Origin of the sequence: Mannheimia cairinae (assembly GCF_028649535.1) — a bacterium.
GTDB lineage: Bacteria > Pseudomonadota > Gammaproteobacteria > Enterobacterales > Pasteurellaceae > Mannheimia > Mannheimia cairinae.
The window spans coordinates 172,522-287,864 of sequence record NZ_JAQSJE010000002.1 but is presented as its reverse complement, the minus strand read 5'-3'; the positions used below and the strand labels follow the sequence as shown (position 1 = coordinate 287,864).

At 38.3% G+C, this 115,343-nt stretch carries 119 protein-coding genes, 1 pseudogene and 2 riboswitches (2 of these 122 only partly in view); of the genes and pseudogenes, 48 read left to right on the top strand and 72 right to left on the bottom strand.

Going from position 1 to position 115,343, the window contains the following annotated elements:
• From hisS to PTQ27_RS03530, 13 genes are all read right to left on the bottom strand, one after another.
• Positions 1-813, bottom strand: the 5' portion of a protein-coding gene (gene hisS, locus PTQ27_RS03590) for a histidine--tRNA ligase (RefSeq protein ID WP_273749335.1). It extends 459 nt beyond the left edge of the window; 813 of the gene's 1,272 nt are visible here — the first part of the coding sequence; it begins with the start codon at positions 811-813; the stop codon falls past the left edge of the window.
• A 5-nt stretch (positions 814-818) separates the two neighbouring features.
• The gene (ispG, locus tag PTQ27_RS03585) at positions 819-1,931 is read right to left on the bottom strand and encodes a flavodoxin-dependent (E)-4-hydroxy-3-methylbut-2-enyl-diphosphate synthase (RefSeq protein WP_273749334.1); all 1,113 of its coding nucleotides are present in this window, start codon (positions 1,929-1,931) and stop codon (positions 819-821) included.
• 99 nt (positions 1,932-2,030) lie between these two features.
• The gene (locus tag PTQ27_RS03580) at positions 2,031-3,035 is read right to left on the bottom strand and encodes a RodZ domain-containing protein (RefSeq protein WP_273749333.1); all 1,005 of its coding nucleotides are present in this window, start codon (positions 3,033-3,035) and stop codon (positions 2,031-2,033) included.
• Positions 3,036-3,202: 167 nt separating this feature from the next.
• The gene (argH, locus tag PTQ27_RS03575) at positions 3,203-4,582 is read right to left on the bottom strand and encodes an argininosuccinate lyase (RefSeq protein ID WP_273749332.1); all 1,380 of its coding nucleotides are present in this window, start codon (positions 4,580-4,582) and stop codon (positions 3,203-3,205) included.
• 96 nt (positions 4,583-4,678) lie between these two features.
• A complete protein-coding gene (gene mnmA / locus PTQ27_RS03570; protein ID WP_273749331.1) occupies positions 4,679-5,845 on the bottom strand; it encodes a tRNA 2-thiouridine(34) synthase MnmA in 1,167 nt (388 codons plus the stop codon).
• Positions 5,846-5,986: 141 nt separating this feature from the next.
• Positions 5,987-6,232, bottom strand: a complete 246-nt coding sequence (gene nqrM / locus PTQ27_RS03565) for a (Na+)-NQR maturation NqrM (RefSeq protein ID WP_273749330.1) — start codon at positions 6,230-6,232, stop codon at positions 5,987-5,989.
• 31 nt (positions 6,233-6,263) lie between these two features.
• Complete coding sequence (locus tag PTQ27_RS03560) at positions 6,264-7,298, bottom strand: FAD:protein FMN transferase (RefSeq protein ID WP_273749329.1); 1,035 nt, start codon at positions 7,296-7,298, stop codon at positions 6,264-6,266.
• Positions 7,299-7,654: 356 nt separating this feature from the next.
• Positions 7,655-8,890: an NADH:ubiquinone reductase (Na(+)-transporting) subunit F gene (gene nqrF / locus PTQ27_RS03555; protein WP_273749328.1), complete on the bottom strand. Its 1,236-nt coding sequence runs from the start codon at positions 8,888-8,890 to the stop codon at positions 7,655-7,657.
• A 12-nt stretch (positions 8,891-8,902) separates the two neighbouring features.
• A complete protein-coding gene (gene nqrE / locus PTQ27_RS03550; RefSeq protein WP_273749327.1) occupies positions 8,903-9,499 on the bottom strand; it encodes an NADH:ubiquinone reductase (Na(+)-transporting) subunit E in 597 nt (198 codons plus the stop codon).
• 3 nt (positions 9,500-9,502) lie between these two features.
• Complete coding sequence (locus PTQ27_RS03545; protein WP_273749326.1) at positions 9,503-10,132, bottom strand: NADH:ubiquinone reductase (Na(+)-transporting) subunit D; 630 nt, start codon at positions 10,130-10,132, stop codon at positions 9,503-9,505.
• Entirely contained in the window at positions 10,132-10,923 is a 792-nt protein-coding gene (locus PTQ27_RS03540; protein ID WP_273749325.1) for a Na(+)-translocating NADH-quinone reductase subunit C, read from the bottom strand. Before PTQ27_RS03540 ends, PTQ27_RS03545 begins: the two co-directional genes overlap by 1 nt.
• Complete coding sequence (locus PTQ27_RS03535; protein WP_273749324.1) at positions 10,916-12,142, bottom strand: NADH:ubiquinone reductase (Na(+)-transporting) subunit B; 1,227 nt, start codon at positions 12,140-12,142, stop codon at positions 10,916-10,918. Before PTQ27_RS03535 ends, PTQ27_RS03540 begins: the two co-directional genes overlap by 8 nt.
• Positions 12,143-12,145: 3 nt before the next feature.
• Positions 12,146-13,504 (bottom strand): Na(+)-translocating NADH-quinone reductase subunit A, encoded by a 1,359-nt coding sequence (locus PTQ27_RS03530; RefSeq protein ID WP_273749323.1) that lies wholly within the window; start codon positions 13,502-13,504, stop codon positions 12,146-12,148.
• Positions 13,505-13,959: 455 nt separating this feature from the next.
• Between PTQ27_RS03530 and nfuA the strand changes: the two genes are divergently transcribed.
• Positions 13,960-14,556, top strand: coding sequence for a Fe-S biogenesis protein NfuA (gene nfuA, locus PTQ27_RS03525; RefSeq protein WP_273749322.1), 597 nt, complete (start codon positions 13,960-13,962; stop codon positions 14,554-14,556).
• 94 nt (positions 14,557-14,650) lie between these two features.
• Here the strand turns inward: nfuA and deoD are convergent, their stop codons facing one another.
• The 3 genes from deoD to PTQ27_RS03510 all read right to left on the bottom strand — a co-directional run bounded on the left by deoD (position 14,651) and on the right by PTQ27_RS03510 (position 17,574).
• Positions 14,651-15,370 (bottom strand): purine-nucleoside phosphorylase, encoded by a 720-nt coding sequence (gene deoD / locus PTQ27_RS03520; RefSeq protein WP_273749320.1) that lies wholly within the window; start codon positions 15,368-15,370, stop codon positions 14,651-14,653.
• A gap of 26 nt (positions 15,371-15,396) precedes the next feature.
• The gene (gene deoC, locus PTQ27_RS03515; protein ID WP_273749318.1) at positions 15,397-16,173 is read right to left on the bottom strand and encodes a deoxyribose-phosphate aldolase; all 777 of its coding nucleotides are present in this window, start codon (positions 16,171-16,173) and stop codon (positions 15,397-15,399) included.
• 138 nt (positions 16,174-16,311) lie between these two features.
• Positions 16,312-17,574 (bottom strand): NupC/NupG family nucleoside CNT transporter, encoded by a 1,263-nt coding sequence (locus PTQ27_RS03510; protein ID WP_273749316.1) that lies wholly within the window; start codon positions 17,572-17,574, stop codon positions 16,312-16,314.
• A gap of 217 nt (positions 17,575-17,791) precedes the next feature.
• Here PTQ27_RS03510 and msrA point away from each other — a divergent pair, with 217 nt between their 5' ends.
• Positions 17,792-18,298 (top strand): peptide-methionine (S)-S-oxide reductase MsrA, encoded by a 507-nt coding sequence (msrA, locus tag PTQ27_RS03505; protein WP_273749315.1) that lies wholly within the window; start codon positions 17,792-17,794, stop codon positions 18,296-18,298.
• 40 nt (positions 18,299-18,338) lie between these two features.
• On the opposite strand, the gene PTQ27_RS03500 is transcribed toward msrA, so the two are convergent.
• From PTQ27_RS03500 to PTQ27_RS03475, 6 genes are read right to left on the bottom strand one after another with little or no spacing between them, the layout of a single operon-like run.
• On the bottom strand, positions 18,339-19,139 hold the full coding sequence (locus tag PTQ27_RS03500; protein ID WP_273749314.1) for a glycosyltransferase family 2 protein: 801 nt from the start codon (positions 19,137-19,139) through the stop codon (positions 18,339-18,341).
• Positions 19,139-20,023 (bottom strand): glycosyltransferase family 2 protein, encoded by an 885-nt coding sequence (locus PTQ27_RS03495; RefSeq protein WP_273749313.1) that lies wholly within the window; start codon positions 20,021-20,023, stop codon positions 19,139-19,141. The genes PTQ27_RS03500 and PTQ27_RS03495 overlap by 1 nt, the downstream gene beginning before the upstream one ends.
• Positions 20,016-21,263 carry a hypothetical protein gene (locus tag PTQ27_RS03490; protein ID WP_273749312.1) on the bottom strand — a complete coding sequence of 416 codons (1,248 nt, stop codon included), beginning with the start codon at positions 21,261-21,263 and terminating at the stop codon, positions 20,016-20,018. Before PTQ27_RS03490 ends, PTQ27_RS03495 begins: the two co-directional genes overlap by 8 nt.
• Positions 21,264-21,274: 11 nt before the next feature.
• A complete protein-coding gene (locus tag PTQ27_RS03485) occupies positions 21,275-22,036 on the bottom strand; it encodes a glycosyltransferase family 25 protein (RefSeq protein ID WP_273749311.1) in 762 nt (253 codons plus the stop codon).
• A gap of 2 nt (positions 22,037-22,038) precedes the next feature.
• On the bottom strand, positions 22,039-23,232 hold the full coding sequence (locus PTQ27_RS03480) for a lipopolysaccharide biosynthesis protein (protein WP_434802821.1): 1,194 nt from the start codon (positions 23,230-23,232) through the stop codon (positions 22,039-22,041).
• Complete coding sequence (locus PTQ27_RS03475; protein ID WP_273749310.1) at positions 23,233-24,207, bottom strand: polysaccharide pyruvyl transferase family protein; 975 nt, start codon at positions 24,205-24,207, stop codon at positions 23,233-23,235. It lies immediately after the preceding gene.
• Positions 24,208-24,353: 146 nt separating this feature from the next.
• On the opposite strand from PTQ27_RS03475, the gene PTQ27_RS03470 reads away from it, so the two are divergent.
• The gene (locus PTQ27_RS03470) at positions 24,354-25,097 is read left to right on the top strand and encodes a YdcF family protein (RefSeq protein WP_273749309.1); all 744 of its coding nucleotides are present in this window, start codon (positions 24,354-24,356) and stop codon (positions 25,095-25,097) included.
• A gap of 69 nt (positions 25,098-25,166) precedes the next feature.
• Here the strand turns inward: PTQ27_RS03470 and priA are convergent, their stop codons facing one another.
• From priA to PTQ27_RS03450, 4 genes are all read right to left on the bottom strand, one after another.
• Positions 25,167-27,380 (bottom strand): primosomal protein N', encoded by a 2,214-nt coding sequence (gene priA, locus PTQ27_RS03465; RefSeq protein WP_273749308.1) that lies wholly within the window; start codon positions 27,378-27,380, stop codon positions 25,167-25,169.
• Positions 27,377-27,997: a LysE family translocator gene (locus PTQ27_RS03460; RefSeq protein WP_273749306.1), complete on the bottom strand. Its 621-nt coding sequence runs from the start codon at positions 27,995-27,997 to the stop codon at positions 27,377-27,379. Before PTQ27_RS03460 ends, priA begins: the two co-directional genes overlap by 4 nt.
• Before the next feature lie 12 nt (positions 27,998-28,009).
• Positions 28,010-28,918 (bottom strand): EamA family transporter RarD, encoded by a 909-nt coding sequence (rarD, locus tag PTQ27_RS03455; RefSeq protein WP_273749304.1) that lies wholly within the window; start codon positions 28,916-28,918, stop codon positions 28,010-28,012.
• A gap of 62 nt (positions 28,919-28,980) precedes the next feature.
• Complete coding sequence (locus PTQ27_RS03450; RefSeq protein WP_273749303.1) at positions 28,981-30,198, bottom strand: pyridoxal phosphate-dependent aminotransferase; 1,218 nt, start codon at positions 30,196-30,198, stop codon at positions 28,981-28,983.
• A gap of 180 nt (positions 30,199-30,378) precedes the next feature.
• Between PTQ27_RS03450 and PTQ27_RS03445 the strand changes: the two genes are divergently transcribed.
• Complete coding sequence (locus tag PTQ27_RS03445; protein ID WP_273749302.1) at positions 30,379-31,680, top strand: isochorismate synthase; 1,302 nt, start codon at positions 30,379-30,381, stop codon at positions 31,678-31,680.
• Positions 31,681-31,711: 31 nt separating this feature from the next.
• Here PTQ27_RS03445 and PTQ27_RS03440 read toward each other — a convergent pair.
• The 3 genes and pseudogenes from PTQ27_RS03440 to queC form a co-directional block, all read right to left on the bottom strand.
• A pseudogene (locus PTQ27_RS03440) lies at positions 31,712-32,338 on the bottom strand (7-carboxy-7-deazaguanine synthase QueE).
• Positions 32,338-32,760 carry a 6-carboxytetrahydropterin synthase QueD gene (gene queD / locus PTQ27_RS03435; RefSeq protein ID WP_273749301.1) on the bottom strand — a complete coding sequence of 141 codons (423 nt, stop codon included), beginning with the start codon at positions 32,758-32,760 and terminating at the stop codon, positions 32,338-32,340. Before queD ends, PTQ27_RS03440 begins: the two are co-directional and overlap by 1 nt.
• Positions 32,753-33,439 (bottom strand): 7-cyano-7-deazaguanine synthase QueC, encoded by a 687-nt coding sequence (gene queC / locus PTQ27_RS03430; RefSeq protein ID WP_273749300.1) that lies wholly within the window; start codon positions 33,437-33,439, stop codon positions 32,753-32,755. The genes queD and queC overlap by 8 nt, the downstream gene beginning before the upstream one ends.
• 3 nt (positions 33,440-33,442) lie before the next feature.
• Positions 33,443-33,487, bottom strand: a riboswitch (PreQ1 riboswitch).
• A 174-nt stretch (positions 33,488-33,661) separates the two neighbouring features.
• Between queC and ubiK the strand changes: the two genes are divergently transcribed.
• The 10 genes from ubiK (at position 33,662) to napF (ending at position 44,294) form a co-directional block, all read left to right on the top strand.
• Positions 33,662-33,910 (top strand): ubiquinone biosynthesis accessory factor UbiK, encoded by a 249-nt coding sequence (gene ubiK, locus PTQ27_RS03425; RefSeq protein ID WP_273749299.1) that lies wholly within the window; start codon positions 33,662-33,664, stop codon positions 33,908-33,910.
• Positions 33,911-33,941: 31 nt separating this feature from the next.
• A complete protein-coding gene (gene pgi, locus PTQ27_RS03420) occupies positions 33,942-35,582 on the top strand; it encodes a glucose-6-phosphate isomerase (protein WP_273749298.1) in 1,641 nt (546 codons plus the stop codon).
• 170 nt (positions 35,583-35,752) lie between these two features.
• Positions 35,753-36,694 (top strand): N-acetyl-gamma-glutamyl-phosphate reductase, encoded by a 942-nt coding sequence (gene argC, locus PTQ27_RS03415; RefSeq protein ID WP_273749297.1) that lies wholly within the window; start codon positions 35,753-35,755, stop codon positions 36,692-36,694.
• A gap of 263 nt (positions 36,695-36,957) precedes the next feature.
• Positions 36,958-37,815 (top strand): acetylglutamate kinase, encoded by an 858-nt coding sequence (gene argB, locus PTQ27_RS03410; protein ID WP_273749296.1) that lies wholly within the window; start codon positions 36,958-36,960, stop codon positions 37,813-37,815.
• A gap of 8 nt (positions 37,816-37,823) precedes the next feature.
• Entirely contained in the window at positions 37,824-39,008 is a 1,185-nt protein-coding gene (locus PTQ27_RS03405; protein ID WP_273749295.1) for an aspartate aminotransferase family protein, read from the top strand.
• A gap of 214 nt (positions 39,009-39,222) precedes the next feature.
• Positions 39,223-41,649 (top strand): DMSO/selenate family reductase complex A subunit, encoded by a 2,427-nt coding sequence (locus tag PTQ27_RS03400; RefSeq protein WP_273749294.1) that lies wholly within the window; start codon positions 39,223-39,225, stop codon positions 41,647-41,649.
• A gap of 9 nt (positions 41,650-41,658) precedes the next feature.
• Positions 41,659-42,276, top strand: coding sequence for a DMSO/selenate family reductase complex B subunit (locus tag PTQ27_RS03395; protein ID WP_273749293.1), 618 nt, complete (start codon positions 41,659-41,661; stop codon positions 42,274-42,276).
• A 1-nt stretch (position 42,277) separates the two neighbouring features.
• Positions 42,278-43,117, top strand: coding sequence for a DmsC/YnfH family molybdoenzyme membrane anchor subunit (locus PTQ27_RS03390; RefSeq protein ID WP_273749291.1), 840 nt, complete (start codon positions 42,278-42,280; stop codon positions 43,115-43,117).
• A gap of 56 nt (positions 43,118-43,173) precedes the next feature.
• Positions 43,174-43,773: a Tat proofreading chaperone DmsD gene (gene dmsD, locus PTQ27_RS03385; RefSeq protein WP_273749290.1), complete on the top strand. Its 600-nt coding sequence runs from the start codon at positions 43,174-43,176 to the stop codon at positions 43,771-43,773.
• Between the two features lie 5 nt (positions 43,774-43,778).
• A complete protein-coding gene (gene napF / locus PTQ27_RS03380) occupies positions 43,779-44,294 on the top strand; it encodes a ferredoxin-type protein NapF (protein WP_273749289.1) in 516 nt (171 codons plus the stop codon).
• 56 nt (positions 44,295-44,350) lie between these two features.
• Here the strand turns inward: napF and rho are convergent, their stop codons facing one another.
• The 8 genes from rho to PTQ27_RS03340 form a co-directional block, all read right to left on the bottom strand.
• Positions 44,351-45,613 carry a transcription termination factor Rho gene (gene rho / locus PTQ27_RS03375; protein ID WP_273749288.1) on the bottom strand — a complete coding sequence of 421 codons (1,263 nt, stop codon included), beginning with the start codon at positions 45,611-45,613 and terminating at the stop codon, positions 44,351-44,353.
• 171 nt (positions 45,614-45,784) lie between these two features.
• Positions 45,785-46,732 (bottom strand): cysteine synthase A, encoded by a 948-nt coding sequence (gene cysK, locus PTQ27_RS03370; RefSeq protein ID WP_273749287.1) that lies wholly within the window; start codon positions 46,730-46,732, stop codon positions 45,785-45,787.
• A gap of 141 nt (positions 46,733-46,873) precedes the next feature.
• Entirely contained in the window at positions 46,874-47,218 is a 345-nt protein-coding gene (locus PTQ27_RS03365) for a RidA family protein (RefSeq protein ID WP_273749286.1), read from the bottom strand.
• Positions 47,219-47,227: 9 nt separating this feature from the next.
• On the bottom strand, positions 47,228-47,728 hold the full coding sequence (locus PTQ27_RS03360; protein ID WP_273749285.1) for a hypothetical protein: 501 nt from the start codon (positions 47,726-47,728) through the stop codon (positions 47,228-47,230).
• 75 nt (positions 47,729-47,803) lie between these two features.
• Positions 47,804-48,841 carry a branched-chain amino acid aminotransferase gene (locus tag PTQ27_RS03355; protein WP_273749284.1) on the bottom strand — a complete coding sequence of 346 codons (1,038 nt, stop codon included), beginning with the start codon at positions 48,839-48,841 and terminating at the stop codon, positions 47,804-47,806.
• A gap of 146 nt (positions 48,842-48,987) precedes the next feature.
• On the bottom strand, positions 48,988-49,314 hold the full coding sequence (gene grxD, locus PTQ27_RS03350; RefSeq protein ID WP_273749283.1) for a Grx4 family monothiol glutaredoxin: 327 nt from the start codon (positions 49,312-49,314) through the stop codon (positions 48,988-48,990).
• A gap of 84 nt (positions 49,315-49,398) precedes the next feature.
• Positions 49,399-50,004 (bottom strand): recombination mediator RecR, encoded by a 606-nt coding sequence (recR, locus tag PTQ27_RS03345; protein WP_273749282.1) that lies wholly within the window; start codon positions 50,002-50,004, stop codon positions 49,399-49,401.
• A 6-nt stretch (positions 50,005-50,010) separates the two neighbouring features.
• On the bottom strand, positions 50,011-50,340 hold the full coding sequence (locus PTQ27_RS03340) for a YbaB/EbfC family nucleoid-associated protein (RefSeq protein WP_273749281.1): 330 nt from the start codon (positions 50,338-50,340) through the stop codon (positions 50,011-50,013).
• Between the two features lie 137 nt (positions 50,341-50,477).
• On the opposite strand from PTQ27_RS03340, the gene recF reads away from it, so the two are divergent.
• Positions 50,478-51,566, top strand: a complete 1,089-nt coding sequence (recF, locus tag PTQ27_RS03335; RefSeq protein WP_273749280.1) for a DNA replication/repair protein RecF — start codon at positions 50,478-50,480, stop codon at positions 51,564-51,566.
• A 70-nt stretch (positions 51,567-51,636) separates the two neighbouring features.
• Here recF and PTQ27_RS03330 read toward each other — a convergent pair whose 3' ends face one another.
• The 4 genes from PTQ27_RS03330 to thiB form a co-directional block, all read right to left on the bottom strand.
• Positions 51,637-52,794: a chorismate mutase gene (locus PTQ27_RS03330; RefSeq protein ID WP_273749279.1), complete on the bottom strand. Its 1,158-nt coding sequence runs from the start codon at positions 52,792-52,794 to the stop codon at positions 51,637-51,639.
• A 95-nt stretch (positions 52,795-52,889) separates the two neighbouring features.
• Positions 52,890-54,962: an oligopeptidase A gene (gene prlC, locus PTQ27_RS03325; RefSeq protein WP_273749278.1), complete on the bottom strand. Its 2,073-nt coding sequence runs from the start codon at positions 54,960-54,962 to the stop codon at positions 52,890-52,892.
• A 127-nt stretch (positions 54,963-55,089) separates the two neighbouring features.
• A complete protein-coding gene (pflA, locus tag PTQ27_RS03320; RefSeq protein WP_273749277.1) occupies positions 55,090-55,830 on the bottom strand; it encodes a pyruvate formate lyase 1-activating protein in 741 nt (246 codons plus the stop codon).
• 195 nt (positions 55,831-56,025) lie between these two features.
• Positions 56,026-56,979 (bottom strand): thiamine ABC transporter substrate binding subunit, encoded by a 954-nt coding sequence (gene thiB / locus PTQ27_RS03315; RefSeq protein ID WP_273749276.1) that lies wholly within the window; start codon positions 56,977-56,979, stop codon positions 56,026-56,028.
• Positions 56,980-57,023: 44 nt separating this feature from the next.
• Positions 57,024-57,167, bottom strand: a riboswitch (TPP riboswitch).
• Between the two features lie 300 nt (positions 57,168-57,467).
• Between thiB and PTQ27_RS03310 the strand changes: the two genes are divergently transcribed.
• Positions 57,468-58,454, top strand: coding sequence for an amidohydrolase family protein (locus PTQ27_RS03310; protein ID WP_273749275.1), 987 nt, complete (start codon positions 57,468-57,470; stop codon positions 58,452-58,454).
• A gap of 88 nt (positions 58,455-58,542) precedes the next feature.
• Here the strand turns inward: PTQ27_RS03310 and PTQ27_RS03305 are convergent, their stop codons facing one another.
• Genes PTQ27_RS03305 through PTQ27_RS03295 form a run of 3 tightly spaced genes read right to left on the bottom strand, consistent with a single transcriptional unit; the run spans position 58,543 to position 59,931 of the window.
• Positions 58,543-58,818 (bottom strand): deoxyribose-phosphate aldolase, encoded by a 276-nt coding sequence (locus tag PTQ27_RS03305; protein ID WP_273749273.1) that lies wholly within the window; start codon positions 58,816-58,818, stop codon positions 58,543-58,545.
• A gap of 30 nt (positions 58,819-58,848) precedes the next feature.
• Positions 58,849-59,313, bottom strand: coding sequence for an outer membrane lipoprotein (locus PTQ27_RS03300; protein ID WP_273749271.1), 465 nt, complete (start codon positions 59,311-59,313; stop codon positions 58,849-58,851).
• Positions 59,314-59,340: 27 nt separating this feature from the next.
• The gene (locus PTQ27_RS03295; RefSeq protein ID WP_273749358.1) at positions 59,341-59,931 is read right to left on the bottom strand and encodes a VOC family protein; all 591 of its coding nucleotides are present in this window, start codon (positions 59,929-59,931) and stop codon (positions 59,341-59,343) included.
• Between the two features lie 43 nt (positions 59,932-59,974).
• On the opposite strand from PTQ27_RS03295, the gene argS reads away from it, so the two are divergent.
• The gene (gene argS, locus PTQ27_RS03290; protein WP_273749270.1) at positions 59,975-61,702 is read left to right on the top strand and encodes an arginine--tRNA ligase; all 1,728 of its coding nucleotides are present in this window, start codon (positions 59,975-59,977) and stop codon (positions 61,700-61,702) included.
• A gap of 99 nt (positions 61,703-61,801) precedes the next feature.
• A complete protein-coding gene (gene cgtA / locus PTQ27_RS03285) occupies positions 61,802-62,980 on the top strand; it encodes an Obg family GTPase CgtA (RefSeq protein ID WP_273749269.1) in 1,179 nt (392 codons plus the stop codon).
• Between the two features lie 71 nt (positions 62,981-63,051).
• Here the strand turns inward: cgtA and PTQ27_RS03280 are convergent, their stop codons facing one another.
• Together PTQ27_RS03280 and PTQ27_RS03275 are read right to left on the bottom strand one after the other, a co-directional pair.
• Positions 63,052-63,501, bottom strand: coding sequence for a DUF2846 domain-containing protein (locus PTQ27_RS03280; protein ID WP_273749268.1), 450 nt, complete (start codon positions 63,499-63,501; stop codon positions 63,052-63,054).
• A gap of 16 nt (positions 63,502-63,517) precedes the next feature.
• Positions 63,518-64,069 (bottom strand): opacity family porin, encoded by a 552-nt coding sequence (locus PTQ27_RS03275; protein WP_273749267.1) that lies wholly within the window; start codon positions 64,067-64,069, stop codon positions 63,518-63,520.
• A gap of 155 nt (positions 64,070-64,224) precedes the next feature.
• On the opposite strand from PTQ27_RS03275, the gene PTQ27_RS03270 reads away from it, so the two are divergent.
• Entirely contained in the window at positions 64,225-64,611 is a 387-nt protein-coding gene (locus PTQ27_RS03270; RefSeq protein WP_273749266.1) for a helix-turn-helix domain-containing protein, read from the top strand.
• Positions 64,612-64,824: 213 nt separating this feature from the next.
• Positions 64,825-65,448 carry an HI_0552 family protein gene (locus PTQ27_RS03265; RefSeq protein ID WP_273749265.1) on the top strand — a complete coding sequence of 208 codons (624 nt, stop codon included), beginning with the start codon at positions 64,825-64,827 and terminating at the stop codon, positions 65,446-65,448.
• A 142-nt stretch (positions 65,449-65,590) separates the two neighbouring features.
• Here the strand turns inward: PTQ27_RS03265 and PTQ27_RS03260 are convergent, their stop codons facing one another.
• A complete protein-coding gene (locus tag PTQ27_RS03260) occupies positions 65,591-65,893 on the bottom strand; it encodes an ArsR/SmtB family transcription factor (protein ID WP_273749264.1) in 303 nt (100 codons plus the stop codon).
• Positions 65,894-66,047: 154 nt separating this feature from the next.
• On the opposite strand from PTQ27_RS03260, the gene PTQ27_RS03255 reads away from it, so the two are divergent.
• The 5 genes from PTQ27_RS03255 to PTQ27_RS03235 are packed head-to-tail and all read left to right on the top strand — an operon-like array spanning position 66,048 to position 69,356.
• Positions 66,048-66,266, top strand: coding sequence for a YgaP family membrane protein (locus PTQ27_RS03255; RefSeq protein ID WP_273749263.1), 219 nt, complete (start codon positions 66,048-66,050; stop codon positions 66,264-66,266).
• A 12-nt stretch (positions 66,267-66,278) separates the two neighbouring features.
• On the top strand, positions 66,279-67,622 hold the full coding sequence (locus PTQ27_RS03250; RefSeq protein ID WP_273749262.1) for an NAD(P)/FAD-dependent oxidoreductase: 1,344 nt from the start codon (positions 66,279-66,281) through the stop codon (positions 67,620-67,622).
• 10 nt (positions 67,623-67,632) lie between these two features.
• Positions 67,633-67,980 (top strand): DUF5368 family protein, encoded by a 348-nt coding sequence (locus PTQ27_RS03245; protein ID WP_273749261.1) that lies wholly within the window; start codon positions 67,633-67,635, stop codon positions 67,978-67,980.
• Between the two features lie 14 nt (positions 67,981-67,994).
• The gene (locus PTQ27_RS03240) at positions 67,995-68,999 is read left to right on the top strand and encodes an SLAC1 anion channel family protein (RefSeq protein ID WP_273749260.1); all 1,005 of its coding nucleotides are present in this window, start codon (positions 67,995-67,997) and stop codon (positions 68,997-68,999) included.
• 21 nt (positions 69,000-69,020) lie between these two features.
• A complete protein-coding gene (locus PTQ27_RS03235; RefSeq protein WP_273749259.1) occupies positions 69,021-69,356 on the top strand; it encodes a carboxymuconolactone decarboxylase family protein in 336 nt (111 codons plus the stop codon).
• A gap of 72 nt (positions 69,357-69,428) precedes the next feature.
• Here PTQ27_RS03235 and cysE read toward each other — a convergent pair whose 3' ends face one another.
• The 13 genes from cysE to PTQ27_RS03170 all read right to left on the bottom strand — a co-directional run bounded on the left by cysE (position 69,429) and on the right by PTQ27_RS03170 (position 82,451).
• Positions 69,429-70,244 (bottom strand): serine O-acetyltransferase, encoded by an 816-nt coding sequence (cysE, locus tag PTQ27_RS03230; protein WP_273749258.1) that lies wholly within the window; start codon positions 70,242-70,244, stop codon positions 69,429-69,431.
• 9 nt (positions 70,245-70,253) lie between these two features.
• The gene (gpsA, locus tag PTQ27_RS03225) at positions 70,254-71,264 is read right to left on the bottom strand and encodes an NAD(P)H-dependent glycerol-3-phosphate dehydrogenase (RefSeq protein WP_273749257.1); all 1,011 of its coding nucleotides are present in this window, start codon (positions 71,262-71,264) and stop codon (positions 70,254-70,256) included.
• A 93-nt stretch (positions 71,265-71,357) separates the two neighbouring features.
• Positions 71,358-71,861, bottom strand: coding sequence for a protein-export chaperone SecB (gene secB, locus PTQ27_RS03220; RefSeq protein WP_273749256.1), 504 nt, complete (start codon positions 71,859-71,861; stop codon positions 71,358-71,360).
• Positions 71,862-71,881: 20 nt separating this feature from the next.
• Complete coding sequence (locus PTQ27_RS03215) at positions 71,882-72,334, bottom strand: rhodanese-like domain-containing protein (RefSeq protein ID WP_273749255.1); 453 nt, start codon at positions 72,332-72,334, stop codon at positions 71,882-71,884.
• Between the two features lie 154 nt (positions 72,335-72,488).
• Positions 72,489-73,787 carry a trigger factor gene (gene tig / locus PTQ27_RS03210; protein WP_273749254.1) on the bottom strand — a complete coding sequence of 433 codons (1,299 nt, stop codon included), beginning with the start codon at positions 73,785-73,787 and terminating at the stop codon, positions 72,489-72,491.
• 272 nt (positions 73,788-74,059) lie between these two features.
• A complete protein-coding gene (gene tuf / locus PTQ27_RS03205; RefSeq protein WP_273771105.1) occupies positions 74,060-75,244 on the bottom strand; it encodes an elongation factor Tu in 1,185 nt (394 codons plus the stop codon).
• A 59-nt stretch (positions 75,245-75,303) separates the two neighbouring features.
• Complete coding sequence (fusA, locus tag PTQ27_RS03200; protein ID WP_273749477.1) at positions 75,304-77,406, bottom strand: elongation factor G; 2,103 nt, start codon at positions 77,404-77,406, stop codon at positions 75,304-75,306.
• Positions 77,407-77,503: 97 nt separating this feature from the next.
• Positions 77,504-77,974 (bottom strand): 30S ribosomal protein S7, encoded by a 471-nt coding sequence (gene rpsG, locus PTQ27_RS03195; protein WP_273749478.1) that lies wholly within the window; start codon positions 77,972-77,974, stop codon positions 77,504-77,506.
• A gap of 129 nt (positions 77,975-78,103) precedes the next feature.
• Entirely contained in the window at positions 78,104-78,478 is a 375-nt protein-coding gene (gene rpsL, locus PTQ27_RS03190; protein ID WP_005543325.1) for a 30S ribosomal protein S12, read from the bottom strand.
• 121 nt (positions 78,479-78,599) lie between these two features.
• Positions 78,600-79,559, bottom strand: a complete 960-nt coding sequence (gene rfaC / locus PTQ27_RS03185; protein ID WP_273749485.1) for a lipopolysaccharide heptosyltransferase RfaC — start codon at positions 79,557-79,559, stop codon at positions 78,600-78,602.
• Between the two features lie 63 nt (positions 79,560-79,622).
• The gene (waaF, locus tag PTQ27_RS03180) at positions 79,623-80,660 is read right to left on the bottom strand and encodes a lipopolysaccharide heptosyltransferase II (protein ID WP_273749486.1); all 1,038 of its coding nucleotides are present in this window, start codon (positions 80,658-80,660) and stop codon (positions 79,623-79,625) included.
• Between the two features lie 31 nt (positions 80,661-80,691).
• Positions 80,692-81,114, bottom strand: a complete 423-nt coding sequence (locus PTQ27_RS03175; RefSeq protein WP_273749487.1) for an MliC family protein — start codon at positions 81,112-81,114, stop codon at positions 80,692-80,694.
• 65 nt (positions 81,115-81,179) lie between these two features.
• Positions 81,180-82,451 carry a LysM-like peptidoglycan-binding domain-containing protein gene (locus PTQ27_RS03170; protein ID WP_273749488.1) on the bottom strand — a complete coding sequence of 424 codons (1,272 nt, stop codon included), beginning with the start codon at positions 82,449-82,451 and terminating at the stop codon, positions 81,180-81,182.
• Between the two features lie 289 nt (positions 82,452-82,740).
• Between PTQ27_RS03170 and PTQ27_RS03165 the strand changes: the two genes are divergently transcribed.
• The 7 genes from PTQ27_RS03165 (at position 82,741) to PTQ27_RS03135 (ending at position 90,144) form a co-directional block, all read left to right on the top strand.
• Positions 82,741-83,073: a ComEA family DNA-binding protein gene (locus tag PTQ27_RS03165; protein ID WP_273749489.1), complete on the top strand. Its 333-nt coding sequence runs from the start codon at positions 82,741-82,743 to the stop codon at positions 83,071-83,073.
• 167 nt (positions 83,074-83,240) lie between these two features.
• Entirely contained in the window at positions 83,241-84,131 is an 891-nt protein-coding gene (gene asd, locus PTQ27_RS03160; RefSeq protein WP_273749490.1) for an archaetidylserine decarboxylase, read from the top strand.
• Positions 84,132-84,280: 149 nt separating this feature from the next.
• Positions 84,281-86,557: a bifunctional glutamate--cysteine ligase GshA/glutathione synthetase GshB gene (gene gshAB, locus PTQ27_RS03155; RefSeq protein ID WP_273749491.1), complete on the top strand. Its 2,277-nt coding sequence runs from the start codon at positions 84,281-84,283 to the stop codon at positions 86,555-86,557.
• 330 nt (positions 86,558-86,887) lie between these two features.
• Positions 86,888-87,865: a PTS mannose transporter subunit IIAB gene (manX, locus tag PTQ27_RS03150; RefSeq protein ID WP_273749492.1), complete on the top strand. Its 978-nt coding sequence runs from the start codon at positions 86,888-86,890 to the stop codon at positions 87,863-87,865.
• A gap of 11 nt (positions 87,866-87,876) precedes the next feature.
• Positions 87,877-88,677, top strand: a complete 801-nt coding sequence (locus tag PTQ27_RS03145; RefSeq protein ID WP_273749493.1) for a PTS mannose/fructose/sorbose transporter subunit IIC — start codon at positions 87,877-87,879, stop codon at positions 88,675-88,677.
• A gap of 14 nt (positions 88,678-88,691) precedes the next feature.
• Positions 88,692-89,528 (top strand): PTS mannose transporter subunit IID, encoded by an 837-nt coding sequence (locus tag PTQ27_RS03140; RefSeq protein ID WP_273749494.1) that lies wholly within the window; start codon positions 88,692-88,694, stop codon positions 89,526-89,528.
• 88 nt (positions 89,529-89,616) lie between these two features.
• A complete protein-coding gene (locus PTQ27_RS03135; protein WP_273749495.1) occupies positions 89,617-90,144 on the top strand; it encodes a DUF986 family protein in 528 nt (175 codons plus the stop codon).
• A gap of 78 nt (positions 90,145-90,222) precedes the next feature.
• Here PTQ27_RS03135 and tpiA read toward each other — a convergent pair whose 3' ends face one another.
• Entirely contained in the window at positions 90,223-91,014 is a 792-nt protein-coding gene (gene tpiA, locus PTQ27_RS03130) for a triose-phosphate isomerase (protein ID WP_273749496.1), read from the bottom strand.
• A 156-nt stretch (positions 91,015-91,170) separates the two neighbouring features.
• On the opposite strand from tpiA, the gene truD reads away from it, so the two are divergent.
• From truD to PTQ27_RS03090, 8 genes are all read left to right on the top strand, one after another.
• A complete protein-coding gene (gene truD, locus PTQ27_RS03125; protein ID WP_273749497.1) occupies positions 91,171-92,187 on the top strand; it encodes a tRNA pseudouridine(13) synthase TruD in 1,017 nt (338 codons plus the stop codon).
• Between the two features lie 155 nt (positions 92,188-92,342).
• On the top strand, positions 92,343-93,119 hold the full coding sequence (surE, locus tag PTQ27_RS03120) for a 5'/3'-nucleotidase SurE (RefSeq protein ID WP_273749498.1): 777 nt from the start codon (positions 92,343-92,345) through the stop codon (positions 93,117-93,119).
• A complete protein-coding gene (locus PTQ27_RS03115; protein WP_273749499.1) occupies positions 93,106-93,690 on the top strand; it encodes a YqaA family protein in 585 nt (194 codons plus the stop codon). Before surE ends, PTQ27_RS03115 begins: the two co-directional genes overlap by 14 nt.
• 17 nt (positions 93,691-93,707) lie before the next feature.
• Entirely contained in the window at positions 93,708-94,193 is a 486-nt protein-coding gene (locus PTQ27_RS03110; RefSeq protein ID WP_273749500.1) for a LysM peptidoglycan-binding domain-containing protein, read from the top strand.
• Positions 94,194-94,212: 19 nt separating this feature from the next.
• Positions 94,213-94,407, top strand: coding sequence for a hypothetical protein (locus tag PTQ27_RS03105; RefSeq protein ID WP_273749501.1), 195 nt, complete (start codon positions 94,213-94,215; stop codon positions 94,405-94,407).
• Positions 94,408-94,425: 18 nt separating this feature from the next.
• The gene (gene nlpD / locus PTQ27_RS03100; RefSeq protein ID WP_273749502.1) at positions 94,426-95,706 is read left to right on the top strand and encodes a murein hydrolase activator NlpD; all 1,281 of its coding nucleotides are present in this window, start codon (positions 94,426-94,428) and stop codon (positions 95,704-95,706) included.
• 80 nt (positions 95,707-95,786) lie between these two features.
• Positions 95,787-96,152 carry a hypothetical protein gene (locus tag PTQ27_RS03095; protein WP_273749503.1) on the top strand — a complete coding sequence of 122 codons (366 nt, stop codon included), beginning with the start codon at positions 95,787-95,789 and terminating at the stop codon, positions 96,150-96,152.
• Complete coding sequence (locus tag PTQ27_RS03090) at positions 96,152-96,730, top strand: DNA-3-methyladenine glycosylase I (RefSeq protein WP_273749504.1); 579 nt, start codon at positions 96,152-96,154, stop codon at positions 96,728-96,730. Before PTQ27_RS03095 ends, PTQ27_RS03090 begins: the two co-directional genes overlap by 1 nt.
• A 40-nt stretch (positions 96,731-96,770) precedes the next feature.
• On the opposite strand, the gene acpP is transcribed toward PTQ27_RS03090, so the two are convergent.
• Both acpP and rpe read right to left on the bottom strand, forming a co-directional pair.
• The gene (gene acpP / locus PTQ27_RS03085) at positions 96,771-97,001 is read right to left on the bottom strand and encodes an acyl carrier protein (RefSeq protein WP_006249478.1); all 231 of its coding nucleotides are present in this window, start codon (positions 96,999-97,001) and stop codon (positions 96,771-96,773) included.
• A gap of 188 nt (positions 97,002-97,189) precedes the next feature.
• Complete coding sequence (gene rpe / locus PTQ27_RS03080) at positions 97,190-97,867, bottom strand: ribulose-phosphate 3-epimerase (RefSeq protein WP_273749507.1); 678 nt, start codon at positions 97,865-97,867, stop codon at positions 97,190-97,192.
• A 181-nt stretch (positions 97,868-98,048) separates the two neighbouring features.
• Between rpe and PTQ27_RS03075 the strand changes: the two genes are divergently transcribed.
• Both PTQ27_RS03075 and ykgO read left to right on the top strand, forming a co-directional pair.
• Positions 98,049-98,321 (top strand): type B 50S ribosomal protein L31, encoded by a 273-nt coding sequence (locus PTQ27_RS03075; RefSeq protein WP_273749508.1) that lies wholly within the window; start codon positions 98,049-98,051, stop codon positions 98,319-98,321.
• Positions 98,322-98,332: 11 nt separating this feature from the next.
• The gene (gene ykgO, locus PTQ27_RS03070) at positions 98,333-98,458 is read left to right on the top strand and encodes a type B 50S ribosomal protein L36 (RefSeq protein WP_027073749.1); all 126 of its coding nucleotides are present in this window, start codon (positions 98,333-98,335) and stop codon (positions 98,456-98,458) included.
• 63 nt (positions 98,459-98,521) lie between these two features.
• On the opposite strand, the gene PTQ27_RS03065 is transcribed toward ykgO, so the two are convergent.
• The 5 genes from PTQ27_RS03065 to PTQ27_RS03045 form a co-directional block, all read right to left on the bottom strand.
• Entirely contained in the window at positions 98,522-99,055 is a 534-nt protein-coding gene (locus PTQ27_RS03065; protein WP_273749509.1) for a YggT family protein, read from the bottom strand.
• 112 nt (positions 99,056-99,167) lie between these two features.
• Positions 99,168-99,509: a YggL family protein gene (locus tag PTQ27_RS03060; protein WP_273749510.1), complete on the bottom strand. Its 342-nt coding sequence runs from the start codon at positions 99,507-99,509 to the stop codon at positions 99,168-99,170.
• 26 nt (positions 99,510-99,535) lie between these two features.
• The gene (gene trmB / locus PTQ27_RS03055) at positions 99,536-100,285 is read right to left on the bottom strand and encodes a tRNA (guanosine(46)-N7)-methyltransferase TrmB (protein WP_273749511.1); all 750 of its coding nucleotides are present in this window, start codon (positions 100,283-100,285) and stop codon (positions 99,536-99,538) included.
• Between the two features lie 9 nt (positions 100,286-100,294).
• Positions 100,295-101,245, bottom strand: coding sequence for a beta-ketoacyl-ACP synthase III (locus PTQ27_RS03050; protein WP_273749513.1), 951 nt, complete (start codon positions 101,243-101,245; stop codon positions 100,295-100,297).
• 135 nt (positions 101,246-101,380) lie between these two features.
• Complete coding sequence (locus tag PTQ27_RS03045; protein ID WP_273749514.1) at positions 101,381-102,169, bottom strand: D-hexose-6-phosphate mutarotase; 789 nt, start codon at positions 102,167-102,169, stop codon at positions 101,381-101,383.
• A 149-nt stretch (positions 102,170-102,318) separates the two neighbouring features.
• Here PTQ27_RS03045 and fbp point away from each other — a divergent pair, with 149 nt between their 5' ends.
• The 5 genes from fbp (at position 102,319) to PTQ27_RS03020 (ending at position 108,297) form a co-directional block, all read left to right on the top strand.
• Positions 102,319-103,323 (top strand): class 1 fructose-bisphosphatase, encoded by a 1,005-nt coding sequence (fbp, locus tag PTQ27_RS03040; RefSeq protein ID WP_273749515.1) that lies wholly within the window; start codon positions 102,319-102,321, stop codon positions 103,321-103,323.
• 166 nt (positions 103,324-103,489) lie between these two features.
• The gene (locus PTQ27_RS03035) at positions 103,490-105,061 is read left to right on the top strand and encodes an ABC transporter substrate-binding protein (protein WP_273749516.1); all 1,572 of its coding nucleotides are present in this window, start codon (positions 103,490-103,492) and stop codon (positions 105,059-105,061) included.
• 97 nt (positions 105,062-105,158) lie between these two features.
• Positions 105,159-106,091 carry an ABC transporter permease gene (locus PTQ27_RS03030; protein WP_273749517.1) on the top strand — a complete coding sequence of 311 codons (933 nt, stop codon included), beginning with the start codon at positions 105,159-105,161 and terminating at the stop codon, positions 106,089-106,091.
• Between the two features lie 11 nt (positions 106,092-106,102).
• Complete coding sequence (locus PTQ27_RS03025; protein WP_273749518.1) at positions 106,103-106,885, top strand: ABC transporter permease; 783 nt, start codon at positions 106,103-106,105, stop codon at positions 106,883-106,885.
• A complete protein-coding gene (locus tag PTQ27_RS03020) occupies positions 106,882-108,297 on the top strand; it encodes an ABC transporter ATP-binding protein (protein WP_273749681.1) in 1,416 nt (471 codons plus the stop codon). Before PTQ27_RS03025 ends, PTQ27_RS03020 begins: the two co-directional genes overlap by 4 nt.
• A gap of 83 nt (positions 108,298-108,380) precedes the next feature.
• Here the strand turns inward: PTQ27_RS03020 and rlmB are convergent, their stop codons facing one another.
• The 4 genes from rlmB to ribF form a co-directional block, all read right to left on the bottom strand.
• Positions 108,381-109,124, bottom strand: coding sequence for a 23S rRNA (guanosine(2251)-2'-O)-methyltransferase RlmB (rlmB, locus tag PTQ27_RS03015; RefSeq protein ID WP_273749519.1), 744 nt, complete (start codon positions 109,122-109,124; stop codon positions 108,381-108,383).
• 50 nt (positions 109,125-109,174) lie between these two features.
• On the bottom strand, positions 109,175-110,542 hold the full coding sequence (gene pssA, locus PTQ27_RS03010) for a CDP-diacylglycerol--serine O-phosphatidyltransferase (protein WP_273749520.1): 1,368 nt from the start codon (positions 110,540-110,542) through the stop codon (positions 109,175-109,177).
• 141 nt (positions 110,543-110,683) lie between these two features.
• Complete coding sequence (ileS, locus tag PTQ27_RS03005) at positions 110,684-113,500, bottom strand: isoleucine--tRNA ligase (protein ID WP_273749521.1); 2,817 nt, start codon at positions 113,498-113,500, stop codon at positions 110,684-110,686.
• A 38-nt stretch (positions 113,501-113,538) separates the two neighbouring features.
• On the bottom strand, positions 113,539-114,504 hold the full coding sequence (ribF, locus tag PTQ27_RS03000; protein ID WP_273749522.1) for a bifunctional riboflavin kinase/FAD synthetase: 966 nt from the start codon (positions 114,502-114,504) through the stop codon (positions 113,539-113,541).
• A 257-nt stretch (positions 114,505-114,761) separates the two neighbouring features.
• Here ribF and nadR point away from each other — a divergent pair, with 257 nt between their 5' ends.
• On the top strand, positions 114,762-115,343 hold the 5' end (the start) of the coding sequence (gene nadR / locus PTQ27_RS02995; protein WP_273749523.1) for a multifunctional transcriptional regulator/nicotinamide-nucleotide adenylyltransferase/ribosylnicotinamide kinase NadR. Its footprint extends 687 nt past the window's final position; only the first 582 of its 1,269 coding nucleotides appear in the window; its start codon is at positions 114,762-114,764; the stop codon falls past the right edge of the window.

The window sequence follows — 115,343 nt, the reverse complement described above, 5'->3', positions numbered from 1 at the left end:
TACCCATTCAAACACGGTTTTGTTGTAATAATCTAAGCCACGTACTAATTTCGGATTAACTTCATAAGCAATGCCCATTGCATCTAATAATGCACAAAGCTGTGTAAAATGCTCACGGCTGTCGTCATCTAAGTAATCAAGTAGTTTTGGAGCATCATTCAACACTTGTTGAAGAGCTTCGTTTTTCGTATCTAAAATACGAAGAGGGTTTTTAACCAAACGCTCTTTTTCTTCTTCGCTCATTAAAGCGGTGTGATTTTCTAAAAATTTTACCAATGCCGAACGATAATTGGCACGAGCTTCTAACGAACCGATAGAGTTAAGTTGTAAAGAAACGTGCTGATCGATACCTAATTCTTTCCATAGGCGAGCGGTTAAAATAATTAATTCCGCATCAATTTCTGCATTTGCAATACCAAACACCTCAACACCTGCTTGATGGAATTGACGGTAACGCCCTTTTTGCGGGCGTTCGTGGCGGAACATCGGCCCCATATACCATAAACGTTGTTCATTGTTATAGATCCAACCACGTTCAATCGCTGCACGCACACAGCCTGCAGTACCTTCTGGGCGTAAGGTCAATTGTTCATCATTATCCCAGAATGTGTACATTTCTTTTGAAACAACATCAGTTACTTCGCCAATAGCACGGGCAAATAAAGGGGTGCTTTCTACAATCGGCATACGCACTTCCGAATAGCCGTAATTTGCTAACACATTGCGTACTTTACCTTCCACCCATTGCCATAAAGGGGATTCTGTCGGGGAACAATCGTTCATTCCACGAATTGCTTGAATTGTTTTTGCCACGTTATTTATCCTATTTGTTCTACATCAATACGACTATGTTGTTGTGCAACTCTGGCACGAATTTTTGCTTCTAATTGGTCGATTAATTTTGCATTATCAAAACGTTCTTTTTGGCGAACACCATCTAAATAAAAGCCACTCATTTTATTACTGCCTGTAACACCTAAATCAGACACTAATGCCTCGCCCGGGCCATTTACCACACAACCGATAATCGATACGTCCATTGGGGTAATAATATCTTCTAAGCGTTGCTCTAGCTCATTTACTGTTGCAATTACATCAATTTCTTGACGAGAACAGGTTGGGCAAGCAATAAAGTTGATCCCACGAGAACGAATACGTAATGATTTGAGAATATCGAAACCCACTTTGATCTCTTCCACAGGATCTGCTGCGAGCGAAACTCGTAATGTATCGCCAATGCCTTCCGCCAATAATAAACCTAAACCCACAGCAGATTTTACTGAACCGGCTCTTGCTCCACCTGCTTCAGTAATGCCTAAATGCAGAGGTTGCTCAATCTGTTTGGCTAATAAACGGTAAGATTCCACCGCTAGAAAAACATCGGAGGCTTTCACACTTACTTTAAATTGATCAAAATTAAGTCTGTCTAAATGATCCACGTGGCGTAATGCGGACTCTAGCAACGCTTCAGGTGTTGGCTCGCCATATTTTTCTTGCAGATCTCGCTCAAGTGATCCGGCATTCACACCGATTCGGATCGGAATATTTTTATCTCTAGCACAATCTACCACAGCACGAATACGTTCTTCATTACCGATATTACCTGGGTTGATACGCAAACAATCGACCCCATATTCAGCCACTTTAAGTGCAATACGGTAATCAAAGTGAATGTCGGCAACAAGCGGCACATTTACCTGTTGTTTAATTACTTTGAAAGCTTCTGCTGCGTCCATTGTCGGTACAGAAACACGGACAATATCTGCCCCAACACGCTCTAATGCTTTAATTTGTGCGACTGTCGCCTCAACATCTGTTGTGCGAGTATTCGTCATCGATTGAACCGTAATCGGTGCATCGCCCCCTACAGGCACATTGCCGACATAGATTTTTTTCGATACTCGACGTTTAATTGGTGATTGATGTATCATATTCTTTAATTCAGTTAAAAATTTATAAAGCAGAAAACGCTCGTAAAGATAGCAATGATAAATCACTAACTTTACGTGCGTTTTACAAGCTGGTTAATATTATTGTAATGGTAAGCGAATACGAGCGACTCGCCCATCAATTTTTAATGGCACTTCTTGCCCTTTATAATACAGTTTCACATTAGCCGGTGCACCAATAGTCAAACGATATTGCTCATTACCATTAAAGGTCAATACCTCGCCATTATTATATAATTTCTCAGCTAAACGTTTATTATTTGGGCCTCGAACAGTAATCCAACTTTGAGAGCCTGTAATCTCAATTCGTAATTCATCGTTTTCAACTGCAACGACTTCTTCTGTTTGAGTTTGTGGTTCTGCTACTATTTCTTCTGTTTGTTGAGGTTGCTGTAAAATATTTGCCACCTCATTTTGTGCTGGCTCAAGTTCTGGCTTAGACTCTTCAGCAATAGCATGTAAACCTTGCGGTTGTGCTGGCTCTACTTGTTCAGTTGATGTTGCTTCAGCTTGAGCTGCTTCAGCTGGAGTCGTATTAACTACAACTTGACTTTCTACTTGTGCTTGAAGAGGTTGCTGTGTAGCAATTTCTTCAGATTTAACTGGTAATGTAACCTCATTTGTTACAGAACTGACAAGTTGCTCCCGATTCTCTTGATCTTTCTGATAGCCTTGCCACCACCATAATAACGTCATTCCAAGTGCCGCCAATAACACTAAAACAGTAAGATATTTCAGCGATTTTCCTTGAGAATTTGAAGATGAATTAACTGGAGAAACCTTAGTAACCTCTTTTGGAATTGTTACTTCCCCATAATTTACGCTTGAAATCAGTGATTCAGGTAAACGCAAGAATTTCACATAATTACGTACATAGCCACGTACAAAGGTAGGGGCAACGTTCTTTAAGATAAAGATATCATTTTCAAGAGATTCAATATGCGATTTTTTTAAGTTTGTTTTTGCAGCAACATCTGCAATAGAAAGATTTAATGCCTCACGTGCCGATCTTAATTTTTGACCTAACGTTAAAGCATTTTCATCTGAATGAAACTGCTCTTGCTTAGAATGAACTGATTCCGTCATATAAAACTCTTTATATTAAATAGTAGAAATAAAAAATTCAAAAAATTACTCGGAAGTTTAAAGAGGTAATGGCAATTTTGCAATCTTAACAGGCAAAATTATTGAAATTTTAATCTGCAAGCGGCCATTTTTGCAAAAAAATTGGCAAATCTGACCGCTTGTAAACACTATTGGGCGAATAGATAGGCTCTAGCTGTTGCAATCGCTTCTGCAACACGTTGAGGGTTTACCCCGCCTTTAGCACAACGTTTTTCTAGGCAGGATTCTAATGAAAGAATCGGGTAAACGTCATCGCTGATAGAAGAATGGAATTGCTGGAATTCTGCAATCTCTAAGGCTTCTAATGGCTGTTTTTTGCTAATTGCATAAACCACCGCTTCGCCAACAATATGGTGAGCTTCACGGAATGGTACGCCTTTCGCCACTAAATAATCAGCTAATTCTGTTGCATTTGCATAACCTTGTTGAGCAGCCTCACGGGTGCGTTCGGTATTCACTTGGATATCCACTAGCACTAATTCGGCAATTTCTAAGCAAGCTTGCCAGGTTTCAATCGCATCAAAAATACCTTCTTTATCTTCTTGCATATCTTTATTATAAGCAAGCGGTAAGCCTTTAAGGGTGGTTAATAAGCCCGTTAATGCCCCAAATACACGACCTGATTTACCACGAATTAACTCACAAGCATCTGGGTTTTTCTTTTGTGGCATCAGTGAAGAACCAGAGGTTACACGATCTGACATTTCAAGGAAACCTGACTCACCGCTATTAAAGATAATTAAGTCTTCCGCAAAACGAGATAGGTGCATCATACTAATAGATGCCGTTGAGAGTAACTCTAAAATATGATCACGGTCAGAAACACTATCTAAACTATTACGGGTTGCTTCTTCAAAACCTAAATTACGAGCCAATAAATCACGATCAATGCCATATGCCGTTCCTGCCAATGCACCAGAACCAAGTGGGCAAGTGCTCATTCGGTTATTAGCATCGGTTAAGCGGCTAAAATCACGCTCTAACATTTCATAATATGCCATACACCAATGAGCAAAAGTAACGGGTTGAGCACGTTGTAAGTGGGTGTAACCCGGCATTACCGAATTTTGATTTTCTTCCGCTACAGAAACTAAGCGTTCTTGTAAAGCACGAATACGCTCTTGGAGTAACACCGCTTGCACTTTGCACCACATTTTAATGTCAAGTGCTACTTGGTCATTACGGCTACGCCCTGTGTGTAATTTTTTACCTAAATCACCCACTTTTTCGATAAGTTTAGATTCTACCCAACTATGAATATCTTCCGCATCGTCTTTTAAAATAATTGAAAGGTTCGATTCAACCTCTGCACGCACTTCATTTAGAGCTGCAATCAGTTGTGTTAATTCTTGTTCGGTTAAAATACCAACTGTGGTAATGGCTTTAGCCCAACCGATTGAGCCTTCAATATCTTGAATTGCTAAACGATAGTCAAAACGTAATGAATCATTAAAATATTTGAATTTGGCATCTGCCTGCTGTGTGAAACGTCCACCCCAAAGAGCCATAATGTATTCCTTGTCTGCTGTTAAAATGAAAAAGGCGTTTTACCGCCTTGAATTAACGCTATTTTGCATAAATATGCAAAAAATTTCAATATTTATTTATAATTTTAATTGCGTCTCGATGATACCGCCACCTAAACACACTTCACCTAAATAAAACACGGCTGATTGCCCTGGTGTAACTGCAATTTGTGGTTCATCAAAAATAACCTGAATTGCTTCATCATCAATTACCTGAATTTCACAAGGAATATCTGCCTGACGATAACGTGTTTTTACCGTGCAACGTAGATTTTCACGCAGAGGCTGCATATCCCCCCAAGTAAGTTGTTTTGCAATCAAGCCTTTTGAAAGCAGGGCTGAATTATCGTGTCCTTGAGCAACGATCAATACATTGTTAATTAGATCTTTTTCTACCACATAGAAAGGATCTTCACTCAACCCTTTCACACCGCCAATACCTAAGCCTTTTCGTTGCCCTAGAGTGTGATACATTAAACCGTCGTGACGCCCAACTAATTTACCTTCCACTGTGCGAATTTCTCCCGGTTGAGCCGGCAAGAAACGTGCGAGGAAATCTTTAAATTTACGTTCGCCAATAAAACAGATCCCTGTTGAATCTTTTTTCTTTGCCGTAGCCAAACCTAAATCTTCTGCAATCGCACGCACAATCGGTTTTTCAATTTCACCGACAGGGAATAAACTCTGTCCCACTTGTTTTTTATTTAAGGCATACAAGAAATAGCTCTGATCTTTATTCTCATCTAAGCCACGTAATAATTTAGCATTTGCATCGTCATCACTACGGCGAACATAATGCCCCGTTGCAATATAATCCGCCCCAAGATCTTCTGCAGCATATTCTAAAAAAGCTTTAAATTTGATCTCTTTATTACATAAAATATCAGGGTTCGGTGTTCTACCAGCTTTGTATTCTGCTAAGAAATATTCAAAAACATTATCCCAATATTCTGCGGCAAAATTGATCTTATGTAGCTTCATTCCAAGCTTATCGGCAACCGCTTGAGCATCAGCGAGATCTGCAGCTGCAGTGCAGTAATCGGTATCATCGTCTTCTTCCCAGTTTTTCATAAACAAACCTTCAACTTGGTAGCCTTGTTGTTGCAGAATAAAAGCGGAAACAGAAGAATCCACCCCACCCGACATACCGATAATGACTTTTTTCTTGCCGTTTTCAGCAAGTTGTTCAGGGGTTAATTTGGGGAAATGGGTGTCGTAAGTTTTTGAGGTTAATTGCGTTGTCATAAGTCTCCCGTAACTTCGGTTAAGGCGAAGCACATTGGTTAGTGTGGGAAAATTCCCACTATAAAAGTAACAAGCGGTTAAATTTGCAAAATTTTTTGCAAATTCGACCGCTTACTAAAAGAACCTTCTATTCTATGAATCTTATTTTACTTCGTAAAATTGTGGCTCTTTATTAAAACGTGCAACTTCTTCAGGATCTGCTGTGCCATCTGCAATTTTTGATTTTAAGTTATCGCAAGGCTCTTCACAGTCGCACATTTTTTTCATACCTAATGCACTAATACCACCACAGCTGCCTTTTAATTCTTTACCTTTAATAATAAATCCGACAGACATTGCAATAATTACTGCTAAGAAAAATCCGAAAGTTAATAATATTGTTTCCATTTTAAACTCCAACTAGATATTAAATGAATAATTAATTTTGATTAATCAATTTTTTAAACTCGCTCGACATTTGTGTTTCAAATGTATCGCCATTTTTGGTGATTAAGAAAATAGCTAAATTTTCTCGTTCTGCAATTTCCAATGCTTTTTCTGCACCTAATACAAATAGGCCTGTTGATAACCCATCTGCTGTCATTGTTGTTGGTGCTAATACCGTGATAGAAGCCAAATTGTGGCTAACCGGGCGTAACAATGTTGGATTAATAATGTGTGAAAGTCGATTACCTTGTTCATCCTCAAAATAATTTCGATAACTTCCAGAGGTTGCCATTGCTAAGTTATGTAACGGCACTGTGATTTGTGCAGATTGTGCTTGTTCAACAATAGGCTGTTCAATCGCAATTCGCCAATCCACTCCCTGTAAGTTTTTACCTTTACCACGTAATTCTCCACCAATTTCAACTAAGTAATTGCTCACACCGATATTTTCAAGATGTTCAGCTAGTTTATCTACCCCAAAGCCTTTTGCAATAGAAGAGAGATCTAAATAGAGGTTAGGCTCTGACTTTGTAAGCGTTGGTTTACTTTCTAGAGATAATGAGATTTTATCAATTCCAATGTAAGCTGAACGTTCTGTAATTTGTTCGGCAGATGGCACTTTATTTAAACGTTTATCTGGCCCAAATCCCCAGAGATTAACTAAAGGCCCAACAGTAACATCCAAGGCACCTTCTGTTACTGTATTTAATCGAATTGCTTCTTGTACTACTTTTGCAAAATCTTGCGAAATTTCGACCGCTTGGTTAGCCTGTTTAAGCTGATTGAAACGGCTGATTTCTGAATCTTGTTGGTAGGTGGACATTTGATTATTCACTCCAACCAATAATTCATCTAACGCATTTTGCATTTTTTCAGGCGAAACTAAGTTATTGACTTCACCATTATCAATATATTTAACCGTATAAGTTGTTCCCATTGTTTTACCTGAAAATGCAATTTGTTCAGGGGCTTTTTCGCAAGCACTTAAAACAAGTAGAGAAATAAAAAGAAGAAAATTTTTTTTCATTTTCAAAAATAAGAGTTAAAAATTTGGTCAATTATATCATATTTCGCTAGCTAAATAAGCACTTCATATTTCTGCAAAATCCAACTGTTTTTTAAAATATCAACAACAATTTTACGTTGTGATTCGGTTAAACCAATCATTTAAATTACGTTCTTGAAGCTGCTTCACTAAAAAAGCCGTACTTTCGAGAAAACCAGAAATTCCATTATAGACTTATCAAGAGAGATAAAGACATTAGTTAGTGCCGAAATACTAAGTTTTTTCATCTAAATATCCAATTTCTAATACGAACAAGCGGTTAATTTTGCAAACTTTTTTACAAAATTGACCGCTTGTTTATTTAGAAAGATTTGGGATTAACCACCGAAATCATCTAATAAGATGTTTTCATCTTCTACACCTAGGCTCTTCAGCATATTGATTACTGATGAGTTCATAATTGGTGGTCCGCACATATAGTACTCACAATCTTCCGGTGCTTCGTGATTTTTCAGGTAATTTTCATAAAGCACATTGTGAATGAAACCACGGAAATAGTCTTCTCTATCGCCTGGTAGCGGATCAGAAAGAGCCACATACCATTTAAAGTTTTCATTTTCCGCTTGTAGCATATCAAAATCTTCAGTATAGAACATTTCACGCTCAGAACGTGCACCATACCAGAAGGTCATTTTACGCTTAGATTTCAAACGTTTTAATTGGTCGAAGATATGTGAACGCATTGGTGCCATACCTGCACCACCACCAATAAATACCATTTCTGCATCTGTATCTTTAGCGAAGAATTCACCAAATGGACCAGAAATAGTTACTTTATCGCCTTCTTTTAATGACCAAATGTATGAAGACATTTGACCCGGAGGTGCATCAGGCTTATTCGGTGGAGGTGTTGCAATACGTACGTTAAGCATAATAATGCCTTTTTCTTCTGGGTATGAAGCCATTGAATAAGCACGAATAATCGGCTCATCAACTTTAGATACATAACGCCATACGTCATATTTATCCCAGTCTTCGTGATACTCTTCTGGTACATCAAAATCTTTATAATGAACCGTGTGAGGATCTGCTTCAATCTGGATATAACCACCTGCACGGAAAGGTACTTCCTCACCTTCTGGAATAGCAAGTTTAAGTTCTTTGATAAAGGTCGCTTTGTTGTCATTTGAAATAACAGTACATTGCCATTTCTTAACACCAAAGATCTCTTCTGGTAACTCAACTTCCATATTGCCTTTAACATTTACTTGGCAAGATAAACGGTAACCTTCTTTAGCTTCACGTTTTGAAATATGTGAAAGTTCCGTTGGTAAAATTTCACCACCACCAGATTTCACTTTAACAATACATTGACCACAAGAGCCACCACCACCACAAGCACTTGATACGAAAATACCTTTGCTTGCTAGTGCACCAAGTAATTTGCCACCTGCTGGTAACGTAATTGCTTTTTCTGGATCATCATTAATACCAATAGTAATATCGCCAGAATCCACTAATTTTGATTTAGCAAATAAAATAATTGCAACTAAAACTAATACGATTGCAGTGAACGCAACAATACCGAGTGCAAGAACTGCTGAACCACTCATTTTCTACACTCCTTATAGTTGAATACCAGAGAACGACATAAAGCCTAATGCCATCAAGCCTACTGTGATAAAGGTAATACCTAAACCTTTTAAGCCTGCTGGAATATCAGCATATTTCATTTTCTCAGTTAAACCTGCTAATGCAACAATCGCTAACATCCAGCCTAGGCCTGAACCAAAGCCATAAACTACTGATTCTGGGAAGTTATATTCACGCTGCACCATAAATGATACACCACCAAAGATTGCACAGTTAACCGCAATTAGAGGTAAGAAAATACCTAATGCGTTATAAAGAGCAGGCATAAATTTATCTAATACCATCTCAAGAATTTGTACTAGACCCGCAATTACACCGATAAATGTAATAAAGTTAAGGAAAGAAAGATCCACACCTTCAACTAATGCACTATCTTTTAAGATATTTGCATAGATTAATTGGTTTACTGGAACTGCAATACCTAATACAAATGTTACTGCAATACCTAAACCAAAGGCCGTTGAAACTTTCTTAGAAACTGCAAGGAATGTACACATACCTAAGAAGAAAGAAAGAGCCAAGTTTTCAATGAAGATCGCCTTCACGAAGATACTAATATAATGTTCCATTGACTATTTCTCCTGTTGCTCTGGTTTCCACGTTCTTAAACCCCAGATTAAGAATCCGATGATAAAGAATGCGCTTGGTGCAAGTAAGAATAGACCGTTTGCTTGGTACCAACCACCATTTTGAACAGTTTCAAATACTGTAATACCGAAAAGTTTACCCGCACCGATTAATTCACGGAAGAATGCAACTATTAATAAGATTGCACCGTAACCTAAACCATTACCGATACCATCGATTAAACTTTCTAATGGACGTGATTTCATTGCAAATGCTTCTGCACGACCCATAATGATACAGTTAGTAATAATTAAACCAACGAATACTGAAAGCTGCTTAGATAATTCATAAGCAAAGGCTTTTAATACTTGGTCCACCACAATTACAAGTGATGCGATAATGGCTAATTGCACGATAATACGGATACTATTTGGAATATAGTTACGAATTAACGAAACAAATAAGTTTGATAATGCTGCAACACAGACTACCGCAATAGACATTACTACAGATGTTTTTAAACCTGTTGTTACCGCAAGTGCAGAACAAATACCTAAGATTTGTAATGCAATCGGATTATTTTTCGCAATAGGCGATAATAACAGATCTTTAAAATTACTTTTTGCTTCAGACATTAGTTTGCCCCCGCTTTAAGCTTTTCAAGATATTTACCTAAACCGTTCTTGCTGAACCAGTAATCGAAAGTACCTTGTACACCATTAGCTGTTAATGTTGCACCAGATAAGCCATCAACACCGTGAACAGGATCTGTTGATTGTGCTTTAAATACTTTAAATGCGTATTTACCTTCATCATTGAACAGTTTTTTACCTACGAAGTTTTTCTGCCAGTTAGGATTTGTGATCTCACCACCAAGACCTGCAGTTTCGCCCTGCTCATAATAAGTAATACCATTTATTGTATTAGCATCAGGTGCAACAGATACAAACCCGTACATTACAGACCATAGACCTGTACCATAAATAGGTAAAATATATTGGGTTGTGTTACCTTCAGCATCTTTAACTAAATAAACACGAGCTTGATTCGCACGCTTTCTGATACGAGCTTTATCATCTTCTGCGGCAATATTTTGACTTTGAGAAGAGTCTTTAACTGCTGATGATACATCAAATTTCTCGATATCTTCACGAGAAACATTTTCTACATATTCACCCGTTGCTAAATCAACTAAACGAGGTTCAATTAACTCACCATAGGTTTTCTTGATATATGACGAACTCGTATCTTCATTTAATAGACCTGCAACGCTTAAGATATTACGTTGAACGTCTAATACTTTTTGCTCTTCTTGAGTCGATTTTAGTGCGACTGCAGAACCTGCAACAATAATTGAGCAAACTAAGCTTAAAAGTACAACGACAAGAATTGTGCCGCCTACGCTATCTTTATTGAATTTAGACATTGCGAATTCTCCGACGTTTGATATTAGCTTGAACCACTAGGTAGTCAAAGATTGGAGCAAACAAGTTAGCAAATAAAATCGCTAGCATCATACCTTCTGGATATGCTGGGTTTACTACACGAATAATAACTGCCATAGCACCAATTAATGCACCGTACCACCATTTACCTTTATTGGTAAACGCAGCTGATACTGGGTCAGTTGCCATAAAGAACATACCTAATGCGAAACCACCTAATACTAAGTGCCAGTGCCAAGGCATTGAGAATAATGGGTTAGTATCTGAACCAATAACATTAAATAATGTTGCAGTGGCTGCCATACCAATCATCACACCCGCAATAATTCTCCAAGATGCAATACGAGCAAATACGATAATTGCTGCACCAATAATAAGCATTAGCGTAGATGTTTCACCAATAGATCCTGGAATATTACCTAAGAATGCATCCATCCAAGTAATTGTCTCACCTGTAACAGCGTGTTTTAATCCAGCTTGACCGCCTGCTGCCCATTGCGATAATGCCGTTGCACCTGAGAAACCATCTGCCGCAACCCAAACAGTATCGCCTGAGATTTGTGCAGGGTAAGCAAAGAATAAGAATGCACGACCAGCAAGAGCCGGGTTCATAAAGTTTTTACCTACACCACCAAAGATTTCTTTAGCAACAACAACACCGAAAGTTGTTGCAAGTGCTGCTTGCCATAGTGGTAATGTTGGCGGAACAATTAATGCAAGCAAGATAGAAGTTACAAAGAAACCTTCATTAATCTCGTGTTTGCGAACCATTGCAAATACAACTTCCCAGAAACCACCCACTGCAAATACAGTTAAATAGATTGGTAGGAAATACGTCGCACCTAGCAACATTTTGGTTCCCCAGCCTGCATCAGTTACTGCACCTAAGCTATCTGCTAAGCTATAGTGCCAGTCGCTAGCAACTAAGTCTGTTAATGTTCCCATTTGTAGTGCAGCAAGAATACCTTGATGACCTACATTGTACATTCCATAGAACATTGCAGGGAATAAAGCAAGCCATACGAATAACATCATACGCTTTGAGTCAATCGCATCACGCACGTGAGCATCTTTGCGAGTTACTGTACCCGGTGTATAAAAAATGGTGTACGCTGCTTCAAATAGTGTATAGTATTTTTCATACTTCCCACCTTTATGGAAAGCGGGTTCCATTTTTTCAAAAAGATTTTTCAAACCCATTTTTTAACCATCCTTCTCGATCTTATCTAATGCTGCACGCAACATTGGACCCCAGTTATTTTTACCAGAACATACAAAGGTACATAATGCTAAATCTTCTTCATCTAACTCTAAGCAACCTAATGCTTGGGCAGAATCAGTATCACCTGCGGCTAAGTCACGTAATAATAGCGTTGGGATAATATCTAATGGCATTACTCGCTCATAAGCACCTGTTGGCACCATTGCTCGCTCACTACCGTGAACTGCAGTAGTAAAATTAAATAATTTTTTAGCGAAATGCCCTAATGTTGTACGTGTAATAGAATATTTATCTGAATAAGGAGCAATCATTCCAAAGAATGCTTTTTCACGACCTTCTAATAACGCTGATACTTGCAAAGCGTAACGACCTAAGTAATCGTGAGCACCTACTGCCGTGGTACCATTTAACACAGAACCAGAAATAACACGGTTTTCACCAGCATTAAGTTCATTTGCCGTTAATTGTGAAAGGTTTGCACCTAAACGGGTACGCACTAAACGAGGATTTTTCACCTGAGGACCAGCTAAGGCTACAACACGATCTGTGAATAATTCACCTGTTGTGAATAATTTCCCGATTGCAATAACATCTTGATAGTTTAAATACCATACCGATTTTGTTGCACTTACAGGATCAATAAAGTGAATATGTGTACCAGACAAACCAGCAGGATGCGGGCCTTTGAAACGATTAGTTTCTACATTTTCAATTTGGCGACTTTGTGCTGCATTTAAGATATTAGAATCAGCCCCACCACAAAGGTGAATGGTTTTTTGACCTTCAAATAAACGGCTTAACACTGTTAAACCATCAAAGAAAGCTTGTTGCTGTTCTGCAATAATGACTTCTGGATTTGCCGCAAGCGGATTGGTATCCATTGCATTCACAAAAATCGATGATGGAGTTGCATCTAGTGCTGGTACTTTACTAAATGGACGAGTACGGAACGCTGTCCACAAACCTGACGATACTAGATTTTGTTTTACTTGCTCTGAAGTTAATGAAACTAATTGGTTAGCATCATAACGATCAAAGGTAATTTGCTCATCACCCTCAACTTTAATTACTACCGATTGAAGAACACGTTTTTCGCCACGATTAATCGCAGTTACTGTACCGCTTGCAGGGGCTGTGAAAATAACACCTGGATTCTTTTTATCTTCAAAAAGAACCTCGCCTTTTTTCACTACATCACCTTCACGAACCTTCATTGAAGGACGCATACCTACATATTCTTCACCAAGCATAGCAACTTCAGTAACGGCATTGCCGTTATGGATTACTTGCTCAGGTTTTCCAGAAATTGGAAGATCTAAGCCATTTTTGATTGTAATCATATTGTTTGCACTACTTATATTTTGGGTTAAAAATATGATTGCGAATAACGCAATCGCTTCTATTGAGCCGCAGCTTTATATTAAAAATAAACGATGATTCCCCCACTTATTTTTAATAAGCCACATTAAGTTCTCAAATCTGTTTTTGACCTTTTATCTATTTTTTGTAACAAAAGGTTAATAAAAAATAATCATAATATTTTACCTAAAAACCTCCCCTTATGGCTATAAAAACCCCCTTTTTTTTGCATTTTCCCTTTACAAAATTTGAAATAAATCAATAATTATTAGTTATCAGCTGTTAAACTAACCATAAATAGTTACCAACTTTTCTACACAAACGGTTGAATTTTGTTAAAAGTTTGCAAAAAATTTTTAACTAGGCAATTTTCAAATTCAAGCGTAAAATAGTTGATAATTTTTGTAGAGTATTTTGAATAAATAGGATTATCAGAATGGAACAACAAACAATTCATATTTCAATTTCAGATGCTGCCCAAGCACATTTTTTCCGCTTATTAGAACAGCAAGAAGAAGGAACTAACATTCGTATTTTTGTTGTAAACCCTGGCACTCCTAGTGCAGAATGTGGTGTTTCTTATTGTCCGCCAAATGCAGTAGAGGAAACCGATACAGAGTTTACTTTTAATCAATTTTCTGCGTTTATTGATGATGTGAGTCTGCCTTTTTTAGATGAAGCGGAAATTGATTATGTAACAGATCCAATGGGTTCACAACTTACCTTAAAGGCTCCCAATGCCAAAATGCGTAAAGTTGCTGATGATGCCCCGTTTATTGAGCGTTTAGATTATGTTATCCAAACACAGATCAACCCTCAATTAGCAAGTCACGGAGGAAGGGTTACACTTATTGAAGTTACCGATGACAAATATGCTATTTTACAATTTGGTGGCGGTTGTAATGGTTGCTCAATGGTTGATGTTACGTTAAAAGAAGGTATCGAAAAGCAGCTATTAGCTCAATTCCCAGATGAGCTAGTTGGTGTAAAAGATGTTACTGAACACCAACACGGCGAACATTCATACTACTAAGTAGATAGTATTTTTGAAAAAAAATCAAGCGGTTAAATTTTGAAATTTATTTACAAAATTTAACCGCTTGTAATATTTTACGAACTCAAAACAATTATTGCTTATCACCGATTAATACTGACTCTAATGCAATTTCAATCATACCGTTGAAGGTTAATTGACGCTCTTCTGAGGTTGTTTGTTCGCCAGTGCGGATATGGTCAGATACAGTACAAATCGCTAATGCTTTAGCACCGAACTCTGCCGCCACTGCATAAATACCTGCAGCTTCCATTTCTACACCTAAGATGCCGTATTTTTCCATTACATCAAACATTTCAACATCTGGAGAATAGAATAAATCTGCAGAGAATAAATTACCAAAGCGTGCTTCGATACCTTTCTCTTTCGCTGCTTGGTGAGCGGCTAATGTCATATCAAAGTCTGCAATCGCTGCGAAATCGTTATCACGGAAACGGATACGGTTTACTTTAGAGTCTGTACAAGCACCAGTACCAATTACAATATCACGAACTTTCACATCAGTACGCACTGCACCACAAGAACCCACACGAATAATTTTTTTCACACCATATTCTGTGATTAGCTCTTTTGCATAGATAGAACAAGATGGAATCCCCATACCGTGTCCCATAACTGAAATACGGCGACCTTTATAAGTTCCTGTGTAGCCTAACATATTACGTACATTAGTAACTTCTTCTGCGTTTTCTAAAAAAGTCTCAGCAATGTATTTTGCGCGAAGTGGATCACCCGGCATAATTACAACGTCTGCGAAAGCACCTTCTGGTGCGTTAATGTGTGGAGTTGCCATTTTATTTTCCTCTTAGTAAATATTAATTAATAACCTTGAACAGACTGTTGCTGTTCACCATTCAATGTTGCTAATAAATTAGCTAATAAACTTGATGCTCCAAAACGGAAATGTGAAGCACTCACCCATTCTTTACCTAAAAGAGAACTTGCTAATTCTAAATATTGAGCAGCTTCTTCAGATGTTTTTACCCCACCAGCAGCCTTAAAGCCAACGGTTTTAGCAACATCTAAATCACGAATGGTTTCAAGCATAATACGAGCCGATTCTAAGGTTGCATTAACCGCCACTTTACCAGTTGAGGTTTTAATAAAATCAGCCCCTGCTTGAATTGAAATTTCACTTGCTTTGCGAATAAGCGGCTCTGTTTTCAGCTCGCCTGTTTCAATAATCACTTTAAGTAACACATTATTTGCTGCACAAGCTGTTTTGCATTGTTTCACTAATTCAAAACCAACATTTTCGTCGCCTGCAATTAATGCTTTGTAAGGGAAAACCACATCTACTTCATCTGCACCGTAAGCAATAGCTGCTCTCGTTTCGGTAACAGCAATTTCAATATCATCATTACCGTGTGGGAAGTTAGTCACTGTGGCAATTTTTACTTGCTCAATACCGGCAGCTTTCAATGCTTTACGAGCAATAGGTACAAAACGAGGATACACACAAACCGCCGCAGGCGTACCAAATTCTGTCTTTGCTTGTTGGCACAATGAAATCACTTTTTCATCAGTATCATTTTCATTTAATGTGGTTAAATCCATTAAAGAAAGTGCTAATTGAGCCGAATTTTTTAATGTCATAAGCCTTCTCCTTTTTATTATTTGTAAATTTTTATAAAAATCTAACCGCTTGTAAATAGCTAATTTTCAAGCAACCGTTTACCTGAGATAAAAAACAATAAAACCACTATTTCTAGTGGTTTTACTGAGAAGATTTGATTAAATAACCGCACCGCCTAATCCGATAAATAATCCTGCGATGGTTGCACTCATCAAGTTAGATAATGAACCAGCAATTACCGCTTTAATACCAAGACGTGCGATATCACCTCGACGGCCAGGAGCCATTGCACCAATACCACCGATTAAAATCGCAATAGAGCTAAAGTTTGCAAAGCCACATAATGCAAAAGTAATAATAGCAATGGTTTTTTCACTTAACTGCACGGTAGATTCAGGTGCTAAATATTTTGCAAATTCTAAATAGCCAACAAACTCATTTACCGCTAATTTCAAGCCAATCATTTGGCCTGCAATTTCAGCCTCAGCCCAAGGTACACCAATTACCCAAGCTAATGGTTTAAATACCCAACCAAAAATTTGACCGAGATTTAAAGTATCGTAGCCAAACCAGCCACCAACACCGCCTAAAATACCATTAATTAATGCAATTAATGCCACAAATGCGATTAACATTGCCCCAACATTTAACGCTAATTGCATACCAGATGAAGCACCTGATGCAGCTGCATCTAAAATGTTTGCAGGTTTTTCTAAATCAACCGCTTCTAATTCGTCACGGAACTGTTCTGTTTGTGGCACCATAATTTTTGCAAATAATAAACCTGCCGGTGCTGCCATAAACGAAGCTGCGATAAGGTAAGTTAAAGGTACCCCCATTCCTGCATAACCTGCCATTACAGAGCCTGCAATAGAAGCCAAGCCACCAGACATAATGGCAAATAACTCAGACTCTGTCATTTTGCTGATATAAGGTTTAACGACAAGTGGTGCTTCTGTTTGACCAACAAAGATATTTGCCGCTGCTGACATAGATTCCGCTTTCGATGTACCTAATGCTTTTTGTAATAAGCCACCTAAAATACGGATAATCCATTGCATTACACCAACATAGTAAAGTAATGAAATTAATGCAGAGAAGAAAACAATGGTAGGAAGCACACGGAAAGCAAAGACGAAACCACCGCCACCAAAGACTTCAAACATTTTATCGCTCACTAAGCCACCAAATAAAAAGGAAATCCCTTCGTTGCCGTAAGAAATCACTTTTGCCACACCATTTGCCATTGCATTTAATGCATCACGACCAGCTGGCACATATAACACTAATGCACCAATCGCAACTTGTAACGCTAATGCCCCTAATACTGCACGTGGACTGATTGAACGCTTATTGCTAGAAAACAGAAAAGCAATAAACAGCAACACAACAATACCTAAAAGACTATTAAGTGTACCCATATAAAACCTCTGAAATGAAAAAATGAATTTATAGAATGAAAACCATTTCCATAAACTAGTGAATAAAGTGTCGATACTATACCTATTTTTGTGTAAAAAAGCTCGTAAAATTTAATATATACAAACATAAATTGACAAAGCGTAACTTATGGTATTTTATTACTAATTTACAGGCCATTTTATTCTATAAAAGTGAACAATATTTTAGGAGAGCAATATGCAAAACATTCGTGAAATTTATTTAGCTGGTGGCTGCTTTTGGGGAGTAGAATCTTTTATGCAACGCATTAATGGGGTTATTAAAGCACAATCAGGTTACGCTAATGGCAATACCTTAAACCCTAGCTACCAAGATGTATGTGCAGGGAGTGGACACGCAGAAGTGGTGAAAGTAACCTATGATGCCAATCAAATTAGCTTAGCGAAATTATTAGATTATTTCTTTAAAGTGATTGACCCAGTAAGTATTAATCAACAAGGTCACGATGTTGGTATTCAGTATCGTACGGGTATCTACTATGTTGATCCGCAAGATATTCCTGTCATTAATCAAGCACTTGCTGAACTACAAACACACTTTGATAAACCTTTAGCAGTTGAAAATGAAATGTTAGAACAATATTTCCCTGCAGAAGAGTATCATCAGGAATATTTAGTAAAAAACCCAACTGGCTATTGCCATATTGACATTCAGTTAATGAATGAGATTTTAAAAAACCAATAAAACCTAAGCCACAGTAGCAAAACTGTGGCTTTCTTTTTGATTATTTTCTGACAAATCCATAAACCGCTTTTAATAGGGAAAGGGGAAGTAGCCGAGGCACTGCACGCATTAAAAAGATAACAAACCCCGAAATAGGATCGTGAATGTTGCAACTATTTTTTAATTTATACAAACGCCATTCTGCTTGAGCTTGTCCCATTCCACGTCGTCTGCCTACCATTCCATTACCCACTCGAGCATAAACTAATAAATCGGGAAGATTGGCAACTTGTTTAAATTGAGCAATCAATTTTATCCATAAATAGTAATCTTCTTGCAAATCTTGATAGCCGCCAACTTCCAATACTTTCGATTTTTGGTAGGCGACTGTCATATGATTAAAAGGGCAACGTTTACGGGTAAACTTCACAATTTCATCCGCTGTTGTCGGCACATTACGGTAAGCAACAAGATCATTAATATCTTGCCCGAACTCTGCAATTTGCCCGCCAAAAATCACAATTTCAGGATTTTGCTCAATAAACGTAATCTGTTTTTCAAAACGTTCTGGCAAACAAATGTCATCGGTATCCATACGGAAAACCCACTCATTTGAACAATGTGTTAAACCATCATTTAAGGTTTTTCCTAGCCCTCGACTTTGTGGAAACTTCACCGCTTTTATTGGCAAAACAGCACTATATTCTTCCACAATCGCTTCAAGCTCTTGCGTTACCGCTCCGTCAAAACAAACAACTATTTCATCGGCAGGATAAGTTTGGGCTTTAAGGCTATCAAAACATTCTCTTAAATACTGAGGTTGCTCTTTAATGTATAAAGACATTAATACCGAAAATTTCATTATAAAAACCTTTTTAGATTAATCGCCAATTTAGGCGAAAGACAAATTACCACTGCAATAATGAACTGCTTAATATTTTTAGTTTGCTTAAACATTGCAAAATAATATTTAGCCGCCGTGCGGGATAAATTCATAATATGCGGATAACTTAAAATATAGAGTGAATTTAACTTAAAATTCTCTGCCTGCTCTGCCGTTTTTATATAAGTTTGCTCAATATAGGCTATCGCTTTTTCGGTATTGCCGGTATCCGTTGAAACACTGGCACGTTTGGTATGAAAGGTGCAATAAGTTAAAGGTTCATCAACATAAAGTGGCGAAAAACCAGGTTCTTCCAACAATTTAAGTAAGAAATCGTAATCTTCTAACGAACGCAAGCGGTCAGATAATCCGCCAATTTTGCAAAACAGCTCTTTTTTCACGCCAATCATCGGCATCCCGCCGATTTTGTTGGCTTTTAAAATATTCTCTTTGGTTAGCTCTTTTGTATCTTTAAACGGACGAGTTACATAAGTAAAACCTTCATTGACCATTTCACATTTTGCGGGGTGATAAACGAAGTTTACTATTGCATTTTGTGTAATTTCAGCCGCTAATCGCTCACATTTTTCCGGCATAAAGCGGTCATCATCATCTAAAAACAGTAGCCATTCGTGATTAGCGTGGCTAGCCCCGACATTTCGGCTTTGAGCTGCTCCAACATTAGGATTATTACGGATGACATTAACGTTAAACGGATATTCTTCATTGACCTCAACAGGCATTTTTGAACAATCATCCACTACAATCACTTCAAAATTATAAACTGTCTGCCGTTTTAAGCTTTCCAACAATTCAGCTATTTCAACGTTACGATTATAAGAAGGCACAATAATACTAAACATTTTTAGCATCCTTCTGTTTGCAAAATAATATTAGATTGCGACCGCTTGTATTCTCATTCTTCTCAACAAACAATGATAAAAAAATAATCAACACAAACATAATGCCAGGGAAGGCATAAGTATCTGCTTTTATATTACAAATACTTAATATGGCAAGAGTGGAAAGAGTAAACTTCCAACTCCCATTAAACCAATTTTGGGCAACTTTCCACACAAAATATGCAGTAAAAGCAAAGCAAGCTAACATATAACCTATTCCGCCATATAGTACCTGACGAATAAAACCCGAGTCGGTAAAACCATAATAACGCCCATCTTCAGTAAAATAAAAACCATCACCAAACAAAATCTGCTTTAATTGAGGCATATATAGATGCTCTTCTAGCAAAGTATCTGTTGATGAACTTAGTTGTGTTGCCTCGGTTACTTCATTCACACTGTGGATCAGTGATTTATCCACCATTGTAAGTAGATTGATTAAAGGCTCTAAAGCGTGTGCAACATAACGATTATCTGGTAAATACATTGCTAGCAGTAAAATCATTCCAGCAAAAATAAATAACACTGGAAGATAACGCCATTTAAAATATAAAAGAATACTCACAACAGAAAGCAATAGGAATGTTCTGCCAGAAATAAGCCCAATACAGAGTATAAAAAAGAGGAAAACACTCGAAATATTGTTATGTTTCTCGTTATAGGCCAATAAAAAATGTAATAGAAACAGAAAAAAAATACTTAACTGAAAAAAAGCCGCAGACGTAATATTGTATAAACGATATTCCTGCTCAGAACCAAAAAAGCGTGGCATATTCACATTAGAAGAAAGGGCAAAATCTACCATAAATGGTAAGCCAAGCAAGGCTGCAACACCCACAATCCATTGAATAACAATACCTATTTTTAAATCAGCTATTAGCTTTTGCTGGCTATTTTGTTGGCGATAAAATAAGTTATATCCAATCACACCAAACCCAAATAAAATCAGCAATTTGCTATACATTGTAACAACTGAAAAATCATTTGAACGATAAATCAGCATTGGTATAACGCTAATTACCAATAATCCTAAAATGGCATATAAGCTATCTAATGGAATAGAAATACCTGCTTTAAATTCATTTCTATAAAGTTTAATTAGCATCATTACGGCTGCAATTAAGCCGACAAAAAATGCCATTCTAAAAAAATGGAAAAACCAAGGGTCATAAATATAAAAAAAACTAAATAATGTGCTCAACTCTATTCTCTCTACATATTTCGTTTAATTGCGAACAATTTTTTTAATGGATATTTTGCTATTTTCATCCAAAAATTATTATATTTCTCTGCTCTAAATTGCGATAAATTACTAATCGTTTGAGGGTTTTCAATTGCTAATAATGGGCGAACAGCAGTAGCTACTAAACCAAGTTGTTCTTGGAATAAAACGTAATCATCTGCTAACCAAAACGGTAATTTTGCAAAATTTAATAATTTTTTGACCGCTTGTTTACGCACTAAATAGGCAACAGTACCGGCAAAATAAGGTTTATACGGCAACCCATAAGTTAAATTTGTATTCTCAATTTTCTTGCAAAGGAAACTTGGTGCAATCGGATAATTAATCTCTAATTCACTATCATTAAAATTGGTAATTTTAGACTGCCCTACCCAAATAAAATCCGCCTCACAATAAGGTAATAAAGCATCTAGTTTGGCTTGGAAATTATCTGTAAAAAGTGCGTCATCTTCACATACCAATACATAATCTTCATCTTTAATATTCTCATCTACCAAAATTTGTTGATAAATAGCAAGATGACTTAACGTACAACCGATTTCACCTTTCGTTGCTTTACGTCCATAGCGTTGCTCAAATAAATTAAAGTCAAAACGTGCCTGTAATGATTCATCCGTTTCTTGCATCGTATTAATTGCACTAAACAGATTAAAATCCGATGTGTTTGGCTGAGCAAAAAATAGCTCTCGACGAGCCTGATCTCTCTCAAGAGAAATAAGATATTTTTTCATTGTTATTTTCCGTTTTCATTCACTGGAAATTTAAAATAATAGAGTATTGAAATCATTAATCTGACTAAACTTGCCCCGATTAATGCGTAAGCCACGCCTTGTAATCCAAGATCTTTGAAATAATAGAACAAAATAACGAGGACAATAATCGAAATAAGCTGACGAGTGAAAAGCAATACCTGCTTACCTAAAATCAGCATATTTTGTGAAAGTAACCAAGATAAGCCTGCAATAATAGAATTAATAATAAACCACAGTAATAATGGTGCGACTTCAACATATTTTACTGAGAAGAAAAATACGATAATAGGTTCAGCTAAAAAAGGCACAACAATTATCGAGCCTAAACTAATTACCCCAATCAATACTAATGCTGACTTAATTCGATTAATGTTATTTAGCAAGCCCGAATAGTAATAATCTGCCAACATATTAATAAATTTAGTCACTAATGCATCAAATGCGATGCAAACAGTATAAAGCCCCAGTGTATAATTTCCCATTAAAGAAACTATGAGAAACTTATCTAGATTCACCGTTGTGGCACCAAATGTTTGTAATAAATTTTGTTTTAGCCAATTTGTGCGGAAGAACTGAAAATTTATCGGTTGAGCATTATGCGTTGCGATAAATTTCTTCTCAATTTTATACAGGTAAAACAAGCAAAAAATAGCTTGTAATGCCGTTAAAATCGTCAATAAATATAAGGTTGTCGGTAAAGGTTGCTCACCCCATACCCAATAGCAAACACCATATAAGATTACCGCTAAAATAGGTTGTTGGAGTGAGATGAAACGGTAAATCTTTAAATTTGCATCAATTTTACTTTTTTCTAATGTAATAACAGAAATTGCCGTTAAAACAACATTGATAATAAATAGTGCATAAAATGTAGTTACATTAAAAAAGAATAAGCTGATAGATGCAACAAGTGCAGAAAAAGCCAAAAAGCTACAAAAATAATAACGCCATCCAGCATATTGCTGTTTACGCATACTGAGCGTAAAAGCAAAACCTACACCGCCTACACCGATAGTGACTAAATAAGTAACAGAGGTTACAAATAGCTGAAACAAGCCTCGCTCTTCTACTGCTAATAAGCGAGCAAGCAAAAAAGAGCTAACCATCGTTAGCCCTGTGCTTAAAATAGTCACCAAGATTAAACTTAGTAGATTACGGTGATTAGTATTCATCATCTATTGTTGATAAGGCTTGCTAAATTCAATCGGGTTTGTCCATTGATTGTAATAACCTAAATTTTTACCGTAAGCGTTATCACATACTTCATTTGGTAATTCAAGCAAGCAAGAAAAAATATGTCCGTGTAAACGGCTGGTAACCACAAGATCGTAACTGATAAAAATCTTTCTTACTCGTTCAATAATTTCAAGACTGCGTTTATACCACATTTGATTGATGATATTTTTTACAAAATTTAGCCCAAATTTATTGGCAATATTTGCAAAACGGCTCATCCACAATTCAAACTGATGATCCTTATCCGTTAAAATATCATCCCAATCTTTAATGGCTGAGTGAGTTGATAATGTTGCTCGAATTTGCTGCTCTAAATGGCTTTTTTCAATATCTTTACGCAAGAAATACAATACATTTTCAGATTGTTTAGCTGAGCTTTCGGCTTTGGTTGCTAACTTACCATATAATTGGTGAGCCATATCTGGCGATAATACCGTATTTTTCGAAAAATGCTCTTTCATTAATTGATAAGTTGTTACATCTCTCGCAAACAGGTGGCAATCTTTATGAGCCTTAAAAATAGCAGAAGATTGTTTCATTGCAATTTCATTAGAAAAATATGCCGTTTGAGGCATAACAATAATACGGTTATTCGGGAAAGTTTTAACAATATCTTCACGTAATCTTTGGATGCTAGGATACAAATCGCCAAAATTCCCACCACCGTGGCAAATTAAGGTTGTATTTGGTGTAATGTATTTTTTGGCTTCTGCTAAGCTAAAATCTTGCAAACAACGTCTTAAACGCACATTGATTTGGTAATCTTTAAAAAATTGCTCTGTTCCTGCATAAATCAACAAATCTCCCACATTTAAGTGCAGAGGATAATCAAAATATAGCACATCATTTTTATCTAAAATTAAATCGGCAATTTGTTTTAATTGTTGCTTTAATGCAAGCATCGTATTATTCATATAAGCTCTATTTTTGAGAAATTTAAGAGAAGTATTTTAAAGTATAACTTTCACGTCATTCAATAAAATTTATTATTCTTTGTATATTGTTCTTTGTAAAAGAGTGAGTTATTCTTTTTGCCCAAATTTATTTCAGGGCATAAATTATGTACGAATTAACTAAACTCATTACTGCAATTATTCTGCCACCCTTTAATATTTTAATACTTTGGTTAGCAGCAATTATTTTAGGCGAATTTAAATGGGAAAAGTTCAGTCTGCTATGTTCATTTTTAGGCATTATATTACTGTATGTTTTCTCTATTCCCTACACTGCACAAAAATTACAAGATAGCCTTATCGTAGAAGATAATCTTAGTATTGATGATTACAAACACGCACAAGCTATTGTGATTCTAGGTGGCGGGTTACGAGACAGCAAAGAGTTATTTGCCACTCTTGCCACCCCTGCTATTGCGTTAGAACGATTACGCTATGCCGCCTATTTATATAAACATACCAAACTGCCGATTTTAATTAGCGGAGCCAGCCCAAACGGTAATTCTGAAGCGGAAGTTATGGAGAATGAATTAAAAGAATTTTTTAATGTACCAACTCAATGGAAGGAAGAAAAAGCATTAAATACCGTTCAAAATGCCCAATTTACAAAAGCTATTTTAGAGAAAGAAAATATTAATACTATTATTCTTGTAACTAGCCAATGGCATATGCAAAGAGCCAAAAAACTTTATGAAAAGCAAGGCTTTAAAATTCTTCCTGCCAGCGTCGGCAATGGAAAAACACCAGAAAGTTATGAATTAAAACTAATGCATTTTATCCCTCAGGCTAATGCATTAAACAGTAATATGATGACCCTCAAAGAATGGCTTGGCTATTGGAAAGAAAAGTAACACTCAATCAAACAAGCGGTCTTTTTTCTTGCTTAATTTGCAAATTATCAAAGAAACAAGACCGCTTGTTTAGTTGATCTCTTGTGGATCAATATCTAATGCTAATTTTATATTCGCTGGAATAGCTAAATTTTCCCTGTCCAAATCAAAGCAATCCAATAACTGTTGTAAAGCACTACGGCTCATATGCTGAATCAATAATAACCAGCGATAATGCCCTGCTTTTTTTGCCATTGGTGCGGAAAATGGTGGCAATAACTGAAAACCTTGCCAATTTTGTTGATGAATTTTTTGGGCGAAATAACCGTGAAGTTGTTCTAAGGTTTGCTGCGTTTGAGCGTTATCTTTCCCCGTCGCTTTAAATAAAACTTGGGCTGAAAACGGTGGCAAATTCATTATTTGTCGCATTTTTAAGGCTTCTTTAGCAAAGGCGAAATAACCTTGCTCCAATAATGTTTTGAGTAAAGGGTGATCAGGGTAATGGGTTTGTAGCACCACTTCCCCTTTTTTCTCTGCACGCCCAGCTCTCCCTGCCACTTGTAAATAAAGCTGAGCAAGTCTCTCTTCCGCCCTAAAATCATTCGAAAACAGTGCAGAATCAACATTTACGATTGCCACCAAAGTTACATTTGGGAAATGATGCCCCTTCGCTAACATTTGTGTCCCAATGAGAATTTGGCTTTTACCCTCTCTAATAGCGGTTAAATGATTTTCTAACGAGCCTTTTCGGGTGGTGGAATCTCGGTCAATTCGGGTAATTTGATAAGTCGGGAATTGTTCGCTTAGTACCTGTTCAAGCTGCTCTGTGCCAATGCCGGTGGTAATTAAATTAGTCGAACCACAATGCCCACATTGGCGAGGAATAACCTTTTGAGTGGCACAATGGTGGCAACGCAATACTCGTTGTTTTTGATGATAGGTAAAAGGTTTATTACAAGCCTCACATTCACATATCCAGCCACATTCGTGGCAAAGCAATACTGGGGCAAAACCTCGGCGGTTTAAAAATAGCATTACCTGATTGCCTTGGGTTAAATGGCTTTTCATCATAGAAATAAGACGCTCAGAAAGCCCAGCGGTAATGCGTTGGGTTTTTAAATCGATAATTTGTTGGCTGGCAAGTTGTGCATTACCGGCTCGGGCGGTTAATTCAAGCTCAATAAATTTGCCGTTTTGTACGTTTTGCAAGCTTTCAAAACTTGGGGTAGCAGAACCTAGCACAATAGGAATATTGCTATTTTTTGCTCGCACAACCGCAAGATCTCGAGCGTGATAACGCCAACCTTCTTGTTGTTTAAACGAGCCGTCGTGTTCCTCATCAAGAATAATCGCCCCCAGGTGTTTAAATTGAGTAAAGAGTGCCGAGCGAGTGCCAATCACTATCGCACTTTCGCCATTTTTCGCTCTAAGCCACGCTTTTAAACGCTCGGTTTCATTCATATTAGAATGTAGCACGTCAATTTCAACATTAAAACGAGCCTTAAAACGTTGCACCGTTTGTGGGGTTAAACCGATTTCCGGCACCAGCACCAGCACTTGCTGTTCTCGTTTTAATACTTCCTCAATAAGCTGTAAATAGACTTCCGTTTTGCCTGAACCCGTTACGCCATTAAGCAAAAATGCGGCAAACTCTTTTTGTGCATTTAAACGGCTAACCACCAGCGTTTGCTGTTTATTTAAAGTTAAGCAATTTTGCTTATTCACCAGAGGCAAATCGCCTAATGTTTGTTGCCAAGGTTGCGAGCTGATAGGAATCGCTATTTTCTCGACATAACCTTTTTCCAGCAAGCCTTTCCACGCAGATGGACTACAAGCGGTCGGTTTTTCAAAATATTTTGCAAATTGTGCTAGCTCCGTTAAAAGCTCAACTTGTTTTTTGGCTTTTTTATTTTCGCCGATAACAAGTGAATTTCGCCCTTGTTCGGTAACAGTAAAATAATCAGGTTGGGGAAGAACGGTTGAATCGCCATTACGCAATTTTATAGGTAACGAACTATTTAGCACCTCGCCCACAGGGGCGTGATAATAACGAGCCGCCCAGATAAGCAACTGCCATATTTTTTCATCAAAAACGGATTCAGCATCAAGAATGGTTTGAATAGGTTTGAGTTTATCAATCGGCACATCGCTTGTTTGTGGAAAATCCACCACAATACCGATTTTGGTTTGCTTCCCAAAAGGCACAGCCACTCGAGTACCTTTAACAGGCATACTATTCTCAAGCGGTAAGTAATCAAAATAACGATGTAACGGCACTGGTAGTGCTACACGAATTAATTTCACTGTTCTAACCCAATTTTGACTGCAAGCCCAATAAAAATCGAACCGCAAATTTTATTCATCAATGAACCTACTGTCGCATTATTACGTAAAAAATTTCCTAATGGTGCTGCCATTAAAACTAGAATAGTAACCCAAATTATGCTTGTCGATAAAAAAGTCAGACCTAATAACATAAAAGGCAGAAAAGTATTATCCAAATTGCTAGACACAAATTGTGGCAGCAGTGCTAAGAAAAATAAAACCACCTTCGGATTTAATAAATTAGTGAGTAGCCCTTGTCGGAAAATCTTCCAAAGAGGTAATTTGTCTAAATCTAGCTGATTTAATACTAGTGGCTCCCGCCACATTTTTATGCCTAAATATAGCAGATAAAATGCACCTGCATATTTTAATAAGTTAAATAGCGTTGGCGAATGAGCTACTATGCCTGCAAGCCCTAAAGAAACTGCTATAATATGGAATAATATCCCTGCTAAAATACCAAATGAAGACATTAGCCCAGATTTTTTCCCTTCGGCAATAGTGCGAGTTAGAATATAGATGGTGTCAGACCCTGGTGTTAAATTTAGCAAGATACAAGCGGTCAAAAATCCCCAATAATTTACAATTCCGTCCATTTCCTATCTCTTTCATTTAACTTCTTTATTATGTTGAGTCTGCCATTTTTTCTGCTGTTGGCGTAAAGCAATTAAACCATCAAATATTAAAAATATAATCGCAATAAATAGGCAAATCATCAAAATATAAGATTCTTTTGCTAAGGTTTCGCCAATAATAAAAGAGATAATCAGCAATAAGAAAGGCTCAAGATAACCTAATAAACCGAGTAAATTAAAAGGTAAAATAGTACTGGCGATAGTATAGCTAATTAAGGCTAAGCCACTAATAAGCCCTAATAATGCAATCAAATAGTAAATATTAGGATTTTGGTTTTGAATATATGCCATATCTGTCTGCCCAATAAAATAGAGGGAGAGTGGCATTAAAAACAGAATTTCAATCACAAAACTATATAAATGGCTTAATCCAAATTTTCTGCGTAAATAAAAATAGATAGGGTAACCAGTACAAACAAAAATGCTTTCTAAGGAGAGCTTGCCTGATAACCAAATAGTGCTAAGCACCCCAGCAAAAGCAAAGCTAATTGCTAACCATTTATTTAGAGAAAGAGATTCTTTATAAATTGCTTTACCAAAAGCAACCATCACGATTGGCAAAAGTAAATAGCCCGTTGATACCTCTAATGCTTTACCATTATTCGGTGCCCATAAAAAGAGCCACATTTGCCCGCCAACAATCAATGATGTTAATAAAATAATAACTAGCAAATAAGGTTCTTGAATTAAGCGTCGAATAAACTCAACAAATTCCACCTGCTTTTTGAGTAGAAATAATGCTAACAACAAGAAAGGAAAAGTAACTAGCATACGAATGCCAAACATACTTTCGCCTGACAATGGCTGTAAAAAAACAGCAAGGTAATACAAGCAGCCAAATAAACTAGAGGCTGAAAGCGATAAAAGAACGCCTTTTAACATAATAGGATACCTTATAAGAGAAAACACTCATCAAATGATGAGTGTTATTTATTTAGCAGAAATTACTCTTGGCGGTAATTTTTTAAGAAATTCGCCAACCGTTTAATTGCTTCTTCAATTTGATGTGCGTAAGGTAATGTTACGACACGGAAGTGGTCAGGCTTATGCCAGTTAAAGCCAGAACCTTGCACTAATAGCACTTTTTCTTGTTGCAATAAATCGTAAATAAATTTTTGGTCGTCTTTAATGCCGTACATTTCGGTATCAATTTTCGGGAACATATAAAGTGCACCTTTGGCTTTCACACAACTAATACCTGGAATTTGAACCAATAATTCATACATTTTATCACGCTGTTCCAATAAACGACCGCCAGGCAGTACAAATTCATTAATACTTTGATACCCACCTAACGCTGTTTGAATAGCGTGTTGCATCGGTGTATTGGCACATAAACGCATTGAAGCTAGCATATCCAAGCCTTCAATAAAGCCTTTTGCTTGCTGTTTCGGGCCACTTAATACCATCCAACCTTGACGGAAACCTGCCACACGGTAAGCCTTAGATAAACCATTGTAGGTTACAGTCAAAACATCTGGAGCCAGCACTGCAATATGGTGATGCACTGCACCATCATAAAGAATTTTTTCGTAGATCTCATCGGCAAAAATAATCAAATTATGTTGGCGAGCAAGCTCTGCAATTTCAAGTAAGATTTGGCGACTATACACCGCACCCGTCGGGTTATTCGGGTTAATAATTAAAATCCCTTTCGTGCGAGGAGTGATTTTCGCTTTTATATCTTCAATATCTGGAAACCATTCTTTTTCTTCATCACAAAGATAATGTACGGCTTTACCACCTGCAAGAGTTGTCGCTGCAGTCCATAATGGGTAATCAGGCATAGGAATTAGCATTTCATCACCATCGTTTAACAATGCTTGCATAGACATTGCAATTAACTCAGATACACCATTGCCGATATAAACATCGTTTACATCCATACCACGCATACCTTTCGATTGATAATATTGTACAATCGCTTTACGGGCAGAATATAAACCTTTGGAATCGCAATAACCTTGAGCGGTTGGAAGGTTGCGGATAACATCCACTAAAATTTCATCTGGTGCTTCAAAGCCAAATGGGGCAGGGTTACCAATATTTAATTTTAAAATTTTATTGCCTTCTTCTTCTAAACGAATAGCCTCTTTGTGAATGGGCCCACGAATATCATAACGAACCTGAGCCAATTTATCTGATTTTGGAAAACGTTCCATTTTGCACTTCCTATTCTTTTGGTGTTTATTATCTGCCTTTGCTAAAATTCATTAATTTAGCAATGAATTTATAAACATTACTCTAATTTGGGAAGAAAAAAAAGAGGAAATGCGTTAAAATGATGTCCTTTTTTTTAAACAGCCCGAAACAAGCGGTCTGGTTTTCTTATTTTTTTGCAAATGCTTATTTTTAATCAATTAAAACAAGAACTTACAGAAAGTTATAACAGAATCGGTTATCAGCAAGGTTTGATTACAATTCAAGCCTCTGTTGTGTTATCTGAAGATACCTTTCCGTTACTTGCTTGGCTAAAAGCACAAAAAAACAGTTATCCACATTTTTATCTAAATTATCGAGATACAGATCAGACCATTGCAACAGTAGGCATACTCCGCCAGTTTAATACCCTTGAAACCGCCCAAAATTTTATTGAGCAACAAAATCTACCATTAGTTGGCGGGCTACAGTTTGAAGGAAATGCTCAATTTATTCTGCCACAATATTCATTGGTAAAAAATCAGCAAAATTTAACCGCTTGTTTCTATTTTGATAGTGATAATTTCGAACAACAAGCGGTTGTTTTTCAACAATTTCTTGCAAATTTAGGCAAAACAGCCGAACTTCGCTTAGAAAAGAATTCGTTATGCTCCACAACTTCTGCAAGTAATTATGAAAATTGGCAGCAAAACATAGAAAAAGCTATTTCCGCAATTAAACAAAATCAGTTCCAAAAAGTGGTTTTAGCCAATGCAACGGCTTTAACTTTTGAACAGCCAATATCTGCTTATGATTTATTAGCTAAAAGTGAAAAAACGAATTTGGGTTGTTATCACTTTTTATGGGCAGAAAGTGAAGAAGTGGCTTTTATCGGATCAACTCCTGAACGCCTATATCAACGCCGAGAGCAACAATTTCTAACAGAGGCTTTAGCGGGAACAGCTGCCGTAACGGCAAGTGAAATTCAAACTGAATTAAATGCCCAGTGGCTATTAAGCGATCCGAAAAATATTTACGAAAACCAACTTGTGGTTGATGATATTGAAAACAATCTAAAACACTGTGTAACAGATTTTGATGTAAGCGAAGCGAAAATTAAACGATTACATAACGTGCAGCATTTACGTCGTACTATTCAAGCAACACTACAAGACAATATTTCCGACAGCCATTGCTTAAGTAAAATTCACCCGACGGCTGCAGTGGCAGGGCTTCCCCGACCTAATGCTACTCAGTTTATTAGCGAAAATGAGCCGTTTAAGCGTTATTGGTATGCCGGTACGTTAGGAGTAATGAGCCAAGTATCGTCCGAGTTTTGCGTAACCTTGCGTTCTGCGTTAATTGCCCGTAATAGCATTACTTTATATGCCGGTGCAGGTATTGTGGAAGGCTCGGATCCACAATCGGAATGGCAAGAAATTAAACGTAAATCTCAAGGTATGGCTAAACTGCTTAATATTGATTTAGTCTCACAAGATATTTAAATGTAAAAAGAGGCTCTATGCCTCTTTTATTTTACTCAATGCCGACTATTTTATGGGTTTGAATACTCAGTTGCCATTTCGGTTTATTTACTCGCTGATTCAATAAACCAAGTTGAGTAATGGTTTCTAGCAAATTCATTTTGCCATCTACTTCGCAAGGAGAGAGATAATAATGCTCTGCCTGAATACGTTCTTCTAATTGCTCGCAAAAATTTTGCACTTCACCATCAACAACAATTCTTACTTAATTAGCAAAATTAATGCAACGGCGTTGATACTTTTCTTGATACATTCGCTTTGGGCTGGTTGCAATATAATCAATCTGAGCGGGAATTTCTTTTAAACCGTTGGTTTCAATCGCCAAAAAATAGCCTTGTTTTTTCAGCTCATCTAATAGTAAAGATAAATTAGGCTGAATCGTTGGCTCTCCGCCCGTGATAATCACATTTTTAGCCGAATAGCTTTGCACTTTGGCTAGAATACCGTTTAACGTCCATTGCTCAAATGTATTGTAATTGGTATCGCACCAAGGGCAAGTAAGATTACATTTGCCAAAACGCACAAAAATTGCTGGCATTCCCGTATTAAATCCTTCGCCTTGTAAACTTTCAAAAATTTCAACAATTGAAAAACGAGGGTTAGAAATTAGTGCAGCCATTATCTACTGTACTCACAATACGAAGTTGGTGTTTCCCATAAACGAATTAGGCTAACCGACAATCCTGTTTTTTCTAGCTTTTCAAACATATATTTTGCCATTTCTTCAGCTGTGGTACGACTTGGAATGCCATAGACTTTTGATTTTAACTCAATCAATAATTGTGCCACTTGGCTTTCACGCTTGCTATGAAGATCATAAATAAAAGCGTGATCCATCGGCTCTAAAATATGTCTTTTTACGATCGCTTTCAGATCGGAATAATCCATAACCATACCACGCTTTGTACCATTTAGTTCTAAATCGCCACTTACTTCTACCTGCAATTTGTAAGTATGCCCGTGCAAATTTTGACATTTACCGTCGTGTCCATCTAGCATATGAGCCATATCGAAGCTAAATTCTTTTGCAATTTTAAACATAGCTTTCTCCTCGCTCTGCTAAATATTCATTTAATCCTTTTTCACGTAGCAGACAGCTTGGGCATTCGTGGCAGCCGCCTTCAATACCTAAATAACAGGTGTGAGTATGTTCTCGAATATAATCAAAAGCCCCTAACTTATCCGCCAATGCCCAAGTTTCCTTTTTGGTTAAATACATTAATGGCGTGCGGATATTAAAATTGTAGTCCATTGCTAAATTTAGGGTAACATTCATCGATTTCACAAACACATCACGGCAATCTGGGTAGCCACTAAAATCCGTTTCACATACTCCAGTGAAAATAGTTTGAATCCCCTGCCCTTTGGCATAAATTGCGGTATAAAGCAGAAATAAAGCATTACGTCCATCTACAAAGGTATTAGGTGTATCGCCTTCTTGTTTGATTTCAGCTTGAGTATCCATTAATGCATTAGAAGTGATTGCTTTAATTACAGAAGTATCAATAAGTGTTTGCTTTACACCAAGATCATTGGCAATCCACTGTGCTTTTTCAAGCTCAATAGAATGACGCTGCCCATATTGAAAAGTTACTACTTCCACATTTTCTTTGCCAAATTCAGCAATGGCTTGGAATAAACAAGTGGTAGAATCTTGTCCGCCAGAAAAAATCACGACGGCTTTTGCCTTCAAAACAGAAGGAGAGAGTTGAGAAGTCATTTTGTGTCCTTAGTTTTTTTGCGTGGGAGGTTTTCGAACCACGAAATGAAATACAAGCGGTTATATTTCGCCTGTATTTTACGAAAGGCGACATTCTACAAAGAATTTCTTTAAAAGGCTATTTAAATCAAATTAGCTATTGAATAAATCACAGAATTTACTTTCTCTTATACCTAAAATTAAATAGAATTAGCCTAGTCACTATATTGTAAGGAATTAAAAATGCTCACACCTAAAAACTTAGAAGCAATCGCTCAACAATTACATAATGCTCTTCCTCAAGGTTTAAAGAATGTGGGGAATGACTTAGATGAAAAATTTAAACAAATTCTGCAAGCACAATTAGCTCGTCTTGATGTTGTTACACGAGAAGAATTTGATGTGCAATCACAGGTTTTACTTCGCACCCGTGAAAAATTAAATGAATTAGAAAAACGTCTTGATGAGCTAACTAAAGAAAATCAAGACTAACGGTTTATATATTTACTAAAAGGAAACTTATATGCAAAAGATCAATCCGGTTCAAACCTTTGCTTGGAATGCATTAGAGCAACATAAAGCTGATAATCTTAACATTCCTCAACTTTTCTCTGAAGATCCAAGCCGTTTCGATAAATATTCCCTACGTTTTGAAAATGAATTATTGGTCGATTTTTCAAAAAACGCTATCAATGAAAAAACCTTAACTTTACTTCGCCAACTTGCTAATGAATGTGGTTTAGAATCCGCAAAAAATGCGATGTTCTCCGGCAAAAAAATTAACCGTACAGAAAACCGTGCCGTTTTACATACTGCTCTTCGCAACCGCTCAAACACCCCTATTGCGGTTGATGGCAAAGATGTAATGCCAGAAGTAAACGCAGTGCTAGCTAAAATGAAAGCATTTAGTGAGCGTGTGATTTCTGGTGAATGGAAAGGTTACACCGGCAAAGCGATTACTGATGTGATTAACATTGGTATCGGCGGTTCTGATTTAGGGCCTTATATGGTCACAGAGGCATTACGTCCATATAAAAACCACCTTAATATGCACTTTGTATCTAATGTGGACGGTACACATATTGCTGAGGTATTACGCAAAGTAAATCCTGAAACAACCTTAGTATTAGTGGCTTCAAAAACCTTTACCACGCAAGAAACAATGACCAATGCCCTTTCAGCTCGCCAATGGTTATTAGAAAGTGCAAAAGATGAATCTGCGGTCGCAAAACATTTCGTTGCTCTTTCAACCAATGCCAAAGAAGTCGAAAAATTCGGCATCGATACTGCCAATATGTTTGAATTCTGGGATTGGGTAGGCGGACGTTACTCATTATGGTCTGCGATTGGTTTGTCTATCGCCCTTTCTATCGGTTTTGAGAATTTTGAGCAACTACTTGCAGGTGCTCACGCAATGGATAACCATTTCTTAGTTACCCCGATTGAGAAAAACATTCCAACCACATTAGCTTTAGTTGGCATTTGGAATAATAATTTCTTAGGGGCGGAATCTGAAGCGATTTTACCTTACGATCAATATATGCACCGTTTTGCCGCCTACTTCCAACAAGGGAATATGGAATCAAACGGTAAATTTGTCGGCCGTGATGGCAAACCTGTTACTCACCAAACTGGCCCAATTATTTGGGGCGAGCCGGGTACTAACGGGCAACACGCATTCTACCAACTGATTCACCAAGGCACAAAACTGATTCCTTGTGATTTTATCGCTCCGGCTCAAACGCATAATCCATTAAGCGATCATCACAACAAATTGCTTTCTAACTTCTTTGCACAAACTGAAGCCTTAGCATTCGGTAAATCAAAAGAAGTGGTCGAGCAAGAGTTTTTAGATGCAGGCAAAACATTAGCAGAAGTGGCTGAAATCGTACCTTTTAAAGTGTTTACAGGTAATAAACCAACCAACTCGATTTTGGTGCAAAAAATTACCCCATACAGCTTAGGTGCGTTGATTGCGATGTATGAGCATAAGATTTTCGTGCAAGGTGTAATTTTCAATATCTACAGCTTCGACCAATGGGGTGTGGAATTAGGTAAACAACTAGCTAACCGCATTTTACCTGAGTTAGAAAATAGTGAAGAAATTACTAGCCACGATAGTTCAACCAACGGTTTAATCAACCAATTTAAAGCTTGGCGTTAGTTTCTAGCCTCTTGTTCTGAATTGAAATCCCTAACAAACTCATTGTTAGGGATTTTTTATGAATAAAAAATCAATTAATATGAATAATTATGCACCACAGACTTGTTTTTATTATTGAATAAGCATAGACTAGCAAGCAATGATAAAAAATAAACTTATGGGAAATTGAAATGAGCAAATACAAGATTTTTGTAGATGGAGCTGTTGGCACAACGGGGCTACGCATTCACGAACGTTTAAATAAAGCTGATGATATTGAGCTTTTGACGTTACCGGAGGAGTTACGCAAAGATTTGAATGCCCGAATAGCAAAGGTAGCGGAAGCGGATTTAACCTTTCTTTGCTTGCCTGATGAGGCTTCTAAAGAATTAGTCGCCAATGCCCCTCAAAACGCCCGTATTTGCGATACGTCCACCGCTCATCGAGTAAATCCTGATTGGATTTATGGCTTTGCCGAATTAAGCGAACAAAGAGAGAAAATTAAAAATGCTAACCGAGTTGCCGTACCCGGTTGCCACGCAACAGGCTATATTGCCTTGGTTCGTCCGTTAGTGGAAAAAGGCATTTTACCTACGGATTATCCTTTGAGTTGCCATTCCTTAACCGGCTATTCTGGTGGTGGTAAGGCAATGATCGCCGAATATGAGAATGCTGAACGACCTGAAGCATTAAATGCCCCTCGTGTGTATGGGCTGGCTTTAAAACATAAACATTTGCCAGAAATGCAAGCCTTAACCCTAATGCAAAAACCGCCTATTTTTACCCCCGTAGTTGCAGACTATTACAGCGGTATGCTTGTTACCGTGCCTGTGCCAATCAGTGCGTTACAAGCGGTTAAATCTGGTGAAGAAATTGCAAATCTATTGAATGAATATTATCAAGGAAGTCCGCTGATTAGCGTTCATCCATTCCAAACATTACCCGAAGATGGAATGTTAAGTGCTAACGCTTATGCAGGCAAAGACAGCCTTGAAATTTTTGTTTACGGCAATGAAAACCAAATTCTACTAGCAGCACGTTTTGATAACCTTGGCAAAGGAGCATCAGGGGCTGCGGTACAATGTATGAATATTATGCTAGGAAGGGAAGAAACTTCGGGGTTAGAAATTTAATTTACTAAATAAAGGTTCCTCTGTTTATAAAACATTTAAAAAAATCATAGCTTGTTATAGTCGATCGAGTTCCCTTCAGAGTTGCCCGAACGACTTGAAATTTTTAGAAAAATAATCCCGAGCGAGAGCGAAGCGAACATCAGGGTTATTTTTCGTTAGGAAAATTTCAATAAAGTGAGGAACAGCAACGAAGCAGGGTGTGCTTTCTTTTGGTTACTTTTCTTTGCACAAGCAAAGAAAAGTAACAGAAAACAGGAAATATTATGAACATTCAAGAAATCAACCAATTTGCAAATTTATTAGAAAAATCAACCGCTTGTTTAGCTAAATGGCAGGGTAAAACCGTTGTGGTTAAATATGGCGGTAACGCAATGATTAACGAAGATCTTAAAAAATCGGTAATGGCGGATATTTTATTGCTCAACCGTTTAGGCGTAAAAGTTGTACTTGTACACGGTGGTGGGCCGGAAATTTCACAAGGCGTGAAATTATTGGGCAAAGAGCCGCAATTTATTAACGGTTTGCGAGTAACGGATAGCGATACCATTAACGTTGTGTTACAAATGCTGGCAGGTAAAGTAAACAAAAGCTTAGTTGCTTTATTAAAAGGCAAGGGTGTTGGCTTATGCGGTATTGACGGAGCAATGTTACAATGTGAAAAATTGCAAGGCGAGGTGGATTACGGCTTTGTCGGCGAGATTGTAAAAGTAAATCCGCAAGTGATTGAAATGAGCTTAAATGCTGGCTTAATTCCTGTGCTTTCAACGGTTGGTGTTGATGAAAACGGGCAGGCCTATAATATCAATGCAGACACCGCCGCAAGCGAAATTGCGATTGCATTAAAGGCGGCAAAATTAGTTTCAATGACCGATATTGCCGGGTTATTGCGTGATCGTTTTGATGAAAGTACTTTAATTCCAGAAGTGGAAGTCAGTGAAGTGCAAGGCTTAATTGAGCAAGGCATTATCGCCGGCGGTATGATCCCGAAAATTGCCTGTTGTACCGATTTTATCAACGCTGGTGGAATTGAGGCGAATATTATTGACGGGCGAATCGATCACGCTATTCTGGTTGAAATGTTTGGCGGTGAAAATGGCACTCGGTTTTATAAAAATAAGTAGGAAATGAAATGACAACAAGCAACAACATCAAGCAGTTAGATAAAGAGTATATTGCACAAACCTATGGCAGATTTGATCTTGCCCTTTCACACGGGAAAGGTTGCGATGTATGGGATTTTGAAGGTAACCAATATTTAGATTTTACCAGCGGTATTGGGGTAAACAGTTTAGGCTGGGCAGATGATGATTGGCTAAAAGCGGTTACTGAACAAGCAGGTAAATTACAGCATACTTCAAATCTATTTTTTACCGAGCCATCAAGCCTTTTAGCTCAAAAATTAGCGAATGCAAGCGGTCTAAAACGAGCATTTTTTTGCAATTCTGGGGCAGAGGCGAATGAAGGGGCAGTGAAAACGGCTCGTAAATATAGCCACGATAAATATGGAGCTGGGCGTTCAACCGTTCTGACTTTGGTAAACTCTTTCCACGGTCGTACCATTTCAACTTTGGCAGCAACAGGTCAAGATGTTTTCCACCAACATTTTTTCCCATTTACAGACGGTTTTGAGTATGTACCAGCAAATGATATTCAAGCATTAAAAACACGTTTGGAAGTGAACAACGTTTGCGGTGTGCTGCTTGAGGTGGTACAGGGCGAAGGCGGTGTATGTTCGTTAGATACTGAGTATATGAATGCAGTGCAGAACCTATGCCAAGAAAAAGATATAGTGTTTATTATTGATGAAGTACAAACAGGCATTGGGCGAACAGGTACGATGTTCTCTTATCAACAATTCGGCTTACAGCCAGATATTGTTAGCTTAGCAAAAGGCTTAGGCGGCGGTTTACCGATAGGGTCTTTTTTACTTGGTCAAAAAGTTGAAAACACATTGGGTAAAAGTGATCACGGTTCAACCTTCGGTGGCAACCCTGTTGCTTGTGCCGGTGCTAATGTAGTAATGGATAAAATCTCCCCAGAATTCCTAGCCGAAGTAACACGCAAAGGGCAAAAAACACGTGAATCCTTAGCAAAACTGCCAAAAGTAAAATCAGTATCAGGCTTAGGTTTAATGCTAGGTGTTGAATTTGAAGAAAATGTGGTTGCAAGCGATGTGGTTGTGAAATGTATTGAAAAAGGCGTACTCTTTTTAACGGCTAAAGCAAAACTAAGATTACTTCCACCACTGACTATTACTGATGCTCAAATTGAACACGGGTTAAAAGTGCTGAAAGAAGTATTGGAAAATTATTAACTTTCAAATCTATAAAATAAAAAGCTATATTCAACATTATATGGATATAGCTTTTATTCTTTTCTTACAACTCTTCTTTATAATAAAAATAATTATCATTAATAAGCTATTGATTTTATTAAGTTTTTTGGGATTTGTTTTGATGTAAGTCAATTCATTATTACTCCTTTTGGGTTAAAGTCTAATTAAATTTAATTCTTGTGGGAGAAATGATATGAGTGATTTAAATCTTAACTTGAATCGTCGTCGTTTTCTAAAAACAGCATCTGCAACTGGTATTACTGCAGCTGCTGCTTCCGGTTTATCTCTTCCTTTTTCAGCAAAGGCTGAAACTATCTCTGTAAAAAATACGAGCGATGAAAAAATTGTTTGGAGTGCTTGTACCGTAAACTGTGGTAGTCGCTGTGCATTACGTATGCACGTGAAGGATGAAAAAATTACCTATGTTGAAACGGATAATACGGGTACTGAAACCTATAATGAAGATCATCAAGTAAGAGCTTGTTTACGAGGTCGTTCTATGCGTCGCCGTGTTTATAATCCTGACCGCTTAAAATATCCAATGAAACGGGTGGGGAAACGTGGCGAAGGTAAATTTGAACGTATTACTTGGGACGAGGCTTTAAATGTCATTGCTGCTTCATTAAAGAAAAATATTGCAGAATATGGCAATGAAAGTATCTACCTTAATTATGGTACTGGTACGCTTGGTGGCACAATGACACAATCTTGGCCGCCAGGTTCTACTATGGTAGCCCGTTTAATGAATTGCATTGGTGGCTATTTAAATCATTATGGCGACTATAGTACAGCACAAATAGCCGTTGGTTTAGATTATACCTATGGTGGTGGTTGGGCATTAGGCAATGGTATGGCTGATATGGAAAATTCCAAATTGATCGTACTATTTGGTAATAACCCGGCAGAAACCCGTATGAGTGGCGGTGGCTTAACTTATTGCATCCAGCAAGCTAAAGAAAAATCGAATGCGAAGTTAATCATTATTGACCCTCGCTATACAGATACTGGCGTAGGTAGAGAAGATGAATGGATTCCTATCCGCCCAGGAACTGATGCCGCCTTAGTTTCTGCTATCGCTTATGTATTGATAACAGAGGATTTAGTTGATCAACCTTTCCTTGATAAATATTGCGTTGGCTATGATGAAAAAACCTTACCTGCAAGTGCCCCTAAAAATAGTCATTATAAAGCACATATTTTAGGACAAGGCGAAGACGGTATCGCGAAAACTCCAGAATGGGCAGCAAAAATTACCGGTATTCCTGCTCATCGTATTGTGAAATTAGCACGTGAAATCGGTTCAACCAAACCGGTTTGTATCTCTCAAGGTTGGGGGCCTCAACGTCGTAGTAACGGCGAGATTCTTTCTCGTGCCATTGCAATGCTTCCAATTTTAACAGGTAATGTCGGAATTAGTGGTGGTAATACGGGGGCTCGTGAGAGTTCTTACGGTGTACCTTTTGTACGTATGCCAACATTAACTAACCCAGTTAAGGCAAGTATTCCAATGTTCCTTTGGACTGATGCGATTATTCGTGCAACAGAAATGACCGATAAAACAGATGGTATTCGTGGCGTGGAACGTTTAACTGCTCCGATTAAAGTTATTTGGAATTATGCAAGTAACTGCCTAATCAACCAACACGCTCAAATCAATCGCACACACGAAATTTTGCAAGATGATACGAAATGCGAATTGATTATTACCATTGATAATCATATGACCTCAACAGCAAAATATAGCGATATTTTACTGCCAGATTGCACTACATCAGAACAAATGGATTTCTGCTTAGATGCTTTCACTTCTAATATGAACTACATTATCTTTGCAGATCAAGTTGTCAAACCGCCGTTTGAGTGCCGCAATATCTACGATATGTTAAGCGACTTATCTGAAAAATTAGGGGTAAAAGAGCAATTTACTGAAGGTCGCACCCAAGAAGGGTGGCTACGCTATATTTATGAGCAATCTAGAGCACAACTTCCGGAATTACCTACTTTTGAGGAGTTCAGAAAACAGGGTATTTTCAAAAAGGTGGATCCGAATGGTTTCTATATTGCTTATAAAGACTTCCGTGAAAATCCTGAAGCTAATCCATTGGCAACGCCATCAGGTAAAATTGAAATATATTCCGAACGTTTAGCGGAAATTGCTCAAACTTGGGAATTAGATAAAGATGAGGTAATTCATCCTCTACCAATTCACGTAGATAGTTTTGAGCATTATGGCGATCCGCTGATGGAAAAATATCCTCTCCAAGTTTGTGGTTTCCACTATAAAGCTCGAACACACTCTACCTACGGTAATGTGGACGTTTTAAAAGCAGCAAATCCACAAGAAGTTTGGATCAACCCTATCGATGCAGAACCAAGAGGCATTAAAAATGGCGATATGCTGAGAATTTTTAATGATCGTGGAGAAGTACATATCAATGCAAAAGTAACGCCTCGTATTATTCCAGGGGTCGTGGCATTAAGTGAAGGCGGGTGGTATGCACCAGATAGTAAAGGAATTGACCACGGTGGTTGTGTCAATGTATTAACAACGCAACGCCCATCTCCTTTAGCCAAAGGCAATCCACAACATTCTAACTTAGTACAAGTTGCAAAATTATAGAGGTGAGTTATGGAACAATATGGTTTTTATTTCGATTCTGAACGTTGTACCGGCTGTAAAACTTGCGAGTTAGCTTGTAAGGATTACAAAGACTTAGGTACTGATGTAAACTTCCGCCGTATTTATGAATATGCCGGTGGTAACTGGGTGGAAGATAACAATGGTTGTTGGAACCAAGATGTTTTTACCTACTATATGTCAATTTCTTGCAACCACTGTGATGACCCCGCTTGTAGCAAAGTTTGCCCGACTGGTGCAATGCATAAAAATGCTGATGGCTTTGTGATTGTGGACGAAGAAAAATGTATTGGCTGTCGTTATTGTAGTATGGCTTGCCCTTACGATGCCCCACAATTTGATGTGAAAAAAGGGCTAATGACAAAATGTGATGGTTGCTATTCTCGAGTGAAAGATGGCGAGAAACCAATTTGTGTGGATGCTTGCCCATTACGAGCCTTAGATTTTGCCCCAATTTCGGAATTACGTGAAAAATATGGCACCCAAGCCTCTATTGCACCATTACCGCCAGCAGATTTCACGAAACCGAATTTGGTGGTAAAACCAAATAAACACGCTCGCCCAAGCGGAGATAAATCAGGTTTCTTAGCTAACCCAAGAGAGGTGTAAGATGAACGGATTACACGAATTACCTTTAATTATTTTTACCGTGCTTGCTCAATCTGTTGTCGGGTGCTGGTTATTCTTTAGTTTTGTACTATGTCGTTATTCACATTCTGAGCAAAGTCGTTCTTATTTACATAAAGCGATGTTTATTCCACTTGCGTTATTAGCGATTGGGTTTGTTGCTTCTGTAATGCATTTAGGTTCTCCACTACGAGCATTTAATAGCTTAAACCGAGTAGGCGAGTCAATGCTCAGTAATGAAATTGCTAGCGGTGCAGCGTTCTTTGCCTTAGCAGGTTTATACTGGCTATTAGCCATATTAGGTAAAATGCCGGCAGGATTTGCAAAAATTTGGCTAATTTTAACCGCTTGTATCGGCTTAGTGTTTATGTATATGATGAATAACTTATATCATATCAGCACAGTGCCGACTTGGAATACGGTGTTTACCTCTTGGCAGTTCTACTTAACCGTTGTTATTGGCGGAAGTGCATTAGCTTATGTTTTATTAGCACTTAATCCACACAAAGAATACCCACTTTGCTACTTCCCTTGGGTTTATATGGTAGCGGTATTTTTAGCAGCGATTGTTGTGGTTTACCAAGGCTTTGGATTAAGCCAAATCCATAGCTCTGCAATGCAAGCGGCTAATTTAGTGCCGGATTATGCCATTATGCACGTTGTGCGTTTATGTTTATTGGCTTTAGGCGGAATATTACTTTTCAAAGTAAAAAACAATATTAGCTTAGGCTTGGCGGTTATTCTTGTATTATTTGCAGAGATGATCGGCAGAACGGTATTCTATGGCTTACATATGACGGTTGGAATGGCTGTGGCAGGCTAGTTATAAAAGGCGGAACGCACACCGCCTTTTAACTTTCTTTATTTTAGAGATTTAATATGAATAAAGCATTATTAGAATGGATTTCAGTAAGTGGGCGACTATTAGGTTCTCTATTTTATTATGCCCCAAATGATGAGCGAGTTAAGGCAGTATTTTCTATTTTTTCAGAGCCAAATTGGGAACAACAATGGCCGATTCAACATTCTGAAATTAAAAGTCTTATTGAACAAGGGCAAACACAAAATTTATCTCAAGACTATCAATATTTATTTATTGGTCCGAATGATTTACCTACACCGCCTTGGAGCTCAGTTTATTTAGATAAAGAGTCGGTTATTTTTGGTGAGTCGTTATTAAATTTAAGAACATTCTTACAAAAATACCAGATTGAATTTTCACAAAATACCAATGAACCAGAAGATCATTTTGGTTTAATGCTAATGCTAGCGGCTTATTTAGCTGAACAAAAACCTGATGTATTAGCAGAATATTTAACGGAACATTTATTCACTTGGGCATATCGTTACTTAGCATTACTTAGCGAACAAACTGATTACCCGTTCTACCAAGGTATAGCCTTACTTGCACAAGACACTTTACAATATTGGCAAGAACAGGCTAATTTACCAGTAAAAACACCACAGCTATATCGGTAAAGATTATGCAAGGCAGAAATGAGCAATATTATGAAGCATACCTAAGCCATAACCAAATATCACGGCGTGGGTTATTTCGTAGTCTTTTTCATTCGGTAGATAAAGGGCAAGCCTCTCTTGCTCGATTAGCCCATAGACCACCTTTTGCCGCTGAAGAGCATTTATTTCTTGCCGCTTGTAATGGCTGTGGCGATTGCGTTCAAGCTTGCCCACACCATTTAATTCAAATTCAGCAACAAAAAGCGGTATTAGAAATTGATTATATGAGTTGTAATTTATGCGGGTTATGTGCAGAAAGTTGCTCTCGCAATGCACTAAATTTGGTTTTTAAAAAAGATACGGAATTAAGACCGCAATTCTCCAGCGATTGTTTGGTCAAACAAAAACAACACTGCACAACTTGCTTAGAAAAATGCCCTCAGCAAGCAATTTCTAATAATTTGATTGTGAATAATGAGCTATGTAACGGGTGTGGCGAGTGTAAGATAAGTTGCTTTTTATCGGCAATCCAGCTTGTTTAGCAAATAAAAAAACAGCACCTTATGTTATTTAAGGTGCTGATATTCTCTTTATGAATTTATGAACGTTTCATTACTTCAAAAAATTCTTCATTAGTTTTTGCCATCATTAATTTATCAATTAACCACTCGATAGCGTCCACTTCATCCATTGGATTAAGCACTTTACGGAGCATCCAAGTTTTTTGCAGTTCATCTGCGGTCATTAATAAATCATCTTTACGTGTACCAGAACGGCTAAAGTCAATGGCAGGGAAAATACGACGTTCTGCGATTTTGCGAGAAAGGTGTAATTCCATATTACCTGTTCCTTTGAACTCTTCAAAGATAACCTCATCCATTTTTGAACCAGTATCTACAAGTGCTGTTGCAATAATAGTTAAGCTACCACCTTCTTCCACATTACGTGCAGCACCAAAGAAACGTTTTGGACGATGTAAAGCGTTAGCATCTACACCACCAGAAAGGATTTTACCTGAAACAGGGGTAACGGTATTATAAGCACGGGCAAGACGTGTGATAGAGTCTAACAAAATAACCACATCTTTTTTATGCTCTACCGAACGTTTTGCTTTTTCGATTACCATTTCGGCAACTTGTACGTGGCGAGAAGCCGGTTCATCAAAGGTTGATGCAATCACTTCGCCTCTTACCGTGCGTTGCATTTCGGTTACTTCTTCAGGACGTTCATCAATTAAAAGAACAATCAATTCACATTCTGGATGGTTGTGGGTAATACTTTGAGCAATATTTTGTAGAAGAACTGTTTTACCTGCTTTAGGCGGAGCAACAATTAATGCACGCTGCCCTTTACCAATAGGAGCTGCTAAATCTAAAATACGAGCGGTTAGGTCTTCTTTTGAGCCGTTGCCACGTTCCATTTTTAAGCGAGAATTAGCGTGTAGAGGGGTAAGGTTTTCAAATAAAATTTTACTGCGGGAAGCTTCAGGTTTGTCATCATTAACAGAATCGACTTTTAATAAAGCAAAATAGCGTTCGCCCTCTTTTGGTGGACGAATTTTACCTTCGATTTTATCACCAGTTTGTAAGTTAAAACGACGGATTTGGCTTGGAGATACGTAGATATCGTCAGGACCGGCTAAGTATGAACTGTCTGCTGAACGCAAAAAACCGAAACCATCGGGTAAGATTTCTAACACGCCTTGCCCGAAAATATCTTCGCCACTTTTTGCGTGTTGTTTAAGAATAGCAAAAACAATGTCTTGTTTACGTAAACGAGCTAGATTTTCTAAGCCCATCTGATTTTCACCTATTTCAACCAATTCTGAAACAGGGGTATTTTTTAATTGAGTAAGATGCATAATCTGAATATATGGTTAATTAAGGTTGGAATTTAGATATTCATTAAGATACGGAAGTGCCGTAAAAGATGGCGAGAAGAATACATTACTATTATAAAAATTGCAAATTTTTTATAAAAAATAACCGCTTTTAAAAAGAAAAAATGCCGAAAGATTCGGCATTTTTTTGAATTAAGCTTCAATTCCTTCAAATAAAAGCGTGCTTAAATAACGCTCAGAGGCAGATGGCAATACTGCAACAATCAACTTATCAGCAAACTCTGGTAATTTAGCTAAACGTTCCGCTGCTGCAACTGCTGCACCTGATGAGATTCCGCCCAAAATACCTTCTTCTGCCATTAAGCGACGAGCTGTTGCAATCGCTTCTTCACTTGATACTTGCTCAACACGATCAATTAAAGATAAATCTAAGTTTTTCGGAATAAAGCCTGCACCAATACCTTGAATTTTATGTGGGCCTGGTTTTACTTCTTCGCCATTTAGCGTTTGAGTAATAACCGGCGATTCTTTTGGCTCCACCGCCACAGAAATAATTTGCTTGCCTTTATCTTGTTTAATAGCACGAGAAACACCGGTAATAGTACCGCCAGTACCTACACCTGCAACTAATACATCAACTTTGCCTTCTGTTGCTTCCCAAATTTCTGGGCCTGTTGTTTGTTGGTGAATTGCAGGGTTTGCTGGGTTCTCAAATTGTTTAAGAGTCACATAACGGCTTGGATCAGAGCTTGCAATTTCTTCTGCCTTTGCAATAGCACCCTTCATACCTTTTGCACCTTCTGTCAGCACAAGATTTACACCTAAGCCACGCAATAAACGTTTACGTTCCGTACTCATTGTTTCAGGCATTGTTAAAGTTAATTTATAACCACGAGCAGCTGCAACATAAGCAAGTGCAATCCCCGTATTACCACTTGTTGCATCTACAATCTCTTTACCTTTAGTTAAAATACCGTCTTTCTCTGCTTGCCAGATCATATTCGCACCAATACGGCACTTAACGCTAAAACTAGGATTGCGTCCTTCTACCTTTACAACAATGTTGCCATTGCCGAAGTTTTTTAAACGAACAAGAGGTGTGTTGCCAATAGTATATGAATTGTCTGCATAAATCGTCATAGAAATACCCTTTTAATTAGAATTAGAACTAAAAATTTAAAATCATCATACTCAAATCTGAGGTATTTACCAGTAGCTAGAATTTATTTCATATAACTATATGGAATATTAAGAACTAGCTTATTTGAAACAAACTCTGCTTTAAACCGCTGCAGTAACTACAATCTCAACTTTCCAATTTGGATTGGCTAACTTAGCTTCAACCGCAGCACGAGGGGGAGCATTATTTTCTGCCACCCACTCATCCCACGCTTGGTTCATTTCAGCATAATCCGCCATATCAGCTAAATAAACCGTTGCCATTAAAATTCTACTTTTATCTGTACTCGCTTTAGCTAACCATTTATCTACTTCGGCTAGCGTTTGCTTAGTTTGTGTGTAGGCATCAGCATTATCATCTAATGGAACTTGACCAGCTAAATAAGCTACTCCATTGTAAATGGCCATTTCAGATAAACGATGTCCGACTTCAAAGCGTTGAATCATTGTTTTCTCCTATTTTTTAACACAGAGACCTTTATAAGCTCGATGATCTTTTATTTCTTGCTTAATTTCCATTTTATTGGCACTAAAGCTAGTAATCATCAACTCAATTACCTTATTGTTATCATTATCTGAAATTGTGCCGAACAAACTTTCTTCATATTGTTGTAACTCTTTGTCTTTTTGTAATTCAGCCCAAATCGCAGCATTATGGTTACGCTGAACTGTTTCAGAGAACAGACGATACACTATACGGTTATTGGTTAATGTCCAGCGACCATTATTATTTACTGAATAAATAAAAATTGGCTTTTGGATTGGGTAATTTATTGTGCCTTGACTAACTAAATTTCCATTAGCAGAAAATCGCATATTATCGACTGTGCGAATATTGAAATCATCATAATCAATAGTACAACGCCAATCGCCAACTAATTGATTAGGATTCGAAATATTTGATGAACATCCTACTAACGCTAATGCTGCAAAACCTAAAAAAACTAACTTTTTCATACCTTCTCTAAAAAAAGCAAGCGGTCGTATTTTGCAATTTTTTTGCAAAATCTAACCGCTTGTTATATTGTAAAATTACTCTACTTTAACGATCCAACCTTCTGGGGCTTCTACATCGCCAAATTGAATACCGGTTAATTCCTCATATAAACGGCGAGTTACCGGCCCCACTTCGGTTTCAGAATAAAATACGTGGAAATTATCTTTATGCTGAATACCGCCAACTGGGGTAATTACCGCCGCTGTGCCACAAGCTCCTGCTTCGGCAAATTGATCAAGTTGGTCAATATACACATCGCCCTCAACCGCTTCTAGCCCTAAACGTTCTTGTGCAATATGTAGCAGTGAGTATTTCGTAATACTTGGCAAAATAGATTCTGACACCGGCGTAACAAATTTATTGTCTTTGGTAATACCAAAGAAGTTTGCCGCACCTACTTCTTCAATTTTGGTATGCGTTTTTGGATCTAAGTAAATGGCATCGGCAAATTTACGTGTTTCTGAACCTTCTTGCACGGCTAATTCGTGAGGTAATAAGCTCGCCGCATAGTTTCCGCCAACTTTTACGCCACCAGTTCCCATTGGGGCAGCACGGTCGTATTCGGTGGTAATAAAATTAGATGGAGCCAATCCGCCTTTAAAATAAGCACCAACCGGGCAGCAGAAAACAGAGAAAATAAATTCAGGGGCAGCTCTTACACCAATATTTTCGCCAACACCAATTAAAAACGGACGTAAATAAAGGGTTACACCAGAACCATAAGGCCCTAACCACTCTTGGTTTGCTTTAACTACTTCTTTACAGGCACGAATAAATAATTCGGTCGGTACCTGTGGCATAAGTAAGCGGTCTGATGTACGTTGCATACGCTCTGCATTTTGATCCGGACGGAACAAGTTGATTGAACCATCTTTACAACGATAAGCTTTTAAACCTTCAAAACATTGCTGACCATAATGTAATGCCGTTGAACCTTCGTGGATATGTAAGGTATTGTCTGTGGTTAATTCACCCTCATCCCACTTTCCGTTTTTCCAATGAGCAATAAAACGATAATCTGTTTTAATATAAGAGAAACCTAAATTTGCCCAATCTAAATCTTTTAATGCCATATGTTGTGCCCTTTTTTATTTTATATTGCTAAATAATCTTGCCATTCTAAAACAAAATAATCGACTAGGTAACTGCTTTAAGCAAATTAAATAGAAAAAATTAAGGCTCTTAATTATCTTAAGAGCCTTAATTTTATAAGCAAAGATTATGCAGGGTGTTTTTCTGCCGTTTCTTTTAATAATGCTTGAAGTTCGCCTTTTTGGAACATTTCTAAAATAATGTCGCAACCGCCGACTAACTCGCCTTCTACCCATAATTGTGGGAAGGTTGGCCAGTTTGCATATTTTGGTAATTCAGCACGAATATCCGGGTTTGTTAAAATATCAACATAACCGAAAGGCACTTGGCAGTTGATTACCGCTTCAACTGCACGAGCAGAGAAACCGCAAGATGGGAATTTTGGCGAGCCTTTCATATAAAGAAGAATTGGGTTTTCGCTGATTTGTTTTTTGATTTTGTCGATAGTTTCCATTTAATTACCTCAAAAAATAGGATTTTTCATAAACATAAAATAGTTGAGTAATTATATCAGAATTAAACTCAAGCAGAAATAACTTTACAGCGTTATATCACGCCGTCCTACAAATGAATGCGAAAGCGTTGTGCCATCTACCATTTCTAATGAACCGCCAACAGGCACTCCGTGTGCAATTCGAGTTGCTTTCACATTATACATTTTGCACATCTCGGCAATATAATTTGCGGTTGCATCGCCTTCAATCGTTGGATTGGTTGCCAGAATAACTTCGTGGAAAGATTCATTTTCTAACCGTTGCTGTAATAAATCCAACCCAATTTCTCGTGGACCAATCCCATCAATCGGTGATAAATGCCCCATCAGAACAAAATAACGACCTGAAAATTGCCCTGTTTGCTCAATGGCTTGAATATCTTCCGGCATTTCAACCACGCAAAGCTGACCGCTCATTTGACGGCGAGGATTCTTACAAATAGTACATTCATCTTCTTCGGTAAAAGTACGGCAAGATTTGCAATGCCCAATATGGCTCATTGCCTCACTTAACGCTTTTGCCAACGAAGCACCGCCCGAACGATTACGTTGTAGCAAATGATATGCCATTCGCTGAGCAGATTTAGGCCCTACCCCCGGTAGAGCCCGTAATGCTTCCATTAAATTTTCAAGTAAAGGACTGGTTTGCATAATAAATTAGAATGGTAATTTCATACCCGGTGGTAATTGCATTCCTGCTGTTACGCTTGCCATTTTCTCTTTTTGCATTTCTTCCGCACGACGTACTGCATCATTAAAAGCAGCTGCCACTAAATCTTCTACCATTTCTTTATCATCTTCCATTAAAGATGGGTCGATTTCAATGCGACGACAGTTATGCGCACCGTTAATCGTTACTTTCACTAAGCCTGCACCAGATTCGCCTGTTACTTCAAGTTGTGCGATCTCTTCTTGCATTTTTTGCATACGCTCTTGCATTTGCTGAGCTTGTTTCATTAGGTTGCCTAACCCACCTTTTCCGAACATAAATTTTCCTCTAAATTTAGCGATAAAATAAGCGTTTCATTTTACTGAACGCTTTTCTAATCTGCAAGCGGTTAATTTTTACAAAAATTTTGCAAATTTGCTAAAATAACCGTTCTTTTATCACAACCCTTTTTGCTATGGCTCTAACTCGTTTACTTATCAATCATTTTCGTAATATTCAAACTGCTGATTTAGAATTTAGCCCGCACTTTAATTTTTTGGTCGGTTCAAACGGCAGTGGTAAAACTAGCTTGTTAGAAGCCATTTTTTATTTAGGGCACGGTCGCTCATTTAAAAGCCATATTAGCAACCGTATTATCAATTATGATAACGACCATTTTGTGCTACACGGCAAAATTGATGAAGCCCAACATTCTTGGTCGGTCGGAATTCAAAAATCCAGAGCTGGCGATACGACTCTAAAAATCAACGGCGAAGATGGCAATAAAATTGCCGACCTTGCTCACTTGCTCCCAATGCAAGTAATTACTCCTGAAGGATTAACATTACTTAACGGCGGTCCTAGCTATCGCCGAGCCTTTTTAGATTGGGGCTTATTCCACCAACATACTGATTTTTATAGCCATTGGACCAATTTACGTCGTTTATTAAAACAGCGAAACTCCGCCCTTCAGCAAGTACGCTCTTATGCAGAATTAAAAGCTTGGGATATTGAATTAGTCAAAACTACCTATGCGGTCAGTGCAATGCGTGCGGAATATGCTGAAGCGTTACGCCCAGAAATTGAAAAAACCTGTCAGTTCTTTTTACCGGAAATTGAAATGGGATTGAGCTTTCATCAAGGCTGGGAAAAGGGGGCGGACTATGCCGAGATCTTAGCACAAGGCTTTGAGCGAGATCGCTCTGTCGGTTATACAATGATTGGGGCTCAAAAAGCAGATTTTCGTTTTAAAGCCAATGGCTTGCCCGTTGAAGATGTACTTTCTCGTGGGCAATTAAAATTGCTAATGTGTGCATTAAGGCTTGCTCAAGGGGAACATTTAGTCGCGCAAAAAGAGCGTAAGTGTCTGTTTTTAATCGATGATTTTGCTTCAGAACTTGACCCAATAAAAAGAGAGTTATTAGCTCATCGCTTAAGAGAAAGCGGTTCGCAAGTGTTTGTTACTGCTATTACCAAAGAGCAACTTAACCAAATGCAGTGGCAAGATAGAAAAGATGATTGCTTATTTAAGGTTGAGCAAGGAAATATTCAACATCAAAAATAAAAGCGATATTACTACTTCCCATTGCACACAATTAAAAGGGTACAATGAGATAGTAGTATTCAATGTTCTGTTATAACTTAACAGGCTCAATAATCTCGCTTGGATAACAGCCTAACACTTTTAAAAAGCTGGTAACCTTCTCCAATTCAACTAAAGCCTTTTGGGTATTTTCAGAATGAATATTGGCATCTAATTCAACATAGAACATCTCTTCCCACGGCTTACCGTAAATTGGGCGAGATTCTAGCTTCATCATACGAATATTGTGTGTTTTAAAAACAATTAAGGCATCAACTAAAGCACCAGCTTGCTGAGTAGTTGTCATCAGTAACAATGTTTTAGTTTGTACTTGTGGTGAAACCTGAACTGCCTTTTTTGCCAGCACAATAAAACGGGTAATATTATTAGGCTGATTTGCAATATCCGTTTTAATATTGGTTAAACCGTATAATTTCCCACCGTCTTCATTACCTAATGCCACAATATTCGGCTTATTTAAACGAGCTACCATTTGCATTGCGTGTGAACTGCTTTCACAATATTTAATATGCACTTTATTAAGTGTTGCTAAAAATTGGCTACATTGTTGAGCCGGTTGTGGGTGCGTATAAACCGTATCCACTTCCGCCAAATCAATATTACCATTTGCCAATACACAATGTTTAATCGGGTAAGCAAGTTCGCCCACTAAGGTTAAATCGGTATGTTGCAATAAATCATACACTTCGTTAATCGAACCGGAAGTGGTATTTTCTAACGGTAGTACGCCAAAATCCGCCTCACCTTTGCTGACTTTTTCAAACACTTCATCAAAAGAACCGCAACTTAGCTCAACTAAAGATTCTTGATATTTCTTAGCAAATTGGCGAGATGCCATATTAGAGTAAGAACCACGCATACCTAAAAACGCAATCGAAACTTGCTCTTCTTTCTGGGCATTTAATTTGTTTTGCAGATAATGTTGTTGGGTAAGTACCGAATCTTCAATAATGCGTTGGAAAATTTGGGTCACATATTGTGGGTCAAGCTGATAATTTTCTGCTTCGGCAAAATTCACTAATTCTTGCAATAGTGCTTTTTCACGCTCTAAATCTCTCAGGGGTTTTTGAGTAATTTCTTTGCTACGCACCACATCAAAAGCTAAACGGTGGCGTTCCGCCAATAGCTTTAAGAGGTTACGGTCAAGAGTGGTGATTTGTGTTCGAATATCGGATAAATCTAAAGACATTGTTCATTCTCTGTAAAAATTAAACAAACAAGCGGTCAAAAAATATTATTTTTTTGCAAATTTTTTAGAAAATTCGACCGCTTGCTTAACGCTATTTATGCTTTTGAAACACACTCAACCACTTTGACATCGCCTAAAATACCTTTATGGCGAAGGAGTGCATCAAGGGTTGGTTTTCTGCCTCGGAAACGTTCAAATAGCACCATTGGCTCTTCTGAACCGCCACGGGTTAGAATATTCTCTAAGAACGATTGCCCTGTTTTGGCATTGAAAATACCTTCTTCTTCAAAACAAGAGTAAGCATCGGCAGAAAGCACTTCCGCCCATAAATAGCTGTAGTAGCCTGCCGCATAACCGCCTGCAAAAATATGCGAGAAGCTGTGTGGAGTTCTTGCCCAATCTACACCTTTTGCTACGGCGACCTGTTCTTTAATCTCTTTTAATAAAGCTAATACTTGACCTTGTTTGTTCGGGTCGTATTCCGTATGCAAGCGGAAATCAAACAAGCCAAATTCTAGCTGACGTAACACAAACATTGCTGCTTGGAAGTTTTTCGCCGCTAATAGTTGATCTAATTTTTCTTTTGGTAATGGCTCGCCCGTTTCATAATGCCCTGAAATAAAGGCAAGAGCTTCTTCTTCCCAACACCAGTTTTCTAAGAATTGGCTTGGTAGCTCAACTGCGTCCCAAGGCACACCGTTAATGCCTGCAACATCGCCGACTTCAATTTCGGTAAACATATGGTGAATGCCGTGTCCAAATTCGTGGAACAAGGTTGTGACTTCATCGTGGGTAAAGAGAGCTGGTTTATCGCCAATCGGTTTGTTGAAGTTACAAGTTAAATAAGCCACCGGTTTTTGTAGCGTACCGTCTGCCAAGCGTTTTTGGTTGATGCAATCGTCCATCCAAGCACCGCCACGTTTGTTTTCACGAGCGTATAAATCTAAATAGAATGAGCCACGCAAGCGGTCGTTTTTATCAAAAATATTGAAAAAACGCACATCTTTATGCCAAACATCAACACCTTGTTGCTCTTCTACACGCATACCGAAAATGCGTTTAATTACTTCAAATAAGCCCGATAATACACGATCTTCAGGGAAATAAGGGCGAAGTTCTTCATCGTTAATTGAGAATAACGCTTGTTTTTGTTTTTCGCTGTAGAAGGTAATATCCCATAAATCAAAATGAGTAACACCAAAGTTTTCCGCCGCAAATTTTTTCAATTCACATAACTCATTTTTACCCTGTGCTTTTGAGCGAGTGGCTAAATCATTTAAGAAATCCAATACCTGTTGTGGATTCTCTGCCATTTTGGTGGCAAGGGAATAATCTGAATAGGTGTTGAAACCGAGTAATTGAGCTTTTTCGTGACGTAATTTAAGGATTTCATCGATCACAGCACTGTTATCCCATTTGCCTGCATTCGGGCCTTGATCTGAGGCACGGGTTACAAAGGCACGGTACATCTCTTCACGTAACTCTTTGTTTTCACAGTAGGTCATTACCGGCAAATAGCTTGGGAATTCAAGGGTAAAGCGGTAGCCCTTTTTGCCTTTGCTTTCTGCTGAAAGTTTTGCTGCCTCAAGAGCAGATTCTGGCAAGCCTTTAAGTTGTGATTCATCGGTAATCACAATATCCCAACCCATTGTTGCATCTAGCACGTTATTGCTAAATTGTGAATTGAGTTCAGATAGACGAGCGGAAATTTCACCATAGCGTTTTTGTTTATCTGCTGGTAATGAAATGCCCGATAATTCAAAATCTTGTAGGCTGTTTTCAATCGCTTTTTTCTGGGCTACCGAATAAGTTTCAAACTCAGGGCTATTTTTTAATTTCACATAACCTTGATATAAGCCTTGATGTTGCCCCACCCAAGTGCTGTATTCAGATAATAATGGTAAGCAAGCCTGATAAGCTTCACGCAGTTCTGGGGAATTTTTCACTGCATTTAAATGCCCGACTGGCGACCACGCACGAGAGAATTTATCGCCCGCCATTGCTTGTGGCAGATAAAAATTTTCCCAAGTCGGATTTTCAATTTTAGCAACTGCTTCAACAGTTTCACGACATTCTTTAATTACCGCTTCAACGGCAACTTGAATATGTTCTGGTTTGATTTGTGAAAACGCAGGCAAGCCTGTGTAATTTAAAAGAGGGTTAGTCATTATTTTTCCTTTTATGGTCAAAATGAATAATTTGTTCTGCGATAATACACAAAGTTTAATAGAAAAACAAAGCGGTCGAATTTCCCTTATTTTTTGCAAAATAATCAGAAAATTTAACCGCTTGAAATTAGAATTTAACGGTGTGTCCGTAGCTTTCAATAATTTTTTGCAGACGTTCTAACGTCTCTTTCGGCGGAGGAAGGACACCTTCTAGCTCATACTTATAACCTAAGGTTTCCCATTTATGTGCACCTAAACGGTGGTATGGTAACATTTCCACCTTTTCGATATTTTCCATACCTTGAATAAATTTGCCTAAACGGTGAGCGGAATCGTCATCGTCCGTATAGCCCGGCACAACCACATAACGAATCCAAGTTGGTTTGTTTAATTTTTGCAAATAACGGGCGAAATCTAGCGTACGTTTATTGGAAACGCCGACTAAATCCTGGTGAATTTCATCATTAAGTTGTTTTAAATCCAGTAACACTAAATCTGTTACCTCTAACATTTCATCAACCACAGGGCTATAGTTACGCACAAAGCCGTTGGTATCTAAGCAAGTATTGATGCCTTCTGCTTTACAAGCTCTAAACCAATCACGCACAAATTCCATTTGTAGAACGGCCTCTCCACCAGATGCCGTAACACCGCCACCTGTTGCTTTCATAAAGTGTTTATAGGTTGTGACTTCTTTCATTAAATCTTCAACACTAATTTCTTTGCCGCCATCAAGATCCCACGTGTCTCGATTATGGCAATATTTACAACGCATTAAACAACCTTGTAAAAAAAGAATAAAGCGGATCCCTGGTCCATCTACCGTACCGCAGGATTCATAAGAGTGGTAACGACCTAATACAGACATTTAATTTTCCTCTGTTGAATCTTAAAAAGATAAATTTAAAATTGCCTTTATTTTAGCAGAAATCAATAGGAAAGACTGATTTTTGTTAATTAAATTTACGTTATAAAAAAATAAAACCTCCATAAAGGAGGCTTAGAAGCGGTTGATATTTCAAATAACGCAGCATTATTGCTCAAAAACATCTCTTAATAATATTTACCAACTTTTTGACCACTGTGAAAGCCATTGTTGGATAGTTTCTGTTGAAGGTTGCTCAAAGGCTATTGTTTTATAAGTAGGCATTTTGCTAAATGCTTCATCTACACCTTCATTTAGGACTGGGTTCATTACATTATGGTACGAAATAATATGTTGCGATTCTGGCTTATGTAAAAAAGCTAAAAATTGATTCGCCAGCTCTTTTTGTTGGCTTGTTTTTACAATAGCAGCATTCTCAACTTGCACTAAATGTCCTTCTTCAAAAGGTGCTGCAACGTATTTATCTGTATTTTCGTGCCATTGGTGATACAAAGGGGAGGTTGTATAGCTTAATACTAAATCAGATTCCCCTTTTAAAAATGCACCGTAGGTTTCAGACCAACCTTTGCCAACAGTTACCGTATGTTTGGCTAATGTTTTCCAAGCTTCTTGTGTTTTTTCGCCATAAATATGGTTCATCCATAATAAAAAACCTCGCCCAACACTACTGGTTCTTGGGTCTTGGTAAATCACTTTTAAATCTTGACGTTCAACTAGTTCTTTTAAACTTTTAGGCGGATTTGCCAACTTTTCTTTGTCATAAATAAAAGCATAAGAACCGGTATCATAAGGGAAAAAGATTTTATCTTTCAGCTCAAGTGTTGTATTTGCATTATGTTCACTAAATAAGCCGGACTTTTCGGCCTCTGGTTGTAAAAAGTTATCAATACCAACTACAACATCCGCTTTAGTTTTTGCTCCCTCTAAACGTAAACGGTTAAACATCGTCACACTATCATCAAAAGGCATAAATTTTAGATCGCAACTACATTCTTTCTCAAAATTTTGCTCAAGTTTCGGGGCCGGCCCATATTTAGATGCAAAAGAGCTATAAGTATAAACGGTTAAGGTTGGTTGGTTAGCAAAAGCGGTAGCACTTAATAATGCTATGGTAGATAAGATACGTTTCATTGCATTTTCCTTCTAAAATCAATAAATAGAAGGATTTAAGAAAGACAAGTTGCTATCTCAAATCCCTACGCTGATATTAATCAGATCAGGTTCTATGGGTATTTCTCAGCCACAAGCGGTCTAATTTTATAAAAAATTTGCAAATTTCTAAAAGAAATCAACCGCTTGTTGCACCCCAATGAGAACTAATGCATTGTAAGAAGTTTAAAAATTAATTTCAACACTCCGCAAACGTTTGCTATTTTAATTAAAAATATTTATACTATCGCCCTAGTCCAAACAAGGAACTAGAAATGAATTATTATCATACCCCTATAAAACCTAATTCTATTCAGCTACGCATCGTTTCACGAGGCGTAGCTGTTTTTTTATTCATTTCTAAATCTTTTAATAATCGCTTTTTAAGGCGATTTTTTTTACCCGTTATATTTTCAGTAAACACCAATGTTTATTGCCGAAACTTACAATATTAGAGGAATAGCATACCAATGAGTCAATTAATCCGTACACTAAAAGGTCATATTCGTGATGAAATTATCAAAAAAGGGGGCTGGGTAAATGCACACGCTCACGCAGACCGAGCCTTTACGATGACACCTGAAAAAATTACTGTGTACCAAAATGCAAACCTTCAACAAAAATGGGATTTAGTCGATGAAGTTAAACGTAATTCTACTGTTGATGACTACTACCGCCGTTTTTCACAAGCCATTGAACTGATGATTTCACAAGGGGTAACTGCATTTGGTACTTTTGTTGATATTGACCAAGTATGTGAAGATAGAGCAATTATTGCCGCTCATAAAGCCCGAGAGGTTTATAAAAGCGATATTATCTTAAAATTTGCCAACCAAACCTTAAAGGGCGTTATAGAACCTACCGCTAAAAAATGGTTTGATATTGGTTCTGAAATGGTGGATATGATTGGTGGATTGCCATATCGTGATGAATTAGATTACGGCAAAGGCCTAGAGGCGATGGATATTCTAATGGATAAGGCAAAATCGCTAGGTAAAATGTTGCACGTACACGTCGATCAATTTAATTCACCAAAAGAGAAAGAAACCGAGCAATTATGCGATAAATCGATTGAACACGGAATGCAAGGAAAAGTAGTTGCTATTCACGGCATTTCTATTGGGGCTCACCCGAAAGAATATCGCAAAATGCTTTACCAAAAAATGCGTGATAGCCAAATGATGGTAATTGCCTGCCCAATGGCGTGGATTGACAGCGGAAGAAAAGAAGATTTACAGCCATTCCATAATGCTTTAACCCCTGCTGATGAGCTAATTCCCGAAGGCATTACGGTGGCTATCGGTACAGATAATATCTGTGATTATATGGTACCACTCTGTGAAGGCGATATGTGGCAAGAACTCAGCCTACTCTCTGCTGGTTGCCGTTTTACTAATTTAGAAGAAATGTCAAATATTGCCAGCATTAATGGTAGAAAGGTTTTAGGGTTACTGTAATGTAAAACTTAGTTGTACAAAGTAATAAAAAATCGGCATTTAATTCAATCATTAAATGCCGATTCTTAAAAGCTATGATAAATAAATATTATTTAAACTCATAACGTCTGATTGTTTTTACATCAGCATCCTCATTTTTAATTTCATCAGCAAGGTAAACACGAGCACCAACAGCTGCGTGAGCATCAACCTTACGAGTTAAGGTTACGTTTTCACCATTATCTCTTTGAACAACTAGCTCAACAGTATCGTTTGATAAAGGCTTGCTAGATAATACCGTTGCATTGCCTTTGCCAGAATAAACTTCTGCAGTACAAGCTGCTAAAACTAACGATGCTAATACAGCTAAAGAAAGTTTTTTCATTATAAATAAATCCTCAAGTAAAAAATAAAATTAAAGCAGAGAAACGTTTAAGTCTGAATTTGACCCAACAATTCTTACACGCTTACCAGGCACAAAGCCATCTTCTTTCTTCTGGACAACAACGATCTCTTTGCCATCATCTTTACGAATCACCATTTCTAATGAAGCCGCTTGATTCACTTTTTGCTCAACTTGGTTACCAATCATAGCACCCGCAACAGCACCAACCGCAGTTGCAATCGCTTGACCGCTTCCACCGCCAATAGCATTACCAGCAACGCCACCTAAAACACCGCCGCCAACAGTACCAATTACACCTTCGCTATTTGCTTGAATTTTAACATCACGCACCGAAACAATAGTACCATAAGTAATAGAACGAGCTTCTTTTGCTTGACCTGCTGTATAAACACTGCCACTAAATACATCTGTATTTGCACAACCGACTAAAGCAAAACTTGACATTAACGCAGCAACTAGACCTAATTTTTTCATTTTGTTCTCCAAAAAATACACCAAAAATTACATTTCTGACATAACAATATTCTTTATATCATAAGGATGCAGCTTTAGACAACAAAGATTACAAAAAGTTACATTTCTCAAGCTAATTGCAATACTTGGGTTCGGTAATGCTTCGCCTTGGGCTTTCGGTTGGCTGATTTTCAATCGCAAATCACTATTTTCTGCTAGTTTAAAGTGAGTCAGCGTTCGTTCTACCCATTGCTCTACGCTTTCCTGTTCCCGCATCGGAAAAACAAGCTCGATATGCTCCCAACCTTGCTGTGAGTAAACCTTATCTTTGGGGAAAGGCAATTCAATAATATTTACATTTTTCCCGCAAAATTTAACCGCTTGTTTAAGTGTAAATAAACCGATGGGTCTGCCATTAACCTCGCTCTCTTTTAATAAAGAAGCCCCTTCTAACAGCATCGTTTTCCATTGCTCTGCGGTTTCAGCCTCATTCATTCGTACGGCTAAGTGATCAATTTCATAAAGCGATAAATCAATTCCTGCAATCTCTGCAATTTGTTCTATTTTTTGGGAAAATTGTGATAAATCGCCAAAACAAGCGGTCATTTTCTCGAAAAATTTTGCGTTTTCTGATATAATTTTGTCCATTTTTTTGTGAGTCAAATTTAATAGGTTAGATATAGTGAATATTCAACAAATTTTAGCAGATAAAATTAAACAGGCAATGATTGCGGCAGGTGCAGATGTGAATGTTGAGCCATTAGTGCGTCAATCTGGAAAGCCCGAATTTGGGGATTACCAAGCCAACGGTGCTATGGGGGCAGCCAAAAAATTAGGAATGAACCCACGTGAGTTTGCACAGAAAATCTTAGATAACGTAAATTTAGAAGGCATTGCTGAAAAATTAGAAATTGCAGGCCCGGGGTTTATCAATATTTTCTTAAACCAAGAATGGTTGGCGACTAACGCAAGTAGCATTCTACAAGTGGTCAATTTTGGCATAAAAACTACAAATCCGCAGACTATTGTGATCGACTACTCTTCGCCAAACGTAGCAAAAGAGATGCACGTAGGGCATTTACGTTCAACCATTATTGGCGATGCAGTAGTTCGCACCCTTGAATTTTTAGGCAACAAGGTTATTCGTGCCAACCACGTCGGCGATTGGGGAACCCAATTCGGTATGCTAATTGCTTACCTTGAAAAAATGGAAAACGAAAATGCCAGCGAAATGGAGCTTAGCGATTTAGAAGCCTTCTACCGTGCAGCAAAAGAAAACTACGATTCAGACGAAGCCTTTGCCGAAAAAGCCCGAAACTACGTTGTGAAATTACAGGGTGGCGATGAATATTGCCGTACGATGTGGAAAAAGCTTGTCGATATTACGATGCACCACAACCAAGAAAATTATAATCGCTTAAACGTCACCTTAACGGAAAAAGATGTAATGGGCGAAAGCCTTTACAACCCAATGTTGCCTGAAATTGTGGCAGACTTAAAAGCAAAAGGCTTAGCGGTGGAAGATGATGGAGCCTTAGTCGTCTTTTTAGAGGAATTTAAAAACAAAGACGGCGATCCAATGGGCGTTATCGTTCAGAAAAAAGATGGTGGTTTCCTCTACACCACCACCGACGTGGCAGCAGCGAAATACCGTTATGAAACGCTAAAAGCAGACCGTGCCTTAGTGTTCTCAGACTCTCGCCAAGCACAACATATGCAACAAGCGTGGCTGATTACTCGTAAAGCAGGCTACGTGCCAGATTCGTTCAGCCTTGAACACCCATTCTTTGGAATGATGTTAGGCAAAGACGGCAAGCCATTTAAAACCCGTACTGGTGGCACGATAAAATTAAAAGATTTATTAGATGAAGCGGTAGAGCGTGCAGATAAACTGATTTCAGAACGTTCAACCGATTTAACAACAGATGAAAAAGCTGCCGTGGTAGAGGCAGTTGCGATTGGCTCGGTAAAATATTCTGACTTATCGAAAAACCGTACCACCGACTACGTGTTCGACTGGGATAATATGCTGACATTTGAGGGTAATACCGCTCCATATATGCAATATGCCTACACTCGTATTTGTTCAATCTTCGCCCGTGCCAATATTGATGCAGAAAGCCTGACTTCAAGTATTCAATTAAACGAGCCAAAAGAACGTTCGCTAGCGGTTAAATTATTGCAGTTTGAAGAAGCATTAAATGGTGTAGCGAAAGACGGAATGCCGCATATTTTATGCCAATACTTATATGAATTAGCCGGCGAATTCTCAAGTTTCTACGAGGCTTGCCCAATTCTAAATGCCGAAGAAAACGTAAAAAACAGTCGTTTAGCATTAGCCGCTTTAACGGCTAAAACCTTAAAACAAGGTTTAGATTTATTAGGTATTAAAACAGTAGAGAAAATGTAACAACATCTCTCTTATAAAGGGGAGGTCAGAAAATACTTAATCAAATCTCCCCCAGCCCCTCTTTTCTAAAGAGGGGAGTAAAATAAAAGGAACAAATTAATGAAATTTATTGATGAAGCCCTGATTCGTGTAGAAGCAGGCGACGGTGGAAATGGTTGTGTTAGCTTCCGCCGTGAAAAATATATCCCAAAAGGCGGGCCCGACGGCGGCGATGGTGGCGATGGTGGCGATGTCTATTTAATTGCTGATGAAAACCTTAACACCCTAATCGATTACCGTTTTGAAAAACGTTATGCCGCAGGGCGTGGCGAAAATGGTCGTAGTTCAGGTTGTACTGGGCATCGTGGTAACGATATTACTTTACGAGTGCCAGTTGGAACCCGTGCGATTGATAACGACACCCAAGAAGTGATTGGCGATTTAACCAAACACGGTATGAAAATGCTAGTAGCAAAAGGTGGTTATCACGGTTTGGGGAATACTCGTTTTAAATCTTCCGTAAACCGTGCACCTCGCCAAAAAACCAACGGTACACCGGGCGAAAAACGTGATTTATTATTAGAGCTAATGCTGCTTGCTGATGTAGGTATGCTAGGTTTACCAAATGCGGGCAAATCGACCTTTATCCGTAGCGTTTCTGCCGCCAAACCAAAAGTAGCCGATTATCCATTCACAACTCTTGTACCAAGTTTAGGTGTAGCTCGTGTTGGTTCAGATCGTAGTTTTGTGGTTGCCGATATTCCCGGCTTAATTGAAGGTGCGGCGGAAGGTGCCGGCTTAGGAATTCGTTTCTTAAAACACTTAGAGCGTTGCCGTATTTTAATTCACTTAGTCGATATTATGCCGATTGATGAAAGCGATCCGGCTCACAACATTTCGGTAATTGAATCTGAACTTTATCAGTACAGCGAAAAATTATCAGAAAAACCGACTTGGTTAGTGTTCAATAAAATCGACACCATCGGCGAAGAGGAAGCGGCTGAGCGTGCAAAAGAAATTGCAGAACAAATCGGCTGGGAAGGCGATTATTACTTAATATCCGCAGCAACAGGGCAAAACGTGCAAAATCTTACCCGTGATATTATGGACTTCATCGAAGCTAACCCTCGTGAGCTAGAAGATGAAAACAAAGAAGCGGACGAAGTCAAATTCAAATGGGAAGACTACCATAACGAAGCAATGCAAAATGCGGTAGAAGAAGATTGGGATGACGACTGGGACGATGATTGGTCTGAAGAAGACGACGAAGGTGTAGAAATCATTTACGAGCGTCGTTAATTCATAAACTACAAGCGGTTATTTTTTAGTAAGAATTTGCAAAATTCTGAACAAAAATAACCGCTTGTTTGTTAATGGCTAATCGCCATTTCTAGCTTAGAAACAGCTTTTTTGCCCTCTTCTTCAGATTTCAGCTCTAAACCAGCTTGCCCAACGAAAACTCCCATTCGAATATATTGACGAATAAAATAGTTTTTTCCGCCCTCAGTAGTAATGTTTAAATCATTATTACCAAATTCAGATTCCGTTGAAACCTTATGTTTTCCCGCCTTTACTTTTTTGTAAAAGAAAACATCAGGGGCTGATTCACCGATAAATTTATCATCAACATAAATATTCTTTTTAAGAGCCTGCCCCATAAAAGAATCACGGTAAATATAAAGACCTGATTGAGCTTTACCTGGTGTAGTAAATTCTTTTGCCTTATCACTTTCTCCTTTGGAAGCCATTGGCACTGTAGCACAAGCATTTAAAAGTAGAATAAGACCAAGTAAACTTGCTTTTGGAAGTAATTTTCTCATTACTAGCGTTCACAAACTAGAAGTTATAACGTAAACCAGCATTTACACCAACTTGAGCAAAATCAGAGGCTAAGCGATTATATTCAGCACCTAAATTAAGCTTAAGATTATCAGTTAATTTATATTGAACTCCTCCTAATACACCTGCACCAACACGAGAAGCACTTTCGCTTACTGAAATATTACTATAATAACGATAACTAGCTCCTGATACACTAATATCTACTTTATTATAGGCTAATCTAGCACCTAAATAAGGAGTAAAATCTGAATTATTTTTGAAATCGTAAATAGCTGAAATACCTAAAGATTTTACTTTTGTAGATATTTCAAAATTTGAATAATATGAAACATCATTTTTAGTTTTACCTAAATTAGTATAATCTGCAGCAATACGGTACCCACCAAAATCATAACCTACACTAATACGTTGCGTAAAAACAGAATCATCAATTAAATCTGAATCATCCGCGATTTTAGAATAGCCAAGATCGCCCTGAACATACCACTGTGCTTGAGCTGATAATGCAAAAGTTGAAACTAATGTAGCGATTAATAATTTTTTCATAGATAAGTCCCTATAAATGTGTGAAAATAACGTTAATTGCATTAATGAATGCAAATAAATTCTAAGAAAAAGAGTTATTTTTAACCAGAACCAAACCAGACAAATAACCACCTAATTTGTAGTTAAAATTACTCAATTTATGAGGAAATAAATCAATGGGAATGCACGATAAAATCCGCTTAATGCGAGAAATCCGCCAATGGTCGCAGGAAGAAATGGCGAGTAAGATGAATATGTCACTAAGTGGCTATGCAAAAATTGAGCGAGGTGAAACAAAGTTACATTACGATAAGCTCGTGCAGATTGCTCAAATTTTTAATATGAATTTGTCTGATTTGGTAGATTCTGAGAAAGGGTTATTTTTCTATATGAATGAAAATTGTGACAATAACTCTTTAAATTACTATAGCAGTACTGATGCAGTAACTATTGAGATTGAAAAACTAAAATTATCCCTTATTCACAAAGACGAACTACTAACTCAGAAAGATCAAGAGATTCAATCACTAAAAAAGATCATTACATTATTAGAAAGTAAATAAGAAACATCTACAAGCGGTTATTTTTTAATAAGAATTTGCAAAATTCTAAAGAAAAATAACCGCTTGTCTATATAAAATCTTCCTTAAAACGACTCTTCGGTTTGCGTATTGTATTTGAATGTTTCTGCTCCCCTCTTTAGAAAAGAGGGGCTGGGGGAGATTTGAAAGCACACAACATTCTACCTTCAGCCTATATCAAATGTAAGGAAAGCTATGCTTAACTCAAGCTCTTGTGATTTATTTAATATTCCGTTTTTTCAGTTTTCGCAGTTAAAAAAATATTGTCCTGAGGAAATTCCTCGTATTAAGGCAGATTATAAAAAGCAGTGGGAAATTTGGAAAAAGCTGAATTTGGAAGTTTCTCGTCAGCTTGGGCAGCCTTTTGCAGAACCTCATATTGAACGTTGGTGTAATGGCTGGCAGGTTCGGGCACATTTTTTTGCTTATTATAAATATGAATTTAATAAAAATTCCGCTGCTATTCTTTCAGTTATTTTAAACCGTCGCCGTTTACAGGTTTGCTTAGATTGGCACTGTTATCGGGCAGATCGTTCGCAGATCAATGTGCAACAATATAATCAATGGTTGGAAAATTTAGATCCAAACACTTTTCAGGAATTTGAGATTTGGAATGGGAAAGAAAGTGAATATGCCGATTTCCAAAAAGTAAAAGATCTTCCAATTAACAAAATTATATTAAGCGATGAAGAGGATTTTTGGTGTATCGGACGTAATGTCGAAAAAGCTGATCTAGATAGGGTTGATGCGGTGGAATTTATCTATCAAACCATTCGAGATTTATTGCCACTTTATGAGAAATGCCATCAAAATAAATAAAAAGATAAATTACTAAATAAAACTTATTAAAATTGTTCATTTATACTGAACCTAGCAATTTTAAATCACATTTTAATCACGCTTATACTCGTAAATAATCTGTTAAAAAGTTAATATAAATAAGGCTATCTATCAGAATATCTTATTTTTTCATAGGTACTTCACAATAAAACTGATGCAGTACCTTTAAAATTGCTTCTGCTTTATCATCAACTATCCTATAAACTCGCTCCCGATGTTTTACTTCTGCCACAATAACTCCCGCCTCTCTCAATATTGCTAATTGATTGGAAGTTGCCGCCTGGGGTATGCCAATCGCTTGACATAATTCGCTAACATTACATTCTTTTTCCAGTAAGCAACATAAAATAGCTAATCGATTTGGATTAGCTAATAGTTTTAGAAAATTACTTGCCTCCCCAGCCTTTTCAAAAATTTCATTCATTTCGGTTCCCACCAGTTTTCCATTTAATAACTAAAAAAATCTACCTTTATTTTAAAAAAATAATTGACAGACTTCAATCACAAAAACATTATATAAAAAAAATATTATATAACAATATATTGATATTTAATAAAATAAACATAAGGAGACCTTTATGAAAGCAAATGTAGGTGGAATAGACAAAATGTTACGCATTGTGATCGGGGCATTACTTACGATCCTTGCGGTAACCGGCACAGTCGGTGCTTGGGGCTATTTAGGTGTGATCGTGCTATTAAGCGGTTTATTTTCCCGTTGTGGGCTATATAGCTTACTTGGCATCGATACGTCTTGTTCAGTCTGTCCGTTAAAAAGAAATAATAAAGCCGAATAATAAGGAGGCACTATGTCTGACAATATGCACAATATCGACCGCACTCGTCGTCTGTTTTTACAGGGCAGTACATTAGGCTTAACCGCCTCTGCAAGCGGTCTGTTTTTGCCAAAATCTGCCCAAGCCGAGCCGAAAGTGTCTGCCTCGGTCAAAATCGTGATTGCCGGCGGTGGAGCAGCAGGGCTGGCAACCGCTTCTCGTCTTGCTGAACGTTTAGACGATAAAGCCGAAATCATTATTACCGAACCGAATAAAAAACATATTTACCAACCGGGCTTTACACTGATTGCCGCCGGATTAAAATCGGCCGATTATTCGGTATCCGATACCGCTAATTATCTGCCGTCTTGGGTAAAATGGATCGAGGCAAAAGTGGAGACATTCGATCCTGATGCCAATCAAGTCCAGTTATCCAACGGCGAAACGCTACGTTACGACTATCTATTCGTTACCACCGGTTTAAAACTGGATTACAGTGCCATTGAAGGAATGGATACCAACTTAATCGGGACCAATGGTCTGGGCAGTATTTACCATAGCCCGGTCGGGGCGGAAAAAACGTGGAAACTGCTTGATGAATTCAGCCGTAAAGGGGGAAATGCGGTACTGATGCGTCCGAACACTGAAATGAAATGTTCTGGAGCACCGCTAAAATATACGTTCATTGTGAGAGATTATCTCCACCGTCGTGGTACATTATCCAAATCGCATATTAGTTACAACAGCAACAATGGCTCGTTTTTCAGTGTGCCGATTGTGTCTGAAAAAGTACGTATGATGTTTGAAGCACGCAGTATCCATTATCACTACCACCGTATTCTTAAAGCGATTGATCCGGCCAAACGTATTGCGGTTTTTGAAAGCAAAAACGAAGGCAAAGTCGAACTACCTTATGATTTTATTAACGTGATTCCGCCACAGGTCGCCCCAGATGCGGTGCGTCATTCGCCTCTTGCGTGGCAAAGCGGACAATGGAAAGACGAAGGCTGGATGGAAGTCTCAAAAAGCACTCTCCGCCACGTCCGTTATCCGAATGTCTTCGGGGTCGGCGATATTGCTGGCGTGCCAAAAGGCAAAACTGCCGCCAGCGTTAAATGGCAAGTACCGGTGGCCGTTGATCATTTAATCTGTGAACTGCAAGGCAAAGAAAGCCAAATGATCTACAACGGTTACACTTCTTGCCCTCTGATTACCCAAGTCGGACGAGCAATGTTGGTGGAATTTGATTACAACAATAATTTGCAACCGTCCTTCCCCGGCATTATCCACCCGCTAGAAGATTCGTGGACCAGCTGGTTGTTGGAAACAATCGGGTTAAAACCGACTTATCTGAGTATGTTGCGTGGTAAAGCCTAAGGAGCACAAAATGAATAGTTTAGAACTGACAATGGTCATTGCCGTAGTACAAGAAATGTTAGCGTGGACATTTTACCCACTCTTGGTTTTAGCCGTGATTCTGACCGTTGCCCTAGTTATGTTACTGGTTAAAGAAAAAGGCCTCCATATCAAAAGGTTAGTGCAGGCGGAAGTGGTCGGCTTCATCGGTGGATTTATCGGGGTCGGCGTACTGTTTTGGCTGACACAATCCGGTTTGTCCGACATCGGTGCCCCTATTGATGCTTTTGCCCTACTCGGCACTTATGCGGTCAATTTCTTCGGCTTCGCCATTCTGTTTTACACCATAAAAGGCTGGCTATTTAGAGATGCCAAATAGGCTAAGAAGGCACAATGTTAAATGAAATAAATCCGCCACAAACGGCGGAAAGCCCGGCAAGCGGTCAAAAATTGGCAAATTTTCCCGTCGCACTGTTTGCCAGTGTGATGGGGCTGACCGGGCTGACGATCGCTTGGTATAAAGGACACGAAGTCTTAGGCTTGCCAAGCCTTGTTAGCGACGCTTTACGCTATCTCGCCAGTTTGGTTTGGCTAGTCCTGACAATGATTTATCTGTTTAAAGGGTTACACTTTCCACAACAGGTAAAGGCAGACAGTTTACACCCGGTCAAAATGAATTTTTTAACGGCGATTTCAATCGGTTTGCTCTTGCTCTCGGTGGCGTGGAAGCCGGCTTCCGTCACAGTTTCACAAAGTTTGTGGACAGTAGGGATCGTCTTGCACTTAGGTTTTACCCTCTTTGTCATCGACCGTTGGATTTTCAAAACCCAGTTTAAATTACCGCAAATTACCCCTGCGTGGTTTATTCCTGTGGTGGGCAATATTATCGTGCCGGTGGTGGGTGTGCATTATGCCCCAAGCGATGTGAACTGGTTCTTTTTCAGCATCGGTTTTCTGTTTTGGATCGTGTTGCTGACTATCGTGCTGTATCGAATGTTTTTTGCCGATCCGTTACCGACAAAATTAAATCCGACACTGTTTGTATTGATTGCACCACCGGCAATCGGCTTTATCAGCTACACCAAATTGGTTGGCGAACTCGCCCCGTTCGGACAAATCCTGTATTTCTTTGCGATGTTCTGGACGCTGTTTTTAGCCTTAAAAGTACGATTATTTTTAAGTACACCGTTTTTCCTTTCAGCCTGGGGCTACTCATTCCCACTGACGGCATTTACCATTGCCAGCCTTGAAATGAGCCGTTTGGCAAATGAAACTATGGCTGGTTATTACCACATTATCGGCGGTGTGATGCTGGCAATCAGCACCATTATTATTACGTATTTAACCGTGAGAACGTTACGAGAAGTGATAAAAGGTAGCGTTTTCCAACCCGACTAAATGAAACACAAGGAGCAAACTATGTTTACTGACTGGAAAGAACAAACACAAATTACCAAACAAGCTTTCGGCAAAATGGCACAAGCCCACCCGAAAATGTTGCAGGCAATGGGGGCATTAAACGGTGCTTCTGCGGCAGAAGGGTTAGATGCGAAAACTCGCGAGCTGATCGCCCTTGCCGTGGCGGTAACGACTCGTTGTGAAAGCTGTATTAGCGTTCACGCTGAAGGTGCAATCAAAGCAGGAGCCACTGACAGCGAGATTGCTGGAGCATTAGCAACCGCTATCGAAACCAACGCTGGTGCCGCTTATGCTTACGCATTAAGAGCGTTTGAAGCAGTTGAAAGCCAACGTTAAATATTAAATCTAACTACAAAATACAAGCGGTTAAATTTTGCAATTTTTTTACAAAATTTAACCGCTTGCTTTCTAAATCCCGTCGCCAAATAGCCCTTGTTCATCTTCAAAATATTGGTTCATATCAAATGCCGGTTTTTGCTCTGAAGATTTTCCAATAATTCTAGCCGGTACACCCGCTGCGGTTGCGTGATCTGGAATGGGTTGCAACACCACAGAATTAGCTCCGATTTTAGAATAACGTCCAATCTCAATATTGCCGAGAATTTTAGCTCCAGCACCAATCATTACCCCTTCTCGAATTTTAGGATGACGGTCGCCGTGTTCTTTACCTGTGCCACCAAGAGTTACACCTTGTAAAATAGATACATCATTTTCAATAACAGAGGTTTCCCCAACCACAATACCGGTCGCGTGGTCAAACATAATGCCGCAACCTACTTTGGCAGCAGGGTGAATATCAACATCGAATGCCACCGAAATTTCATTCTGCAAATAAACTGCAAGAGCTTGTCTGCCTTGATTCCACAAATAGTGAGTCACTCGGTAACTTTGTAATGCGTGGAATCCTTTTAAGTAGAGTAAGGTGGTTGTCCATTTATCTACTGCTGGATCTCGTGTGCGTACCGCGTTAATATCGCAGGCAGCACTGTGAATAATTTGCGGATCTGCTCGGTAAGCTTCTTCAATAATCTCTTTTAGAGCAATGGCCGGCATAATGGAGTTAGAAAGCTTATTTGCTAAGATATAGCTTAAAGAACCACCTAAGTGGTTATGTTTTAAAATAGTAGAATGAAAGAAACTTGCTAGCATTGGCTCACATTCAACTAATTGTTGAGCTTCTACTCGAATTTCGTGCCAAATTTTATCAACTTCTAATTTATCCATATATCCTCTTTATTCGCCTTTACGCTCACGACCTAATAATGTTGTTACCACCTCTTTTGCATTTTTTTGGCAAAAGAGCATTTGGTAAATTTGCTCTACAATAGGCATTTCAACACCCTGCTTTTGAGCTAATAAATAGGCTTCTTTCGTATTGTAAAACCCTTCTACTACTTGCCCAATTTCTTCAATCGCAGCCTGGGCTTCTTTACCTTGCCCTAAGGCTAAACCAAAGCGACGGTTACGAGATTGGTTGTCGGTACAAGTCAAGACTAAATCCCCAAGCCCAGCCATTCCGGTAAAAGTTTTTGGATCCGCCCCTAAAGAAACACCTAAGCGGCTGATTTCTGCTAACCCTCGAGTAATTAAAGCCGTTCTAGCATTTGCACCAAAGCCCATACCATCAGAAATTCCTGCGCCTATCGCAATCACATTTTTAATTGCCCCACCTAGTTGTACGCCAATAATATCGTTATTGAGGTAAACTCGAAACGCTTTCGAGCAATGGATACGTTGTTGCATTTCATCTGCAAATATTGGGTCGGTTGAGGCAAGTGAAATTGCCGTTGGTAAGCCAGCGGCCAATTCTTTAGCAAAGGTTGGCCCAGAAAGCACCGCTAGTGGATAAGATTTTCCTAAAATTTCTTCTGCAACAGTTTGTAATAATCGCCCTGTATCACGTTCTAGCCCTTTAGTTGCCCACATTATGCGATGTTCTTTTGTAAGAAAGGGCTTGATTTGAGCCAATACTTCCGAGAAAACGTGACTAGGTACAACAATCAGCAAATCTTTTGCTTGAGATAAAACAAATTCTAAATCTGGTGAAACTGTTAATGATTCAGGAAAAACAATATTAGGCAGAAAATCTTGATTCATTCTTTCTTGTGCAATCTTTGCCATTTTTTCAGGATTATGCCCCCATAAATAGGTTTTGTGTCCATTGCGAGAAAGTGCTATCGCCAATGCAGTTCCATACGAACCTGCACCTAAAACCGTAATTGGAGCAGAATATATTTCACTCATATTATCCTCAAACTAAAATTGCAAAAAATAATAAAATTCGACCGCTTATAAAAAAATAGGTATGCAATGCATACCTATTTTTATTGAAAATGCTTAGTTCGCTAAAACAGGCTCATTCTCAGTTTCTTGTTCTTGACGTTGTAAATAATCCACAAACAACGCATCAAAATTCACTGGAGAAAGATTTAATGCTGGGAATGTACCACGATTTACCAAGCTTGAAATTAGCTCTCTTGCATAAGGATAAAGTACATTAGGGCATTGAGATGCTAGGCAATGAGCTAGTTGAATGCCCTCTAGACCTTTAATAGTAAAGACGCCAGCTTGCTTAACTTCACAAATAAAAGCAACATCATTACTATCTTCTAAAGTAGTTTGCACCGTAATATGTAAAGTAACTTCGTATAAATCTTCACCTAACTCTTTTGTTTCCGTATCAAGTTCAAAACCTAATTGTGGTTTCCATTCTTGATGAAAAATAGTTGGTAAGTTTGGAGCTTCAAAAGAAACATCTTTGACATAAATACGTTGAATTTGAAGCTCAAAAGGTGCTTGAGTTTGTTCTTCTGTTGAAGCAACTTGGTTTTCTTCTGACATAAAATTTCCTTAATAGATAATTATTTATGTTTTTTTACCGTCGGCAAGCTACCTGCACGCCAACCCGCAATGCCTTCTTTTAACACATATACTTTGCTAAAACCTTGTTTCGTAATTGCCGCTGCAACACCACCTGAAATAAGACCATTAGCATCAACTAAAATAATAGGGCGATCTTTATATTTATCGATCTGCTGTGTCTTAGCAGTTTTTAAATCTGAAGGTAATGCGTGTACACTCTCAATAATATGACCTGCACGGAATTCATCATCCGAGCGTAAATCTACCACTACCCCTTCTTCTTTATTAATTAATTGTGTAGCTTGTGCATTATCTACAATTTTGTACTTCATTGTCGCTGCTTTATAGAAGCTAAAAATGACCGCTCCAAACAAAGCTACCCAAGCAAACACCATAATTGTGTGATTTGATACAAATATTTGTAATTGCTGGGCAAAAGTAAGTTGTTCCATAGCTAAATTCCCTTAAATTTAAAAATAAATAAGCGGTTATTTTTAATGAAAATTTTGCATAAATGAGATATTTATCAGGCGTAAATTCTTACTAAAAAATCACCGCTTGCAAGCGTAATAAAAGGTGAGCTTCGCCCACCTTAAACTAAGGAAATTATTGTGCTTGTTGTGCCATTACTTCGTCAAATGACATTGTTTTTTCAGTCACTTTTGCTTTTGCTAATACCGCATCAACCGCTTGTTCTTCTAATACCACATTACGGATATTTTCAGTTAGTTGTTGGTTTTTAGCGTAGTGAGCGACCACTTCAGCTGGTTGTTCGTATGCTGATGCAATATCTGCAATCATATCTTCAACACGTTTCTCATCAACTTTTAATTCGTTTGAACCGATTACTGAAGAAAGTAATAAACCAACTTGTACACGACGTTTTGCTTCAGCTTCAAATAATTCTGCTGGTAATTGTGCAGCCATATCTGGTTTACCACCAAAACGTTGAACTGCTTGTTGACGTAATACATTCACTTCTTCAGCAACTGCTGCAGATGGTACTTCAACATCATTTTGAGCAATTAAGCCATTGATTACTTGAGCTTTAACACGAGAAGTTAATGCATTTTTAAGCTCACGTTGCATATTTTTCTTAATTTCTGCACGTAAATCTTCTACTGATTTTGCATTACCGAATTTTTTAACAAACTCTTCTGTTAATTCTGGTAATTCCATCTCTTCTACTTTTTTCAAGGTAATCGCAAATTTAGCCGCTTTACCTTTTAAGTTTTCTGCGTGATATTCTTCTGGGAATGTCACATCAATATCAAATTGTTCACCAGCTTTGTGGCCTACGATACCATCTTCAAAACCAGGAATCATACGGCCTTGGCCCATAAATAATACGAAGTCTGATGCTTTACCGCCTTCAAACTCTTCACCATCTACTGAACCAACGAAGTCAATAGTTACACGATCTTCTGCTTTAGCTGCATCTGCACTTTCTTTCCAAGTTGCTTGTTGTTTGCGTAATACATCAACCATTTTATCTAAATCAGCGTCTGTAATTTCAACAACTGGTTTTTCAACTTCGATATTTTCTAACCCTTTTAATTCAACTTCTGGGAATACTTCAAATGTTGCAGAGAAGCTAAATTCTTGACCTGGTTGATAGTCATTTGGTGTAAATGTTGGACGACCTGCTAAATTGATTTTTTCAGCAATTACTGCTTCAAAAAATGCACGTTGCATTTCTTCAGATAATACATCTTGACGAGCTGCAATACCAAAGCGTTGTTCAATAATTGAGTGTGGAACTTTACCTTTACGGAAACCATCTACACGTGCATTTTTCGCATAGCCTTTTAATTGTTCTTTGTATGCTGCTTCAATTTTATCAGCTGGTACATTAATTGTTACACGGCGTTGTAAGCCTTCTAGTGTTTCGATTGAAAATGACATTCTTAAACCTCAGTTTAGGGATATAAAAAAGATACATAAATAGACGGCTATTGTATCGTTCTATCAGTATGCTGTCGAGAAGAAACTCGTTGTAATGATTAGAAAATAAAGGAAAAACACTTCAATTTGTAAATAAATAAAAAATTCATTTAATTTATACTCTAATAAGCGGTCTTTTTTATCTAAAATTTTGCAATAAAAAAGAGATACACCTTTCGGTAGATCTCTTTTTCTATAGCTGATTGCTATCAAATATAAACTAAGTAGTTCTATTATTTGATGATTTTAGCAACAACACCAGCACCTACTGTACGACCACCTTCACGAATCGCAAAACGTAAACCTTCGTCCATTGCGATTGGGTGAATTAAGCTTACTGTCATTTTGATGTTATCGCCTGGCATTACCATTTCAACGCCTTCTGGTAACTCGATTGTACCTGTTACGTCTGTTGTACGGAAGTAGAACTGTGGACGGTAACCTTTGAAGAATGGAGTGTGACGACCACCTTCTTCTTTTGATAATACGTAAACTTCTGATTCAAAGTCTGTGTGTGGTGTGATTGAACCTGGTTTCGCTAATACTTGACCACGTTCGATTTCTTCACGTTTTGTACCACGTAATAATGCACCAACGTTTTCACCCGCACGACCTTCGTCTAATAATTTACGGAACATCTCTACACCAGTTACTGTTGTTTTCGTCGTTTCTTTGATACCTACGATTTCAACTTCATCACCAGTACGGATGATACCACGCTCAACACGACCTGTTACTACTGTACCACGACCTGAAATTGAGAATACGTCTTCGATTGGTAATAAGAATGGTTTATCAATCGCACGCTCTGGCTCTGGAATGTAAGAGTCTAAGTGACCTGCTAATTCAATGATTTTTTCTTCCCACTCTGCTACGCCGTTTAACGCTTGTAACGCTGAACCACGTACGATTGGTGTATCATCACCTGGGAAGTCGTATTGAGATAGAAGTTCACGAACTTCCATTTCTACTAATTCTAATAATTCTTCGTCATCTACCATATCGCATTTGTTTAAGAATACGATAATGTAAGGAACACCTACTTGGCGACCTAATAAGATGTGCTCACGAGTTTGTGGCATTGGACCATCTGTTGCTGCTACTACTAAGATAGCACCGTCCATTTGTGCCGCACCTGTGATCATGTTTTTAACATAGTCCGCGTGTCCTGGGCAGTCAACGTGTGCGTAGTGACGAGTTGGAGTATCATATTCAACGTGTGAAGTATTGATAGTAATACCACGCGCTTTTTCTTCTGGTGCATTATCGATTTGGTCGAATGCACGAGCAGCACCACCGTAGTGTTTTGCTAATACAGTTGTAATTGCTGCTGTTAAAGTTGTTTTACCATGGTCAACGTGACCGATTGTACCCACGTTTACGTGGGGTTTTGTACGTTCAAATTTTTCTTTAGACACTTTAATATCTTCCTAAAAAATGAGCCACAACCCTATTGCTATGGCTCAGGTTAAACATATTATTTTCTACGAGCTTCAATAATAGCATCAGCAACATTTTTCGGTGCTTCAGCATATTTTAAAGGTTCCATTGAGTATGATGCACGACCTTGAGTTTGTGAACGTAAGTCTGTTGCATAACCAAACATCTCTGAAAGTGGAACTTCAGCATTGATTTTAACAACGAACTCGTTCGCTTCTTGGCCATTTACCATTGCACGACGACGGCTTAAGTCACCGATTACGTCACCCACGTAGTCTGGTGGAGTTTCCACTTCAACTTTCATAATAGGCTCTAAAAGAACTGGGTTTGCTTTACCAAACGCAGATTTAAATGCGATTGACGCAGCAAGTTTAAATGCCAATTCTGATGAGTCAACATCGTGGTATGAACCGAAGTGTAAACGTACACCTAAGTCTACTACAGGGTAACCTGCTAACGGACCAGATTTAAGCTGTTCTTGGATACCTTTATCAACCGCAGGGATATATTCACCAGGGATTACACCACCTTTGATTTCATTAACGAACTCGTAACCAGGACCTTCTGGGTCTAATGGGTATAAGTCGATAACAACGTGACCATATTGACCACGACCACCAGATTGTTTTGCGTGTTTACCTTCAACATCTTTAACTGTTGTACGGATAGTTTCACGGTAAGATACTTGCGGTTTACCGATGTTAGCTTCTACTTTGAACTCACGTTTCATACGGTCAACGATGATATCTAAGTGTAACTCACCCATACCAGAGATGATTGTTTCGCCAGATTCTTCATCTGTGTGAACACGGAATGAAGGGTCTTCTTGTGCTAAACGACCTAATGCTAAGCCCATTTTCTCTTGGTCAGCTTTAGTTTTTGGTTCTACCGCAACAGAGATTACTGGCTCTGGGAATTCCATACGCTCAAGAATGATTGGTGCATCTAATGCACATAATGTATCACCTGTACCAACATCTTTTAGGCCGATTGCTGCAGCGATATCGCCCGCACGAACTTCTTTGATCTCTTCACGTTTGTTTGCGTGCATCTGTACGATACGACCAAAACGTTCACGTTTTTGTTTTACAGAGTTATAAACTGTATCACCAGAATTGATAACACCTGAATACACACGGAAGAATGTTAAGTTACCAACGAATGGGTCAGTTGCAATTTTAAATGCAAGAGCTGAGAATGGCTCATCATCGTTTGCGTGACGCTCACCTTCAGTTTCGTCTTCGTTAATACCTTTGATTGCTGGGATATCTGTTGGTGCTGGTAAGTAATCAATTACTGCGTCAAGCATTGCTTGGACACCTTTGTTTTTGAATGCAGAACCACAACATACAGGAATTACTTCACCTGCTAATACACGCTGACGTAATGCACCTTTGATTTCTTCTTCTGTTAATTCTTCACCTGAGAAGAATTTTTCCATTAATTCTTCAGAAGCTTCAGCTGCAGCTTCAACTAATAATGCACGACGCTCTTCACAAGCATCTAACATATCAGCAGGGATATCTTCATAAGTGAAGCTCATACCTTGATCTGCTTCATTCCAGTTGATTGCTTTCATTTTGATTAAATCAACTACACCTTTGAAGCTATCTTCTGCACCGATAGGAAGTTGTAATGCTACTGAGTTGCCACCTAAACGAGTTTTGATTTGATCAACAACACGTAGGAAGTTAGCACCAGTACGGTCCATTTTGTTTACGAACGCAATACGTGGTACTTTATATTTGTTAGCTTGACGCCATACAGTTTCAGATTGTGGTTGAACACCACCTACTGCACAGTAAACCATTACCGCACCATCAAGAACACGCATTGAACGTTCTACTTCGATAGTAAAGTCCACGTGTCCCGGAGTATCGATAACGTTAATACGGTGTTGTGGGTACTGTTTTGACATACCTGACCAGAATGCAGTTGTTGCAGCAGAAGTGATTGTAATACCACGTTCTTGCTCCTGTTCCATCCAGTCCATTGTTGCCGCACCATCGTGAACTTCACCTAACTTGTGACTAACACCTGTATAGAAAAGGATACGTTCAGAGGTCGTTGTTTTACCCGCGTCGATATGCGCACTGATACCAATATTACGGTATCTTTCAATAGGGGTTGTACGAGCCATTTAATTATTACCTTTTTGGGTTTAAATTGAAATTCTTTATAAGGGTAAGGCTTCACCACAAATTGAGATGAAGCCTTGAATAAGCTTACTTAAACGATTACCAACGGAAGTGAGCAAACGCTTTGTTAGCTTCAGCCATACGGTGAACATCTTCACGTTTTTTCACTGCTGAGCCTTTGTTGTCTGCTGCATCTGATAATTCGTTAGCTAAACGTAATGCCATTGATTTGTCACCACGTTTGCGAGCTGCTTCTACAATCCAACGCATTGCTAATGCATTACGACGAGTTGGGCGAACTTCTACTGGTACTTGGTAAGTAGAACCACCAACACGACGAGATTTAACCTCAACTGTTGGACGTACGTTATCTAATGCGATTTCGAATGCTTCTAACGCTTCTTTACCAGAACGTTGTGCTAAAGCATCTAATGCACCGTAAACGATTTTTTCTGCAGTAGATTTTTTACCATCTACCATTAACACGTTAATAAATTTTGCAAGTAATTCTGAACCGAACTTCGGATCTGGAAGAATTTTGCGTGGTTCAATACTACGACGACGTGGCATTGGAAATTTCTCCGTATATTAAATCTTCAGGATATCCAAAACTCATCTAATCTGCCTAAGGCATATTGACTGGAGTTTATGGTTTAAATATTAAAATTTAGACGTTTGGCCTTACTCAACGGAGAACCATTAAGCTTTAGGACGTTTAACGCCGTATTTAGAACGACCTTGTTTACGATCTTTAACGCCTGCACAGTCAAGTGCACCACGTACAGTATGGTAACGAACACCCGGTAAGTCTTTAACACGACCGCCACGGATTAATACAACACTGTGTTCTTGAAGGTTATGACCTTCACCACCGATGTATGAAGTTACTTCAAAGCCATTTGTTAAACGAATACGACATACTTTACGTAATGCTGAGTTCGGTTTTTTAGGTGTAGTAGTGTATACACGAGTACACACGCCACGTTTCTGCGGGCAAGCCTCTAATGCAGGAACGTTGCTTTTTACAACCTTTTTCACACGCGGTTTGCGTACTAATTGGTTGATAGTTGCCATTAAAAAAGCTCCAGTTAAAATTATTAAAAATAAAATTAAAAAATATCCTTTCACTCGAAAGGACGACAAATTCTAAATTGAAGACGAATAAAAGTCAAGCATTAGCCCAAATGACAAGCGATTATTTATTGATCACCTCAAATAATTTCTGTAATACCTGAGTTGGTAAAATATTATCCATACTCTCTGCAGACAAATAGTATTGTTGTTTACCATAAGCACCTATTAGTCCGGGATCTGTTGCACCATATAAAATAATATTTGGCTTATCTAATGCAGCCGTTAAATGACTTAATCCTGTATCTACAGATACGACTGCTTTCGCCCCCTGAATTTGCTCGGCTACTTGCGTTAAATTCATTTTAGGTAACACGACAACATTAGCTGCTGCTTTGGCTAGACGTTCAGCCCTCTCTTTTTCACTTTGCGTCCCCCAAGGAAGCCTAACTTCAATATTTTCTTTAGCTAGAGATTGAATTACTTCCGCCCAATAACTCTCTTTCCAGTGTTTATCCGCTCGTGTTGTGGCGTGAATTAGCATAATGTAAGCGGTTTTTTTTTGCTGATCTTTTGCAAAATGATGAGCAATCCCATATTCGCCTTGGGCATTAGATAATACATATCTCAAAGATTTCGCACATAATTTACGAATACGTTCCACTGCGTGTTGTTGGTAAGGAATATCGAAAGTTTCATTATAAAACAAGCTACTTAATCCCTCTCTAGCTGAATTTTTATCGTAGCCAAATTTTTTACCTTTCGCTTGCCGTGTCACTAAAACAGCACTTTTGAGGAGCCCTTGAGCATCAATAACCGCATCGTACTCTTTGTTTTTTAAGCTTTGTAGAAAATTCTGCCACTCAACCCAAGTCTGACGTTTACATAAATTTTTCCGCCAACGACGAATCGCAACAGGAATCACTTGATTAACCGCAGAATGCCAAGTTGGAATTTCCGCAAAATTTTCTTCCACCACCCAATCAACTTCGAGATCAGGAATGGCATTTTGCATATCAGTTAAGGCTGGCAGGGTGTGTAACACATCACCCATTGAGGAGGTTTTTACGATAAGAATCTTCATATTTTGAGAACAAACAAGCGGTCAGTTTTCGCTAATTTTTGCAAAATCTAACCGCTTGTATTATTAGGCTAATAACTCGTTAAGTTTTTCCATTACCATTTCAGGCTGAATATCAATCAAGCTTTGATGATAGCCATCTGCTCCATCGCCTTTGCGGATCTTGATTAATCCACCTTCAATTAGGCGAATAATCACGGCTTTATTAGATAATGGTGGGGTATATTGTGGGCTTGTTGGCCCATATAAAGCCACTAGGGGCTTGTTTAATGCTGCGGCTATATGCATTAAGCCAGAATCATTACTTACAACGGCTTTACAATCTGCAATTAAATCAACCGCTTGGTTTAAATCGGTTTGCCCTGCAAGATTTAAGCAATAACGTTGCAATTCCTCTGGTAAAGAAAGACGAATTTGCTCACCAGCCTCTTCATCTTTTTTCGAGCCAAACAAACGCACGGAGTAACCTTGCTCTATCAGCATTTTAGCAAGCGTTGCATAATGATAATGTGGCCAACGCTTAGCAGGACCAAACTCTGCACCTGGGCAAAAGCCGATTGCTGGGCGGTTTTCTGCATAGCTTAATTGCTTTTCAAATTTTGCTTTCGTTTGTTCAATTTCTTGAAGTTGTGTGGCTAAATAAGGGTAAGCAATCGGCAAATTTTTTGCTGATGGAATAGCCCCTTGTTCAAAAGCGAGTGCCACATAGCGTTGTACCATCATTGGGTAATCATTTTTATTGCTACGCAGATCATTTAAGAAAAAGTAGCGACTTTCACCTTTCCAACCACGTCGTTTAGCAATTTTTGCAAATAGTGGAATAAAAGCAGATTTAAGTGAATTTGGTAATACAATCGCCATATCATATTGGTTGCGTAACGATTTTCCTAACTGATAACGCTCGCCAAGTCGAAAAGCTCCGTGTCCGATAGGCATTGAAATTGCATTTCGTACTTCAGGCATACGGGCAAGTAACGGGCGGCACCAATCTGGCGCCATTACATCAATTTGGCAATTTGGATATTGCACCTTTAATTGTTGATATAATGCGTGTGACATCATCATATCCCCAACCCAAGATGGCCCAATAACTAAAATATTCATTTACAAAATTCTCAAAATTTTAAACCGCTTGCTATTGCTTCACGCAATTTGCTGCCAATGTTTTTTTGGTATTATTTGACAAAAATGCCTTTCCATTACGCATTTCGTGCCAAGTCCAACGTATATTGGTATATTTTCTACCATCTTTAGTGACTGCGGAAGAAAGCTGGTGTGAAGTGCCTTGAAAACTTACTATGACCGTTTCTTTTTTACCTGCAGGAGACTTTTTCTGCCGTTCCACTTCAACCTTTTTACCGTTATTACAACGATATAAAGTAATCTCTGATGTATGCTCTACACGCTTAGTTACAAACTGAGTAACTTCTTTATCTTTATTTGCTTTTTGTATTTGTTGAATTTGATCAACCGGTGTAACTCTTGGAGTACAAGCACTGATGCATACTATTGCAGATAGTAAATATATAGGTTTATATTGTTTGAGAAATAAATCCATCTGTATTCTCCTTTTAAATTTTAAAAAAGAGCAACGTTTAGGCATTGCTCTTTAGTAATTTATCTTTATTTAAAAGTATAGTTACCATTTGCTTGGCGAGTGAAGGTTCCGCCTGAGCCGATACTCATTTCAACCACTCGATTATTCTTATCTAAACGAACAGTAATACGCTCACCCACTTTTAAATTACTTACAATATTATTGACTTTACTCATTGCATTCACATCTGCGATATTTAAATTATTATCACGGAATACTTGCATTAATGAGACACCTTTCGGCACAGTCATTGTTTTTGTCGCAGTTGTTGCACTAGCTGCTGTAGAAGTTGCTCTCGCACTTTCTGTTCTTGCTGGTGCTTTTTCTTGTACTGGTTTTGTTGCTACTTTAGCTGTTTCTCTTTGAGGTGTTACTCGCTCTACTTTTGGTTGAGGCTGAGGCTTCGCAGTAGCTACTTCAGGCTGATAAACTACACTACCTTGTGTTTGGGGTTTAGTCACAGGTTGCACGGCTACTTGATTAGCAGATGGTTTCGCCGTATTTGCTTCTACGCTAGCCGAAGCTTGATTCACACTCTCTTGTCCAGCTTGATTTTCTGCTTGCACTGGTCCTTGCTGAGCTTGTTGATTAATTTTAGCTTCTTGTTGCTGTTGTAACTCTTTTGCTGCTTCTTGTTCCGCACGTGCTTGTTCTTCTGCACGTTTTGCTTCTTCCTCATCTACAGGGCGGAATTCAATCGGTAAGCTACTTCCTTGCTGAGATTGCAATTCTTCTACTGTTTCTGGTGTTTTTGGTTTTAATAAAAAGAAAACGACTAATAATGCTAATGCAATAAGAGCAACTAATAATAAACGACGAGTTTTAGGTGGCATTTTAGATTTAATTGCTTCGTTTACACTTAAAGTAGCTGCTGTGGCAGTAGCCGCAACGCCTGCCGCAATATTATTTGGGATCACACGCTCAGTTGTAAAACCCTGATTAACCGTCGGTTCTGAGGCAACAACCTCTACAGTTTCATTTACGTTCGCCTCATCTTTAGTTGCAGATGAAACTAACTCATCTGAACTAACAATATTTGCCGATGTAGCGGCCTCTGCACTAGGTGTAAATTGAAATCCTTTTGCTGATTCAACAGGTTCTGTTGTAGCAGTTTCAGTTGTTTTATCTGATTGTTCCATCATTGGGGTAAATGTGTATCCTGGAGATTGTGTTGAATGTAAAGACATATGTGCCTTTTCATTATTTGCTTCTGGTTGTGTTGTATTAGTTGATACATTTTCTTCTGTAGTTGAAGCATCACCAAAAACAGGTTCTTTACGAAAATTATTTTGAGTCATTTTAATTCCAAAAAGTAGAGGGTTAATTAATACAAAAGTTGCGGTTATTTTAAAACATTTCTAACAATTCATCACTTGGATTTAAATAAATTTACGCAAATAGCGGTCATTTTTTCTTAATTTTTGACAAATTTCATTAATTTCACTCATTTTCAGACAAAACTCAAGGCAATAAGTTTGTTCTTTTTCTATTTTTTCGATCTGCATCGAAAAACTAATTTTTGCTTATTGCAGCACAATTCATTCAACTTTACTCTGCCCTCACCGTTCATTCATACAAGGAAATATTATGAAACCATTAAAAACTCTTTCTCTATCACTATTATTAGGTTTAAGCACTTATGTGTTTGCAGAACAAGCTCAAGTTACACCAGAACCAACAACCGTTGCACCACAAGTTACTGCACAAATAAGTGTGCCATCAAACAAAGTAAATATTAATACCGCCAGTGCAGCTGAGTTACAAGATAAACTCGTAGGAATAGGAGAAAAGAAAGCTCAGTCCATAGTGGACTACCGAGCCAAAAACGGAAATTTCACAAGTATCGAACAACTTGCTGAGGTTTCAGGTATTGGGCAAGCTATTTTAGAAAAAAATCGAAATAATCTTATTTTAGAATAAAGCCAGAATTTGTTGAGGTGGTAAAACGACAAAGGCTCTATCTGTTTTTTCTTTGTCGCCACTTCAACATCTTTACCATTTATTTTTATGTATTTTGCATTGTATTTGCTATACTTCGCCCTCATTTAGAAACAAGATCACGTTTTTAATTAACAAAGGACATTACAATGCAATTAAAATCATACCCTACTCCAACTTACTTACAACGAGTAAAAATCGCTCTGCACTACCTATTACCACAACTTGCTATCACACGTGCAGCAGGATGGTTAGCAGAACAAAAATGGGGAGCGGTAACTCATTTCATTATTAAATTATTTGCAAAACAATATAAAGTGAATCTTGATGAAGCAGCAAAAACAGAACCATCTGATTACGCAAGCTTTAATGAATTTTTTATTCGCGAACTAAAAGAAAATGCTCGTCCAATTAATCAAGAACAAAATACCCTTTGCTTACCAGCTGATGGTAAAGTGAGTGAATCAGGCAAAATTTCAGCTAATCGTTTATTGCAAGCGAAAGGGCATTTTTTCACATTAGAAACCTTGCTTGCCAACGACCAGGAAATGGCAGAAAAATTCCAAGACGGTAGTTTTATTACCACTTATTTATCGCCAACAGATTATCACCGAGTGCATATGCCTTGTGATGCGACCTTACGCAAAATGATTTATGTACCTGGCGAGCTATTTTCCGTAAACCCATTTTTAGCAGAACACGTACCCAATTTATTTGCCCGCAATGAACGTGTTATCTGTGAATTTGAAACAGAATTCGGGCCTATGGTACAAATTTTAGTTGGTGCAACAGTCACCGCAAGTATGAGTACAGTTTGGGCTGGTGTTATTAATCCACCTCGCTCTAAGGAAGTTGTGGTTTGGAATTATGAAACTGAAGGCGAAAAAGCAATTAAATTACAAAAAGGTGAAGAAATGGGGGCTTTCCGTTTAGGTTCAACGGTGATTAACCTATTCCCGAAAGATAAGGTGTTTTTATCGCCAGAATTAACTGCTGGCAACAAAACCAGAATGGGTGAAGAGTTAGGAAAACTTATTTAATCTTTATTATAAATCTGCACTTACAGGGTGCAGATTTTTTTATAACTAAATCATCTACCTCATTCCAACAAACTAAAGTTTACAATTTCACTCAGCCTTTTATTTGTGTTATTGTTTTAGTGTATTTAATCCATTCAAAAGGATAGATAATGAAATTACAACAACTTATCCGAGAAAATCATTTAGGATTGCTATTTCAACAAGGGAATTTTGGCTTAGAAAAAGAGAGCCAACGTGTTGATATTAATGGCAATATTGTTACTACTCCTCACCCAGTTGTGTTTGGTAATCGCTCATACCACCCTTATATTCAAACCGATTTTGCCGAAAGCCAATTAGAACTTATCACTCCGCCTAACACAAAATTAGAAGATAGCTTCCGTTGGTTATCTGCGATTCACGAAGTAGTATTACGCTCATTACCTGAAGAGGAGTATCTCTTCCCACTTAGTATGCCAGCAGGTCTTCCGCCTGAGGGGCAAATTCAAGAAGCCCAATTTGATAACCCTGATGATGTGCAATATCGTAAACATCTCTCCGCTCAATATGGCAAATATAAGCAAATGGTAAGTGGAATACACTATAATTTCCAACTTTCACCTGAATTTATCGAAAAAGCCTTTGCTCTGCAAAATGAATATCACGAGCTAAAATCCTTCCAAAACGCACTTTATATGAAGTTAGCGAATAACTTTTTGCGTTATCAATGGATTTTACTCTACTTACTTGCCGCCACACCAACAGTGGAATCGCAATATTTTGGCAAAAAACAACCGCTTGCAGAGGGGCAATTAGTGCGTAGTTTACGTTCCAGCCCTTATGGTTATGTCAATTCAGACGATGTTATTGTGAATCACGATAGTTTAGAAAGCTATGTAGCAAGCCTTGAGGAACACGTTGCACAAGGGAGATTAATTGCAGAGAAAGAGTTCTATTCTAACGTTCGCTTGCGTGGTGGCAAAAAAGCTCGAGATCTATTAGAAAAAGGCATTCAATATGCGGAATTTCGTCTATTCGATTTAAACCCTTTTGCTCCGTACGGTATTGAATTAAAAGATGCAAAATTTATTCATACATTCTTGCTAGGAATGCTATGGCTTGAGGAAACAAGCGGTCAAAAAGAGGTCGAAATTGGCAAACAAAAACTCTATCAAGTCGCATTAGAAGATCCAAGAACCGAAACTGCTTTCCAAGCCGAGGGTGAAACAATTTTAAATCATCTTTTAACAATGCTTGAAGAATTGGGTGCATCACAAGAACTAAAAGATGTTGTACAAGAAAAACTGACTCAACTTACCGACCCTACACAAACCTTAAATGGACGTTTAATTCAAGCTATTGAGGAATTTGGTAGCTATAAAGCATTAGGTGCGAAACTTGCACAAGATTATAAAGCTCAAGCCTTTGAGCGTTTTTATGCTCTTTCTGCGTTTGATAATATGGAGCTTTCTACCCAAGCACTATTCTTTGATTTGATCCAGCAAGGTATTAAAATTGAATTGTTAGATGAAAACGATCAATTCCTAGCCCTTAAATTTGGCGATCATTTGGAATATGTGAAAAATGGCAATATGACCAGCCACGATCAATATATTTCGCCATTGATTATGGAAAACAAAGTCGTTACCAAAAAAGTGCTAGCAAAAGCAGGATTTAATGTGCCAAAAAGTGTGGAGTTTACTCGCCTTGAAGAAGCTGTCGCTCATTATCCATTATTTGAAGGCAAAGCGGTGGTGATTAAACCTAAATCAACTAACTATGGCTTAGGCATTACCATTTTCCAGCAAGGGGTCAATAATCGAGAAGATTTTGCAAAAGCGATTGAAATTGCTTTCCGTGAAGATAAAGAGGTAATGGTTGAAGATTACTTAGTTGGTACGGAATATCGTTTCTTTGTACTAGGTAATAAAACTCTTGCGGTGTTATTGCGAGTGCCTGCAAATGTAATTGGTGATGGTATCAGCACAGTAAAAGAGTTAGTGGAACGTAAAAACGATCACCCTCTACGTGGCGATGGATCTCGCACACCATTGAAAAAAATCGCTTTAGGGGAAATTGAACAACTACAACTCAAAGAGCAAGGTTTGAGCATAAATTCTGTCCCAGCAAAAGATCAGCTAGTTCAGTTACGTGCAAATTCTAACATCAGTACAGGTGGTGATTCTATTGATATGACCGACCAAATGCACGAAAGCTACAAACAGCTTGCTGTTGGCATTGCTCACGCAATGGGAGCAAAAGTATGTGGTGTAGATCTTATTATTCAAGATCTTAACCAACCTGCTGAACCAACGCTCAACTCCTGGGGTGTGATTGAAGCAAATTTCAACCCAATGATGATGATGCATATTTTCCCATATCAAGGAAAATCTCGCCGTTTAACCAAAGCAGTAATTAATATGTTATTTCCTGAAATAACTAACTGATAGCTTCTCTTTAAGCTATGGACTTGTTGATGTTATAAATAAAAATCAGCAAGTCCTACATACCTTATTCAAGCATAATTATTTCCATTTTCCCCACTTCTCACACAATAAATTCACCTCCAAATGAAGAAGGCTTTCTTTTTCACTCTACCACTAGCAGATGTGTTAATAAAACGTTGTAAAATAACATCTATTTTGTTGTATTTAAGACAAAATATTAAATTATTTGTGATTTAGATCACAGTTTTATAATTAATTTATTGTTTAAAATAATTATCATAATAAAATCCGCTCTAGAATAAATTCAAAATACCTCTAAAGGAGTAAAGTATGAGTATTGCTATTATCATAGCAACCCACGGTATTGCTGCAGAACAACTTCTCAAAACCACTGAGATGTTGATAGGGGAACAAGAAGATGTTGCTTATATCGATTTTGTTCCCGGTGAAAATGCCGAAACAATTATGGGGAAATATCAGGCACTTGTTGAAGGTCCATTATCTCACTGTGATCAAGTGCTATTTCTTGTTGATATGTGGGGAGGCAGCCCATTTAATGCCGCAAACCGATTCCAAGATGGTAAAACAGGAATGGATGTCGTTGCAGGGGTAAATATTCCTATGTTGGTCAATACCTGTATGGCTCGTGATGATGTTGAGTCGTTACAAGAATTAGTTGAAGTTGCACTAGAGGCTGGTTCTACAGGTATTCGTTCTCTTAATCATCAAATTGAAGTAGCTGAAGTTGCAACATCAGCACCAACACAAGAAGTAGCGACGACTCAGCAGCCAGAAATTGTCGATGATGGTCGTAGAATGACTATCGTACTTGCTCGTATTGATGATCGTTTAATTCACGGTCAGGTAGCAACAGTTTGGACAAAAGAAAGCAAAGTAAATCGCATTATTGTCGTAAATGAAGGTGTCGCAAAAGATAGCGTTCGTTCAACAATGTTAAAGAGTGTTGCACCATTAGGCGTAACTGCTCACGTGGTTGATGTTCCTAAGATGATTCGAGTTTATAACAACCCTGAATATGCAGATGACAGAGTAATGTTACTCTTTACTAATCCTACTGATGTTTTAGAGCTTATTGAAGGTGGTGTGCCACTAAATAGTATTAATATTGGTGGTATCTCTCATAAAGAAGGCAAACAAATGGTGAGCCACGCAGTTGCAGTCGATCAAAAAGATATTGATGCTTTTAAAGGGATTGATGCAAAAGGCGTTGAATTAGAAGTTCGCAAAGTCTCAAGCGATAGCCGTCAATATATGATGGATTTATTGAAAAAACACAACTTAATCTAAAGGAAAGAAATATGGAAATCTCAGTATTACAAATTGTACTTTTATTTCTCGTTGCCTGTATTTCAGGTATGGGCTCAATTCTTGATGAATGGCAAACACACCGCCCACTTATTGCTTGTACAATGATTGGCTTAGTTTTAGGTGATGTCACAACAGGTGTTATTGTTGGCGGTTCACTAGAATTATTAGCTTTAGGCTGGATGAACATCGGTGCGGCTGTAGCTCCTGACGCGGCACTTGCTTCTATCGTATCAACTATTTTAGTTATTGTTGGTCGTCAAGATATTTCAACTGGTATCGCGATTGCGATTCCACTTGCAGCTGCAGGTCAGGTATTAACCTATATTGTGCGAGCAATTACCGTTGGTTTCCAACACGCTGCAGATAAATCTATTGAAGACGGTAACTTAAACCGCTTAGACTGGCTACATCGTGGTGCTTTATTACTACAAGCAATGCGTATTGCAATTCCAGCATTAATTGTTGCTTTAACTGCAGGAACAGATGCCGTGCAAACAATGCTAAATGCTATTCCAGAAGTAGTCACAACAGGTCTTAAAATTGCAGGTGGATTTATTGCCGTTGTCGGTTATGCAATGGTTATCAATATGATGCGTGCAGGCCATTTAATGCCATTTTTCTTCGCAGGTTTTGTGATTGCAGGTTTTACCGATTTCAACCTTGTAGCACTTGGTGTATTAGGCACAATCATTGCAATGGTTTACATCCATATGCACCCTAAATATAACAAAAGCCAACAAGTTGTAGTCGCTGCAGCACCAAAAAATGATTTAGATAACCGTTTAGACTAATGAGGGCATTTAAAATGACAACTGAAATCAAAAAAGTAACAAAAAGTGATTTGAATGCCGTTGTACGTCGTTCAAACTTATTCCAAGGTTCGTGGAACTTCGAACGTATGCAGGCTCTTGGCTTTGCTTATGCAATGGTTCCTGTTATTAAACGTTTATATCCAGATCCGAATGACCCAGGTCGTAAAGCTGCAATTAAACGCCATTCTGAATTCTTCAATACACAACCATTCGTTGGGGCACCCATTTTAGGTGTAACTATTGCGATGGAAGAAGAGCGTGCAAACGGTAAAGAAATTGACGATGCAGCAATTAATGGTATTAAAGTCGGTTTAATGGGGCCATTAGCAGGTGTAGGTGACCCAATTTTCTGGGGAACTGTTCGCCCAGTATTTGCAGCACTTGGTGCCGGATTAGCCCTAAATGGAAATCTTTTAGGTCCTATCCTCTTCTTCGTATTATTTAACCTTGTGCGTTTAGCTAGCCGTTATTATGGTGTTGTGTATGGCTATAAAAAAGGTTTAGATGTTGTACAAGATATGAGCGGTGGCTTACTCCAAAAATTAACTGAAGGTGCATCGATCTTAGGTTTATTTATTATGGGGGCTTTAGTCCAAAAATGGACAAGTATCAATGTTCCGCTTGTGCTTTCTACCATTCAAAAACAAGACGGCACAACTGAAATTACTACTGTACAAAGTATTTTAGATAGCCTAATGCCAGGTTTATTACCATTGCTATTAACATTCGCTTGTATGTGGTTACTACGCAATCGTGTTAATGCCATCTGGATTATCTTAGGTTTCTTTGTAATCGGTATTTTAGGTGCGGCAACAGGTGCACTAGCGTAATTTGCAAAATTTTATCATAATTAAGCCGCTTGTATTGTGAATCACATAACAAGCGGTTTTTTTATAGCCCACATTACATTTGAGTATTATGACAAATATTATCCTGCTTATTTTTCTTTTTCTCGGCTTTTTATTTGCGATTTATGACCAAGTCATTATGAATAAACTAAAAGGCGAAACCAAACTAAACATCCCCCTTAAAAAACAAAAAGGCATAGACACTTGGCTATTGCTTGGGCTAATTAGTTTAAGCTTTATCTATGGTGTACAAAACAAAGCGGCCCCTTTTACCCTCTATTTGCTCGCAACTTGTATTATATTGGCAATTTATTTAGCCTTTTTACGTACGCCTCGTTTACTATTCAAAAAAGAGGGATTTTTCTTCGCTAATCTCTATTTTAAATATAGCAATATTTATCAAGTAAATATTGCCGAACTACCGCCAAATAACCCAAAAACAAAAAATAATTCACTGAATACCAATGAAAAAATCTTAGTTATTGACTTACAAGGTGGAAGACGGCTGCTTGCCTATATTACAAATGATGAGGACATTCAAAAAGCTGTTGATTTTTTTGGCAGTTATAAAGATACGCAAAATACAAAGAGCCAATAATGCAACAAGCGGTTATTTTTGGCTTAAAATTTGCAAAATTTCAAACAAAAATAACCGCTTGCAAAAAAATCTAAGAAATTACGCTTTCGCTTTTTCCGCTGCTTTAACAATGACTGCAAAAGCTTGTGCTTTAAGTGAAGCTCCGCCCACTAATGCACCGTCGATATCTGGCTGTGTGAATAACTCTGCAGCGTTTGCATCGTTTACTGAGCCACCGTATTGAATAATCACTTGATCTGCAACCGCTTGTGATTTTTTCGCAATATGGCCACGAATAAATGCGTGAACCGCTTGTGCTTGTGCAGGAGTGGCTGATTTACCCGTACCGATTGCCCAAATTGGCTCGTAAGCGATAACGGCATCGTTAAAGGCTTCAACACCTAATGCATCAATTACTGCATCAATTTGACGAGCACAAACTTCTTCCGTTTTACCCGCTTCATTTTCTGCTTCAGATTCGCCAATACATAACACTGGTACTAATCCTGCATCTTTTAATGTTTTGAATTTTTGAGCGATAAACTCATCACTTTCTTTGTGGTAAGTACGACGCTCTGAGTGGCCGATAATAATGTATTTAGCACCAAACTCTTTTAACATTTCTGGTGAAATATCGCCTGTGAAAGCACCTTTTACATTCACATCAACATTTTGAGCACCTAATGCAATTAAGCCTTTTTCATCACAACCACAGCCGCAACCTGCAAGTGATGCTTCTGCGTGTGCTAAGTACATTACCGGCGGAGCGATTGCCACATCACAACCTTTAACATCGTGTAATTCTGCTTTTAAATCTGCAATTAGCGTTTTTGTAAATGCTTTGTCACCGTTTAATTTCCAGTTACCCATTACAAGTGGACGACGTGCCATTTGATTTCTCCTATAAAATTGAATGTAAGATAAACTGTTGCGAACTATACCAAATTTTAAATATCTTTTGTTGTTTTTATTTCGCTTTTTCTGATCTAGATCGAATGCTTTCACGTATAATCTGCAAAATTATTCTTATTTAACTTAGAGATGGTTATGCAACTAAATTATTTATACTCAGCCCCCACGGAAATAGGACGTTTAAAAGCAGAATTTGAAGACTTTATCGTGCGTGAAGAATTAGGCTATGATTTAGCCGGCGAAGGTGAATTTGTAGCGGTTAAAATCCGTAAAACCAATGCCAATACTCTTTTTGTCGGCGAAAAATTAGCAAAATTTGCCGGCATTTCCGAACGTAATATGAGTTATGCAGGCTTAAAAGACCGCCACGCAGTAACAGAGCAATGGTTTTGCTTACATTTAGCCGGCAAAGAAACTCCTGATTTTTCAAATTTTGAATGCGAAGGTGTCGAAATTTTAGAAGTCACTCGCCATAACCGTAAAATTCGAGTCGGCTCATTAGCAGGCAATCATTTTGAATTATTATTGCGTGATGTAAAAGAGAGTGATGATCTCAATAATCGCCTAACCCAACTACAAGCGGCCGGATTTCCTAATTATTTTACCGAACAACGTTTCGGACGAGATGGGCATAATCTCACTCAAGCTCTACGCTGGGCAAGCGGTGAAATTCAAGTCAAAGATCGCAAAAAACGCAGTTTTTACTTATCCGCAGCTCGTAGCGAAGTTTTTAATTTAGTGGTCTCTCAACGTATTGCTGATGGCACAATTCAGCAAATTATTGAAAATGATTACGTGCAACTTGCTGGCACAAATAGTTTTTTCTGCGTAAATGCAGATGAAATTAGTGAAACTCAATCTCGCCTAGTAAGTGGTGATGTGCTATTAACGGCTCCACTAATTGGCGAAAAATCCCTAGAAACGGAATGTAATTCTGCGGAAAAAGCGATTATTGAACAACACGCAACATTAGTTGAATTAATGAAAAAAGAGCGAATGAATAATGCTCGCCGAGCAATGTTATGCAAACCGCAAAATCTTAAATGGCAGTTTGAAGAGAAAGGGCTACGTTTAACTTTCTTTTTAGATTCAGGCAGTTATGCCACAGGGCTAGTGCGTGAATTAATTCAAATTGCGGAAGAAACTGTATAAAGAATGGGTTTAGTCCCTCCATTCCTAAAATTTGCAAAATTTTGGGAAAATCTTACCGCTTTTTACGCATTTGGGCTAAAAAAATTGTCGAAAAATTGTTAGAATTACAAACTTTGCGTTTAATCGCTATTCAGATCTTAGATCTAAAGGAAAATATGAGAATTTTAATTAGTAACGATGATGGCTTTCACGCCCCTGGCATTCAGGTTTTAAGTAAAGTACTGCGTGATGCAGGGCATATTGTAACCATCATCGCCCCAGATCGTAACCGCAGTGCAGCCTCAAGTTGTTTAACATTGGTTGACCCGTTAAGAGTGCATTGTTTCGATCAATATAACTATGCGGTGATCGCAGGAACGCCAGCAGACTGCGTTCACTTAGCCTTAAACGGTTTATTTGACGATAAGTTTGATTTAGTCGTTTCAGGTATTAATCACGGTGCGAATTTAGGCGATGACGTGGTTTATTCAGGAACTGTTGCTGCCGCACTAGAAGGTCGCCATTTACCGCAGCCAGGTATTGCCGTCTCTTTAGTTGGCCGTAAACACTCTTCATTTTTAGAAGGCGAATGCTACTTTGATACTGCGGCACAAGTGGTTCTTGATTTATTAGAAAAAATGCAGAATGAGCCATTCCCTGCAAACCAAGTCTTGAATGTCAATGTGCCTAATATTCCTTATACAGAATTAAAAGGTACAATGATCACTCGCCTTGGTATGCGTTCTCCTGCGGCAGAAATTGTTAAGCAAAAAGATCCTCGTGGTTCCGATGTTTATTGGATTGGGGTAACGGGGAACCCTATCGATGAAGGTTATGGTACTGATTTTTATGCGTTAAATCGGGATTGTGTGTCGATAACACCTATTCAAGTCGATATGACTGCACATAAAACAATTTCAACCTTGAAAGGTATTTTTGATGAAACTGTTTGAGAAAATTTATGACAAAACTATGGAATGGTCAAAGCATCGCTTGGCGGCATTTTGGCTAAGTTTTGTCAGTTTTATTGAGTCGATTTTCTTCCCGATTCCGCCCGATGTGATGCTGATTCCAATGTCAATGGCAAAACCACAGAATGCATTTAAGTATGCACTTTATACAACGATTGCTTCTGTACTTGGTGGTATTATTGGTTATTTTATCGGCTTCTATGCATTTGATTGGGTACAAGGTGTTATCAGTAACTGGGGAATGCAAGCAAACTTCGATAAAGCCCGCTCTTGGTTTGAAACTTGGGGCATTGCCGTTGTTTTTCTAGCTGGATTTTCACCGATTCCCTATAAAGTATTTACTATTTGTGCCGGTGTAATGCAAATGGCATTTTTCCCATTTATCATTACAGCAGGTATTTCACGTTTTGCGAGATTTCTTTTAGTCGCAAAACTGTCTGCGTGGGGCGGTAAAAAATATGAGGAAAAAATTCGTCGCTCTATTGAATTAATCGGTTGGGGAACAATCGTTTTAGCCGTTGTTGCCTATATCATTTACACATTAATGAAATAAATTTTAAGGATTAGAAAATGAAAAAATCACTTCTTGTTTTATCACTTGCGTCACTTGCTTTAGTTGGGTGTTCAAATACTTCAGGAGAATCAAGCTCTTCAAATGTTGAAATGGCAGAAGCAAATGCAACTTGGCAAGCTGCAGATAGCATTCAAACTGCACCAATGCCAAGCACTATGAATCAACCGATTGCAACACCGCCAGCTTACCAAACACCTGCTCCTCAGCCAATTTCTGCGGTGCCTGCTCCTGTTGCAACAAACTACGGTTCTCAAGTTGAGAATGTAGGTAATTGCCAAGTTGTGCGAGATGGTAACAATGCACCAATTTATGCACAGATCACTAAAGGTTGTTACACAGATAGCTCTTATACTGTAGGTAAAAGCGATACCCTTTATTTGATTGGCTATTTAACAGGGACAAGTGCAAATCACATTGCGACTTTAAATGGTTTAAATACAAACGCACCATTAAAAGTGGGTCAAGTGCTACGAGTACGTTAATTTAAAACGGTGCTATTAAATGAAAATCACCTTTCTTGCAATTTCTTGCATATTTTTAACCGCTTGTAGCGTACCTCAAAAACCAGCAGAAAATGATCCTAATGCATTACCTGCCGGAATAATGGAGCCTGTTTCAGGCTCGGGTGCAAGTGAAGGAAGTTATAGTTGGCCATCTGATATTCAATCAACATCAATGCCTGCTACAATGAAATAATTTTAGGATTACAATTTAATGAAAAAGCAATTTATTCTTTTACCATTGGTTTCAGCCGTATTAGTCGCTTGTTCTTCTAATACGCCCGCACCAGTAGTAAACGCTTCTGGCAATACAGAGCTTAGCCCAGGTATTATGCAACCTGTTAATACCACCAATACCATCAATTCTAGCGGTGGTTGGCAATCTGATATTCAAAGTACATCAATGCCTGAGGCGATGACAACTGCACCTGCACAAACTGTGCCACAACCAATTTCAACACCACAGCCAATAGCAGCAGTTCCACAGCCTGTTGTTACAAACCCTGTGATAACAGAGCAACCAGCACAGCCAACAACGACAACAAAAGTGGTGAAAAAAACAAAAACCGTTGAGAAAAAAGTAGATCAAAATTTTGAAATTCCACGTGATGCAAACAATGCACCAATGTATAGCCAAATTCAAAAAGGTTTCTACGATGGTTCAACTTACACGGTACGCAAAGGCGATACAATGTTCTTAATTGCTTATATTGTTGGTAAAGATGTGAAAGAGATCGCAGCCTTAAATAATATGAGCGAGCCATACCAACTGAATGTGGGGCAAAAAATTAAAACTGGTAAATCTGCAACAGAAACAATTACTGTAGAAGAAACCATAACAGTTCCGGTTGAACCTCAAATTACCTACCAACAAGGTGCAAATGGAACAGTTTATGCCTCTGATGGTAATATTACAGGGCCAGTAAAAGCTAAAACAGCAGAAACAAATGTTGAAGTTGCAAACAGTGCGATTAAAGCAACCGCAGGCACAGTGGCACCGGCCGTCACTGCAAGTGTTGGGACAGCAACACCAACAGAAACTCGCACCGTTTCTACTATCCGAGCAACAGCGGGTACGCCAACAGCAACAACTGTGAACAATACCACTGCAGCACCTGCTTCTGCAATCAAATGGCAGTGGCCTACTAATGGTCGTGTAATTTCAGGCTTCTCATCTGCTGAGGGTGGAAATAAAGGCTTAGATATTGCAGGAACTAAAGGTCAAGACGTTCGAGCGGCGGCTGCAGGTAAAGTCGTTTATGCGGGTAATGCTCTGCAAGGTTACGGAAACTTAATTATCATCAAACATACCGATGATTTCTTAAGTGCTTATGCACACAACGATACAATTAATGTAAAAGAGCAAAGCAACGTAAAAGCAGGTCAAAAAATTGCGACTTTAGGTAGTACTGGCACAAACACCAACAAACTGCACTTTGAAATTCGTTACAAAGGCAAGTCTGTGGATCCTGCCCGTTACTTACCAAGAAAATAATCGCAAACTTTTAAGCTAATTTGACCGCTTGTATTCCATTAAATGAGAACAAGCGGTCTATTTTTATAGGAATTTTGCAAATGAAAAAATTACTTTCCGCCCTCACCTTCTCTACTCTGTTAATCGCTTGCTTAGCCCCTACTTCCGCAATAATTGGTCAAGAGAAAGATGCCAATGGCTGTTTAGTAAGTGCAGGGCAAAGTTACTCTTTTCTTAAAAAAGAGTGTGTGCAAGTATTTAATGTCGCAGATATTACATTAACAGATCCCGAAAATGACTCGCTAGCGGTCTATATCATCTTCTCTGAAGATCGTACCCAAGCAGAAGTTTTTGCTTCTGACTTGCCGGAGAATACCATTTTAGAAGCAGTCAAAGGCGGATATCTTTCAAAAGATAGTAAAATTCGCTTACTCAAAACCGATAATTATTGGAAAATTCGTAAATAATGGAAAACAGTCAAAAAATTCGCTGTAATTGGTGTGGCGATAGCGATATTTATATCAAATACCACGATGATGAGTGGGGAAAACCACAATTCGATAGTCAGAAATTATTTGAAAAAATTTGTTTAGAAGGGCAACAAGCAGGGCTTTCTTGGATCACCGTATTAAAAAAACGAGAAGCCTACCGCCAAGCGTTTTATCAATTTGTACCTGAAAAAATTGCTCAAATGCGTGAGCAGGATATTGATACACTGATGCAAAAGTCACAGTTAATCCGCCACCGAGCAAAATTAGAAGCCATTGTGAAAAATGCAAAAGCTTATCTAAAAATGCAGGAACAGGGCGAAGATTTCAGCCAATTTATTTGGGCATTTGTAGATGGCAAACCACAAATTAATGATGTACCAAATCTCGATAGCATTCCAAGTAAAACAGAGACCTCAAAAGCTATGTCAAAAGCCTTAAAAAAACGTGGTTTTGTTTTTGTGGGCGAAACAACCTGCTATGCTTTTATGCAGTCAATGGGATTGGTTGATGACCATCTTAATGATTGCTTTTGCAAAACTCAGCATAATAGATAAAAAATTAGGCGACCTATTGGTCGCCTAACATTTATTCAGATTATTGATTGTTTTGAACGTAATCAATTGCTGACTGAACAGTAGTAATTTTTTCAGCTTCTTCATCTGGAATTTCGATATCGAATTCTTCTTCTAAAGCCATTACTAATTCAACTGTATCTAAAGAGTCTGCACCTAAATCTTCAATGAATGAAGCTTCTGGTTTTACGTCTTCTGCTTTCGCGCCAAGTTGATCAACAATGATTTTTTTTACGCGTTCTTCAATGCTCATTTTGTTTTTCCTATAGTGAATATCGCATAAGTGCGAGAGTTAAATAGTGTAATCTAAATAATTTCAAATACAACCTTTTATAGAAAGGTCAAACCAGACTATCTAAATACACCTGAATAAGAATGTTTCCAATTCTACCATTATGTTTTCGTTTGATCCATAGCGTTAGATCAAATTTCGTAATTTGATTAGCTCACTTTAGCAAGTTCCGCTCGCATTTGTTGAATAACTGCTTGGTAATCATTCTGATCGAAGATAGCCGAACCTGCTACAAACATATCAGCACCTGCTTCGGCAATTTCCGCAATATTATTGGTTTTCACACCGCCATCAACCTCTAGACGGATATTATAACCGCTTTCATCAATACGACGACGAACTTCACGCAATTTATCTAAAGTTGAAGGAATAAAAGATTGCCCACCAAAACCAGGATTAACTGACATTAATAAAATAACATCGACTTTATCCATCACATAATCTAAATAGCTTAGTGGTGTTGCAGGGTTAAAAACTAAGCCTGATTTACAACCCAAATCACGAATAAGTTGAAGGGTGCGGTCAATATGTTCCGTTGCTTCTGGGTGGAAGGTAATATAATCTGCCCCAGCTTTAGCAAAATCAGGAATTAAACGCTCAACGGGTTTAGCCATTAGATGCACGTCTATCGGGCATTGAATACCATAATCACGCAAGGCTTTGCAAATGGCAGGGCCAAAGGTTAAATTCGGTACATAATGATTATCCATTACATCAAAATGGATTAAATCTGCTCCTGCTTTTAGCACCTCTGCGACATCTTCGCCTAATCTTGCCAAATCTGCCGATAAAATAGAAGGGGCGATTAAATAAGGATTTTTGCTCATTTTCGTCTCCATTAAAATAAATAATGCTTAGATTACCATAATTTTCAATTAGAAAAGAGGAACTCTCTCTTAAAATACGATTTATTTTTAATTACCATAAAAAAGTTATGGAATTAAAAAATAAATTCAGATATGATATATCCCATAATTTTAGTATGGTTATAAAAATTCTGGAGAAAATATGAAAAAAGGGATTCATCCTGAAAATTATCGTGAAGTATTATTTTATGATGGTTCTGTTCAGCAAGGTTGGATTATCCGCTCTTGTGCGGCAACAAACAAAACAATGGTGTGGGAAGATGGAAAAGAGTATCCACTTTACACCTTAGATACTTCATCAGCATCACACCCTGTTTATACTGGTAAACGTCGTGAAGCGAACACCGAAGGCCGTGCAAGTCAATTTAAAGATAGATTCAAAGGCTTTGCATCAACATTGGCGAATAAGAAATAATAGGAGCAACAATGAAAATTTTAAATTCATTAAAATCAGCTAAATCACGCCACCCAGATTGCCAAATCGTTAGGCGTAAAGGCAAACTTTATGTGATTTGCAAAACAAATCCAAGATTTAAAGCTCGCCAACGCTAATTAAATATAAAAAATCCGCAAGTACTACAAAATACTTGCGGATTTTTCATTTCTATCAGCTTATTAAGCTGCAGCCCATAATCCACCAAAAATTTGGTAGAAAAAGCTATTGAGCAACAATAAACCAAAGCCTAAAACCATTACGGAAAAATCAAGCATTCCTGTTCTTGGTAGAAGTTTACGGATAAAACCTAATACAGGTTCGGTAATTTGTGCCACCGTATAATCTAATGGGTGATTACCTTGTGTAACCCAACTCATTAATGCACGAATTAAGGTAGTAAAAAATAGAATTTGTCCGAATGTTTTTACGAGACTTAATAAGCCAATTAATACTGCTCTAGGTAAATCAATACCAAATAATACAAACTGTAATGTGACTAATGCCGCCGCAATAAACAGTGCTGGAAAACAAATATTTTTAATTGTCGGAATTAATTTACCGACAGGCGATACTAAAGGTTCTGTGATTTTTAGTAATGTTTGTGAAATGGGTAAACGAGGATCTACTCGGCAAAATTGTAGCCAAGTTCTTAACACCAATACAAAATTTAAAAAACCAACAACTAATGAAATAACAGGGGCTAAAAATTCCATCTATTTCTCTCTTTTGTTATTTTTAATAAACAACAAGCGGTTGTTTTTGAGAAAAAATTTGCAAATTTTCTAAAAAATATAACCGCTTGCTATTTCAAGTTAAAAAAGCCAATTAGGCTTCAACTGGGTAGTCCCACCAAATATCGAATAATTCGCTCACTTGAACGTTTTGTAAACCGTTGCTTTCTAGCCAATTTTTCACTAATTGGCGGTGAGATTCATCACATTTGCCTAATTTTTCTAAACAAACTAAACCTTCCCAATTTAAGTAGCCGTTTGCTTCTAATGCTAAACCGTTTACTTTAATTACTTCATCAATAAAACGATCAACCGTTGCATCAATTTGATCAATCCCTGTGCCTTCAGCAAAGCTGAATTTCACTAAAAAACCTAACTCTTGGAACTCTGCTAAGTGCATTTTTTTACGCTGACGTGCGTTACGTTGAATAGCCATACCTATTTCTCCTCTCTTTAATAAACTTATTTCTTAATAAAATATAGATCCCACACACCGTGCCCTAAACGATGACCTCGCTCTTCAAACTTGGTTAAAGGGCGGAAATCTGGACGGGGAATAAAATCATTGGTTGCTGATGTATTTTCTAATTCATTTTCAAATTGACGTAATACTTCAAGCATATGCTCTGCATAATTTTCCCAGTCTGTTGCAAAATGAATAAAGCCATTTGGGCTTAATTTTTGTAACACTCGGGTAATAAATTCAGGTTGCACAATACGACGTTTATGATGTTTTGCTTTTTGCCACGGATCCGGGAAATAAAGTTGCAAGCCACCCAGTGCGTTATCTGCAATGCTATCTCGTAAAATTTCGGTCGCATCGTGGCAAATCACACGTAAGTTTTTAACCCCTTTTTCGAGTGCATAAGCAATACAGGCTCCAACACCCGGTGTGTGAACTTCAATTCCGATATAGTTTCTATCTGGGTTTTGCTCTGCCATTTCCACAAGCGATCTGCCCATACCAAAACCGATCTCTAACACAACAGGGTTGGTATTTCCAAAAATCTGCTCAAAATTAAACGGCATTGCCTGATAATCTAAGCCTAAATTTGCCCAGTTGTTGTTCATCATATCACGTTGATAATCGCTTAAACGTCCAGTACGTAATACGAAACTACGCACTTTTCGTAAATAGCGACCATCTTCGGTAAACTCCGCTTGTTCAACGGTTTTACGCTTTTTATCTGCAAAAGTCTGTTTTTCTGACATTATTTCGCCTTAAAACTTAACCAATCCAGAACCCCAAGTCCAGCCACCGCCGAATGCCTCAAGGAGTAATAATTGCCCACGTTGAATACGACCGTCACGCACGGCTTCATCTAATGCAACCGGCACCGTTGCCGCACTGGTGTTGGCATATTTATCAAGAGTTACAACCACTTGATCCATTCCCATATCCAGTTTTTTCGCCGTTGCCGTGATAATACGTAAATTTGCTTGGTGCGGAATTAACCAATCTAAATCCGATTTTTGCAAGTTATTGGCTTCAAGCGTTTCTTCTACCACACTTGAAAGCTGATTTACTGCAATTTTAAAGGTTGCATTACCTTGCATTTCAATAAAGCCTGAACGCCCATCTCCACGTTTTTGCGTTTTTAAGACTAAATTATTATCTAAATCTGGTGCTGCGTGTAAGTGGGTTGAAATAATGCCTGGCTCATCACTTGCTTCTAAAATTACCGCACCGGCACCATCACCAAATAATACAACGGTACTGCGGTCAGTTTCATCAAGCATTCTAGAATTGAGATCTGAACCAATTACTAACGCTTTTTTCACTTGCCCATTACGCACAAATTGATCGGCAACACTTAATGCGTACACAAAGCCAGTACAAGCTGCTGCTACATCAAAAGCAATCGCATTTTCAATACCAAGTAAACCTTGAATTTGGCAAGCGGCACTTGGATAAGAGTGCGAGTTAGTTGTTGTACCAACAATGATTAAATCAATTTCATTCGCCTCAATATTTGCCATTTCTAATGCTTTTTGAGCCGCTTGGCACCCCATTGTTGCAACGGTTTCATTAGGCTCTGCAATACGACGTTCACGAATGCCTGAACGGGTAACAATCCACTCATCAGATGTATCCACCATTTTTTCTAAATCAGCATTGGTACGGATACGAGAAGGTAAATAGCTTCCCGTTGCTAAAAGTTTGCTGTTCATATTTTTGAGTATTCTCAATTAATTAAAATAATAATCTGATATTATAGCTTGAAAACAAAGAAATATATAGACTTTGCAAGCGGTGTTTTTTTGCAAAAAAATGCCCCAAAACAACCGCTTGTGCAATGTAGGAATTTAGAGTGAAATTTTCACACTCATAGTATCATTTTGTTGTAGTAATGTATTTAATCGAGCAGTCTCAACACAAACCATTTTTTGGTAAGCATTCTCGCTCATTCCACCTGTTGGCTTATGCCAAGGGTTCCACAATACGGTTTCTGTTGCATTAATATGCTCAACTTTTATTGTTCTTTGATTTGCAAAATCTTGAATAAAATTCACCGCTTGTGCTGCATAAATACAATCTACATTTTCTTGAATAATGCGAGGCGACGGCACATCAACTTGTTGATTTGTCAGTTTATCAAAACAACTTGTTGGCAGGCCTTCAACTTCAAGCTTGTTAATATCGCCAATATTAAAATAGGTATGTAATGCAAGTTGTGCGGGGTCTGCACCTAGATGTGTAAAATTAAGCGTGCAACTTTCCCCTAACATCATCTCAATTTTTGCGTCATTTTCTAATGCAAAGACTAAACGGATATAATCTTCCGAATAAGAATGTTCCACTAGTGACCACTCGCTAATACGGGCTGTTCCGTGAGCAGGTGTTTTCACATTTCCAAACCAAGGGTAACAAATAGGAACTCCTCCTCGAATGGCGGTGCCTATTTTAAATGGCTCAATATCGCTTAACCATAATACATCTTGTGTTGCGTTATATGGTTGCCAGCTTAGCAATTGGGCTCCTTGCAGTGCAATTTTCGCTTTTGCTTTAGGATGATTAACTTCTAATATTGCCAATTCATTGTATTTCACTATATTTAATTCAGGGCTAATGCTCTTTATCGAAAAATCGCTCATATTTCGCTCCTTATGGTTAAAAGTCATAAATAAAATCGATAATAATGTTATAAAAATGTGAACTTGATCACAAAAATGAGCGTTAATTCATTACCTATTTTAAGTAATCGCTATAATAAATCTATTCTAACATAAGCAAGGAGAAAAATATGAAAACGCTCGGCGAATTTATTATTGAAAAACAAGCCGAATACCCTGAGGCAAAAGGCGAATTAAGTGGCATTTTATCTTCTATTCGTTTAGCTGCAAAAATTATTCATCGTGAAATCAATCGTGCCGGTTTAAGCCAAGATATTTTAGGTGCTGCGGGCTCAGAAAATGTGCAAGGCGAAGCACAGATGAAATTAGATGTATTCGCTAATGAAACAATGAAAAAAGCATTATTAGCCCGTGAGGATGTCGCTGGTTTTGCTTCCGAAGAGGACGATGAATTTGTCGCTTTTGATAACGAGCGAGGCCGAAACGCAAAATATATTTTAATGACAGACCCGCTTGATGGCTCATCAAATATTGAAGTAAATGTTTCTGTTGGAACAATCTTTTCTATCTACCGTCGCATCTCCCCTATTGGCACCCCAGTAACAAAAGAAGATTTTATGCAAGAAGGACGTAAGCAAGTTGCTGCAGGCTATGTCACTTATGGCTCTTCTACTATGTTGGTTTACACAACAGGTAACGGGGTAAATGGTTTTACTTATGATCCATCATTAGGTTTATTTATTCTTTCTCATCCAGATCTAAAAACACCGGCAGAAGGGAAATACTACTCGATTAATGAAGGCCAATATGTAACCTTCCCGCAAGGGGTAAAACGTTTTATTAAATATTGCCAAGAAACTGACGAAGTAAGTAAGCGTCCATACTCTTCACGCTATATTGGCTCATTAGTCTCTGATTTCCATCGTAATTTATTAAAAGGTGGTATTTATATCTATCCAACCTCCACGGTTTACCCGAAAGGCAAACTTCGTTTACTTTATGAATGTAACCCTATAGCTTTCTTAGCCGAACAAGCTGGTGGTATGGCAACAGATGGCATTAACCCAATTTTAGATATTAAACCAACCGAGCTTCATCAACGTGTACCTTTCTTTGTTGGATCATCTTCAATGGTGCAACAAGCGGGTAAATTTATGCAAGAATTTGCAGCATAAAATTATCTCTTATCTACTCATTATAGAGCCTTATTTTAAGGCTCTTTTTTTGAGCATAAAATAACCGATCAAAATACTCAACTAAAAATAACTCTACTTTTTTTATGGAAATATGCTAGAGTTTCGCCTTTACCTAAACCTTTATTTTTTTATGGAGATAACCCAAATGAAAAAATGGTTCTTGCCATTAACCTTATCTGCATTTTTAGTCGCAGCTTGTGATGATAAAAGCACCCAAACGACTGAACAAAAAACGACTCTTCAAAATGAACAATCTCAAACACAGGACAATAGCTTATCACTTGTTACCGTTGTTGCCCCTTGGGAATTAAATAGCCTAGATTTAGACCAAACCGGGCTTATTTTTCAGCGAATGAACATTGCTGAAAGTTTGGTTGAAGCGAATCTCAATGCAGAATTAGTACCAGGTTTGGCCACAAAATGGGAAAGCAATGCCGATGCAACGGTTTGGACATTTACTCTGCGTGATGCCACATTCCATAATGGCAAACCACTCAATGCACAAGCGGTTGAAAAATCGTTAAAAATTGCACTTTCAAAACCGGGTGTATTACAAAAAGCGTTTATCCAAGATATTAAAGCGGTAAACGATAAACAAGTACAATTTGAATTAAGCAAAGCTTTTGTACCATTCCCTTCTTTCTTAACCCATTACACCACTTTAATTTTGGCAGAAGAAAGCTTTGATGAAACAGGTAATGTAGTAGAAGTAATCGGCACAGGTGCCTTTAAAGCAACGAAAATTGAAGCTCCACAAAAATTAGAAAGCATACGCTTTGAAGAATATTGGGGCAATAAACCACAATTATTACAAGCTAACTACTTGGCAAGTAGCCGTAGTGAAACCCGTACTCTAATGGCACAAAGTGAAGCATCTTCACTTGTCTTTAACTTAGATACGGCAAGTGTGGCAAGATTAAAAAATGATCCAAACTTATCCCTTGCAAGTACCTCTATTGCCCGTACTATTCAGCTAAAAATGGACGTTGCAAAACCGTTTTTTAACGATATTGCGGTTCGCCAAGCTTTATCACAAGCGATTAACCGTAAAGCGATTGCAGAGCAAGTATTAAAAATCGAAAACGGTGCAGCTGACCAAATTCTGCCAAAATCTTTTGCTGATTGGCGTGTAGAAACCGTTGAAGAAGCAGCCGATATTGCAAAAATTAAAGAAAATCTGACCGCTTCTGGTTATAGCTATGATGCAGAAGGTAAATTAACAAAAGATGGTAAAGCCTTTAGCTTTACGTTGAGAACCTTCTCTGACCGTCCAGAACTACCTATTATTGCCACTATTTTACAAGCACAGTGGAAACAAATTGGTGTGGATGTAAATATCTCTGTTGGTAACTTTAGTGAGATCCCAGCCGGGCATCAAGATGGTAGTTTAGAGATGGCTCTTTATGCCTTTAACTACGGTAAAACGCTTGATCCATATGGTGTAATTGCATCTGACTTTGCAAATGGCGGTAGCGATTGGGGCACAATGAACTGGCAGAATCAAGATGCAGACAATGCTATAAAGGCATTAGAAACGGAGCAAGCTCCTGAAAAAATCAAAGCATTGAAACAAACCATTAGCCAAGCATTAGTCGATGAATTACCAATTATTCCAGTGGTGTACTATCAACAAAATGTCGTGTCTCACAAAGAAGTGAAAAATGTGCAACTCGATCCATTTGAACGTCGCTTTTATTTAGAAACATTAAGTAAATAAACTATCCGAAATTCGTTATTTATGCTATCAAATCTCCCTTCCCCCTTACAAAGAGGGAACTAAGGGAGATTTAACAACTAAAGAGATAATCTCCACAATGCTAAAAATCATTCTCCGCCGTCTGATTCAAATTCTATTAGTAATTTGGTCGGTTGGTACACTTACTTTTATTCTAACTCGCCAGCTTTCTGGCGATATGGCATACCGCATTGCCGCTAGCCGTTACGGTTATGACCAAACAGATAGTGCCGCAGCAGATGCAGTGCGAGCCGAGCTTGCCCTAGACCAAGATTGGTGGGTAAGCTACTTCAACTGGCTGACTGATTTAGTACAATTTAATTTAGGAAAATCGTTAGTCACGGGTGACTCTGTTTGGTCTGAAATTCAACACCAATTTGGGCATACCTTATCACTAGCCTTAGTCGCTTTGGTGCTTGCCGTTTTAATTGGCCCGCCACTTGGCTTATTAGCTGCCCGCAAACCAAACGGTTTTTTTGACCGCTTGACCTTGGTTTTCAGCACGCTTTTCCGTTCAGTACCAGCTTTTATCATTGCGATTGGCTTAATTACTTTGTTTGCGGCTCAACTCAGATGGTTGCCGGCAGGTGGTTATGGCAGTTGGCAACACTTTGTACTACCTGCTTTAACCTTAGCGATAGGATTAAGTGCAGTATCTGTTCGAGTAACTCGTTCAGCAATGGTGCAAGCGAAATCCTCTGAATTTTACCAATTCGCTCAATTAAAAGGATTAAGTCGTTGGCAAACATTCTGGCGACACGGTTTACCAAATATTGCTGTACCTGTTATTGCTTACCACGCAGTACAATTAGTGTATTTAATTGAAGGGGTTGTTATTGTTGAAAGTTTATTTGCTTGGCCGGGTAGCGGACACGCCCTTGTTCACGCCATTATTGCCCGTGATGTACCGATGATTCAAGGTACAACTCTCGTAATGGGTGGTTTATTTGTCGTGCTAAATATGATTGCCGATATGTTAAGTGCTTGGATTGACCCACGAATTAAGAATTAGGATAACACTAAATGAAACTTTCAATCTCACAATTTATTGGGGCAACTATCCTACTGGTTATGCTAGGGTTTGCCTTTTTACAACCTTATTTTTACCCAATGGATATGAGCTTTCAAGATTTAAGCAATATCCTTTCTGGCTCAACTGAATTAGCGTGGTTCGGCACCGACCATCTTGGGCGAGATATGCTCGCTCGCCTTGCCTCTGCCATTCGTTTATCTTTTGGCTTATCACTTTTTAGTGTTGCTTGTGCTTTAGTTGCAGGGCTTATTACGGGTGTGATGGCGGGCTTTTTCGGTGGTTGGATTGATCGCATTTTTAGCTTTATTTGCGATTTAGTAATGGCTTTACCGGGCTTATTACTTATTCTACTTTTTGCAGCTCTTTCCCCAGGTTCATTTTGGACATTATATTTAGGGATCTCACTTGTAATGTGGGTAGAATTTTTCCGTGTTATTCGTTCTATTAGCTCAACAATGGCGACAAGCTCAGAAATTCAATCTTCACGCTTAATGGGAATGGGCTGGATTTATAGCTTTAAACGACACTTACTCCCTCGCCTATTACCGATGATTGCCACACTCTCTGCCTTCTCGTTAGGTAATGCGATTTTAGCACTTGCAACTCTTGGTTTTGTTAGCGTTGGTTTGCGTCCGCCTACAGCAGAGCTTGGCTTAATGATGACGGAACTTTTCCCTTATTATTACCAAGCCCCAATGGTGTTCTTACAACCTGTTATTGCCGTTTTTTTAATGGTACTTAGCCTACAATTATTATCAGGGAGAGTGAAATAATGTTATTGGAAATTAAAAATGTTGGTGTACAAACCGTTGATGGTTTAACGCTCGTTCAACCAATCTCTCTAGCCCTTGAACAAGGTAAAAATATTACGATTTTGGGCGAAACAGGCTCGGGCAAAAGTTTGCTGATTCAAGCCATTATGGGAGCATTACCAAAAGAATTGGTCGCAAGCTGTCAATTTTGGGTAGAAAATCACAAAATTGATTTTAACAATCAAATAGAAGTTGAAAAACAGTGGGGCAAAACCCTAGTAATGTTGCCACAAGAACCTCGCCGTTCTCTTGACCCGATTATGTCTATCGGCAAACAGTTATGGGAAAGTTTCCGCCTAGTCGCCGGCAAAAACAACTCGGAAGCGAAAAGCCAAACACAGCAATATTTAACGCAACTGGGCTTAGGCGATTGGGTAGAAAGCTATCCGCACCAATTATCAGGCGGTATGGCTCAACGTGCCTCATTTGCGATTGCAACTGCTGCAGGAGGGAGAATTTTGCTAGCGGACGAACCCACCAAAGGGTTAGACCCAATTAGCAAAGGCAAAGTGATCGAACTACTTAAATCTGCTTACCAAAATGGTGGCGGCTTGCTCACTATTACCCACGATATTGAAGTGGCAGAACAGCTCGGTGGCTATATTTTAGTGATGAAAAAAGGCGAATTATTAGAGCAAGGCAATGCGGAAACTTTATTAAATAATCCACAACACCCTTACACTAAAGCATTGATTGGAGCTGATCCGAAACACTGGCAACCGTTACAAAATTCGCAAAATAACAGCGAAAAACAGCCGCTTGTTTCGGTAAAAAACTTAACTGTTGCTCGTGGTAAAAAAACGCTTTTCAGCAATCTCTCTTTTGATTTACACAAAGGCGAAGTGTTAGGCATTTCAGGGCATAGTGGGATAGGTAAAAGCTCATTGGCAGATGTATTATGTGGCTTACTCAAACCAAAATCAGGCGAGGTCTATTGGCATAGCCAAAGCCATAAAAAGCACCAAGTGCTAAAACTCTACCAAGATCCACCAGAGGCTTTTGCCCCGAATGTGAGTTTACAAACGCTACTTGATGATGTGATCAACAAACATAAATTAGATCGCCTACCGATTCCAAGTTTGTTAGAGCAGCTTTCTCTTAATCCTGAAATATTAGAACGTACCGCAGAAAATGTTTCCGGTGGCGAATTACAACGGGTAGCCATTTTACGCTCTTTACTACTAAACCCTGTATTGCTGTTTGCCGATGAAGTAACTTCTCGCTTAGATCCCATTACTCAGCAAGAAACCATAGAGTTACTGATTAACCAATGCCGAGCAAGAAATTGTAGCTTAATTCTGGTTAGCCACGATCCTTATCTTATTGAAAAATCGTGCGATAAGGTTATTAATCTAGAGGAATATTTGGCTTAGCAAGCGGTTGAATTTTCAGATTTTTTTACAACTTGCTTAAACAAAAAATGCGAAGAAAAAACCTTCGCATTTTTTATTTCTCTTTATTTTACCGCCAGTTTTTGACGCACAATTTCAAATAAACAAACCCCAGTTGCCACCGAAACATTCAAGGAAGAAACCGAGCCTGCCATTGGAATGCTGATAAGCTGGTCGCAATGTTCACGGGTAAGACGTCGCATTCCGTCCCCTTCCGCCCCCATTACTAAGGCGATTGAGCCAGTTAATTTTGCTTCATAAATGCCTGAAGTTGCTTCGCCTGCGGTGCCGACAATCCAAACATTATGTCGTTCTTGCAGATCTCGCATTGTACGGGCAAGGTTAGTTACTCGAATAAGTGGCATCACTTCCGCTGCACCACAAGCCACTTTTCTGGCAGTTGAGGTTAATTGTGCCGATTTGTCTTTGGGGACGATCACGGCATCAACCCCTGCGGCATCAGCTGTTCGTAAGCAAGCTCCTAAGTTATGAGGGTCGGTTACGCCATCTAAAATCAGTAATAATGGATGTTGCTTTTGGCTTAAAATTGCCTCTAAATCGTGCTCATTCAACTCTTTTTGTGGTACAACTCTGGCAATAACACCTTGATGTACTTCGCCTTGTGCTTTATTGTCTAACGTTTGGCGGTTTACTTGTTGAATAGAAACCCCTAAGCGTTTTAATTCATTTAGCAAAGGTAATACACGTTTGTCTTCTCGACCTTTTAGCACAAACACTTCTATTAAACGTTCCGGTGCATTGTCTAAAAAGGCTTTAACTGCGTGAATACCGTAAATTTGTTCACTCATTTTTCTTTCCTTAAAAAAATTCCCCTAACCTAAAGAAGGGGAATTTGTTCTTATAATAACATTTTCACAATTTTGTCTAATTTTACCCGCCCGAATTTTTTCAGTAATTTGCGGACATTCTCCGGGTAATCCGCCAAGACTTCTAAATCGCTATAATGCGTCAAAATATTCGTATGTTGGCGAATTTCATTCAACTCAAGTTGAGCTTTCTCACTTAACTCTGCTTGAGGGTCTGAAATTAAGATTGCATTTTCTGCATCTAATCGCCACGCACGAGGGTTTAAATTATTCCCTGTGAGTAAAATATATTGGCTATCTACCCAAACACCTTTGAGGTGGTAGCTGTTTTCACCGTCTTTCCATAAACGAATGGTTAGTTGCTTATTTTGAATATAAGGATCTAGTCGTTTTGCAAAAGCTCGTAGATTTTTCTCATACAAATAAGGCAGTGCCGATGCCATCGTGAATTTTTCTTCAGGCTTGGTATAAAAATCGTTGGCGGTTTTGTCGCCGACAATAATTTCAACCGACTTGCCATTTGCCAATAACCATTCAATTCGTGTTCTAAGCGAACGAGGGAAATTAAAATAAGGTGTACAAATTGTTAATTTCTCTTCAGTCTGATAGAAAAGTGCTTCAATCACTTTATTTAGCTGATTTTGACGTCGCCCTAGCCCCATTATTGGGGTAATATTCAGCGAATTATTTTTCTCAACACCAATAAACTGATATTGTGCTTTACTTAATTGCTTACGAAATAGCCTGATTTGAGATCGAATTTCTAATGTTTTCGGGCGATTTTCATTATCTAAACGTAGAACCGCCTCATTGGGCAAGATATGCTGTTGAATCAATTCAACCCAGCTATCTGCTAGCGTTTTATTTTCAATCGTATGATAGCGATCATAACGATAGCGTTCAAACTGATGTAGATAGACGTTATTGATGCTCGCCCCACTATAAAGTACGGTATCATCAAATACAAAGCCTTTTAAGTGCAGCACGCCAAAGACTTCTCGACCATTAACCGGCACGCCCCAAAATTCAATTTCTTGTTCAGCAGGTAAATTATATTGCTGTTTGATTTTTGCGTACCAATCCGCATTGGAACTTTGTGCTTCTTCACCAATACGACCTCGTTGTGCACGATGCCAATCCACTAGCACTTTTATCTCTAACTCTGGGTTAGCCAGCTTCGCCTGATAAAGTGCGTCTAAAATTTCTTGCCCTGCTTCATCTTGTTCAAAGTATAAAGCGGTTAAATAAATGCGATTTTTTGCAGTTTTAATCAGCTGTAAAATGCGAGTTTTAAACTCACGGCTACCACTTAAAAATTCAATTTTATCCGCTGATTGTGGGATAAATTTGAGCTTTTCCAGCTGTTTTTTGGCGTGGTTAGGTTTATTCAGTATCAGCATTTTACTTATCCTGTCCGTATTTAGGTACAATATTAAATACGTTTTCTTTGCTTATATTAAGCTTATTTCGATGCTTTAAATTAAAAGTACCAAGCGGTTAAATTAGTAAAAAATTTTGCAAATTTAACCGCTTGTAAACGATTAGGCAAATGAGCGTTGTTCGCCTTCGCCGGCTACGTTTTCTACACAGCGACCGCAAATTTCTTCGTGCCCTGCGTGCGTGCCGATGTCGGTTGCGAAGTGCCAGCAACGAGGGCATTTTTCGCCTTCTGCACGCTCTACTTTCACCGCAAGTCCGGCTAATTCGCCTTCCTCAACATCTGCTTCTGCAAGCGGTTTGATAATCGCTTGTGAGGTAATTAACACAAAGCGTAATTCGTTACCTAGTTGTTCTAACAATGGGCGAATATCATCATTTGCGTAAACCGTTACTTTCGCTTCTAAGCCGGCACCGATTACTTTATCTTTACGAGCTTGCTCTAACACACGGTTTACTTCCGCACGTACTTTTAAGATTTGTTGCCAGTAAGCATCATCTAGTTTATCTGCTTCTGTTAAGCCAAATAAACCCTCGTAGAATTCTTCGGTAAATACAAATTCACTTCTGCCTTCCACTTTCGGTAAGTATCCCCAAACTTCATCTGCAGTAAATGAAAGGATTGGTGCCATCCAACGCACTAACGCTTCTGCAATATGCCATAATGCGGTTTGGCAACTACGACGTGCAAGGCTGTCTGCTTTGGTTGTATATTGACGGTCTTTGATAATATCTAAGTAGAAAGATCCCATTTCAATCGAGCAGAAACGCATTAAACGCTGAACAACGGTATGGAATTGATAATTATCATAAGCGTCTTTAATTTCATTTTGTGCGTCTAAGGCACAGCTTACCGCCCAGCGATCTAAGGCGATCATCTCTTCTGGTTTAACAAGATCACGTTTCGGATCAAAACCATTTAAGTTCGCTAACAAGAAACGAGCGGTATTGCGGATACGGCGGTAAGATTCGCCAGCACTGTTTAAGATATTGTGCGAAACGGCAATTTCCCCCGTGTAGTCAGTTGAGGCAACCCATAAACGTAGAATATCGGCACCATTTTTGTTCCATACTTCACTTGGCACAATCACATTACCGAGCGATTTAGACATTTTTCTGCCTTTTTCATCTACGGTAAAACCGTGGGTAAGCACTTGCTTATAAGGGGCTTTGCCGTTAGTTGCGGTAGAAAGCATTAGCGATGACATAAACCAACCACGATGTTGGTCTGAGCCTTCTAAATACATATCTGCCGATTGTCCGTTAAATTCAGGGCGTTGCTCTACAACAGAAGAATAAGTTGATCCGGAGTCAAACCATACATCTAATGTATCCGGCACTTTACGGTAATCTTTTGCTTCTTCGCCTAATAATTCTGCCGGGTCTAAATCCCACCACGCTTGAATACCTGATTTTTCAACACGTTTCGCCACTTCTTCAATTAGTTCTAAAGTGCGAGGGTGTAGTTCTTCCGTTTCATTGTGAACGAACATCGCCATTGGCACGCCCCAAGTACGTTGGCGAGAAATACACCAGTCCGGGCGGTTTGCCACCATCGTATCAATACGTGCTTCGCCCCAGCTTGGGATCCAACGAACTGATTTGATTTCGCCTAAAGCCTGCTGACGTAAACCTTGTGTTTCCATTCCGATAAACCATTGTGGTGTTGCACGGAAAATAATTGGTGTTTTGTGTCGCCAGCAGTGTGGGTAACTGTGTTTGATTCGTTCTAATTTCAGTAAAGTGCCTGTTTCTTTTAATTTTTCGAGCACTTTTTCGTTTGATTCAAACACACCTAAACCGGCAAAGAATGGCGTTTCAGCCTTGAATTTACCATCATTTGCCACAAGCCCGGCCATTTCGATATTGTATTTTTTAGCGACAATAAAGTCGTCTTGACCGTGATCTGGTGCGGTATGTACTAAACCTGTCCCGCCTTCAGTGGTCACGTGATCGCCAAGAATTAACGGCACGCTATAGTCATAGAATGGGTGGTTGAATTGCATCAATTCAAGTTGGTCGCCTTTGACTTCGCCCAATACTTCAACAGTCTCTACACCAGCTGCTTTTTGTACGCTTTCCACTAATTCAGCGGCTAAAATAATACGCTCATCGCCAAATTGTAATAATTGGTAGTTAAATTCCGGGTTAATTGAAATCGCTTTATTTGATGGTAACGTCCAAGGGGTTGTAGTCCAAATTACTGCTGAAATGGTGCCGTTTCCTTTACCTTGTGCATTAAATTTCGCTTCAACTTCTGCTGTATTAACCGCATTAAAACGCACATAGATAGAAGGCGAAACTTTATCTTCATATTCAACTTCTGCTTCAGCAAGTGATGATCCGCAATCTAAACACCAGTGAACCGGTTTTGAACCTTTATATAAATGCCCATTTGCAATTACTTTACCAAGGGTGCGGATAATGCTTGCCTCAGTATCAAAATTCATTGTTAAGTAAGGGTTATCCCAATCGCCCAGAATTCCCATACGGATAAAGTCGGCTTTTTGCCCTTCTACTTGCTCTTTAGCGTAGTCACGGCAAGCTTGGCGGAATTTTGCCGCTGAGATTTTTTCATTCGGTTTACCGACAATACCTTCTACTTTTAATTCAATCGGCAAACCGTGGCAGTCCCAACCCGGTACATAAGGGGTATCATAACCAAGAGAAGTCTTAGACTTCATAATAATATCTTTTAAAATTTTATTAACAGCGTGCCCTAAGTGAAGATTACCATTTGCATACGGAGGACCATCGTGCAGGATAAAAGTCTTCTTGCCTTTAGAGGCTGTGCGAATTTTTTGGTAGAGATTTTTATCGTACCAATTTTTTAACATATCGGGCTCACGTTTAGCGAGATCCCCACGCATCGGAAAGCCTGTTTCAGGCAAGTTTAGGGTGTTTTTGTAATCGACTGTCATATTCAATTTTCTCGTAAAAATAATTTATTTATATTCGGTTAATTTTTTGCAAATTGTTTAAAAAATTCGACCGCTTGTTCTCTATCTTTTTCAATCTGTTTTTTTAATTCCTCAAAATGAGGGAATTTAATTTCATTACGGATTTTTTTCAAAAATACGACTTCTATTGCCTCGCCATAAATAGAGGCATTGAAATCAAAAATATGCACTTCCAACAATGGTTTAGTGCCGTTAATTGTCGGGCGGTTCCCAACATTGGCAATCCCATTATAACTACCGTTTTTGGTATTTACTCTAACCGCAAACACACCTTGAATAGGGGTAACTAAACGGTTAAGCATAATATTGGCGGTTGGAAAGCCAATGGTTCGACCAAGCTTATTACCGTGAGCAACACGTCCGTGTATAGAATAAGGTTTACCTAATAACTTCTCAGCTAATGCTAAATTATTATTTTGTAGAGCTTCTCGCACTAAAGAGCTACTAATGCGGGCGTCATTTAAGCTATGAGTATGACTTTCCTCTACTGCAAATCGGTATTTTAGCCCTGCATTGCGTAAAGTGGCAAAATCGCCGCTGCGTTTTGCTCCAAAGCGGAAATCATCGCCCACACTTAAATAACGCACTTTGAGCTGTTTTGCTAATAATTTGGCAATAAATTCGTCTGCTGAAATTTGTGCAAATTTGTCACTAAAACGGACACATAAAACAAAATCGACCCCGGCTTCTGCCAAATATTTCAGTTTATCCCGTAATCGCATTAAACGAGCTGGAGCTGAACAAGCGGTCAAATTCCCACTTTTTTTTGCAAAAAATTCTCGTGGCTGAGGTTCAAAAATCATTACAACAGAGGGTAAATTTAATTCAAGTGATTTATCACATAAACGAGCTAAAATATTTTGATGCCCGATGTGCACACCATCGAAATTCCCAATAGAGAGAACACAGCCTGAATTTAAAGCATCGCATTTAGCTAAATTATGGAAACCTCGAATTAATTGCATATAAAATAGAGACCGTTTTACAGTGAAAATGTTGTGATTATAGCGAGAATTCAATAAAAAAGGAAAAATTTCCGTACATTTTTGCCGTTATCTATATGAAAAATAAGAAGTTCGTCCATTAAATCATCAGAAGCAGAGTAAGAAAATTCATTTTTAAAAAAGAAATATGGCATAAATATTACTTTTAAAGCATAAAGAGATATTCAAGTGCTATATTTTGCTATATGATTGCAGAATAAATTTTTAAGGAAATCATTATGACAGACTTCGCTTATCTTCAACAAAAACGCAAGCAACTTAAACTTAAAGTCAATGATATTTGTGAACAAGCTGGTGTAACACGAGCATACTTCAATCAATTAGTCAGTGGAAAGATTAAAAATCCGAGTGCAAATAAATTAAAAGCATTACATAAAGTATTAAATATTGTAGAAGATAATAATCAGCGTTCTGGTATTATTTTTGGGAAGTTTTACCCCATTCATACGGGTCATATTAATATGATCTATGAAGCCTTTAGTAAAGTAGATGTATTACACGTTGTCGTTTGTACCGATTCTGAAAGAGACTTAAAGCTTTTCCAGCAAAGTAAAATGAAACGGATGCCAACGAATGAAGATCGTCTGCGTTGGGTGCAACAAATTTTTAAATATCAGCAAAAGCAGATCTTTATCCACCATTTAGTCGAAGATGGGATTCCAAGCTACCCAAATGGTTGGGAGGGCTGGTCAAGTCGAGTAAAAGATTTATTTGCAACAAAACATATTAATCCAACTATTGTATTTAGTAGCGAAATTCAAGATAAAGAGCCTTATGAGAAATATTTAGGCTTAGAAGTG

What these genes read in the sequence shown, in the direction of transcription:
- ispG (WP_273749334.1), bottom strand. Translation starts at nt 1,931, where the DNA reads ATGATACATCAATCACCAATTAAACGTCGAGTATCGAAAAAAATCTAT.
- PTQ27_RS03580 (WP_273749333.1), bottom strand. Translation starts at nt 3,035, where the DNA reads ATGACGGAATCAGTTCATTCTAAGCAAGAGCAGTTTCATTCAGATGAA.
- argH (WP_273749332.1), bottom strand. Translation starts at nt 4,582, where the DNA reads ATGGCTCTTTGGGGTGGACGTTTCACACAGCAGGCAGATGCCAAATTC.
- mnmA (WP_273749331.1), bottom strand. Translation starts at nt 5,845, where the DNA reads ATGACAACGCAATTAACCTCAAAAACTTACGACACCCATTTCCCCAAA.
- nqrM (WP_273749330.1), bottom strand. Translation starts at nt 6,232, where the DNA reads ATGGAAACAATATTATTAACTTTCGGATTTTTCTTAGCAGTAATTATT.
- PTQ27_RS03560 (WP_273749329.1), bottom strand. Translation starts at nt 7,298, where the DNA reads ATGAAAAAAAATTTTCTTCTTTTTATTTCTCTACTTGTTTTAAGTGCT.
- nqrF (WP_273749328.1), bottom strand. Translation starts at nt 8,890, where the DNA reads ATGAGTGGTTCAGCAGTTCTTGCACTCGGTATTGTTGCGTTCACTGCA.
- nqrE (WP_273749327.1), bottom strand. Translation starts at nt 9,499, where the DNA reads ATGGAACATTATATTAGTATCTTCGTGAAGGCGATCTTCATTGAAAAC.
- PTQ27_RS03545 (WP_273749326.1), bottom strand. Translation starts at nt 10,132, where the DNA reads ATGTCTGAAGCAAAAAGTAATTTTAAAGATCTGTTATTATCGCCTATT.
- PTQ27_RS03540 (WP_273749325.1), bottom strand. Translation starts at nt 10,923, where the DNA reads ATGTCTAAATTCAATAAAGATAGCGTAGGCGGCACAATTCTTGTCGTT.
- PTQ27_RS03535 (WP_273749324.1), bottom strand. Translation starts at nt 12,142, where the DNA reads ATGGGTTTGAAAAATCTTTTTGAAAAAATGGAACCCGCTTTCCATAAA.
- PTQ27_RS03530 (WP_273749323.1), bottom strand. Translation starts at nt 13,504, where the DNA reads ATGATTACAATCAAAAATGGCTTAGATCTTCCAATTTCTGGAAAACCT.
- nfuA (WP_273749322.1), top strand. Translation starts at nt 13,960, where the DNA reads ATGGAACAACAAACAATTCATATTTCAATTTCAGATGCTGCCCAAGCA.
- deoD (WP_273749320.1), bottom strand. Translation starts at nt 15,370, where the DNA reads ATGGCAACTCCACACATTAACGCACCAGAAGGTGCTTTCGCAGACGTT.
- deoC (WP_273749318.1), bottom strand. Translation starts at nt 16,173, where the DNA reads ATGACATTAAAAAATTCGGCTCAATTAGCACTTTCTTTAATGGATTTA.
- PTQ27_RS03510 (WP_273749316.1), bottom strand. Translation starts at nt 17,574, where the DNA reads ATGGGTACACTTAATAGTCTTTTAGGTATTGTTGTGTTGCTGTTTATT.
- msrA (WP_273749315.1), top strand. Translation starts at nt 17,792, where the DNA reads ATGCAAAACATTCGTGAAATTTATTTAGCTGGTGGCTGCTTTTGGGGA.
- PTQ27_RS03500 (WP_273749314.1), bottom strand. Translation starts at nt 19,139, where the DNA reads ATGAAATTTTCGGTATTAATGTCTTTATACATTAAAGAGCAACCTCAG.
- PTQ27_RS03495 (WP_273749313.1), bottom strand. Translation starts at nt 20,023, where the DNA reads ATGTTTAGTATTATTGTGCCTTCTTATAATCGTAACGTTGAAATAGCT.
- PTQ27_RS03485 (WP_273749311.1), bottom strand. Translation starts at nt 22,036, where the DNA reads ATGAAAAAATATCTTATTTCTCTTGAGAGAGATCAGGCTCGTCGAGAG.
- PTQ27_RS03480 (WP_434802821.1), bottom strand. Translation starts at nt 23,232, where the DNA reads ATGATGAATACTAATCACCGTAATCTACTAAGTTTAATCTTGGTGACT.
- PTQ27_RS03475 (WP_273749310.1), bottom strand. Translation starts at nt 24,207, where the DNA reads ATGAATAATACGATGCTTGCATTAAAGCAACAATTAAAACAAATTGCC.
- PTQ27_RS03470 (WP_273749309.1), top strand. Translation starts at nt 24,354, where the DNA reads ATGTACGAATTAACTAAACTCATTACTGCAATTATTCTGCCACCCTTT.
- PTQ27_RS03460 (WP_273749306.1), bottom strand. Translation starts at nt 27,997, where the DNA reads ATGGACGGAATTGTAAATTATTGGGGATTTTTGACCGCTTGTATCTTG.
- rarD (WP_273749304.1), bottom strand. Translation starts at nt 28,918, where the DNA reads ATGTTAAAAGGCGTTCTTTTATCGCTTTCAGCCTCTAGTTTATTTGGC.
- PTQ27_RS03450 (WP_273749303.1), bottom strand. Translation starts at nt 30,198, where the DNA reads ATGGAACGTTTTCCAAAATCAGATAAATTGGCTCAGGTTCGTTATGAT.
- PTQ27_RS03445 (WP_273749302.1), top strand. Translation starts at nt 30,379, where the DNA reads ATGCTTATTTTTAATCAATTAAAACAAGAACTTACAGAAAGTTATAAC.
- queD (WP_273749301.1), bottom strand. Translation starts at nt 32,760, where the DNA reads ATGTTTAAAATTGCAAAAGAATTTAGCTTCGATATGGCTCATATGCTA.
- queC (WP_273749300.1), bottom strand. Translation starts at nt 33,439, where the DNA reads ATGACTTCTCAACTCTCTCCTTCTGTTTTGAAGGCAAAAGCCGTCGTG.
- ubiK (WP_273749299.1), top strand. Translation starts at nt 33,662, where the DNA reads ATGCTCACACCTAAAAACTTAGAAGCAATCGCTCAACAATTACATAAT.
- pgi (WP_273749298.1), top strand. Translation starts at nt 33,942, where the DNA reads ATGCAAAAGATCAATCCGGTTCAAACCTTTGCTTGGAATGCATTAGAG.
- argC (WP_273749297.1), top strand. Translation starts at nt 35,753, where the DNA reads ATGAGCAAATACAAGATTTTTGTAGATGGAGCTGTTGGCACAACGGGG.
- argB (WP_273749296.1), top strand. Translation starts at nt 36,958, where the DNA reads ATGAACATTCAAGAAATCAACCAATTTGCAAATTTATTAGAAAAATCA.
- PTQ27_RS03405 (WP_273749295.1), top strand. Translation starts at nt 37,824, where the DNA reads ATGACAACAAGCAACAACATCAAGCAGTTAGATAAAGAGTATATTGCA.
- PTQ27_RS03400 (WP_273749294.1), top strand. Translation starts at nt 39,223, where the DNA reads ATGAGTGATTTAAATCTTAACTTGAATCGTCGTCGTTTTCTAAAAACA.
- PTQ27_RS03395 (WP_273749293.1), top strand. Translation starts at nt 41,659, where the DNA reads ATGGAACAATATGGTTTTTATTTCGATTCTGAACGTTGTACCGGCTGT.
- PTQ27_RS03390 (WP_273749291.1), top strand. Translation starts at nt 42,278, where the DNA reads ATGAACGGATTACACGAATTACCTTTAATTATTTTTACCGTGCTTGCT.
- dmsD (WP_273749290.1), top strand. Translation starts at nt 43,174, where the DNA reads ATGAATAAAGCATTATTAGAATGGATTTCAGTAAGTGGGCGACTATTA.
- napF (WP_273749289.1), top strand. Translation starts at nt 43,779, where the DNA reads ATGCAAGGCAGAAATGAGCAATATTATGAAGCATACCTAAGCCATAAC.
- rho (WP_273749288.1), bottom strand. Translation starts at nt 45,613, where the DNA reads ATGCATCTTACTCAATTAAAAAATACCCCTGTTTCAGAATTGGTTGAA.
- cysK (WP_273749287.1), bottom strand. Translation starts at nt 46,732, where the DNA reads ATGACGATTTATGCAGACAATTCATATACTATTGGCAACACACCTCTT.
- PTQ27_RS03365 (WP_273749286.1), bottom strand. Translation starts at nt 47,218, where the DNA reads ATGATTCAACGCTTTGAAGTCGGACATCGTTTATCTGAAATGGCCATT.
- PTQ27_RS03360 (WP_273749285.1), bottom strand. Translation starts at nt 47,728, where the DNA reads ATGAAAAAGTTAGTTTTTTTAGGTTTTGCAGCATTAGCGTTAGTAGGA.
- PTQ27_RS03355 (WP_273749284.1), bottom strand. Translation starts at nt 48,841, where the DNA reads ATGGCATTAAAAGATTTAGATTGGGCAAATTTAGGTTTCTCTTATATT.
- grxD (WP_273749283.1), bottom strand. Translation starts at nt 49,314, where the DNA reads ATGGAAACTATCGACAAAATCAAAAAACAAATCAGCGAAAACCCAATT.
- recR (WP_273749282.1), bottom strand. Translation starts at nt 50,004, where the DNA reads ATGCAAACCAGTCCTTTACTTGAAAATTTAATGGAAGCATTACGGGCT.
- PTQ27_RS03340 (WP_273749281.1), bottom strand. Translation starts at nt 50,340, where the DNA reads ATGTTCGGAAAAGGTGGGTTAGGCAACCTAATGAAACAAGCTCAGCAA.
- recF (WP_273749280.1), top strand. Translation starts at nt 50,478, where the DNA reads ATGGCTCTAACTCGTTTACTTATCAATCATTTTCGTAATATTCAAACT.
- PTQ27_RS03330 (WP_273749279.1), bottom strand. Translation starts at nt 52,794, where the DNA reads ATGTCTTTAGATTTATCCGATATTCGAACACAAATCACCACTCTTGAC.
- prlC (WP_273749278.1), bottom strand. Translation starts at nt 54,962, where the DNA reads ATGACTAACCCTCTTTTAAATTACACAGGCTTGCCTGCGTTTTCACAA.
- pflA (WP_273749277.1), bottom strand. Translation starts at nt 55,830, where the DNA reads ATGTCTGTATTAGGTCGTTACCACTCTTATGAATCCTGCGGTACGGTA.
- thiB (WP_273749276.1), bottom strand. Translation starts at nt 56,979, where the DNA reads ATGAAACGTATCTTATCTACCATAGCATTATTAAGTGCTACCGCTTTT.
- PTQ27_RS03310 (WP_273749275.1), top strand. Translation starts at nt 57,468, where the DNA reads ATGAGTCAATTAATCCGTACACTAAAAGGTCATATTCGTGATGAAATT.
- PTQ27_RS03305 (WP_273749273.1), bottom strand. Translation starts at nt 58,818, where the DNA reads ATGAAAAAACTTTCTTTAGCTGTATTAGCATCGTTAGTTTTAGCAGCT.
- PTQ27_RS03300 (WP_273749271.1), bottom strand. Translation starts at nt 59,313, where the DNA reads ATGAAAAAATTAGGTCTAGTTGCTGCGTTAATGTCAAGTTTTGCTTTA.
- cgtA (WP_273749269.1), top strand. Translation starts at nt 61,802, where the DNA reads ATGAAATTTATTGATGAAGCCCTGATTCGTGTAGAAGCAGGCGACGGT.
- PTQ27_RS03280 (WP_273749268.1), bottom strand. Translation starts at nt 63,501, where the DNA reads ATGAGAAAATTACTTCCAAAAGCAAGTTTACTTGGTCTTATTCTACTT.
- PTQ27_RS03275 (WP_273749267.1), bottom strand. Translation starts at nt 64,069, where the DNA reads ATGAAAAAATTATTAATCGCTACATTAGTTTCAACTTTTGCATTATCA.
- PTQ27_RS03270 (WP_273749266.1), top strand. Translation starts at nt 64,225, where the DNA reads ATGGGAATGCACGATAAAATCCGCTTAATGCGAGAAATCCGCCAATGG.
- PTQ27_RS03265 (WP_273749265.1), top strand. Translation starts at nt 64,825, where the DNA reads ATGCTTAACTCAAGCTCTTGTGATTTATTTAATATTCCGTTTTTTCAG.
- PTQ27_RS03260 (WP_273749264.1), bottom strand. Translation starts at nt 65,893, where the DNA reads ATGAATGAAATTTTTGAAAAGGCTGGGGAGGCAAGTAATTTTCTAAAA.
- PTQ27_RS03255 (WP_273749263.1), top strand. Translation starts at nt 66,048, where the DNA reads ATGAAAGCAAATGTAGGTGGAATAGACAAAATGTTACGCATTGTGATC.
- PTQ27_RS03250 (WP_273749262.1), top strand. Translation starts at nt 66,279, where the DNA reads ATGTCTGACAATATGCACAATATCGACCGCACTCGTCGTCTGTTTTTA.
- PTQ27_RS03245 (WP_273749261.1), top strand. Translation starts at nt 67,633, where the DNA reads ATGAATAGTTTAGAACTGACAATGGTCATTGCCGTAGTACAAGAAATG.
- PTQ27_RS03240 (WP_273749260.1), top strand. Translation starts at nt 67,995, where the DNA reads ATGTTAAATGAAATAAATCCGCCACAAACGGCGGAAAGCCCGGCAAGC.
- PTQ27_RS03235 (WP_273749259.1), top strand. Translation starts at nt 69,021, where the DNA reads ATGTTTACTGACTGGAAAGAACAAACACAAATTACCAAACAAGCTTTC.
- cysE (WP_273749258.1), bottom strand. Translation starts at nt 70,244, where the DNA reads ATGGATAAATTAGAAGTTGATAAAATTTGGCACGAAATTCGAGTAGAA.
- gpsA (WP_273749257.1), bottom strand. Translation starts at nt 71,264, where the DNA reads ATGAGTGAAATATATTCTGCTCCAATTACGGTTTTAGGTGCAGGTTCG.
- secB (WP_273749256.1), bottom strand. Translation starts at nt 71,861, where the DNA reads ATGTCAGAAGAAAACCAAGTTGCTTCAACAGAAGAACAAACTCAAGCA.
- PTQ27_RS03215 (WP_273749255.1), bottom strand. Translation starts at nt 72,334, where the DNA reads ATGGAACAACTTACTTTTGCCCAGCAATTACAAATATTTGTATCAAAT.
- tig (WP_273749254.1), bottom strand. Translation starts at nt 73,787, where the DNA reads ATGTCATTTTCAATCGAAACACTAGAAGGCTTACAACGCCGTGTAACA.
- fusA (WP_273749477.1), bottom strand. Translation starts at nt 77,406, where the DNA reads ATGGCTCGTACAACCCCTATTGAAAGATACCGTAATATTGGTATCAGT.
- rpsG (WP_273749478.1), bottom strand. Translation starts at nt 77,974, where the DNA reads ATGCCACGTCGTCGTAGTATTGAACCACGCAAAATTCTTCCAGATCCG.
- rpsL (WP_005543325.1), bottom strand. Translation starts at nt 78,478, where the DNA reads ATGGCAACTATCAACCAATTAGTACGCAAACCGCGTGTGAAAAAGGTT.
- rfaC (WP_273749485.1), bottom strand. Translation starts at nt 79,559, where the DNA reads ATGAAGATTCTTATCGTAAAAACCTCCTCAATGGGTGATGTGTTACAC.
- waaF (WP_273749486.1), bottom strand. Translation starts at nt 80,660, where the DNA reads ATGAATATTTTAGTTATTGGGCCATCTTGGGTTGGGGATATGATGATG.
- PTQ27_RS03175 (WP_273749487.1), bottom strand. Translation starts at nt 81,114, where the DNA reads ATGGATTTATTTCTCAAACAATATAAACCTATATATTTACTATCTGCA.
- PTQ27_RS03170 (WP_273749488.1), bottom strand. Translation starts at nt 82,451, where the DNA reads ATGACTCAAAATAATTTTCGTAAAGAACCTGTTTTTGGTGATGCTTCA.
- PTQ27_RS03165 (WP_273749489.1), top strand. Translation starts at nt 82,741, where the DNA reads ATGAAACCATTAAAAACTCTTTCTCTATCACTATTATTAGGTTTAAGC.
- asd (WP_273749490.1), top strand. Translation starts at nt 83,241, where the DNA reads ATGCAATTAAAATCATACCCTACTCCAACTTACTTACAACGAGTAAAA.
- gshAB (WP_273749491.1), top strand. Translation starts at nt 84,281, where the DNA reads ATGAAATTACAACAACTTATCCGAGAAAATCATTTAGGATTGCTATTT.
- manX (WP_273749492.1), top strand. Translation starts at nt 86,888, where the DNA reads ATGAGTATTGCTATTATCATAGCAACCCACGGTATTGCTGCAGAACAA.
- PTQ27_RS03145 (WP_273749493.1), top strand. Translation starts at nt 87,877, where the DNA reads ATGGAAATCTCAGTATTACAAATTGTACTTTTATTTCTCGTTGCCTGT.
- PTQ27_RS03140 (WP_273749494.1), top strand. Translation starts at nt 88,692, where the DNA reads ATGACAACTGAAATCAAAAAAGTAACAAAAAGTGATTTGAATGCCGTT.
- PTQ27_RS03135 (WP_273749495.1), top strand. Translation starts at nt 89,617, where the DNA reads ATGACAAATATTATCCTGCTTATTTTTCTTTTTCTCGGCTTTTTATTT.
- tpiA (WP_273749496.1), bottom strand. Translation starts at nt 91,014, where the DNA reads ATGGCACGTCGTCCACTTGTAATGGGTAACTGGAAATTAAACGGTGAC.
- truD (WP_273749497.1), top strand. Translation starts at nt 91,171, where the DNA reads ATGCAACTAAATTATTTATACTCAGCCCCCACGGAAATAGGACGTTTA.
- surE (WP_273749498.1), top strand. Translation starts at nt 92,343, where the DNA reads ATGAGAATTTTAATTAGTAACGATGATGGCTTTCACGCCCCTGGCATT.
- PTQ27_RS03115 (WP_273749499.1), top strand. Translation starts at nt 93,106, where the DNA reads ATGAAACTGTTTGAGAAAATTTATGACAAAACTATGGAATGGTCAAAG.
- PTQ27_RS03110 (WP_273749500.1), top strand. Translation starts at nt 93,708, where the DNA reads ATGAAAAAATCACTTCTTGTTTTATCACTTGCGTCACTTGCTTTAGTT.
- PTQ27_RS03105 (WP_273749501.1), top strand. Translation starts at nt 94,213, where the DNA reads ATGAAAATCACCTTTCTTGCAATTTCTTGCATATTTTTAACCGCTTGT.
- nlpD (WP_273749502.1), top strand. Translation starts at nt 94,426, where the DNA reads ATGAAAAAGCAATTTATTCTTTTACCATTGGTTTCAGCCGTATTAGTC.
- PTQ27_RS03095 (WP_273749503.1), top strand. Translation starts at nt 95,787, where the DNA reads ATGAAAAAATTACTTTCCGCCCTCACCTTCTCTACTCTGTTAATCGCT.
- PTQ27_RS03090 (WP_273749504.1), top strand. Translation starts at nt 96,152, where the DNA reads ATGGAAAACAGTCAAAAAATTCGCTGTAATTGGTGTGGCGATAGCGAT.
- acpP (WP_006249478.1), bottom strand. Translation starts at nt 97,001, where the DNA reads ATGAGCATTGAAGAACGCGTAAAAAAAATCATTGTTGATCAACTTGGC.
- rpe (WP_273749507.1), bottom strand. Translation starts at nt 97,867, where the DNA reads ATGAGCAAAAATCCTTATTTAATCGCCCCTTCTATTTTATCGGCAGAT.
- PTQ27_RS03075 (WP_273749508.1), top strand. Translation starts at nt 98,049, where the DNA reads ATGAAAAAAGGGATTCATCCTGAAAATTATCGTGAAGTATTATTTTAT.
- ykgO (WP_027073749.1), top strand. Translation starts at nt 98,333, where the DNA reads ATGAAAATTTTAAATTCATTAAAATCAGCTAAATCACGCCACCCAGAT.
- PTQ27_RS03065 (WP_273749509.1), bottom strand. Translation starts at nt 99,055, where the DNA reads ATGGAATTTTTAGCCCCTGTTATTTCATTAGTTGTTGGTTTTTTAAAT.
- PTQ27_RS03060 (WP_273749510.1), bottom strand. Translation starts at nt 99,509, where the DNA reads ATGGCTATTCAACGTAACGCACGTCAGCGTAAAAAAATGCACTTAGCA.
- trmB (WP_273749511.1), bottom strand. Translation starts at nt 100,285, where the DNA reads ATGTCAGAAAAACAGACTTTTGCAGATAAAAAGCGTAAAACCGTTGAA.
- PTQ27_RS03050 (WP_273749513.1), bottom strand. Translation starts at nt 101,245, where the DNA reads ATGAACAGCAAACTTTTAGCAACGGGAAGCTATTTACCTTCTCGTATC.
- PTQ27_RS03045 (WP_273749514.1), bottom strand. Translation starts at nt 102,169, where the DNA reads ATGAGCGATTTTTCGATAAAGAGCATTAGCCCTGAATTAAATATAGTG.
- fbp (WP_273749515.1), top strand. Translation starts at nt 102,319, where the DNA reads ATGAAAACGCTCGGCGAATTTATTATTGAAAAACAAGCCGAATACCCT.
- PTQ27_RS03035 (WP_273749516.1), top strand. Translation starts at nt 103,490, where the DNA reads ATGAAAAAATGGTTCTTGCCATTAACCTTATCTGCATTTTTAGTCGCA.
- PTQ27_RS03030 (WP_273749517.1), top strand. Translation starts at nt 105,159, where the DNA reads ATGCTAAAAATCATTCTCCGCCGTCTGATTCAAATTCTATTAGTAATT.
- PTQ27_RS03025 (WP_273749518.1), top strand. Translation starts at nt 106,103, where the DNA reads ATGAAACTTTCAATCTCACAATTTATTGGGGCAACTATCCTACTGGTT.
- rlmB (WP_273749519.1), bottom strand. Translation starts at nt 109,124, where the DNA reads ATGAGTGAACAAATTTACGGTATTCACGCAGTTAAAGCCTTTTTAGAC.
- pssA (WP_273749520.1), bottom strand. Translation starts at nt 110,542, where the DNA reads ATGCTGATACTGAATAAACCTAACCACGCCAAAAAACAGCTGGAAAAG.
- ileS (WP_273749521.1), bottom strand. Translation starts at nt 113,500, where the DNA reads ATGACAGTCGATTACAAAAACACCCTAAACTTGCCTGAAACAGGCTTT.
- ribF (WP_273749522.1), bottom strand. Translation starts at nt 114,504, where the DNA reads ATGCAATTAATTCGAGGTTTCCATAATTTAGCTAAATGCGATGCTTTA.